Annotated in this window: 118 protein-coding genes, 5 tRNA genes, 1 other RNA gene and 2 pseudogenes (2 of these 126 only partly in view); 59 read left to right on the top strand and 67 right to left on the bottom strand. The window is 63.8% G+C overall.

What is annotated here, in order from left to right; genetic code table 11:
• Positions 1-95, bottom strand: partial view of a ComC/BlpC family leader-containing pheromone/bacteriocin gene (locus tag CB0101_RS14015; protein WP_029552759.1) — the 5' portion only. 85 nt of this gene lie to the left of the window's left edge; the window shows 95 of its 180 coding nt (coding positions 1-95); the start codon lies at positions 93-95; the stop codon falls past the left edge of the window.
• A 252-nt stretch (positions 96-347) separates the two neighbouring features.
• A tRNA-Arg gene (locus CB0101_RS14010) sits at positions 348-421 on the bottom strand.
• Positions 422-504: 83 nt separating this feature from the next.
• On the opposite strand from CB0101_RS14010, the gene CB0101_RS15895 reads away from it, so the two are divergent.
• The 3 genes from CB0101_RS15895 to CB0101_RS14000 are packed head-to-tail and all read left to right on the top strand — an operon-like array spanning position 505 to position 1,733.
• A complete protein-coding gene (locus CB0101_RS15895) occupies positions 505-819 on the top strand; it encodes a helix-turn-helix domain-containing protein (protein ID WP_371413592.1) in 315 nt (104 codons plus the stop codon).
• Positions 780-1,271: a hypothetical protein gene (locus tag CB0101_RS15890; RefSeq protein WP_371413591.1), complete on the top strand. Its 492-nt coding sequence runs from the start codon at positions 780-782 to the stop codon at positions 1,269-1,271. Before CB0101_RS15895 ends, CB0101_RS15890 begins: the two co-directional genes overlap by 40 nt.
• A 30-nt stretch (positions 1,272-1,301) precedes the next feature.
• On the top strand, positions 1,302-1,733 hold the full coding sequence (locus CB0101_RS14000) for a hypothetical protein (RefSeq protein ID WP_010304358.1): 432 nt from the start codon (positions 1,302-1,304) through the stop codon (positions 1,731-1,733).
• Here CB0101_RS14000 and CB0101_RS13995 read toward each other — a convergent pair.
• The gene (locus tag CB0101_RS13995; protein ID WP_010304355.1) at positions 1,715-1,954 is read right to left on the bottom strand and encodes a hypothetical protein; all 240 of its coding nucleotides are present in this window, start codon (positions 1,952-1,954) and stop codon (positions 1,715-1,717) included. The genes CB0101_RS14000 and CB0101_RS13995 overlap by 19 nt on opposite strands.
• The gene (gene rsmI, locus CB0101_RS13990) at positions 1,954-2,811 is read right to left on the bottom strand and encodes a 16S rRNA (cytidine(1402)-2'-O)-methyltransferase (RefSeq protein ID WP_010304352.1); all 858 of its coding nucleotides are present in this window, start codon (positions 2,809-2,811) and stop codon (positions 1,954-1,956) included. Before rsmI ends, CB0101_RS13995 begins: the two co-directional genes overlap by 1 nt.
• 23 nt (positions 2,812-2,834) lie before the next feature.
• Here rsmI and CB0101_RS13985 point away from each other — a divergent pair, with 23 nt between their 5' ends.
• Positions 2,835-3,755, top strand: a complete 921-nt coding sequence (locus CB0101_RS13985) for a 3'(2'),5'-bisphosphate nucleotidase CysQ (RefSeq protein WP_010304349.1) — start codon at positions 2,835-2,837, stop codon at positions 3,753-3,755.
• A gap of 68 nt (positions 3,756-3,823) precedes the next feature.
• On the opposite strand, the gene CB0101_RS13980 is transcribed toward CB0101_RS13985, so the two are convergent.
• The 3 genes from CB0101_RS13980 to rseP all read right to left on the bottom strand — a co-directional run bounded on the left by CB0101_RS13980 (position 3,824) and on the right by rseP (position 7,603).
• Positions 3,824-5,971 carry a polyribonucleotide nucleotidyltransferase gene (locus CB0101_RS13980; RefSeq protein ID WP_136644181.1) on the bottom strand — a complete coding sequence of 716 codons (2,148 nt, stop codon included), beginning with the start codon at positions 5,969-5,971 and terminating at the stop codon, positions 3,824-3,826.
• Between the two features lie 188 nt (positions 5,972-6,159).
• A complete protein-coding gene (gene rpsN / locus CB0101_RS13975) occupies positions 6,160-6,462 on the bottom strand; it encodes a 30S ribosomal protein S14 (RefSeq protein WP_010304343.1) in 303 nt (100 codons plus the stop codon).
• A 52-nt stretch (positions 6,463-6,514) separates the two neighbouring features.
• On the bottom strand, positions 6,515-7,603 hold the full coding sequence (gene rseP, locus CB0101_RS13970; RefSeq protein ID WP_010304339.1) for an RIP metalloprotease RseP: 1,089 nt from the start codon (positions 7,601-7,603) through the stop codon (positions 6,515-6,517).
• Positions 7,604-7,650: 47 nt separating this feature from the next.
• On the opposite strand from rseP, the gene mqo reads away from it, so the two are divergent.
• Positions 7,651-9,108 carry a malate dehydrogenase (quinone) gene (mqo, locus tag CB0101_RS13965; protein ID WP_010304336.1) on the top strand — a complete coding sequence of 486 codons (1,458 nt, stop codon included), beginning with the start codon at positions 7,651-7,653 and terminating at the stop codon, positions 9,106-9,108.
• A 140-nt stretch (positions 9,109-9,248) separates the two neighbouring features.
• Here mqo and serS read toward each other — a convergent pair whose 3' ends face one another.
• From serS to CB0101_RS13950, 3 genes are read right to left on the bottom strand one after another with little or no spacing between them, the layout of a single operon-like run.
• Positions 9,249-10,523 (bottom strand): serine--tRNA ligase, encoded by a 1,275-nt coding sequence (gene serS, locus CB0101_RS13960; RefSeq protein ID WP_010304333.1) that lies wholly within the window; start codon positions 10,521-10,523, stop codon positions 9,249-9,251.
• A gap of 41 nt (positions 10,524-10,564) precedes the next feature.
• Positions 10,565-10,855, bottom strand: a complete 291-nt coding sequence (locus CB0101_RS13955) for a NifU family protein (RefSeq protein ID WP_010304330.1) — start codon at positions 10,853-10,855, stop codon at positions 10,565-10,567.
• Positions 10,856-10,891: 36 nt separating this feature from the next.
• Complete coding sequence (locus CB0101_RS13950) at positions 10,892-11,230, bottom strand: multidrug efflux SMR transporter (RefSeq protein WP_010304328.1); 339 nt, start codon at positions 11,228-11,230, stop codon at positions 10,892-10,894.
• Between the two features lie 83 nt (positions 11,231-11,313).
• Between CB0101_RS13950 and lepA the strand changes: the two genes are divergently transcribed.
• Both lepA and CB0101_RS13940 read left to right on the top strand, forming a co-directional pair.
• Positions 11,314-13,122, top strand: coding sequence for a translation elongation factor 4 (lepA, locus tag CB0101_RS13945; protein WP_010304326.1), 1,809 nt, complete (start codon positions 11,314-11,316; stop codon positions 13,120-13,122).
• A 50-nt stretch (positions 13,123-13,172) separates the two neighbouring features.
• Positions 13,173-13,823 (top strand): alpha/beta hydrolase, encoded by a 651-nt coding sequence (locus CB0101_RS13940; protein ID WP_246833780.1) that lies wholly within the window; start codon positions 13,173-13,175, stop codon positions 13,821-13,823.
• Here CB0101_RS13940 and CB0101_RS13935 read toward each other — a convergent pair.
• Entirely contained in the window at positions 13,810-14,550 is a 741-nt protein-coding gene (locus CB0101_RS13935; protein WP_010304322.1) for a hypothetical protein, read from the bottom strand. The two genes, CB0101_RS13940 and CB0101_RS13935, sit on opposite strands and share 14 nt — an antisense overlap.
• A 71-nt stretch (positions 14,551-14,621) precedes the next feature.
• On the opposite strand from CB0101_RS13935, the gene CB0101_RS13930 reads away from it, so the two are divergent.
• Genes CB0101_RS13930 through CB0101_RS13915 form a run of 4 tightly spaced genes read left to right on the top strand, consistent with a single transcriptional unit; the run spans position 14,622 to position 16,621 of the window.
• Positions 14,622-15,068: a hypothetical protein gene (locus tag CB0101_RS13930; protein WP_010304320.1), complete on the top strand. Its 447-nt coding sequence runs from the start codon at positions 14,622-14,624 to the stop codon at positions 15,066-15,068.
• On the top strand, positions 15,068-15,490 hold the full coding sequence (locus CB0101_RS13925; protein ID WP_010304318.1) for a hypothetical protein: 423 nt from the start codon (positions 15,068-15,070) through the stop codon (positions 15,488-15,490). The genes CB0101_RS13930 and CB0101_RS13925 overlap by 1 nt, the downstream gene beginning before the upstream one ends.
• Positions 15,487-15,984, top strand: a complete 498-nt coding sequence (locus CB0101_RS13920) for a GspH/FimT family pseudopilin (protein WP_010304316.1) — start codon at positions 15,487-15,489, stop codon at positions 15,982-15,984. The genes CB0101_RS13925 and CB0101_RS13920 overlap by 4 nt, the downstream gene beginning before the upstream one ends.
• 4 nt (positions 15,985-15,988) lie before the next feature.
• Complete coding sequence (locus tag CB0101_RS13915) at positions 15,989-16,621, top strand: hypothetical protein (protein ID WP_010304314.1); 633 nt, start codon at positions 15,989-15,991, stop codon at positions 16,619-16,621.
• Between the two features lie 92 nt (positions 16,622-16,713).
• On the opposite strand, the gene CB0101_RS13910 is transcribed toward CB0101_RS13915, so the two are convergent.
• From CB0101_RS13910 to CB0101_RS13885, 6 genes are all read right to left on the bottom strand, one after another.
• Complete coding sequence (locus tag CB0101_RS13910) at positions 16,714-17,268, bottom strand: hypothetical protein (RefSeq protein WP_136644180.1); 555 nt, start codon at positions 17,266-17,268, stop codon at positions 16,714-16,716.
• Between the two features lie 111 nt (positions 17,269-17,379).
• Complete coding sequence (locus CB0101_RS15885; RefSeq protein WP_371413632.1) at positions 17,380-17,616, bottom strand: hypothetical protein; 237 nt, start codon at positions 17,614-17,616, stop codon at positions 17,380-17,382.
• Positions 17,562-18,617, bottom strand: a complete 1,056-nt coding sequence (locus CB0101_RS15805; RefSeq protein WP_136644178.1) for a calcium-binding protein — start codon at positions 18,615-18,617, stop codon at positions 17,562-17,564. The genes CB0101_RS15885 and CB0101_RS15805 overlap by 55 nt, the downstream gene beginning before the upstream one ends.
• Positions 18,593-19,054: a Tfp pilus assembly protein FimT/FimU gene (locus tag CB0101_RS13895; protein WP_246833779.1), complete on the bottom strand. Its 462-nt coding sequence runs from the start codon at positions 19,052-19,054 to the stop codon at positions 18,593-18,595. The genes CB0101_RS15805 and CB0101_RS13895 overlap by 25 nt, the downstream gene beginning before the upstream one ends.
• A 44-nt stretch (positions 19,055-19,098) precedes the next feature.
• On the bottom strand, positions 19,099-19,581 hold the full coding sequence (locus tag CB0101_RS13890; protein WP_010304306.1) for a hypothetical protein: 483 nt from the start codon (positions 19,579-19,581) through the stop codon (positions 19,099-19,101).
• Complete coding sequence (locus CB0101_RS13885) at positions 19,578-19,778, bottom strand: hypothetical protein (RefSeq protein WP_136644177.1); 201 nt, start codon at positions 19,776-19,778, stop codon at positions 19,578-19,580. The genes CB0101_RS13890 and CB0101_RS13885 overlap by 4 nt, the downstream gene beginning before the upstream one ends.
• Positions 19,779-19,908: 130 nt before the next feature.
• Between CB0101_RS13885 and CB0101_RS13880 the strand changes: the two genes are divergently transcribed.
• Positions 19,909-21,456, top strand: a complete 1,548-nt coding sequence (locus CB0101_RS13880; protein WP_246833756.1) for a transposase family protein — start codon at positions 19,909-19,911, stop codon at positions 21,454-21,456.
• Here the strand turns inward: CB0101_RS13880 and CB0101_RS13875 are convergent.
• From CB0101_RS13875 to CB0101_RS15800, 3 genes are all read right to left on the bottom strand, one after another.
• The gene (locus tag CB0101_RS13875; protein WP_136644176.1) at positions 21,449-22,690 is read right to left on the bottom strand and encodes a hypothetical protein; all 1,242 of its coding nucleotides are present in this window, start codon (positions 22,688-22,690) and stop codon (positions 21,449-21,451) included. The two genes, CB0101_RS13880 and CB0101_RS13875, sit on opposite strands and share 8 nt — an antisense overlap.
• 65 nt (positions 22,691-22,755) lie before the next feature.
• On the bottom strand, positions 22,756-23,736 hold the full coding sequence (locus tag CB0101_RS13870; RefSeq protein WP_136643901.1) for an IS5 family transposase: 981 nt from the start codon (positions 23,734-23,736) through the stop codon (positions 22,756-22,758).
• 157 nt (positions 23,737-23,893) lie between these two features.
• Complete coding sequence (locus CB0101_RS15800) at positions 23,894-24,370, bottom strand: type IV pilin protein (protein ID WP_010304250.1); 477 nt, start codon at positions 24,368-24,370, stop codon at positions 23,894-23,896.
• Between the two features lie 153 nt (positions 24,371-24,523).
• On the opposite strand from CB0101_RS15800, the gene CB0101_RS13860 reads away from it, so the two are divergent.
• Both CB0101_RS13860 and CB0101_RS13855 read left to right on the top strand, forming a co-directional pair.
• Positions 24,524-26,005, top strand: coding sequence for a HAMP domain-containing sensor histidine kinase (locus CB0101_RS13860; RefSeq protein ID WP_010304248.1), 1,482 nt, complete (start codon positions 24,524-24,526; stop codon positions 26,003-26,005).
• Positions 26,006-26,078: 73 nt separating this feature from the next.
• Entirely contained in the window at positions 26,079-27,674 is a 1,596-nt protein-coding gene (locus tag CB0101_RS13855; protein WP_010304247.1) for an alpha/beta hydrolase, read from the top strand.
• Here CB0101_RS13855 and CB0101_RS13850 read toward each other — a convergent pair.
• Positions 27,637-28,017: a response regulator transcription factor gene (locus CB0101_RS13850; RefSeq protein WP_010304245.1), complete on the bottom strand. Its 381-nt coding sequence runs from the start codon at positions 28,015-28,017 to the stop codon at positions 27,637-27,639. The genes CB0101_RS13855 and CB0101_RS13850 overlap by 38 nt on opposite strands.
• Positions 28,014-28,733, bottom strand: coding sequence for a response regulator transcription factor (locus CB0101_RS13845; protein WP_010304243.1), 720 nt, complete (start codon positions 28,731-28,733; stop codon positions 28,014-28,016). Before CB0101_RS13845 ends, CB0101_RS13850 begins: the two co-directional genes overlap by 4 nt.
• 119 nt (positions 28,734-28,852) lie before the next feature.
• Here CB0101_RS13845 and CB0101_RS13840 point away from each other — a divergent pair, with 119 nt between their 5' ends.
• The 3 genes from CB0101_RS13840 to CB0101_RS13830 are packed head-to-tail and all read left to right on the top strand — an operon-like array spanning position 28,853 to position 30,354.
• Positions 28,853-29,071 (top strand): type II toxin-antitoxin system VapB family antitoxin, encoded by a 219-nt coding sequence (locus CB0101_RS13840; RefSeq protein ID WP_010304242.1) that lies wholly within the window; start codon positions 28,853-28,855, stop codon positions 29,069-29,071.
• Positions 29,072-29,073: 2 nt separating this feature from the next.
• The gene (locus tag CB0101_RS13835; RefSeq protein WP_246833778.1) at positions 29,074-29,457 is read left to right on the top strand and encodes a PIN domain nuclease; all 384 of its coding nucleotides are present in this window, start codon (positions 29,074-29,076) and stop codon (positions 29,455-29,457) included.
• A gap of 6 nt (positions 29,458-29,463) precedes the next feature.
• The gene (locus CB0101_RS13830) at positions 29,464-30,354 is read left to right on the top strand and encodes an ABC transporter permease (protein WP_010304240.1); all 891 of its coding nucleotides are present in this window, start codon (positions 29,464-29,466) and stop codon (positions 30,352-30,354) included.
• Between the two features lie 3 nt (positions 30,355-30,357).
• Here CB0101_RS13830 and trmH read toward each other — a convergent pair whose 3' ends face one another.
• On the bottom strand, positions 30,358-31,053 hold the full coding sequence (trmH, locus tag CB0101_RS13825) for a tRNA (guanosine(18)-2'-O)-methyltransferase TrmH (protein ID WP_010304239.1): 696 nt from the start codon (positions 31,051-31,053) through the stop codon (positions 30,358-30,360).
• A gap of 62 nt (positions 31,054-31,115) precedes the next feature.
• Here trmH and CB0101_RS13820 point away from each other — a divergent pair, with 62 nt between their 5' ends.
• Both CB0101_RS13820 and CB0101_RS13815 read left to right on the top strand, forming a co-directional pair.
• Positions 31,116-31,472 (top strand): MGMT family protein, encoded by a 357-nt coding sequence (locus CB0101_RS13820; RefSeq protein ID WP_010304238.1) that lies wholly within the window; start codon positions 31,116-31,118, stop codon positions 31,470-31,472.
• Positions 31,469-32,833: a 16S rRNA (cytosine(967)-C(5))-methyltransferase gene (locus CB0101_RS13815; RefSeq protein ID WP_010304237.1), complete on the top strand. Its 1,365-nt coding sequence runs from the start codon at positions 31,469-31,471 to the stop codon at positions 32,831-32,833. The genes CB0101_RS13820 and CB0101_RS13815 overlap by 4 nt, the downstream gene beginning before the upstream one ends.
• A gap of 10 nt (positions 32,834-32,843) precedes the next feature.
• Here the strand turns inward: CB0101_RS13815 and CB0101_RS13810 are convergent, their stop codons facing one another.
• From CB0101_RS13810 to CB0101_RS13800, 3 genes are read right to left on the bottom strand one after another with little or no spacing between them, the layout of a single operon-like run.
• Positions 32,844-34,913, bottom strand: a complete 2,070-nt coding sequence (locus CB0101_RS13810; RefSeq protein ID WP_010304228.1) for a transglycosylase domain-containing protein — start codon at positions 34,911-34,913, stop codon at positions 32,844-32,846.
• Entirely contained in the window at positions 34,910-35,917 is a 1,008-nt protein-coding gene (gene chlG, locus CB0101_RS13805) for a chlorophyll synthase ChlG (protein WP_010304225.1), read from the bottom strand. The genes CB0101_RS13810 and chlG overlap by 4 nt, the downstream gene beginning before the upstream one ends.
• A gap of 13 nt (positions 35,918-35,930) precedes the next feature.
• A complete protein-coding gene (locus CB0101_RS13800; protein WP_010304223.1) occupies positions 35,931-36,143 on the bottom strand; it encodes a DUF2862 domain-containing protein in 213 nt (70 codons plus the stop codon).
• Positions 36,144-36,222: 79 nt separating this feature from the next.
• Here CB0101_RS13800 and hisF point away from each other — a divergent pair, with 79 nt between their 5' ends.
• The 4 genes from hisF to glyQ all read left to right on the top strand — a co-directional run bounded on the left by hisF (position 36,223) and on the right by glyQ (position 39,141).
• Positions 36,223-36,996: an imidazole glycerol phosphate synthase subunit HisF gene (gene hisF / locus CB0101_RS13795; RefSeq protein WP_010304220.1), complete on the top strand. Its 774-nt coding sequence runs from the start codon at positions 36,223-36,225 to the stop codon at positions 36,994-36,996.
• Positions 36,997-37,046: 50 nt separating this feature from the next.
• A complete protein-coding gene (locus tag CB0101_RS13790) occupies positions 37,047-37,343 on the top strand; it encodes a hypothetical protein (protein ID WP_010304217.1) in 297 nt (98 codons plus the stop codon).
• The gene (ubiE, locus tag CB0101_RS13785) at positions 37,312-38,028 is read left to right on the top strand and encodes a bifunctional demethylmenaquinone methyltransferase/2-methoxy-6-polyprenyl-1,4-benzoquinol methylase UbiE (RefSeq protein WP_010304216.1); all 717 of its coding nucleotides are present in this window, start codon (positions 37,312-37,314) and stop codon (positions 38,026-38,028) included. The genes CB0101_RS13790 and ubiE overlap by 32 nt, the downstream gene beginning before the upstream one ends.
• 243 nt (positions 38,029-38,271) lie before the next feature.
• Complete coding sequence (glyQ, locus tag CB0101_RS13780) at positions 38,272-39,141, top strand: glycine--tRNA ligase subunit alpha (protein WP_010304211.1); 870 nt, start codon at positions 38,272-38,274, stop codon at positions 39,139-39,141.
• On the opposite strand, the gene CB0101_RS13775 is transcribed toward glyQ, so the two are convergent.
• Positions 39,138-39,806: a LysM domain-containing protein gene (locus tag CB0101_RS13775; protein WP_010304209.1), complete on the bottom strand. Its 669-nt coding sequence runs from the start codon at positions 39,804-39,806 to the stop codon at positions 39,138-39,140. The two genes, glyQ and CB0101_RS13775, sit on opposite strands and share 4 nt — an antisense overlap.
• 632 nt (positions 39,807-40,438) lie before the next feature.
• On the opposite strand from CB0101_RS13775, the gene CB0101_RS13770 reads away from it, so the two are divergent.
• The gene (locus CB0101_RS13770; RefSeq protein ID WP_010304207.1) at positions 40,439-41,872 is read left to right on the top strand and encodes a ComEC/Rec2 family competence protein; all 1,434 of its coding nucleotides are present in this window, start codon (positions 40,439-40,441) and stop codon (positions 41,870-41,872) included.
• Positions 41,873-41,908: 36 nt separating this feature from the next.
• Positions 41,909-41,993: transfer RNA gene (locus tag CB0101_RS13765), tRNA-Ser, on the top strand.
• Between the two features lie 92 nt (positions 41,994-42,085).
• Here CB0101_RS13765 and CB0101_RS13760 read toward each other — a convergent pair.
• Both CB0101_RS13760 and CB0101_RS13755 read right to left on the bottom strand, forming a co-directional pair.
• The gene (locus tag CB0101_RS13760) at positions 42,086-42,286 is read right to left on the bottom strand and encodes a hypothetical protein (protein ID WP_010304205.1); all 201 of its coding nucleotides are present in this window, start codon (positions 42,284-42,286) and stop codon (positions 42,086-42,088) included.
• Positions 42,286-42,528, bottom strand: coding sequence for a hypothetical protein (locus CB0101_RS13755; RefSeq protein ID WP_010304202.1), 243 nt, complete (start codon positions 42,526-42,528; stop codon positions 42,286-42,288). The genes CB0101_RS13760 and CB0101_RS13755 overlap by 1 nt, the downstream gene beginning before the upstream one ends.
• A 116-nt stretch (positions 42,529-42,644) precedes the next feature.
• Between CB0101_RS13755 and CB0101_RS13750 the strand changes: the two genes are divergently transcribed.
• On the top strand, positions 42,645-43,841 hold the full coding sequence (locus tag CB0101_RS13750; RefSeq protein ID WP_043717016.1) for a glycosyltransferase: 1,197 nt from the start codon (positions 42,645-42,647) through the stop codon (positions 43,839-43,841).
• A 42-nt stretch (positions 43,842-43,883) separates the two neighbouring features.
• The gene (locus CB0101_RS13745; RefSeq protein ID WP_029552752.1) at positions 43,884-44,597 is read left to right on the top strand and encodes a sugar transferase; all 714 of its coding nucleotides are present in this window, start codon (positions 43,884-43,886) and stop codon (positions 44,595-44,597) included.
• On the opposite strand, the gene CB0101_RS13740 is transcribed toward CB0101_RS13745, so the two are convergent.
• The 5 genes from CB0101_RS13740 to CB0101_RS13720 form a co-directional block, all read right to left on the bottom strand.
• Complete coding sequence (locus CB0101_RS13740) at positions 44,591-45,745, bottom strand: CobD/CbiB family cobalamin biosynthesis protein (protein WP_010304195.1); 1,155 nt, start codon at positions 45,743-45,745, stop codon at positions 44,591-44,593. The two genes, CB0101_RS13745 and CB0101_RS13740, sit on opposite strands and share 7 nt — an antisense overlap.
• Before the next feature lie 22 nt (positions 45,746-45,767).
• On the bottom strand, positions 45,768-46,763 hold the full coding sequence (gene ilvC, locus CB0101_RS13735; protein ID WP_010304193.1) for a ketol-acid reductoisomerase: 996 nt from the start codon (positions 46,761-46,763) through the stop codon (positions 45,768-45,770).
• Positions 46,764-46,823: 60 nt separating this feature from the next.
• Positions 46,824-47,426 (bottom strand): ATP-dependent Clp protease proteolytic subunit, encoded by a 603-nt coding sequence (locus CB0101_RS13730; protein ID WP_010304191.1) that lies wholly within the window; start codon positions 47,424-47,426, stop codon positions 46,824-46,826.
• Positions 47,427-47,500: 74 nt separating this feature from the next.
• Complete coding sequence (locus tag CB0101_RS13725) at positions 47,501-48,202, bottom strand: ATP-dependent Clp protease proteolytic subunit (protein ID WP_010304189.1); 702 nt, start codon at positions 48,200-48,202, stop codon at positions 47,501-47,503.
• Between the two features lie 31 nt (positions 48,203-48,233).
• Positions 48,234-49,385, bottom strand: a complete 1,152-nt coding sequence (locus CB0101_RS13720) for a PIN/TRAM domain-containing protein (protein ID WP_010304182.1) — start codon at positions 49,383-49,385, stop codon at positions 48,234-48,236.
• On the opposite strand from CB0101_RS13720, the gene hemW reads away from it, so the two are divergent.
• Complete coding sequence (gene hemW, locus CB0101_RS13715) at positions 49,369-50,691, top strand: radical SAM family heme chaperone HemW (protein WP_246833777.1); 1,323 nt, start codon at positions 49,369-49,371, stop codon at positions 50,689-50,691. The genes CB0101_RS13720 and hemW overlap by 17 nt on opposite strands.
• Here hemW and panB read toward each other — a convergent pair.
• On the bottom strand, positions 50,585-51,430 hold the full coding sequence (panB, locus tag CB0101_RS13710; RefSeq protein ID WP_029552750.1) for a 3-methyl-2-oxobutanoate hydroxymethyltransferase: 846 nt from the start codon (positions 51,428-51,430) through the stop codon (positions 50,585-50,587). The genes hemW and panB overlap by 107 nt on opposite strands.
• Before the next feature lie 42 nt (positions 51,431-51,472).
• Between panB and ffs the strand changes: the two genes are divergently transcribed.
• An RNA gene (gene ffs / locus CB0101_RS13705) (signal recognition particle sRNA small type) lies at positions 51,473-51,569 on the top strand.
• Positions 51,570-51,648: 79 nt separating this feature from the next.
• Here ffs and ftsZ read toward each other — a convergent pair.
• From ftsZ to miaB, 5 genes are all read right to left on the bottom strand, one after another.
• Positions 51,649-52,758 (bottom strand): cell division protein FtsZ, encoded by a 1,110-nt coding sequence (ftsZ, locus tag CB0101_RS13700; protein WP_010304168.1) that lies wholly within the window; start codon positions 52,756-52,758, stop codon positions 51,649-51,651.
• Between the two features lie 163 nt (positions 52,759-52,921).
• A complete protein-coding gene (locus CB0101_RS13695; RefSeq protein ID WP_010304163.1) occupies positions 52,922-53,821 on the bottom strand; it encodes a cell division protein FtsQ/DivIB in 900 nt (299 codons plus the stop codon).
• Positions 53,818-54,228, bottom strand: coding sequence for a hypothetical protein (locus tag CB0101_RS13690; RefSeq protein ID WP_010304161.1), 411 nt, complete (start codon positions 54,226-54,228; stop codon positions 53,818-53,820). The genes CB0101_RS13695 and CB0101_RS13690 overlap by 4 nt, the downstream gene beginning before the upstream one ends.
• On the bottom strand, positions 54,225-55,319 hold the full coding sequence (locus tag CB0101_RS13685; RefSeq protein WP_010304159.1) for a D-alanine--D-alanine ligase family protein: 1,095 nt from the start codon (positions 55,317-55,319) through the stop codon (positions 54,225-54,227). Before CB0101_RS13685 ends, CB0101_RS13690 begins: the two co-directional genes overlap by 4 nt.
• A gap of 53 nt (positions 55,320-55,372) precedes the next feature.
• A complete protein-coding gene (miaB, locus tag CB0101_RS13680) occupies positions 55,373-56,767 on the bottom strand; it encodes a tRNA (N6-isopentenyl adenosine(37)-C2)-methylthiotransferase MiaB (RefSeq protein WP_010304157.1) in 1,395 nt (464 codons plus the stop codon).
• 200 nt (positions 56,768-56,967) lie between these two features.
• Between miaB and CB0101_RS13675 the strand changes: the two genes are divergently transcribed.
• Both CB0101_RS13675 and CB0101_RS13670 read left to right on the top strand, forming a co-directional pair.
• Entirely contained in the window at positions 56,968-58,029 is a 1,062-nt protein-coding gene (locus CB0101_RS13675) for a dipeptide epimerase (protein ID WP_010304154.1), read from the top strand.
• Positions 58,029-59,105 carry a DUF1611 domain-containing protein gene (locus CB0101_RS13670; RefSeq protein WP_010304152.1) on the top strand — a complete coding sequence of 359 codons (1,077 nt, stop codon included), beginning with the start codon at positions 58,029-58,031 and terminating at the stop codon, positions 59,103-59,105. Before CB0101_RS13675 ends, CB0101_RS13670 begins: the two co-directional genes overlap by 1 nt.
• Before the next feature lie 44 nt (positions 59,106-59,149).
• Here CB0101_RS13670 and CB0101_RS13665 read toward each other — a convergent pair.
• Positions 59,150-59,222, bottom strand: a tRNA-His gene (locus tag CB0101_RS13665).
• Positions 59,223-59,280: 58 nt separating this feature from the next.
• Here CB0101_RS13665 and CB0101_RS13660 point away from each other — a divergent pair.
• The 3 genes from CB0101_RS13660 to CB0101_RS13650 are packed head-to-tail and all read left to right on the top strand — an operon-like array spanning position 59,281 to position 62,370.
• Positions 59,281-59,673 (top strand): DUF4359 domain-containing protein, encoded by a 393-nt coding sequence (locus CB0101_RS13660; RefSeq protein WP_010304150.1) that lies wholly within the window; start codon positions 59,281-59,283, stop codon positions 59,671-59,673.
• Complete coding sequence (locus tag CB0101_RS13655) at positions 59,663-60,964, top strand: amidohydrolase family protein (RefSeq protein ID WP_010304148.1); 1,302 nt, start codon at positions 59,663-59,665, stop codon at positions 60,962-60,964. Before CB0101_RS13660 ends, CB0101_RS13655 begins: the two co-directional genes overlap by 11 nt.
• Before the next feature lie 8 nt (positions 60,965-60,972).
• The gene (locus tag CB0101_RS13650) at positions 60,973-62,370 is read left to right on the top strand and encodes an FAD-binding oxidoreductase (RefSeq protein WP_010304146.1); all 1,398 of its coding nucleotides are present in this window, start codon (positions 60,973-60,975) and stop codon (positions 62,368-62,370) included.
• Positions 62,371-62,382: 12 nt separating this feature from the next.
• Here the strand turns inward: CB0101_RS13650 and CB0101_RS13645 are convergent, their stop codons facing one another.
• The 5 genes from CB0101_RS13645 to murA form a co-directional block, all read right to left on the bottom strand.
• Positions 62,383-62,907 carry a pentapeptide repeat-containing protein gene (locus CB0101_RS13645; protein ID WP_010304144.1) on the bottom strand — a complete coding sequence of 175 codons (525 nt, stop codon included), beginning with the start codon at positions 62,905-62,907 and terminating at the stop codon, positions 62,383-62,385.
• Positions 62,908-62,927: 20 nt separating this feature from the next.
• Positions 62,928-64,151, bottom strand: a complete 1,224-nt coding sequence (locus tag CB0101_RS13640) for a folylpolyglutamate synthase/dihydrofolate synthase family protein (RefSeq protein ID WP_010304142.1) — start codon at positions 64,149-64,151, stop codon at positions 62,928-62,930.
• A complete protein-coding gene (locus tag CB0101_RS13635; protein ID WP_371413588.1) occupies positions 64,121-65,374 on the bottom strand; it encodes an aspartate aminotransferase family protein in 1,254 nt (417 codons plus the stop codon). Before CB0101_RS13635 ends, CB0101_RS13640 begins: the two co-directional genes overlap by 31 nt.
• A tRNA-Leu gene (locus tag CB0101_RS13630) sits at positions 65,374-65,455 on the bottom strand. The genes CB0101_RS13635 and CB0101_RS13630 overlap by 1 nt, the downstream gene beginning before the upstream one ends.
• A gap of 26 nt (positions 65,456-65,481) precedes the next feature.
• Positions 65,482-66,777, bottom strand: a complete 1,296-nt coding sequence (gene murA / locus CB0101_RS13625; RefSeq protein ID WP_010304129.1) for a UDP-N-acetylglucosamine 1-carboxyvinyltransferase — start codon at positions 66,775-66,777, stop codon at positions 65,482-65,484.
• Between the two features lie 148 nt (positions 66,778-66,925).
• Between murA and CB0101_RS13620 the strand changes: the two genes are divergently transcribed.
• The 6 genes from CB0101_RS13620 to CB0101_RS13595 all read left to right on the top strand — a co-directional run bounded on the left by CB0101_RS13620 (position 66,926) and on the right by CB0101_RS13595 (position 71,042).
• Positions 66,926-67,009, top strand: a tRNA-Leu gene (locus CB0101_RS13620).
• 142 nt (positions 67,010-67,151) lie between these two features.
• Positions 67,152-67,400 carry a hypothetical protein gene (locus tag CB0101_RS13615; RefSeq protein ID WP_010304127.1) on the top strand — a complete coding sequence of 83 codons (249 nt, stop codon included), beginning with the start codon at positions 67,152-67,154 and terminating at the stop codon, positions 67,398-67,400.
• Positions 67,400-68,185 (top strand): RNA methyltransferase, encoded by a 786-nt coding sequence (locus CB0101_RS13610; RefSeq protein ID WP_010304126.1) that lies wholly within the window; start codon positions 67,400-67,402, stop codon positions 68,183-68,185. Before CB0101_RS13615 ends, CB0101_RS13610 begins: the two co-directional genes overlap by 1 nt.
• Positions 68,186-68,220: 35 nt before the next feature.
• Positions 68,221-69,663 (top strand): dihydrolipoyl dehydrogenase, encoded by a 1,443-nt coding sequence (lpdA, locus tag CB0101_RS13605; protein WP_010303968.1) that lies wholly within the window; start codon positions 68,221-68,223, stop codon positions 69,661-69,663.
• A 4-nt stretch (positions 69,664-69,667) separates the two neighbouring features.
• Positions 69,668-70,552, top strand: a complete 885-nt coding sequence (gene trpC, locus CB0101_RS13600) for an indole-3-glycerol phosphate synthase TrpC (protein ID WP_010303964.1) — start codon at positions 69,668-69,670, stop codon at positions 70,550-70,552.
• A 145-nt stretch (positions 70,553-70,697) separates the two neighbouring features.
• Positions 70,698-71,042: a hypothetical protein gene (locus CB0101_RS13595; protein ID WP_136644175.1), complete on the top strand. Its 345-nt coding sequence runs from the start codon at positions 70,698-70,700 to the stop codon at positions 71,040-71,042.
• An 80-nt stretch (positions 71,043-71,122) separates the two neighbouring features.
• On the opposite strand, the gene rpsD is transcribed toward CB0101_RS13595, so the two are convergent.
• Positions 71,123-71,731, bottom strand: a complete 609-nt coding sequence (gene rpsD, locus CB0101_RS13590) for a 30S ribosomal protein S4 (protein WP_010303956.1) — start codon at positions 71,729-71,731, stop codon at positions 71,123-71,125.
• Positions 71,732-71,877: 146 nt separating this feature from the next.
• Between rpsD and yidD the strand changes: the two genes are divergently transcribed.
• The 3 genes from yidD (at position 71,878) to CB0101_RS13575 (ending at position 73,989) form a co-directional block, all read left to right on the top strand.
• Positions 71,878-72,114 (top strand): membrane protein insertion efficiency factor YidD, encoded by a 237-nt coding sequence (gene yidD / locus CB0101_RS13585; RefSeq protein ID WP_050778733.1) that lies wholly within the window; start codon positions 71,878-71,880, stop codon positions 72,112-72,114.
• Positions 72,114-72,368 (top strand): glutaredoxin family protein, encoded by a 255-nt coding sequence (locus tag CB0101_RS13580; protein ID WP_010303952.1) that lies wholly within the window; start codon positions 72,114-72,116, stop codon positions 72,366-72,368. The genes yidD and CB0101_RS13580 overlap by 1 nt, the downstream gene beginning before the upstream one ends.
• A 100-nt stretch (positions 72,369-72,468) precedes the next feature.
• Positions 72,469-73,989 carry a UDP-N-acetylmuramoyl-L-alanyl-D-glutamate--2,6-diaminopimelate ligase gene (locus CB0101_RS13575; protein WP_010303950.1) on the top strand — a complete coding sequence of 507 codons (1,521 nt, stop codon included), beginning with the start codon at positions 72,469-72,471 and terminating at the stop codon, positions 73,987-73,989.
• Here the strand turns inward: CB0101_RS13575 and CB0101_RS13570 are convergent.
• Positions 73,986-75,137, bottom strand: a complete 1,152-nt coding sequence (locus CB0101_RS13570; protein ID WP_246833776.1) for an aminotransferase class V-fold PLP-dependent enzyme — start codon at positions 75,135-75,137, stop codon at positions 73,986-73,988. The two genes, CB0101_RS13575 and CB0101_RS13570, sit on opposite strands and share 4 nt — an antisense overlap.
• A gap of 82 nt (positions 75,138-75,219) precedes the next feature.
• On the opposite strand from CB0101_RS13570, the gene CB0101_RS13565 reads away from it, so the two are divergent.
• On the top strand, positions 75,220-76,467 hold the full coding sequence (locus CB0101_RS13565) for a site-specific integrase (RefSeq protein ID WP_246833775.1): 1,248 nt from the start codon (positions 75,220-75,222) through the stop codon (positions 76,465-76,467).
• 492 nt (positions 76,468-76,959) lie between these two features.
• On the opposite strand, the gene CB0101_RS13560 is transcribed toward CB0101_RS13565, so the two are convergent.
• On the bottom strand, positions 76,960-77,940 hold the full coding sequence (locus CB0101_RS13560) for an IS5 family transposase (protein WP_010303941.1): 981 nt from the start codon (positions 77,938-77,940) through the stop codon (positions 76,960-76,962).
• A gap of 227 nt (positions 77,941-78,167) precedes the next feature.
• Between CB0101_RS13560 and CB0101_RS13555 the strand changes: the two genes are divergently transcribed.
• From CB0101_RS13555 to CB0101_RS13540, 4 genes are all read left to right on the top strand, one after another.
• A complete protein-coding gene (locus tag CB0101_RS13555) occupies positions 78,168-78,941 on the top strand; it encodes a hypothetical protein (protein ID WP_136644174.1) in 774 nt (257 codons plus the stop codon).
• Between the two features lie 830 nt (positions 78,942-79,771).
• Positions 79,772-80,386 (top strand): hypothetical protein, encoded by a 615-nt coding sequence (locus CB0101_RS13550; protein ID WP_136644173.1) that lies wholly within the window; start codon positions 79,772-79,774, stop codon positions 80,384-80,386.
• Positions 80,387-80,589: 203 nt separating this feature from the next.
• Positions 80,590-82,869, top strand: coding sequence for a calcium-binding protein (locus CB0101_RS13545; protein WP_136644172.1), 2,280 nt, complete (start codon positions 80,590-80,592; stop codon positions 82,867-82,869).
• Between the two features lie 117 nt (positions 82,870-82,986).
• Positions 82,987-83,244 carry a hypothetical protein gene (locus tag CB0101_RS13540; RefSeq protein WP_010303927.1) on the top strand — a complete coding sequence of 86 codons (258 nt, stop codon included), beginning with the start codon at positions 82,987-82,989 and terminating at the stop codon, positions 83,242-83,244.
• Here the strand turns inward: CB0101_RS13540 and CB0101_RS13535 are convergent.
• Positions 83,241-83,507, bottom strand: a complete 267-nt coding sequence (locus tag CB0101_RS13535) for a Nif11-like leader peptide family RiPP precursor (protein WP_010303925.1) — start codon at positions 83,505-83,507, stop codon at positions 83,241-83,243. The genes CB0101_RS13540 and CB0101_RS13535 overlap by 4 nt on opposite strands.
• Positions 83,508-84,236: 729 nt before the next feature.
• Here CB0101_RS13535 and istA point away from each other — a divergent pair.
• From istA to CB0101_RS15880, 3 genes and pseudogenes are all read left to right on the top strand, one after another.
• Positions 84,237-85,550, top strand: a complete 1,314-nt coding sequence (gene istA / locus CB0101_RS13530) for an IS21 family transposase (protein ID WP_136644007.1) — start codon at positions 84,237-84,239, stop codon at positions 85,548-85,550.
• Positions 85,547-86,575, top strand: a complete 1,029-nt coding sequence (gene istB / locus CB0101_RS13525) for an IS21-like element helper ATPase IstB (protein ID WP_136644171.1) — start codon at positions 85,547-85,549, stop codon at positions 86,573-86,575. Before istA ends, istB begins: the two co-directional genes overlap by 4 nt.
• A gap of 51 nt (positions 86,576-86,626) precedes the next feature.
• A pseudogene (locus CB0101_RS15880) lies at positions 86,627-86,786 on the top strand (transposase); the annotation flags it as partial.
• 136 nt (positions 86,787-86,922) lie between these two features.
• On the opposite strand, the pseudogene CB0101_RS13515 reads toward CB0101_RS15880, so the two are convergent.
• From CB0101_RS13515 to sppA, 14 genes and pseudogenes are all read right to left on the bottom strand, one after another.
• Positions 86,923-87,364: pseudogene (locus CB0101_RS13515) on the bottom strand (carbamoyl-phosphate synthase L chain); the annotation flags it as partial.
• A gap of 1,091 nt (positions 87,365-88,455) precedes the next feature.
• A complete protein-coding gene (locus CB0101_RS13510; protein ID WP_010303893.1) occupies positions 88,456-89,241 on the bottom strand; it encodes a sulfotransferase in 786 nt (261 codons plus the stop codon).
• A gap of 41 nt (positions 89,242-89,282) precedes the next feature.
• Positions 89,283-90,098, bottom strand: coding sequence for a sulfotransferase (locus CB0101_RS13505; protein WP_071778097.1), 816 nt, complete (start codon positions 90,096-90,098; stop codon positions 89,283-89,285).
• A 116-nt stretch (positions 90,099-90,214) separates the two neighbouring features.
• On the bottom strand, positions 90,215-90,481 hold the full coding sequence (locus CB0101_RS13500; protein WP_010303888.1) for a 2TM domain-containing protein: 267 nt from the start codon (positions 90,479-90,481) through the stop codon (positions 90,215-90,217).
• A 14-nt stretch (positions 90,482-90,495) separates the two neighbouring features.
• Positions 90,496-90,657: a hypothetical protein gene (locus CB0101_RS15505; RefSeq protein WP_010303885.1), complete on the bottom strand. Its 162-nt coding sequence runs from the start codon at positions 90,655-90,657 to the stop codon at positions 90,496-90,498.
• Positions 90,658-90,750: 93 nt separating this feature from the next.
• Positions 90,751-92,241, bottom strand: a complete 1,491-nt coding sequence (locus tag CB0101_RS13495; RefSeq protein WP_010303883.1) for an AAA family ATPase — start codon at positions 92,239-92,241, stop codon at positions 90,751-90,753.
• The gene (locus CB0101_RS13490; RefSeq protein ID WP_010303881.1) at positions 92,238-92,789 is read right to left on the bottom strand and encodes a DUF177 domain-containing protein; all 552 of its coding nucleotides are present in this window, start codon (positions 92,787-92,789) and stop codon (positions 92,238-92,240) included. The genes CB0101_RS13495 and CB0101_RS13490 overlap by 4 nt, the downstream gene beginning before the upstream one ends.
• Before the next feature lie 4 nt (positions 92,790-92,793).
• Positions 92,794-93,930 (bottom strand): membrane protein insertase YidC, encoded by a 1,137-nt coding sequence (gene yidC, locus CB0101_RS13485; protein ID WP_010303880.1) that lies wholly within the window; start codon positions 93,928-93,930, stop codon positions 92,794-92,796.
• 55 nt (positions 93,931-93,985) lie between these two features.
• Entirely contained in the window at positions 93,986-94,438 is a 453-nt protein-coding gene (locus CB0101_RS13480) for a PH domain-containing protein (protein ID WP_010303878.1), read from the bottom strand.
• Positions 94,435-94,824 (bottom strand): ribonuclease P protein component, encoded by a 390-nt coding sequence (rnpA, locus tag CB0101_RS13475; RefSeq protein ID WP_136644170.1) that lies wholly within the window; start codon positions 94,822-94,824, stop codon positions 94,435-94,437. The genes CB0101_RS13480 and rnpA overlap by 4 nt, the downstream gene beginning before the upstream one ends.
• Before the next feature lie 46 nt (positions 94,825-94,870).
• Positions 94,871-95,008 (bottom strand): 50S ribosomal protein L34, encoded by a 138-nt coding sequence (rpmH, locus tag CB0101_RS13470; protein WP_010303865.1) that lies wholly within the window; start codon positions 95,006-95,008, stop codon positions 94,871-94,873.
• 57 nt (positions 95,009-95,065) lie between these two features.
• Entirely contained in the window at positions 95,066-95,650 is a 585-nt protein-coding gene (locus CB0101_RS13465; protein ID WP_050778731.1) for a DUF2808 domain-containing protein, read from the bottom strand.
• Positions 95,651-95,757: 107 nt separating this feature from the next.
• Positions 95,758-96,129, bottom strand: a complete 372-nt coding sequence (gene aroH / locus CB0101_RS13460; RefSeq protein WP_010303862.1) for a chorismate mutase — start codon at positions 96,127-96,129, stop codon at positions 95,758-95,760.
• A complete protein-coding gene (gene sppA / locus CB0101_RS13455; RefSeq protein WP_010303860.1) occupies positions 96,126-96,938 on the bottom strand; it encodes a signal peptide peptidase SppA in 813 nt (270 codons plus the stop codon). Before sppA ends, aroH begins: the two co-directional genes overlap by 4 nt.
• 50 nt (positions 96,939-96,988) lie before the next feature.
• On the opposite strand from sppA, the gene CB0101_RS13450 reads away from it, so the two are divergent.
• Genes CB0101_RS13450 through CB0101_RS13440 form a run of 3 tightly spaced genes read left to right on the top strand, consistent with a single transcriptional unit; the run spans position 96,989 to position 100,848 of the window.
• Positions 96,989-97,951 carry a DMT family transporter gene (locus tag CB0101_RS13450; protein WP_010303858.1) on the top strand — a complete coding sequence of 321 codons (963 nt, stop codon included), beginning with the start codon at positions 96,989-96,991 and terminating at the stop codon, positions 97,949-97,951.
• Positions 97,948-99,024, top strand: coding sequence for a glycosyltransferase family 4 protein (locus CB0101_RS13445; RefSeq protein WP_010303856.1), 1,077 nt, complete (start codon positions 97,948-97,950; stop codon positions 99,022-99,024). The genes CB0101_RS13450 and CB0101_RS13445 overlap by 4 nt, the downstream gene beginning before the upstream one ends.
• Before the next feature lie 33 nt (positions 99,025-99,057).
• Entirely contained in the window at positions 99,058-100,848 is a 1,791-nt protein-coding gene (locus CB0101_RS13440; RefSeq protein WP_010303854.1) for a glycosyltransferase family 39 protein, read from the top strand.
• Here CB0101_RS13440 and CB0101_RS13435 read toward each other — a convergent pair.
• Positions 100,842-101,381: a DUF721 domain-containing protein gene (locus CB0101_RS13435; protein WP_010303852.1), complete on the bottom strand. Its 540-nt coding sequence runs from the start codon at positions 101,379-101,381 to the stop codon at positions 100,842-100,844. The genes CB0101_RS13440 and CB0101_RS13435 overlap by 7 nt on opposite strands.
• Complete coding sequence (locus tag CB0101_RS13430) at positions 101,381-102,505, bottom strand: mechanosensitive ion channel family protein (RefSeq protein ID WP_010303850.1); 1,125 nt, start codon at positions 102,503-102,505, stop codon at positions 101,381-101,383. Before CB0101_RS13430 ends, CB0101_RS13435 begins: the two co-directional genes overlap by 1 nt.
• 96 nt (positions 102,506-102,601) lie before the next feature.
• On the opposite strand from CB0101_RS13430, the gene CB0101_RS13425 reads away from it, so the two are divergent.
• The 5 genes from CB0101_RS13425 to CB0101_RS13405 all read left to right on the top strand — a co-directional run bounded on the left by CB0101_RS13425 (position 102,602) and on the right by CB0101_RS13405 (position 106,767).
• A complete protein-coding gene (locus tag CB0101_RS13425) occupies positions 102,602-103,369 on the top strand; it encodes a PspA/IM30 family protein (RefSeq protein WP_010303848.1) in 768 nt (255 codons plus the stop codon).
• A gap of 20 nt (positions 103,370-103,389) precedes the next feature.
• Positions 103,390-103,722 (top strand): thioredoxin, encoded by a 333-nt coding sequence (trxA, locus tag CB0101_RS13420; protein ID WP_010303847.1) that lies wholly within the window; start codon positions 103,390-103,392, stop codon positions 103,720-103,722.
• Positions 103,709-104,929: an aminotransferase class I/II-fold pyridoxal phosphate-dependent enzyme gene (locus CB0101_RS13415; RefSeq protein WP_010303845.1), complete on the top strand. Its 1,221-nt coding sequence runs from the start codon at positions 103,709-103,711 to the stop codon at positions 104,927-104,929. Before trxA ends, CB0101_RS13415 begins: the two co-directional genes overlap by 14 nt.
• A complete protein-coding gene (locus tag CB0101_RS13410) occupies positions 104,911-105,666 on the top strand; it encodes a biotin--[acetyl-CoA-carboxylase] ligase (protein WP_010303843.1) in 756 nt (251 codons plus the stop codon). Before CB0101_RS13415 ends, CB0101_RS13410 begins: the two co-directional genes overlap by 19 nt.
• Positions 105,667-105,837: 171 nt before the next feature.
• The gene (locus tag CB0101_RS13405; protein ID WP_136644304.1) at positions 105,838-106,767 is read left to right on the top strand and encodes a M23 family metallopeptidase; all 930 of its coding nucleotides are present in this window, start codon (positions 105,838-105,840) and stop codon (positions 106,765-106,767) included.
• On the opposite strand, the gene CB0101_RS13400 is transcribed toward CB0101_RS13405, so the two are convergent.
• On the bottom strand, positions 106,764-107,363 hold the 3' portion of the coding sequence (locus CB0101_RS13400; RefSeq protein WP_010303838.1) for an ABC transporter ATP-binding protein. The gene runs 111 nt beyond the window's last position; 600 of the gene's 711 nt are visible here — the last part of the coding sequence; the start codon falls outside the window, past its right edge; the stop codon is at positions 106,764-106,766. The genes CB0101_RS13405 and CB0101_RS13400 overlap by 4 nt on opposite strands.

Below are 107,363 nucleotides of genomic sequence, written 5' to 3'. Positions count from 1 at the left end.
AGGATTGTGGAGCCAAGACCGCCCTGGATAGTTTCCAGTTCTTTGTTTTTGAGTTCAGTGATGTTTGTCTTGAGTTCGGTGGTGTTGGTGCTCATGGGTGTCGGCCTTGTTGAGCGTTTGGTGTGAAGTCGGAGGCGTGTTCCTCTCGATGTATTCACCATCGCAGGGCTGATTGCCCATTACCAGATGAGGAGCGAGGGGCTTTTCAGGGAGTTTCTGGTGAGGTCAAACCTCTCCTGAGTCCAGCTGGTTGTCCATAGCCTTGACGTGGACCCTGGGCCGATCACCAGGGTCCACGTCAGCGGCACTGAACGGCCAATCTGCGATGCCAGCTTGGTTTTTCTAGACGCCCCCTGATGGATTCGAACCATCGACCGGCTGCTTAGAAGGCAGCTGCTCTATCCAGCTGAGCTAAGGGAGCTGACGCTGGGCATTGTGGCAGTTGAGCCCTGGCGACGCAGCGGCCAGTGGCTTCTATGGTGGTGTGCTGCGCATTCAGGCTAGATGCCCGCTCCACGGCTTAACGACAGCCAGAAAGAGGAGCTGGTGGTTCGCTACCGCCAGGGTGAAACGGCCCAAGCTTTAGCGGCCGCCTACGGCTGCAGCCCCAACACGGTGAGCCGGGTGCTGAAGGCAGCCCTGGATCCGAAGGAGATGGAGGCTATCAAGCGGCAGTCGAGGGGAAATCGGCCGCTCCTGTTGCCGAGGTGGAGGCAGCTATCCCGATTGCGGAGGCATCGGAGGAACCCATCGCGGTGTCTGAGCCCCCTCCACAGCCAGTGGCCTCAACCCAAGAGGTCAGCAACGACGACGACCTGAAGACCCTGGCGATCGATGACGCCGATGACTTCGGCGATGACGGCCTCGACGATGGCGAAAGCGGTTCTGATGACGACAGCGACGATGCCGACGACCCGGCGCCCGTTGCTGTTGTGGCCGATCCAGCTGTGCGGCTGGAGGCCCAGCCTCTGATTCCTGGAGCGCTTCCCGCCAGCGTTTACATGCTGGTGGACAAAACCGTGGAGCTTCAGCCCCGGCCCCTGGCGGAGTTCCCCGAGTTGGGCTCCCTTCCCGAAGAGGAGCAGGACCGTCAAGCCTTGATGCTGTTCACGAATCCTCGCCAGGCCAAGCGCCAGTGCGGCCGCACCCAGCGGGTGATCAAGGTGCCGGATGCGGGGGTGCTGGAACGCCGTTCCTCCTATTTGGTGGCGCAGGGCATTACCCGGCTAGTGGTGGAAGGGGGCACGCTGTTTGCCCTGGCGAATCACTGAGCTAAGACCGGATTAGTTCTCCCTCCACGAATGCGTTCAGGGCTGTGGCTCATCGCTGCCGGGGTGCTGGCTGGGCTGATCAGTGGCTGTGATCCCCTCCCCGGCCGCCTGAGGACAGATCCCCCTGGTACGGCCCTCAACACCAGCAGCTCCCGCTGGTATGGGCACTCGTCAACGGGCGCCTACAGCAGCGTGCGGCAGGTGACCACTGGTTTGAATCAGTTTTCGTTTAAGGAAACCTGGTTCCGCTGCAAGGGAACCCAGCCTGTGGTGACGGTGGGGAAGGGCACCTATGAACCCTCCACTGAGATCAACATCTATGAGTACAGCCAGCCTCCAGGCGTTGTGGTCGTGAAAACCTCAGAAGGCAAGGAGGAACTCACCACACAGGACAAAGTCCTGGCCACCACCCTTCCGTTGTTCAAGCCCGGTGAAGTCATCACCTATACGTTGCGGCCCTGATCGCTCCTGGGCAGCAGCAGTGCAGTTGTGACCCCGCCGCTGATCACACCGGTAACCAGCGCCACTCCCAACAAAAAGCCGGTGGGAAGTTCGGCGGTTTTGCCAAAGCCCAGGTTGAGTCGCGCCCGTTGATCGAGGTTCTGGGCCCCCAGGCACAGGATCAGCAGCAGCAGTACGCCGCCCCCAAGGCTGGCCACCAGCAGGCGCAGGCGCAGCAGCATCAGCTTGGCTCCTCAGCCCGATGGAGCAGAGCGTAGAGCTCTCGGCGGGCCATGCCCGTTTCCTGGGCCAGCTGCCGCGCGGCATCGCTTCGGCTCAGGCCGGAGGCCACCAGGGCGCTCAGAGCCGTTTGCAAGTCGGCTTCGCTGGGCAGCGGGGCCGTTTCAGTGGCGGCGCCCCCCAGCACGATCGTGAATTCTCCCTGGGGAGGGTTGTGCCGGAAGTGCTCCAGTGCCGCCGACACGCACGGACCCACCTGTTGCTCATGGCGTTTGGTGAGCTCCCGTGTCACGGCGATGGGGCGATCGCCCAGCTCTGCGTGCAGATCCTCCAGCAGGTTGATCAAGCGATGGGGCGCCTCGAACAGCACCAGGGTTCGGGGTTCTGCGGCTAGCTCCTGTAGACGGCTGCGCCGTTGTGTGGCCTTGGGGGGTAGAAACCCCTCGAAACAGAAGCGCCCTGCGGGCAGGCCGCTGCTCACCAGGGCGGTGGTCACGGCGCAAGGCCCCGGCACGCAGATCACCGTGCGCCCCGCTGCGCGTGTCGCCGCCACCAGTGCCTCACCGGGGTCGGATATGCCCGGAAGGCCGGCATCGCTGATCACCGCAATCGCTTCGCCGGCCTCCAGGGCGGCGAGCAGTTCCGGGATGCGGCTGCTCTGGTTGTGCTCGTGGAAGCTCACCAACCTGCTTTTGATGCCCAGGTTGTGGAGGAGCAGGCCGCTGCGGCGGGTGTCTTCGCAGGCGATGCACTGCACATGACCCAGCACGTGGCGCGCACGGGGCGAGAGATCACCCACGTTTCCGATGGGGGTGCCCACCAGATAGAGCACTCCAGCAGCCGGTTCGGCGCCCTGCATCACAATGCCCCTTTGCCAGCTCCATGATGCCCGCCGCCGCCTGCATGCCCCCGGGGATCGATGAGCAGGCGCTGCTGGCGGAATTGCGCCGCCTCAGCTGGGGCGCCGCCGACATCTTGCTGGCCTATGGCCGCGGAGAGCAGCCCCCCTACGGCTTTCCGCCGGCGCTGAGCGTGGATGAGGGTGGCGAAGGCCCTGTGAGTGCAGCCGATCTGGCGGTGAACCAGTGGTTGCTCGATGGCCTGGTGAAGGCCTTCCCCGATGCGGGCTGGACCCTGCTCAGTGAAGAAACCGCCAAAGAGCAGCTCACCGCAGGCCAACCGCTTGATGCCGAGTGGCTCTGGATCCTGGATCCACTCGATGGCACCAAAGATTTCCTCCAGGGCACCGGCGAATACGCGGTACATTTGGCCCTGGCTCATCACGGCGAGCCGGTGCTCGGTGTGGTGTTGCTGCCCGAGATGGAGGAGCTCTGGATCGGCCTGGTGCCGCAGGCGCGCGCCTGGTGTGAGAACCGCGCCGGCGAGCAGCGTCCCGCCAGCCTGAGCCCTCGCCAAGCCCTGGGGGATTTGGTGCTGGTGGCGAGCCGCAACCACCGCGATCAACGGCTGGAGCAGCTGCTGGAGGCCCTGGCCCTGGGCGACACCAAGGCGATCGGCAGTGTGGGCGGCAAGGTGGCCACGATCCTTCGCGGCGAAACCGATCTCTACATCTCGCTCTCCGGTAAGAGCGCCCCGAAGGATTGGGATATGGCGGCCCCTGAGGCGGTGCTTCGCGCGGCCGGTGGCGCCTTCACCCACGCCGACGGCCGCCGCCTCAGCTACAACGATGGCGACATCCGCCAGGCCGGCTGCCTAATCGCCAGCCATGGCCGCAGCCACCAGCAGCTGTGTGACAAGGCTGCCGGCGCTATGGCGGTGATCGATCCGGGGTTCCCTGTCTGAACCGCTCGGCGGCGCATGAAAAAGCCCCCGTTGCCGGGGGCTGATCACTCAGGGGGCTGAGCCCTGGATCACTCGGCCACAACCACTGCTGCTGCCGGCTCTTCCGACTGGGGCACGCCGCGCAGGGTGAGGTTGATGCGGCCGCGGTTGTCGATCTCGCGCACGCGCACGGTCACCTGATCGCCCACGCGCACCACGTCTTCCACCTTCTCCACGCGGGCCTCGCTGAGCTGGGAGATGTGGATCATCCCTTCCTTGCCGGGCAGGATTTCCACGAAGGCGCCGATCGGGATCACGCGGGTGACAGCACCGCTGAACACTTCGCCTTCCGACACGCGGCGGGTGAGGCCTTCGATGATGCGCTGCGCTTCCTCAGCGGCAGCACCGTCGTGGCTGGCGATCGTGACGATGCCGCCATCTTCGATGTCGATCTTGGTGTTGGTGCGCTCGGTGATGCCCTTGATCGTGCGGCCGCCGGGGCCGATCACGGTGCCGATCAGTTCGGGATCGATGCGGAAGCTGAGCAGGCGCGGAGCGTGGGGGCTCAGCACCTCACGGGGCTTCTCGATCGCCTCGAGCATCTTCTCGAGGATGTGCAGGCGGGCCGGGCGGGCCTGGTTGATCGCCTCGGCCACGGTCTTCACCTCAAGACCGGTGATCTTCATGTCCATCTGAAGGGCGGTGATGCCCTTCTCGGTGCCGGCCACCTTGAAGTCCATGTCGCCGAGGAAGTCCTCGATGCCCTGGATGTCGGTGAGGATCCGCACCTCTTTGCCTTCCTTGATCAAGCCCATGGCGGCTCCGCTCACGGGGGCCTTCAGAGGCACGCGGGCATCCATGAGGGCCAGGGTGCTGCCGCACACCGAACCCATGGAGGTGGAGCCGTTGGAGCTCAGGCACTCCGACACCACGCGCAGCACGTAGGGGAAGGATTCCTTGCTGGGCAGTACCGGGATCAGAGCCCGCTCCGCCAGGGCGCCGTGGCCGATCTCACGGCGACCGGGGCTGCGCATCGGCTTGGTCTCGCCGGTGGAGTAGGGCGGGAAGTTGTAGTGGTGCAGGTAGGTCTTCTCGTTGGACGGGTTGAGGTCGTCCATCTCCTGGGCATCGCTCGGGGTGCCGAGGGTGGCGCAGGAGAGCACCTGGGTCAGACCACGCTGGAACAGGCCAGAGCCGTGGACGCGCTTGGGCAGCACGCCGGCGGCGGCACTGATCGGGCGCACTTCATCAAGGTTGCGGCCATCCACGCGCTTGCCGTCTTTGACGATCTGGTCGCGCATCAGCTTTTTGGTGAGCGACTTGTAGCTGTTGCCCAGCGCCTTGCCGTTGCTGCTCACCGCCACCTTGATGGCGTCGTCGTCTTTGAGGCCGTCGATCTTCTCGGCCACCTGGCCTTTGATCGCATCGAGCTGCTCGTCACGCTCAGCCTTGGTGAGCTTGAACTGCTTCAGCACATCGCCGATGCCCTTGGCGCATTCCTTCTCGAGGAACTTGGGCAGGGTGTCGTCGGTGGTTTGGGGCTCGGGGATCACCTGCTCGATGCCGAGCTCCTTGAGCAGGGCCTGTTGGGCCTTGATCAGTTCGCACACGGCTTCGTAACCGAAGTCGATCGCTTCGATCACGTCTTGTTCGGGCAGCTGGTTCGCACCGGCTTCCACCATGATCACGCCTTCGGGCGTGCCGGCCACGACGAGATCGAGGTCAGAGCGCTCGATCTCGCGGTAGCTGGGGTTGAGCACGAAGTCATCGCCCAGCAGACCCACGCGCACAGCGGCCATCGGGCCGTGGAAGGGGATCTTGGCCAGCAGGGTGGCCAGCGAGGCGCCGGTCACGGCGAGCACATCAGGCGGCACGCGCTCATCGAGCGACATGCAGGTGGCGACGATCTGCAGGTCGTCGCGCAGCCAGCTGGGGAAGAGCGGCCGCATCGGGCGGTCGATCAGGCGGGCAATCAGGGTGGCGCGCTCGGGCGGACGGCTTTCGCGGCGCATGAAGCTGCCGGGAATGCGACCTGCGGCGTAGAGGCGCTCTTCGTAATCGCAGATCAGGGGCAGGAAATCGATGCCCTCACGACCGCCGGAGCGGGTGGCGGTGACCAGAACGGCAGTATCTCCGCATTCGACCATCACTGAACCGCCTGCCTGAGGGGCAAAGCGGCCGGTGGTCAGCCGGATCTCCCGACCATCGAAGGAGATCGACTGAGTGTGACCTTGCACTTGGGCTTATGTCTTGTTTGTTGTCAAGAGCGATTCTCGCATCCGACGTGCGAACGCTGTGGGAACACTCTCAATCTCTTTGGAAAGTGCAGTCGCCACTTGGCGCGTGCTGCTTTCACGTCTGCCGCATGAGCAATAAAAAAGCGCCTTGCGGCGCTTTGAAGAAGGTTTGAAGCCGAAGCCCGATCTCACCAGGACGACTTGACCACGCCGGGCAGCTCACCTTTGTGGGCGCGCTCACGCAGCTGGTTGCGGCACAGGCCGAAATCGCGATACACACCACGGGGCTTGCCGGTGGCCCAGCAACGGTTGCGCAGGCGCACCTTGGCGCTATTGCGGGGCAGGCCCTGGATCTTGCGGTGGATCTCCAGGCGCTCCATCGGGTCGGCAGCCGCGTCGAAAGCAGCCATCAGAGCGGCGCGCTTGGCGGCGAAGCGCTCAACCATCTTCTGGCGCTTCACATCGCGCGCAATCATCGACTTCTTCGCCATGCGGCCTGGACTCAACGGGCAATGACAAACAAGCGTACCCCGCGGGGTGACCTCAACGGCCCAGCAGCTGCTGTACCGCTGCCAGCTGGGAGGTGTCTTTCACGATCAGCACCAGGCTGAGGCCCACCAGAAACACAAAACCCGACTGCATGAAGGCCAGCTGGAATTTCTCCGGCAGCGGCTTGCCGCGCAGCCCCTCGAGCATCAGAAACACGAACTGACCGCCATCCAGCAGCGGCAGGGGCAGGGCATTGAGCACCGCCAAGTTGATCGAGATCAGGGCGGTGTAGAGGAAGAGGCTGCTGCCGCCCTGTTTGGCCAGGGAGGCCCCCATCTCCACAATCTTCACCGGGCCCGACACCTGACCGGCGGTTTCACCGAAATGGGTGGCGAGGGTGACAAACCCTTCCACGGTGCGCCGGGTGAGGCTGGCGAAATCGCGGTTGGCCTGGCTGAGGATTTCGCCGGGGCCCTTGGCGCGGCGGAAGGCTTCGCTGCCGCTGGGTTGCAGCTGAGCGCCGATCCGGCCGATGCCGCTTACATCCGCCGGGGTGAGCGCGATGGTGACGGTTTGACCGGCGCGTTCGGCCTGGAGCTGCAGGGTTTGATCCGGCGCGCCCTTCACCCGCTCCACCAGTTGGGCCACGGCGCTTTGGCCGCCACCGAGGTTCACGCCATCGGCACTGAGGATGCGATCACCAGGGCGTAGGCCGGATGCCGCCGCGGCTTGCCCGCTCTGCACACCAGCCACGAGCACGCCGGGTGTGGCGCTGAAGCCGGCTGGGATGCCCACCACCAGGCCCTGGGCCACCAGCACGCTCCAGGCCAGCAGCAGGTTGGCGAGCACGCCCGCGGCGATCACGAGCGCCCGTTGCGGGATCGGGCGGTTGCGCAGCAGATCGGGATCGTCGGCAGGGATTGTGCTTTCTTCGTCGTCGTCGGGGAACGACACAAAGCCCCCTAGGGGGATGGCTCGCAGGGCGAACTGCACGCCGCGCCGCTGGCGCTCCAGCAGCACCGGCCCAAAGCCAACGGAGAAGCCGCTGACGCGGATGCCTTGCCAGGTGGCGGCAAAGAAATGCCCCGCCTCGTGCACCACGATCAAGCCGGCCAGGATCGCCAGGGCCGTGAGAACCCCCATCCGCGCACGTGCAAAGTGACTCCATTGTGGGGGGATGCCCAGGTCTGATGACGCACCGCTGCGACGCCCTGCTGGTGGGGGCCGGAATCATGGGCGCCACCCTGGCGCGGTTGCTGCGTCAGCTCGATCCATCCCTCGAGGTGATGGTGCTCGAGCGGCTGCCGGGGGTGGCGGCCGAGAGCAGCGCGGCCCTGAACAACGCCGGCACCGGCCATGCGGCCAACTGCGAGCTCAACTACACCCCCCAGGCCGCCGATGGATCGGTACCGATCGCCAAGGCGCTGGCCATCAATGGCGCCTTTGAGCTGAGCCTGCAGTTTTGGAGTGCCCTGGTGGAGCAGGGCGTGCTGCAGGATCCCGCCGCGTTCATCCGCGGGGTTCCTCACCTCAGCCTGGTGTGGGGTGAGCAGAACGTGGCCTTCCTGCGGCGCCGCTGGGAAGCGCTGAACGCCACTCCCCAGTTCGCCGGCATGCAGTGGAGTGGCGACAGCGCCCAGCTGCGCGAATGGATGCCGCTGGTGATGGAGGGCCGCAGCCTGGATCAGCCCCTGGCGGCCACGCGCGTGGCCCGCGGCACGGATGTGAATTTCGGTGCCCTCACGGCGGCGTTGTTGCAGGGCGTCGACATGCGGCTCCAGCATGAGGTGGTGGGCCTGGAGCGCGGCGGCCGCGGCTGGTTGGTGGAGGCGCGTACGCCCAGTGGCGCGGCGCAGGTGTTTGAGGCGCCGTTTGTGTTTCTCGGCGCTGGCGGCGGCGCCTTGCCGCTGCTGCAGCGCTCCGGCATTCCGGAAGCGCGCCAGTACGGCGCTTTCCCTGTGAGCGGTCAGTGGTTGGTGTGCCGCAACCCGGAGGTGATCGCCGGGCACAACGCCAAGGTGTATGGCAAGGCGGCTGTAGGGGCACCGCCGATGTCGGTGCCGCACCTCGATACCCGTTGGATCGAGGGCCAGCGCGCCCTGTTGTTTGGCCCTTACGCCGGCTTCAGCACCCGCTTCCTGAAGCAGGGCTCCCTCTGGGATCTGGGCCGATCGGTGAAGCCGTTCAACCTGCTGCCGAGCCTGCAGGTGGGCAGCCAGAACTTTGATCTGGTGCGCTATCTGGTGGGTCAGGTGGTGCAGAGCCAGGAGCAACGGCTCGAGAGCCTGCGCCAGTTCCTCCCCCAGGCCCGCGGCGACGACTGGGAGCTGGCAGTGGCCGGCCAGCGAGTGCAGATCATCAAGCAGATCGATGGCCGCGGCACGCTGCAGATGGGCACCGAGGTGGTGAGCAGCGCCGATGGCTCCCTGGCCGCGTTGCTCGGAGCCTCACCGGGAGCCTCCACTGCGGTGAAAACCATGGTGGACGTACTGCAGCGCTGCTGGCCCGAGCGCTTCAACAGCTCGGCTTGGCAAGCCCGGTTGCGGGCTTTGATCCCCAGCTGGGGTGAAGATCTCGCCGCCGATCCCGAGCGCTTGTGCGGCCTTCGCAAGCGTGCGGATGCCGCCCTGCAGCTGAAGGGCAGCTGAGGCGTCGCGGGATCCGCGGGGGCTGGCTGGGTTGTGGCATCTGTTGGGCCACTGTCTGCCCTTGGATATCCATGGATATCCGACCGCGGAGACCTCCCCACGCACGATGGCCCAGTCCCCAGATCGCCGCAGCGCAGGCTTCAGCCGATCCGCTCAGAGCCGAAGTAGGGCACGAGAGCGGCGGGCAGCTTCACCGAGCCATCCACTTGCTGACCGTTTTCCAGCAGGGCGGCCATGGTGCGGCCCACGGCCAGGCCACTGCCATTGAGGGTGTGCACGAGTTGGGTGCCTTTGCCCTCTTTCATGCGGATGGCGGAGCGGCGGGCCTGAAAGTCGCCGCACACCGAGCAACTGGAGATCTCGCGGTAAGCGCCGGCACCGGGTAGCCACACCTCGAGGTCGTAGGTGCGCGCGGCGGAGAAGCCCATGTCGCCGGTGCAGAGTTCGATCTTGCGGTAGGGCAGCTCCAGGGCCTCGAGCACGGCTTCGGCGTCAGCGGTGATCTGCTGATGGGCCTCGGCGGAGTGGTCGGGGTGGCAGAACCAGTAGAGCTCCACCTTGTTGAACTGGTGGAGGCGGATCAGGCCGCGGGTGTCACGGCCATAGCTGCCGGCCTCGCGGCGGAAGCAGGGCGTGTAGGCCACGTATTTGAGCGGTAGCTGCTCAGCCGGGATCACCTCATCGCGATGGAGGGAGGTGACGGGCACCTCGGCGGTGGGGGTGAGCCAGAGATCGTCTTCGGCGCAGCGGAAGCTCTCCTCGGCGAACTTGGGCAGCTGGCCTGAGCCTGTGAGGCTGGCGCTGTTCACCAGGATCGGCGGCAGCACCTCGCGGTAGCCCTTGCCGCCGTGCAGGTCGAGCATGAAATTGATCAGGGCGCGCTCGAGCCGGGCGCCCTGACCCAGCAGCGTCACGAAGCGGCTCTGGGCGATGCGCACCGAGCGCTCGGCTTCAAACAGCTCGAGGCGTTCGGCGATCTGCCAGTGCTCTTCCAGCCAGTCTTCCTGGGCGCGGGGGCTGCCCCAGCGCTTGATCTCCACGTTGTCGACTTCGCTGCGGCCATCGGGGGCCTCGGGCGAAGGCAGGTTGGGCAGGGTGAGCAGCTGCGCCTTGAGCTTGGCCTCGAGCGCTTTCTCCTCCTCCTCCAGCACAGCCACCTGCTGCTTGATGCGGTTGCCCTCGTTGCGCAGCTCCTGCACCTCCGGGCTGTTGGGCGCAGCGCCGCCTTTGATCTTCAGGCCCACCTCCTTGCCGATCCGGTTGCCTTCGGCTTGGAGGTTGCTGCGCTGCTCTTCGAGGTCGCGCTCCTGGCGCGCCATCAGTTGCAGGCCCGTGAGGTCGAGCGACATGCCACGACGCCCCAGCTGCTGCGTGATCAGCTCGGGGTTGTCGCGCAACAGGCGCTGATCCAGCACGGGCCCAGGGTCAGAGGTGGGCCGAGCCTAGGGGCCGGTGCTCAGAGCACCTGCACCACTTCGCTCACTTCGGGGATGGCTTCGCGCAGCTTGCGCTCGATGCCCATCTTCAGGGTCATGGTGCTGCTGGGGCAGGAGCCGCAGGCGCCCTGCAGGCGCACCTTCACGATCGGTCCGTCGATCTCCACCACTTCCACGTTGCCGCCGTCGGCCATCAGGTAAGGGCGCAGCTCATCCAGGGTGCGCTCCACGTTTTCGATGGTGAGGGCGCGGGGGTCGTTGGCCTCAGCGGCGGCGCTGTCTGGTGCGGCGTTGGCGGTGTCGGTGCTCATGGGGCGTGCTGGCGTTGCATTGAGCTTAGGTAGCGCTCACTCGTGCAGTTGGCCGGTGAGATTCACCACCACCACACCGGCCGCGATCAGCGCGATGCCCACCAGCTGCCCTGAGCTGGGCACCTGCCGGTAGGCCAAAAGGCCCACCAGCACGATGGCCACGATGCCAATCCCGCTCCAAAGGGCATAGGTCACGCCCAACGGGATGGTTTGCACCACCTTGGAGAGCAGCAGCATCGAGCTGCCGTAGGCCGCGAGCACTACGAGGGTGGGCAGCGGGCGGCTCATGCCCGCGGAGAGTTTCAGGCAGGAGGTGCCAACCACCTCTGAACCGATGGCCAGGAGTAGCAGCAGCCAGGCAGGAAGAGCGGGCATGAGAGGAAGGGCACCTCTCCCTAGGATCACCCCACCGAGATCCACCGCCCCGAGCCGGGACGCCACCGAGAGCCCATCCGCGAATGACCGACGTTCCCGCCTCACGGATCCGCAATTTCTGCATCATTGCCCACATCGACCACGGCAAATCGACCCTGGCCGATCGCCTGCTGCAGGACACCGGCACGGTGGCTGCCCGCGACATGCAGGAGCAGTTTCTCGACAACATGGATCTCGAGCGTGAGCGGGGCATCACGATCAAGCTCCAGGCCGCGCGGATGGAATACAAGGCGGCCGATGGTGAGACCTACATCCTCAACCTGATCGATACCCCCGGCCACGTTGACTTCTCCTATGAGGTGAGTCGCTCGCTGCAGGCCTGCGAAGGTGCGCTGCTGGTGGTGGATGCCAGCCAGGGCGTGGAAGCGCAAACCCTGGCGAACGTGTACCTGGCGATTGAGAACAACCTGGAGATTATTCCGGTTCTCAACAAGATCGATCTCCCCGGTGCTGATCCCGAGCGCATCAGCGAAGAGATCGAAGCGATCATTGGCCTCGATTGCACCGGTGCGATCCCCTGCTCCGCCAAGAGCGGCTTGGGTGTGCCCGACATCCTTCAGGCCGTGGTGGATCGAGTGCCGCCGCCGCCCGATCGGGTGAACGAGCCGCTGCGGGCGCTGATTTTTGATTCCTATTACGACCCCTACCGGGGCGTGATTGTGTATTTCCGGGTGATCTCCGGCTCGATCGGCACCAAAGACAAGGTGCTGCTGATGGCCAGCAAGAAAACCTATGAACTGGATGAAGTGGGCGTGATGGCCCCCGATCAGCGCAAGGTGGATCGCTTGCAGGCTGGCGAAGTGGGCTACCTGGCCGCCTCGATCAAGGCCGTGGCCGATGCGCGCGTGGGCGACACGATCACGCTGGTGAACAACCCGGCGCCGGAGCCGCTGCCGGGATACACCGAGGCCAAGCCGATGGTGTTCTGCGGCCTGTTCCCCACCGACGCTGATCAATACCCCGATCTACGCGAAGCGCTCGACAAGCTGCAGCTCAGCGACGCGGCCCTGAAATACGAGCCCGAAACCAGCAGCGCCATGGGCTTCGGTTTCCGTTGCGGCTTCCTCGGCCTGCTGCACATGGAGATCGTGCAGGAGCGGCTGGAGCGCGAATACAACCTTGATCTGATCGTGACCGCGCCATCGGTGATTTATCAGGTGAACATGCTCGATGAAACCACGGTGATGGTGGACAACCCCGCCACCTTGCCTGATCCGCAGAAGCGTGAATCGATCGAAGAGCCCTACGTGAAGCTCGAGATCTACACGCCCAACACCTACAACGGCACGCTGATGGAGTTGTGCCAGGAGCGGCGGGGTGAATTCATCGATATGAAATACATCACCACCGACCGGGTCACGCTCCACTACGAGATGCCCCTGGCTGAGGTGGTGACCGATTTCTTCGATCAGATGAAGAGCCGCACCAAGGGCTATGCCTCGATGGAGTATTCCCTGATCGGCTATCGCAAGAACGATCTGGTGCGCCTAGATGTGTTGATCAACGGCGAAAAGGCCGATCCGCTCACCACGATCGTGCACCGCGATAAGGCCTACAACGTGGGCAAGGGGCTGGTGGAGAAGCTCAAGGAATTGATCCCCCGCCAGCAGTTCAAGATCCCGATTCAGGCCTCGATCGGCAGCCGCGTGATCGCCTCCGAGAGCATCAGCGCCATGCGTAAAGACGTGCTCGCCAAGTGCTACGGCGGCGACATCTCCCGTAAGAAAAAGCTGCTGCAGAAGCAGGCCAAGGGCAAGAAGCGCATGAAGGCGATGGGCAAGGTGGATGTGCCCCAGGAGGCCTTCATGGCCGTGCTCAAGCTCAACCAGTGATACACCCCCGAAAGGTTGTTGCAGTGCTGCTCACCGCCGGATCGCTGTGGGTGGGTTCTTCCGTTGGAGCAGCCGAGCCTTCCTCGGCACCATTGGCAGTGGAAGATCCAGCGCCGGCGCAGCCCGCGGGCCCTGTGATTGTTCCGCCAGCACCACTGGAGCCCCCAGGGGCCACCCAAACTCTGCGCCTGGCCAGCGGCGCCGAGTTGTGGACGATTCCCTATGCCGCCTTGCAGCAGTTCGTGGCAGATGGAACGATCAACGACCGCCAACTACTGCAGCTGGCCGCCAATTCCGGCTGGCCAGACGATCAGCTCCGTGCTGCCCTGGCCAAGCCCTACGCCGTAGGCCTGGTTCCCCTGGCAAATTTCCTGTATTCGCCTGCAGGTGTGGCTTTCCTGCAACAGCAAACCCAGGCTTTCCGCCCCTTGATGGCCCGCGGCCGCGATGTGCGGGTGGAGGGGCTGCGCGCCGCCATCCTGCGTACTGCCGAGGGAGGCACCATCTCGGCGATGGCGATCCTGCGGGAGCTGCCCACCACCTTTGTGGTGGAGCTGGGCGGCCCCCCCACGCAGCGCTGCTCCAGCTTGCCCTGCGAAAACCCAGCGCAGTGCACCTCCACCTTGAGCTGGTGGGTGTTCCTGCCGGCTTGCTTGCAGGCGGCGGCGATGAATGCGCCGGCTGCTGCTACTGCCCCCTGATTCGATCGCGCGCCAGCAAGGCCCGTTCTTCGGCGCAGTAGTCGCGCAGGCCGAGTTGATGGGCGGTGCTGGTGAACCCGGTTTGGGCTTCTCGGCGCAGATTGTTGGTGCAGTTCCTGTAGAGCTGCTGGCGGTTGATTGCCGCCTGCTCCCACCAGCCGAATCCCGAGCGGGCAATGGCTTGACACACCAGCGTTCCCGCTGGCGACACCAGCCACTGCGCGGCGCTGGTGCCCGCGGCCAGAGTGGTGCCCCCGCAGCTGCGCGGTTTCTGGAGGGGTTCGAAGCTGCGGCTCGTGATCACCACGGTGGTGGGATAGGTGCGGTCGCAGAACAGCTCGCTGCCGTCGAGCGGGTTGCGAATGGAGTTCTCGCCAAGACCAGCGCGGACGGCTACGGCACAGGCACGGGCGAGCCGATCGGCTTCATTGATTGATTGGGCAGCAGCCAGATCTTCAGCGGCCTCGGCTGTTGCGCCAGCCTGCAATCCCTGCAACCAGGTCACACCTCGCCATTGCGCATAGGCCAGGGGTGGTGCGGCCAGGATGCCGATGAGCGCCCAGGGAAGCCAGTGGCCCTCCAGCTTGCGAAAGGTCACCAGCGAGGCCAGGAGCCCAACGGGCCCCGCGGTGAACAGGCCTATGGCCGCGGCACCGAGTTGCTCTCGCCAGGCTGAGACCTCATGGATCTCAAGCAGTTCGATGTCGCGCTCGAGCCCATCGACCATCGAGGCGGCTGTGCCGGTGACCCTGTTTTAGCCGCGGGGGAACGCTCAACCCATGGATTGCTGAAAAGGCCATGGTTCTGCGTTTGCATCCGCCCGCTGCAGCGGGCTTTGTGCTGCCGTTGTCCCTCACCGGCGCGTTGGTGTTGCTGCTCAGCAGCCTGTCAATTCAGTCGCTGGTGCTTCACACCCGTCAGGTGCAGGCCGCTGAGCGCGTCCGCCTGCAGGCGGAGGATCGGCTGTCTTCTGCCTCTCAGCAGTGGGCCGCCCAGCTGCAGGGGCCCTTCGCTTGCCTCTGGCCCGTTGCGTCTGCAGATTGGCCAATCCAGCCGCTGCCGGCTGACTGCCCGCCAGATCTCGATCCGCAGGCGCTGCAGCAGCTCGAGATTGCCGGGGAAACGGTGAAGCTGCTGAGTTGGGAGCCGAGCACGATGGGAGGTGTGCTGCGCTTGCAGCTCTCCCCGAACGGCTTGCAACGCCGCTATGGGCTCAGCCGCGCTGGCATTCGGGAGCTGGGCTGATGCATCTGGTGGAAGTGATGGTGGCCGCGGCGGTGTTCAGCGCCGCGTCGGGCAGTTCGCTGCAGCTCTGGAGCCATGCTGCTGGCAACAGCCACAAAGCAGAGCTGCGGCAGCAACTGTTGGAACGCATCGATTTGGATCGCTTGCAACTCCAGGCCCACTGGCGGCAAGAGCTGGCGGGGGGCTCCGGTTGTGGACTGAGTTCAGTGGATTTGGTTGAGGTGGCTTCCGCTCTCCCTGTGCCACCGCAGTTGCGGCGGGAGGTTGTGCCCGTGCAGTCGGGCGATGGCTTGCTGGTGCGGTGGGAGGTTGCCGCCGATCCAACGACAACACGAGAGCGTGTCTATACACCGGCAGGCTTGGGCCTCTGCCACAGCGAATCCCCTCTCACAGATAGCCAGGTTGAGGAGGTGCAGCCATGAGTCGGCTAGCGCAAGCCTCAGGCTTTTCGCTCGTGGAATTGCTCGTGGGCGTGGCGATTCTGGGGCTGTTGGCGGCGTTGGGATGGGGTGGAGGTTCTGAAAGCCTGGCCCGCCAGCGCCTGGAGGCCGCAACCCGCCGCCTGGATCAAGGCATTCAGCGCGGCCGAGCTGAAGCCCAGAAGATCGGCCGCCCCTGCGGCTTGAGCTTGCAGGAGGAGGGATGGGCTCCGCCTGTTGGCGGTGTGATGCCCCCGTGTTTGCACACGCTGGAGAGCCTGAAGGACCCCATCGCTGCCGGTGAGGTGCAGCTCAGCCACAACTTCCCGGCAGTGCTGCGCTTTTCAAGCAACGGCCTGGTGCTCGATGGCGGCACTGCGGTGTTGCAGGCGGCGGGGACAAGCCTGCAGCGCTGTTTGGTGATGGCTTTGCCGCTGGGCATCACCCGGCTCGGTCGCTATCAGGGTGGACGCTGTGAACCCGATCCATCGCTGTAGCGCCATGAATGGGTTTTCACTGGTGGAGCTGATGCTCTCGCTCAGCCTCGGCCTGGGCCTCAGCGGTGTGATGCTGCAGGGGCTGATGGCGGAGGGACAAAACGGTGCGCGTTTGTCGCGGCTGCTGCGGGAGCGGGCTGCTCAGCGGCGCACGCTGGAGTTGGTGAAAAACGACGTAGCTCGGGCCACAGCCGTGAGTGAAAACCCTGAGCATGAGTTGCACGCCTGCGGGCTTGCGCGGCGCACCCCTGTTTTGCATCTGAATACGTCTGCCGGACCGGTTACCTATTCGGTTGGTAAAGCTCCAAGCACGATCTGGCGTGGATGGGTGTTGATGCGCTGTGGTCCTGCCTTCGGAATGGACGGCGAGCCCTCGCTGGGCTCGCAGGCGCAGAACCGGGTGGTGATTGATGGATTGGCCGAGCAACCTCAGCGATGGAACGGATGTGCTTCTTTATTGGGTGAGAAAAGTACCGTAGCCGTGGACCTCGGAGGCTCAGCGCATCAGCCATTCTCAGCCTGTCTTGATTCGGCATCTGGACTGGTTGCATTCCGTCTGATGCAGATACTCGGAGATGCTGGAAAGCCCCTTGAGACAGCAACCCTGACCACTTTTGCTCAAGACCGGGTGCCGTGAACAGGCTTCAGATCTTGCCGCGGTAGATCAGTGAATTCAGCTTTTTCAGAACCTGGCTTGTTCTTGGCAGATCCTGTTCTTCGCTTCTGCTGTCAGATGCCTTGTGGGGTGGGTGCCTCATCCGCTTCCATCATGGTGGTCCACATTGATTTCTCAGTGGACGAAAGGGCTGGGTTGAGGCAGTAAAATCTTCCTTTTCGCTCTCCACCCCAGGGTTCTTCTTCGGCAGGCCCAGTAAAGGTGTAGGTCACCTCCTTGGCCTGCCCTTGAGCAAGAGATAAGGCCTCTGCGATTGGGAGAATAGTTCGACTTGAATAGTATTGATCATTGAATATTTCTCCAAAACAGGCTTCAAGTGTTGAAATCTTGGATTGTGAGCAGCGGTTGTAGATCAGGTCGGCTGCTTCGATGGTGGCCCGTAGGCTTTCGATTTTGGGCCCAAGGTCGACGTCGCGAACCTTGATGTGTTTAAGGGTGATGCCAGTGGCTTCGTTTCTCTGTGGCATGATTGATCTAATGGATGCATATCTCGGGCTGAAGTCTGATAGTAGTTGCCACCAAAGTAGAACCAGGGTTGTAGTCGAAAGGCCTGCGAACAGTTTTTGCGCGGGTTTTAGGCCTTTATTGCGGCGATTCCCTTCTTCCATGTCGGAGGATGTCCGCCCTGTCCGCATTGATTAGATTCACTGTACTGAGTTGGACCCCTCCTGGCTATTGGTCAGGTGCTTCTGTTGGGGGGGTGTCTAGTCATCCCGTTCTCAACGCAGATCGTAGCGGCCGTCTCGGAAGATCAGTACCTCTACATCAGTGGTCGTGAGGCTGTGGTTGGTGCCTGAATCGCTGTAGCTCAGGCTGCAGTTGGTACGTGTGCAGGCACTGAGCCCGGCGAAGTTGTTCCGTACTCCGTCCAGGAACACCACATCGAGATCCGGCCCCCCGGTCACGCTGTCGTTACCGAGGCCTGGGAGATACCTGTTTTCACCGCTGCCGCCCACCAGCGTGTCGTTGCCGTCCACTCCCACCAGAACATCGTCCCCTCGCCACCATTGAGCGTGTCATCTCCCTTGCCTCCCAGCAGCCGGTCGTTGCCGTCCTGCCCGTTGAGATCAGCGGATGGATGGGGCGGTGTCCCACCGGGAAGGTCGCCGGCTTCCAGAACGTCATTGGCAGATGAACCTTCAATCGTGTCTCCTCCTCCATAGCCACAGATCAGCACGTCCTGGTCGGCGGGTACCGCTCCCTGCGGTACGGCCAACGTGTTGCTGTTGCTGTCGCCACCACTCAGTTTGTAAAAACCTTCAATGCTTAGATCCTGGTCGCTGCACAGACTTGTGGCATTGGGGTAGGAGAAAACAGGACTGATGCGCGAATAGGTGCTGGCTGTCCCGCTAAAGGTCTGTTGGCCGATTCCCTTCAGGCATAGGCGGAAGTTCAGTGATTTGCTCACAGGGGCAGCTGTGAGCACCTCAAGGGTGCAGTTTTCTCCTAGTCCATCCACGAGGCGACTTGCAGCGCCAGCTTGTTGTTCGCTGCCGGTGATCGCGTCGGTGTAAAGGCCATTTTGGTCAATCCCCGGTCCACAGCGAAAGAGACTGTGACTGCCGTTCCAGACCTGTTGTTCAGCATCGTCAGAATTGCTCCGAACAAAGTAAATTGCAGGTGGTAGGTCTCTTCTAATTTCTAGTGCGAATCGAAATTCTGAGTCGGCAGCAATCGCCGTAGAGCATTGATTCAGGTTTACGCTCTCCGCGCTGGTCAGAACTCGTTCGCTTAAGGCAACCTCTGACTCGATGAAATGACTGGTTCGGCTCCAGTCGCTGCGCAGTCGCTCTGTTGCTTCCAGGCTGGCATTGGAACGGAGATGGGCGATCATCGCGTCGGCGGCAACGATGCACAGCAGTCCTCCCATAGATGCGGCCAGTAGGAGTTCCAAAAGGCTGAAGCCTGTCGCAACACGCTGCCGCTGTTCGATCAGTAGCTGGTGGTGTAAATGCATGTGCCTGAACGGAGCTTTCCACTTCGCAGAAGTCCCAATGGTCCGAGAAGCCGAATGCAGCGTCCAAGACCACTACCCTCCAGGGTCATGCGCAGCTCTGCATCGGTGGTGGTTGTGCCACGCGGCGTGAAGATCCAGGTGCTGGGACTATTGCTGGTTAGATTGAAGGTCAGTTGATCCATGTTGGCAATCTCTGCGCGGAGATCCAGGGTGGAGGTTTGGTCTGGTAGGTTCTGGCAGCTACCGGTCAGCAAAGCTGGATTGCCGCTGATCTCCACACTGCAAGGGCTGGATTGTTGGATGGCTTTGCGGCGAAGGTCATCCAGCCAGGCGATGGTTTGTTTGCTGGCGCTATTTAGTCGTTCGTCCTGCCAGTTTCGTGTGAAGTTTGGAATGGATAGCCCAGCCAGAATTCCAGCGATAGCTACGATCACCATCAGCTCAGGGAGACTGAAACCTGTTCCTGGCTGCCTGGCCCGGCTCATGGGCACCAGCCCTGAGCGTGGGGCACAAGGGTGGTGTTCACAGTTAGAGCCATGTCAGTTGCGCTGTAGCTGACATGCAATTTGTTGCCATCTGATGTGTACGTCGCCTGCACAAGGACTGGTGGAACCGTGTTTACCGTGAAGCTGCTGGGTTTGTCCTCGGTCGGTAGTGCATTCAGGAGTCCTTGGCCAAGGGTGTTAGAGCTGCAGAGTGGTTTGAGGGTGATGAGGTTGAACTCAAGGGCCTTCGTCAGTTCGTTGTCTGTGCAGCCTTGTGTGCAGAGAAAGCTGAAAGCATCGCTTCGGAGTTTTTCAATCCGGGAGGCGATGGCTGCATCAACGAGGCCGCGTCGTTTTGACTGCCCCATGCCCAGGATCGAGGAACTAGTCAGCTGCAGGCTGCTTAGAATTACCCAGATCAGGATGAAGGAGGCCACCAGAACCTCGGGCATGCTGAAGCCGGCCTGCGTTGTTTTCATGGGTTGATCCAGCTGCTCCAGCGGGACACCCCGAGGGCAACGTAATCGCGGATCCCCAGCGCGTATTGGGGGCCGTAGGTATTGAAGAGCTGTGTGCCGATGTCGGCAGGAACAACTAGTTGCGCCACATTGGATGAGGAGCCGTTCCACACCTTGGCCCAGACGGCGCCGTTGATGTCGCCGCCAGCGCATTGCATCTTTAAAGCTGCTACTCCATTAAGGTTGTTGCATCACGCGTAGCAACTGCCCATGGACCCTCCACGGGTTGACACGCAAGGCGATCAGCCAAGCCGGCCCGGGACTTTGCGGGAACGTGAGCGGATTGCATTGGCGATCAGTGCGGCCTCAGAGCGTTACCGGAGCCTGAGCCGCGCTTGGAAGCAGCGCCTGTTGGATGAGTTGGAGGCGCTGAGCGGCTATCACCGCAAATCGCTGCTGCGCCGGTTGAACCAGCGAACCGATCAGCAGCAGAGCAGCCGGCGCGGCCAACACCGCCGCCGGTACGGCCCGGAGGTTGTTGAGGCGCTGGTACCGCTGTGGGAAGCCAGCGATCGGCTGTGCGGCAAGCGCCTGCATGCGCTGCTTCCGCAGCTGGTGGAATCACTCGAGCACCACGGTCACCTGCAGCTGGAGCAGTCGGTGAGGGCACGGGTGTTGATGATGAGCAGCGCCACGATTGACCGTCTGCTGGCCCCAGTGCGCCAGAGCAGTGGAGGCAATGGATGGAGACGCCCTCCCCGGGCCCACAGCGGTGTTCGCCGCCGCGTGCAGGTGCGCACGTTCAAGGGATGGGATGACCACAAGCAGCCCGGCTGGCTGGAGATCGATCTGGTGGCCCACTGCGGGGGGCGCCTGGAAGGTCGCTTCATTTGGACTCTGGTAGCCACCGATATCGCCACGGGCTGGAGCGAGAGCCTGCCGGTGATCACGCGCGATGGGGCCTCGGTGTTGGCCGCTATCCAGCGACTGCGGCAGCAACTTCCCTTCCCGTTGCGTGGAATCGATGCCGACAACGATCCAGCGTTCATGAATGCGCTGATGGAGCAGTGGTGTGATGCACCGGAGCAAGGGATCGAGCTCACCCGCTCACGCGCCTACCAGAGCAACGATCAGGCCTGGGTGGAGCAGAAGAACGGGGTGCTGATCCGCCGTGTGGTGGGCTACGAGCGCTTGGTGGGCCTGGAGGCCGCTCAGGTGCTAGCTGAGCTGTACGCGGCACTGCGGCTGTTCACGAACCTGTTTCAGCCGTCGTTCAAGCTCAAGAGCAGCGTGCGGGAGGGAGGCCGGATCAAGCGGCTGCACCACCCGCCGCGGACACCGCTGCAGCAGCTACTGCGTACCGGTGTGCTGGGCGAGCAGGAAGCCGCTGACCTCAGGGAGTTGAGACAACGGTGTGACCCTGTGGCGCTACTAGCCACGATGCGCAGCTGCCAGAGCCGGTTAGCGCTGTTGATCAGCGGCCAGCACGCCAACGCCATGGCGGGTGATCCGCTTGCCTGGAAATCCCCAGAAGAAGAAAAACGAGAGCTGGAGCGCTTTCTGCAGGGCTTACAGGCGCTGTGGCGCCAGAGCAGACCAATGCAGAAAAAGCCCAAACCGCGGCAAGGCCGCCGCAGCCGTGTGGATCCCTTTGAGGTTCATGCAGCCCTCATCCCCCAGTGGTTGGAGGCAGAGCCGGATGTGGGCAGCCAGGAGCTACTGGAGAGGCTGATCGCCTTGGCCCCTGAGCGCTATGGCCCCCAACACAAACGCACGCTGCAGCGGCGAATCAGGGATTGGCGCGTGGCCAGGGTGCAGCAGGCCCTGGAGCGTGCAGCAGACAGACCAGAACCCAAACCCTGGACAGAAGAGGGAGTGTTACCAAGCGTCAACTAAAGACGGTAACAAGTACTTGATGCAATGCGCCAGTGCATTCTCCGCTGCTGTCGCAATCCGCTGTTTCCTTCGATCCCCCATTGATTCCCATATTTCCGTCGGGAAAGTAGGCCCAGAGTGCATTGGTTGATGCGGCGCCTGCAAGGCGAATCAACTGATCTGGATAGGTGTCTGTGGGATCGCTTGCGCGACCGAATAAGCCCAGCGAGCTGGCGGGTGCGTCTGGAGGCAGGTGTTTGATCGCTGCTCCTCCGGTTAGAACAAATTTGTCGCCGCGGATATAAATCCGAACATCGCCTGCACTGGTGTCAACGGTGAGGATTTCCTTCTTGCTGTTAAGTTCCACCGAGTCCACCATACAATGGGTAATCGGAGCCTCTGAGCCTCGGTCTTCTACTCGGCATGGTCCTGTATTGGTGCCCGCGACGATCTCTCTGCCTTCTGTGATCGATATCGGCGTGTCGAAGTTCAGATCTGCCGGTGGCTCGGGAACTGGTGGTAGATCAATCGGACCAAGAAAGATCTGACCAGCGACATAGCCATTGTTCTTCATTTGGATATAGGCTTCCTGTTGTTCACGTGTAAGGCTGTCATAGTCCTGGCCGTCGTAACACTGTAGGCAGAGAACATTGCCCGATAGCGTTCCGAACACGTCGTTGTTCCCGAGGACAACCTGCTGGCCGAGAAGGCCTGGAAAACCGCTTGTGACTGTCGGCTCCCCAAAAGATGTGGTGCAGCTTTTGGGTTTGATCTCTAGTGACTCTTCCACGATTGCTGTGGCTGCAACCGAGCTGTTGCTCTTCAGGCGTTCACCCCGCATCCTGATCGTTGCTTTGCCGCCATAGAACGGGCTGCCCTGAAAGTCGTAGTCCAACAAGGTGTAGCGCCCGGAGCTGCCGATGGTGCTACTTGTCACCGGGGTGCCGCTTGCGGAGTTGGTGCAGATCGAGGATGTATATGAGCCGTCGCCCCAGTTGCCCAAGTCCTTGATCAGTAGATAGGCGTAGTCCTTGTTGAGGCTTTCGATCAGTTGAGCTAGGCCGGCCTCTGCGATTTCCCTCGCTTGACGAGATTGACTCTGACGTATCGAGCCTGAAAGCCCTAGCCATGATCGAGCGGCTAGGGCCATTAGGGAAACTCTGGACAAGCGGTGTTTGAGCGGCGGCAGCGAGCAGAAAGAGTGGTTTTGGCTGCAAATTGCCTCTGAGGCCATTTTTTGATGACCTTGGCTCACATATCCAGCCACTTTCGGCTGGTTTTGAGGCTAAATAGAGGTGTGCAGGCACACCAAGTCCCTGTTCACACTGTCGCGAGTAATTGTCGTCGGGCCTGGTACAGATTCGACAGTGCCGCAAGCACGTTGATTTTGCAGCGGTTCTTGGCCAAGCCTCGCAGCCGGGTCTTTTGAAAGCCGAACTGCTGCTTGATCACACGGAAGGGATGCTCAACCTTGGAGCGGATGTGAGCTTTGGCCGTCTCGATCAGATCCTGCACCCTCCCATCCGGGGTGTCAGGAAGAGCCCTGCGCGTGCCGGGCCGCATCGCCACTCTGAACTCCGCTGTCTTGCCAGCCATTTCTGGTCTCTTGGCGATGCCCTGGTAGCCAGCATCGCCGTACACCACCTCCTCATCTCCATGCAGTAGCTCAGCTGCCGGGGTGAGGTCGTGCACGTTGGCGGCGGTGACGACAACCGAATGGATCAGGCCTGAGTCCTTGTCAACGCCGGCGTGGACCTTCATGCCGAAGTACCACTGGTTGCCCTTTTTGGTCTGGTGCATCTCCGGATCCCGCTTCCCATCTTTGTTCTTGGTGGAGCTGGGCGCTGCGATCAAGGTGGCATCGACGATCGTGCCCTGACGCATGGTTACGCCCCGAGCGGCCAGGAGCGCTTTGACGGTGTCAAAAATCTGCTCACCCAGCCCATGCTTCTCAAGCAGATGGCGGAACGTGAGGATCGTGGTCTCGTCCGGGATCCGATCGCTGATCAGCTCGATGCCGGCAAAGCGGCGCATGGTGGGCACCTCGATCAAGGCCTCTTCCATGGCCGGATCGCTGAGGGAGTACCACTGCTGCAGCAGATGAATGCGCAGCATCGTTGCCAGCGGATAGGGAGGCCTGCCGCCTTTCTTGCTCGCCTTGGGGTAGTGCGGCTCGATCAGATCGATGAGTGCCTGCCAAGGCACCACAGCCTCCATCTCGGAGAGAAATTTCTCGCGCTTGGTGCGCTTCTTGGCCGTGGTCAGCTCATAGTCCGTGAAACCGAGCTGCTTGCCGCCCATCAACCCAGTCCTGGTCTGCGATTACAGGTTCATTTTCGCGCAGACGGGCTGGGTTTTCCAGAATTTCCTTAGCCCAGTACTGATGATCAGGGAGATGATCAAAACCAGCGGAAGGATAAATCCTTCTTCGGACCTTGCTCCGTGGCTTCTATGTTGTTTAGCTAGCGGCGTCAACGTCCTTTGTGCATGCTGTAATGACCCCAGTAGGGCCGTTGATTGAGCAGTCGCTGAGGCCAAGATTCGCATTGGCTCCAGAGCCAACTACATCAACCGTGAAGGTGTCGCCGTTGCCGTCGCAGGTGTAGGTCCAATCGTTTTCGAGTCCGTTAGCGCCTGTGATTCCTACGTCGGGGCATGTGACGCCGGTAAAGGTTCCTGTCTCGACCCAGATGCTTTGAGCTTGCTTCAGTGCTGCAGAGGCTTTGCCGAGGGGCTCAGTGATTTTTGCTTTTGCGCTTTGGCTGAGGAAATTTGGTAGCGCAACGGCGCTTAAGATTCCAACAATCACAATCACAATCATCAACTCCACTAGCGTGAAGCCCTTCTGGAGAAGATTTTTTTTACGGGAGGTGTTCGCGTTTGTTTTGCGCAGCAGAGTTGCTTGCAGCTGAGGGCGGAGCATGGAGGTGGTCATTTGGGCAGCGCTTCAGGCTTACATCAAACGTATTCAGCTTGGATTTGCGGTGCCAGAAGTGTTGGTGGATGGTTGTCTGAGAGTTTCCTAAGAGTGCTGCTGGTGGTGTCGCGCCGCTTTCCTCTTTACGGTTGGTGCAGTTGAAGCTTGTGGTTGGCCCTCGCCCGCCATGCCGCGTCGATCCGGCGTCATCTGCAGGCCACCAGTCTTCTGGCTGTGTTGGCGGGCTACGTGGTGCTGCTGCTGGTGAATCGGCAGATGTCGGCCCGTCTGCGCCATGACCGCCATGACGCGCAGGTACAGGTCACCACGCAACTGCTGCAGGAGTTGCTGCCCGAGCAGATCGACACCACAGCTGAGTTGCGTCGCCATTTGGCTGATCTGGGCAGCCCCTCGATGCTGGTGTGGATGGTGTGGCTGGAGCCTGGCCGCAGCACGACAGGGCCTGTGATCCTGCCCAGTGGTGAGGCCTTTCGGTCCTTTCAATCAGATCAGGCCTTGGTGCAGGCGGCTGATGCCGCACTCCCGCCAGACGGGCAGCCGCGGGAGTTTCGCTTTCGTGGCCGCACCTACTTCACCTGCGCGATGCCGATCAGCTTGGGTGGACAGCCCTATCAAGTTCGTTTTCTGCAGGACTTCACCCTGGAGACCGACCAGGAACAGCTGATCAGCTTGCTGCTGGTGGCAGTGGCCGGTGCGTCTGCGCTGTTCACCTCCGCCTTGCTGCGCTTGGTGATTCACCGCGGCTTGCTGCCGCTGGATGCCTTCAGCACAACGCTGGCTGGCATCTCCAGCGGCTCGCTGAGCACTGAACGCCTATCCCTCAAAGGTCAGCCCCTCGAGTTGCACCCCATTGCACATGCCTTCAACGACCTTCTCGATCGCTTAGCGGAGGCCTGGGAGCACCAGCGCACCTTTGTGAATGGTGTGTCGCATGAGCTGCGCACGCCGATCACCTTGATCAGTGGCTACAGCCGCCGTTTGTTGCGCCGCGCTGCTGAGGTCAGCCCCGAGCAACGCGAGCAGCTGGAGTTGGTGGCCTCCGAGGCGGAATCGATGGGGCGTCTGGTGAACGACTTGTTGGAAATTGCTCGCGACGACGCCGGTCGCCTGCAGCTGCAGTGTCAGCCCCTGGATCCCTCGGATTTATTGGTCAGCCTTTTTGAGCGCTTGCAGCCCACCAGTGCAGGACGTTTACGTCTTCACCCAGCAGATCTCGCCCAACCGCTCGAGGTCAACGCCGACCCTGAGCGCCTAAGCCAGTGCCTCACCAACCTCGTTGAAAACGCCCTCAAATACAGCCCAGCACCGCAGCCTGTGGAGCTGGTGCTCAGCCTCGATGGTGCGGAGCTGGTGCTGCATGTGCGCGATCACGGCGCCGGTGTGCCGGAGGCTGAGCGCGAGCGCATCTTTGGCCGGTTTGTTCGCGGCAGCAGTAGCGCGGAGATCAGCGGCCATGGCATCGGCTTGGCCGTGGTGCAAACCCTGATGGAGCGGATGGGGGGCCGGGCGCTGGTGGCCGATGCGACTGGCGGTGGCGCCGATTTCCAGTTGCGCTTACCGGTGGTTTCAGCTGCGCCGGGCCGCAGTGCCAGCTTGCGCCGGTGGCTGGGGGCTGGCCTGGGCGGGAGTTGATTCCGGTGCCGTGTGGTTGTCGGAATCGCTTGCCTTCTGTGAGGGTGGCCGGCATCGGTGCCCACGACAACCAATGCTGCGGCGTTTGCTCAGCTCAATAACAGCCTGCCTGGCACTTGCGGCGGCCCCGGCGGCCTCCGCGGCTGAGCGGATCGTGCTGCGCTTTGGAGAGGTGTCGCGCACTGTGTCGGTGCCGTCGCTGGTCACCTTCACGGAAACGGGACGCATTGAGCCCGATCTGGAGGGGTATCTGCGCCTGTTGAAGCCCGCTGATCGCCACGCTTTGCGCACCGTGCTCAACCAGAGCGTGCCGGTGGATGCGGTGATGGCGTCGAATTTTCTCGACACCGCCATCGGCGAAAGCAGCTTGCAGCAGCTGGTGAAGGTGATTGATCAGCCGGCCGATGTGGCTCGGCAGGCATTGGCTTCGGCGTTGATTCTGGGATCGGCGCGCGAGGGTGCTCTGCGCCTGATCGATGTGCTGCAGGCCTATCCCACCGCAACGCTGCCGGTGAATGCGACAGCTGTGCTGTCACTGATGCGTTCACTGTCTCAGCAGTTCAACCTCCAGAACCGCCTGTTCGCCCAGATCGCATCGATCAACGGGCCGCCGGCTGAAGGGCCAGACCTGATCGCGCTGGCCAGCTCCGGACGTGTTGCTTACAGCGAGAGCGCCTTCAGCTTCACCGGCCGTGAAGGCACGACCATCACGGCTCTGGCTTACCTGCCGGAGTCGGCCACCGCCGCCAAACCCGCACCGCTCGTGGTGATTGCGCCTGGACTCAACACCGATATGAATGCCCTGTTGTATGTGGGCCGCGATTTGGCCAGCCATGGCTATGCGGTGGCGGCGCTCAATTTCCCCTTCACCAGTGCCAACGCGATCAGTGCAGCGATTCAAGGCACGGGTGCGATCCCGCCGCCGAATGCCTGGTACAGCCAGCCCCTCAGCGTCAGCGATCTGATTGATCAGATGCACGATCGCTGGGGCTCCAGGGTGAACACCAAGGAGGTGGGCGTGTTGGGCCAATCGCTTGGGGGCTACACGGCGACAGCGCTGGCTGGTGCCGAGCTCGATTGGGAGCACCTGGTGAAGGGCTGCGCTGCCATGAACAACCCCAACATCGTGGTGCTGAATCCAGCTGTGGTCTGGCAGTGCGATGCACCGGCTCAGGTGGTGAAGCGACGCAGTTTTCGCGATCCCCGCGTGAAGGCTGCTGTGGCGGTGAATCCTGTGACCAATCCGATCTTCAGCCCCAGCTCACTCCAGGCGATTGCCGCTCCAGTGCTTGTGGTTTCCGGAACAGACGATGTGTTTGCACCGCCCGTGTCGCAGCAGCTGATTCCCTTTACCTCCATCACCTATCCAGGGTCGTTGCTTGCTCTGCAGCACAACGGCACCCATCTCTCGTTCCTGAACGGCAAGACCAAACTGCCCGCGTTTGTGCTGGGCCCCGATCGAGCGTTGGCACGCCAAGAGCTCCAGGGCATGGCCCTGCGCTTTTTTAATCGGCACGTGCGCATCGATCAGGCGGTTGCGCCCTTGGCGGCCCCGGTGGATGCCAGCGGTGTGCTCACCGGCCGTACCCCGCTGCGCTTGTTGATCACCCCACGCTTCAGCCGGGAGGAGCTCAATCAGGTGGATCCAGGCTTGCGCCAGTTCCCTTGAGCAGCTCTGGCAATTGCTCCAATGCTTCGGTTTTGAGCAAGGTGGCTGCAGCTCCCTGGGCCTGGGCTTGCTGCAATACCTCGGGATCGCAGAGGGCTGTGACCACCACCACACGGCCGGCGAAGCCGGTCTCGGCCAGGGCTTGCAGCGTGCCGGCTCCATCGAGGCCCGGCATCATCCAATCGAGCAGCACCAGTGCCACCTCCTGAAGCTCGGCCTGGCTCAGGAGCTCTGAACCCTCGCGGCAGCGCAGCACGGCAGCCCCCAGATCCTCTAGTTCTGTGGCCAACAGCTCGCGGATGCGGGGATCGTCGTCGACGACCGCCACGAGGGGTTGGTTCATGGTGCGGCGTCCTTCACCGGGCCTGCCTTGAGCAGGAACCCCACGCCCCGCACCGTTTGGATCAGGGTGGGCCTGCCGGGTGGCTCGAGCTTGCGGCGTAGGTAGCGCACATACACATCCAGCACGTTGGCATCGCCCACGAAGTTGGTGCCCCACACCTGATCCAGGAGGTTTTGGCGGGGCTGCACGCGGCCTGGCTCGGCCATCAGGCAGCGGAGCAGTTGGAATTCGGTGGCGCTGAGGTGTACCGAAGTGCCGGCACGGCTCACCTCATGGCTGGCCAGGTTGAGCTGGAGATCCTCGAGCTCCAGCAGGTCTGTCTGTTCGCTTGCTGGGCCGCTGGCACTGGCGCCGCGCCGGGCCAGCGCCCGCAGCCGGGCTAAGAGTTCCTCGATCGAAAACGGCTTCACCAAGTAGTCGTCGGCGCCGGCATCGAGAGCTTCCACTCGATCCTTCACCGCATCGCGGCCGGTGAGCATCAGCACCGGCACCTGCACACCGGTGGAGCGCAGGCGCTGGCACACCTCTACGCCGCTCAGATCGGGCAGCATCCAATCGAGCACCAATAGATCGGGTGGCTCTTGGCGGATCTGCGTCAACGCGCCAATGCCATCGCCGCAGCTGTGCACCGCGTAGCCCTCTTCGCGCAGTTCCAGCTCCAGGAACTGACGCAGCCGCGCATCGTCGTCGGCCAAGAGCACGCTGGTGGCTGCCATCCACTGCCGCAGGGCTGCACCCTTCTTACCCGGATTTGCAGCGCTTCGCTTGCCCCAAGCCTTCTCGGTCGCTGGATGTGTATGCGGCCGCTAGTCTTTACACATCTTTGGCTGGGGCGATGCGCACCAACATCGTCATCGAGGATCAGTTGATGCGCGATGCGATGCAGGCCTGCGGTGCTCGCACCAAGCGGGAGGCCGTAGAGCTGGGTCTGCGCACGCTTGTGCAGCTGGAGCAGCAGCGGCAGATCAAAGGATTTCGAGGTCGTCTCCGTTGGGAGGGCGATCTGGAGGCTCAGCGCTCCGATCTGGCCGTGGAGCTGGCTGATCAGCCGTGATCGTGGTGGATTCCTCGGTGTGGATTGATTTCTTCAATGGGGCTCAAACATCCGAGGTGGAGCGACTGGATGCAGTGCTGGGTGTGACGCCCGTGGCAATTGGCGATCTGATCGTGGTGGAAGTGCTGCAGGGATTCCGGAGCGACCGTGATGTGGCAGCAGCGCGACAGCTCTTTCGATCGTTGCCGCTGCTCGCCATGCTGGGGCCGCAGAACGCCTATCAGGCGGCCGAGAACTATCGGGCCCTGCGCAGCCGAGGCATCACCGTGCGCAAAACGATCGACGGGATCATTGCCACTGCGTGCATTGAGGCGAACTTGCCCTTGCTGTTCAGCGACCGCGACTTTCTTCCCTATGTGGAGTATCTCGGCCTGGAGGCCGCCTGAGCCGCGATGAGCACTCCTGCTTCCTCGGTTTCGCGCTTGCTCGCCTGGCGGCCCCGCAACCTGGCGGGCCGCATGGCCCGCTGGGGCGTGGTGATCGTGATCGTCTACCTGCTGATCGCCCTGCTCACACCGCTGTTCACCCATCTCGGCCTGCTGCCGGATGTGAACGCCGGCCTCGATAACCCCATCTATGCGCCGCCCTCGTGGCAGCACTGGTGCGGCACCGATCGGCTCGGGCGCGACGTGTGCAGCCGCACGCTGGCCGGCAGTGGTGTGGCCCTGCAGGTGGTGGCGATTGCCTTGGTGTCGGCCCTGGTGATCGGCGTGCCGCTGGGGATGGTGAGCGGCTATCTGGGCGGCTGGATCGACCGCAGCCTGGTGCTCCTGATGGACACGCTCTACACCCTGCCAGTGTTGTTGCTCTCGGTGGTGTTGGCCTTTCTGCTCGGTAAAGGCTTGCCTAATGCCGCTGCTGCGTTGTGTGTGGTGTACGTGCCGCAGTATTTCCGGGTGGTGCGCAATCAAAGCGCTCAGGTGAAGGCGGAGTTGTTCGTGGAGGCGGCGCGTTCCCTTGGGGCCGGTCCGCTCTGGATCCTGCGCCGCTATCTGTTCCGCAACGTGATCACCTCAGTGCCTGTGTTGCTCACCCTCAATGCCGCCGATGCGGTGTTGGTGTTGGGCGGCCTCGGATTTCTCGGCTTGGGTCTTCCGGAAACCGTGCCCGAATGGGGCAGCGATCTCCAGCAGGCCCTTAGCGCTCTACCCACCGGCGTCTGGTGGACGGCGCTCTACCCCGGTGTGGCGATGTTTGTGTTGGTGCTGGGGCTCTCGTTCCTGGGGGAGGGGCTGGAGAGCTGGCTCAGTGGCAGCGGCAGCAGCAACCGCGCGCAGAGCTGAGGTTTAGTAGCGCAGCTTCAACGTGCGGGGCAGCTGCTCGGCGATTTCGCCTTCCTCGGTGAGTGGTGGATAGGGGCGGCCCTGGCGGCGGCACCAATCGGCCACCTGCGGGTAGGCCCACTCGAACAGCAGCTGGCGATAGGCCTCCGCGCCGCCCGGTACGCCTTCCCCCTGGCTGGGCACCAGGCCAGCGCGCTCCCGCTGGCGCAGCGCTTCAAACAGCAAGGTGGCGGCGGCCACGCTCACGTTGAGGCTCTGCACCATGCCGGTCATTGGGATGAACAGCGGTTGATCCACCATCGCCAGCGCTTCATCGCTCATCCCCCATTTCTCGGCCCCCATCAGGAAGCAGCTGGGGCCGGTGAAGTCGCAGTCGCGGTAGTCGCGGGCATCCACGCTCAGGTGGGTGCCGTAGATGCGGAACCCCTTCTCCTTCAGGCCGTTCAGGCAGGTTTCGATGCTGGGGTGGGGATGCAGCGGCACCCACTTCTGGCTGCCCTTGGCGGTTTTGTTGAAGGTGCGCGGCCGCCCGGGAAGGCTCACCACATGGGCCTCCAGCACGCCCACGGCGTCGCAGGTGCGCAGGATCGCTGAGAGGTTGTGGGGTTTATCCACTGCTTCCAGCACCACGGTGAGATCGCCCATGCGGCGGTTGAGCACGGCCTGGAGGCGCTCGAAGCGGCGGGGCAGCAGGGGCATCGGTGCTGGCGGGCTTGCCTCCATCGTCCTGGATCGCCGGCCAGCCCCGATAGCGTTGTCCTGTGGAGCCAACCTTCGACGAGCGCGTGCAGCAGGTGGTGGCCCAGATCCCGCCGGGTCAGCTCGCCACCTATGGCCAGATCGGGGAGTTCATCGGTGCCTATGGCTGTGCGCGCCAGGTGGGCTGGGCCCTGCGGCGCCTGGTGCTGCCTTCCGAGGTGCCGTGGCACCGGGTGGTGAATGCCCAGGGGCGCATCAGCATGAGCCTCAGCCGCGAGGGCTCCGACTGGATGCAGCGCGAGCTCTTGCTCGCTGAGGGCATCCCGGTGGATGAGCAGGGGCGGCTGCCGCTGAGCCGTTATCGCTGGCTCCCGCCGGGCGCTAGTTGTGTAGCAACGTCTGACGCGCTGCCCTGTTGAGCTCAACGCCTGCCGCTGCATCGGCTGCTGAACCCAAGGGCCTGGCGCCGCGGCGGTTGGCCTGGCAGGTGCTGCAAGCGGTGGCGGCAGGGGCTTATGCCGATGGAGCCCTGGAGCGGGAGCTGGGGCGCACATCCCTGTCGCCGGCCGATCGAGGCTTGGCCACGGAGTTGGCCTATGGCGCGATTCGGCAGCGGCGCCTTTTGGATGCCTGGCTCGATCAGCTGGGCAAGGTGCCCGCTGAGCGCCAGCCGCCCAAGCTGCGCTGGCTGCTGCACATTGGCCTGTATCAACTGCTGGCCAGCGATCGGGTGCCGCCATCGGCGGCGGTGAGCACCACGGTGGAGTTGGCCAAGCGGGGCGGCCTGGCTCGCCTGGCACCGGTGGCCAATGGAATGCTCCGCGCTTTTTTGCGCCGCCGCGAGGCGGGCGACACCCTTCCGCTCACCCCCGAGCAAGCGGGGGATCCGGCCACCGCTCTAGGGGTTCGCCAGTCGTTGCCGCCCTGGTTGGCGGCCGAGCTGCTGGGGTGGGTGCCGCCCGAACGGGCCGAAGCGTTTGGCTTGGCCTGCAACACCCCGCCCAGCCTGGATCTGCGGGTGAATCGCCTGCGGAGCACACCGGCAGAGGTGTGCGCGGCTCTGGCGGCAGCTGGCGTGGAGGCCCTACCAATTGAGGGACTGCCTGCAGGGATCACCCTGCAGGGGCGCAGTGGTGACCTCAGCCGCCTGCCGGGTTTTGGGGAAGGACATTGGTGCGTGCAAGACCGCGCGGCCCAGCGCATTGCACCGCTGTTGGATCCGCAGCCCGGTGAGCGCATCCTGGATGCCTGCGCGGCCCCCGGCGGCAAGAGCACCCACCTCGCGGAATGGATGGGGGATCAGGGGATGGTGCTGGCGCTGGATCGTGGCGAGGCCCGGTTGCGGCGGGTGAGCCGCAACGCTGAACGGCTCGGTCTGCGCAGCATTGCGGTGCAGCACGGGGATGCCACCGCCCTGGCCCAGGAGCAGCCCGAGCTGCAGGGCAGTTTCGATCGCATCCTGGTGGATGCCCCCTGCTCAGGCCTCGGCACCTTGGCCCGCCACGCCGATGCCCGCTGGCGGATCGATCCAGCGGCGATCGGCGAGCTGGTGGTGCTGCAACGCCAGCTGCTTGAAGGGCTCTTGCCGCTGCTCAAGCCCAAGGGCCGCATGGTGTACGCCACCTGCACCGTGCACCCCAGCGAAAACAGCGCCTTGATCGACGCGTTTGTGGCCGATCACCCCGCCTTGCAGGTGCAGCAGAGCTGGCAGCTGTGGCCGGGAGAGTTGGCCGGCGCTGGCGACGGTTTTTATGCCGCCGTGCTTGAGCATCAGGGCTGAGCGAACCCCTTCAGGGCAAGGGCGGAGGTGCTGCCGGTTGCCCTGCGGGAGGGAGCGGCGGCGGTGGTGCTGGTGGTGCAACCACGGGAGCAGCCGGAGCGGCGTTGGCAGGTGGTTTGGGTTCGCTGGGGGTGCCCTCCGGTATCACCGTTTCCAGCGGTGCGGGTTCGGTGGTGGTTGGGTTGCGTTCCTCAGCCGGCTTGGGCACCGGCGTAGCCGCTTCCGGTTTGGGCTTGGGTTTGAGCGCCTTGAGCGGATCGAATTTGCCGGCCAGCTGGGGCTTGGGCGGGAAGGGCCGCACCGGTAGATCCTTGAGGATTGGGCCCATGTAGTCGGCCCAGGCCACCACAGCCACGGCGCTGGTGCTCTTGGTCTCTTTGTTGTTGTCGTAGCCGAGCCAGAGGCCGGTCACCAGTTGGGGAACGCCACCGATGAACCAGAGATCGCGGCCGCCTTCGGAGGTGCCGGTTTTGCCGGCAGCTGGGCGATTGGGGGGCACGGCGCCGTAGCCGGTGCCGCCTTTCACCACCTGCTGCAGCATCCAAAGCATGGCGTCGGCGATGTCGCTCGGCACGGCGCGGCGGCCCCGGTCGCCATCGACGCGGCGGCTCCAGAGCAGCTCGCCGTTGGGGCCCAGGATTTCTTCAAACGGCGTGGGGGTCACGTACACGCCTCGGTTGAAGATGGCGGCATAGGCGGCGGTCATGTCGAGCACGGTTTGCTCGGTGGCACCCACGGCCAGTGGATAGAAGCGGCCAAGCTCGCGGGTGATACCCAGGCTCTTGGTGGTGGCGATCACCTTGTCGAAGCCCAATTGCTTCAGCAGGCTCACCGAGACGGTGTTGAGCGATTGCTGCAGTGCCACCCACATCGGCACCACGCCCCGGTATTTATTGCCGAAGTTGCGGGGGCAGTAGCCGCCGAAGCACTGCTGTTTGTCGTTCACCTTGTCTTCGGGCTTCATCCCCTCCTTGAGGGCGGTGAGATACACAAACAACTTGAAGGTGGAACCCGGTGAGCGCAGCGCTTGGGCTGCCCGGTTGAACTGGCTCTTATCGAAATCCTTGCCGCCCACCATCGTGCGCACCAGGCCGGTGCCCGGTTCCATCGACACCACCGCGCCTTCCATGGCGCCAGGGGCGTGCTTGTTGATCGTGGCCTGGGCTCGTTCCTGCCAGGTGAGATTCAAGCTGCTGCGGATCGTGAGTCCGCCCACTTCCAGATCTTCCGGGCTGAGCACCTTGGGCAGTTCCTGCGCCACCCAGCTGGTGAAATAGGGCGCCCGGCTGGTCCAATACTTCGGTTCGGCTGGTTTGAGCAGCAGTGGCGCGGCATTGGCGGTTTGCAGCTGCAGATCATCGATGAAGCCGGCTTCACGCATCCGCCGCAGCACCGTGGCTCGTCGTTGCAGGGCGAGGTCGGGATTCACCAGCGGTGAATACACCGATGGGGCAGGAGGCAAGCCAGCGATCAGGGCAGCCTCAGGCAGTGTGAGTTCAGCCGGTGTTTTGGAGAAGTAGATCCAGGCGGCATCCGACACGCCATAGGCGCTCGAGCCCAGATACACGTAGTTGAGGTATTGCTCGAGGATCTGCTGCTTGCTGAGCTGGCGTTCGAGTTTCCCGGCTAGCAGTGCTTCTTTGAGCTTGCGAATAATCGTGCGGTCCTGGCTCAGGAACACCGTGCGCGCCAGCTGCTGGGTGATCGTGCTGGCGCCCTCCTCCACCGACCCCCGGCTCACGTTGCGCATCAGGGCACGGCCGATGCCCACTGGATCGATGCCGTTGTGCTCGTAGAAGCGGCGATCCTCCGCGGCGATGAAGGCGCGCTGCACCAGCAGCGGCATCTGCCCGCTCACCAGCTTCTCGCGCGTGGCAGGCCCCAGCTTCTGGATCACCTGCCCATCCGCCGACAACACGGTGACCGTGCCCGGGCGGTTGTAGCTGCTCACCCGCTGCACATTGGGCAGAAGTGAATCCACGCCCTGAACCAGCAGGTTCTGCCCCAGGGCAACAGTCACACCGGCCCCAGCCCCGATCAGGCCGGCGCGCAGTAAAGGGCGGCGGCGCTTGGCCGTCACATCACCACCAGCTCGCTATGGCCGATCGCCAGAGCGGTCACCAACATGCCGAGCACCAGAAACGGCTGAGCGCTCGCTTGATATTTCACATCGAATGCCACGGGATCGCGCAGCAGCCAGATGTCCTGGAAGGTGATCTGCGGAATGATCAACAGCACCAGCAGCACCGCAGCGAAATGCTGGCCGATGGCGATCAGCACAGCCACCATCGCCAGTTGGAACACATCGATCATGCCGGCGCTGATCCAGCTCGCCTTCTCAATGCCGAAGGCCACAGGCAGAGATTGCAGGCCCAGAGCTCGATCGCCTTCCACGCTCTTGAAGTCGTTCACCACGGCGATCCCGAGGCCTGCCAGTGAATAAGCCAGGGTCAAAAAGGCGGTGGTCCAGGTGAGGTGACCAAACAGGGCTTGACCAGCCCACCACGGCAGAGCGATGTAGCTCGCGCCCAGGGCGTAGTTGCCCAGCCAGCCGTTTTGCTTGAGCTTCAGCGGCGGGGCGGAGTAGATGAAGCTCACAAAGGAGCCACCCAGCGCCAGCAGGAACAGCACCGGGGTGCTGTGGCCGGCCCAGAGGTCGAGTCCGTAGGCCACACCCAAGCCGGCGAGCAGCAACACCCAGATCTGCGCTTTCACCTGCCAAAGGGGAATCGCGCCAGAGGGAATTGGCCGATAAGGCTCGTTGATCGCGTCGATCTCGCGGTCGTAGTAGTCGTTGATCGTCTGCGTGTAGCCGGCCAGCAGTGGGCCGCTCATCAGCATGCAGGCGATCGAAGCACCCACCTCAGGCAGGGTCCAGTGGAAGTTGCCCGAGGCAGCAGCGCCGCAGAGCACGCCCCAGATCAAAGGGATCCAGGTCACCGGCTTCATCAGCTGGAGCCGGATCTTCCAGATGTTGGAGGTGCCGCTGGCACCTTTCATCCCCAGCAGCTGCCGTGCCCCGGCTCCGCTGCTGGCGGTGGGGTTGGGGGAGTTGGTGGTGGTGTCGCTCGTGGGTTCGCTCACAGGGGCTGACGGATCAGGCAGCGGTGATCTCGTCGTCGAAGAACCAGGTGGTGGTTCCGTTGGCCAGCTCCACCACCACGCCGATGCCCTTGCCGTCGGTCACTTTGAAGTCCTTCACGGTGCCGGTGGCGTCGGCCTGGAGGGCGGCCACGAGATCGGCGGGGATGCGGTCGCGCACCCGGGTGACACGCACCTTCGAGCCGACGGTGATGGCAGCCTGGGACATGTCCGGCGCGACGCAAAAGTGGCGCCAGATTAGCCCCCTGTCCCGCGGCTCTTCGGCCGTCAGCCGTTCCCCTCACGCCATGGTCGCCAAACGGATCATTCCCTGCCTCGACGTGGCCGATGGGCGGGTGGTGAAGGGGGTGAACTTTGTGGGCCTGCGCGATGCCGGTGATCCCGTGGAGCTGGCTTGTCGGTACAGCGCCTCCGGGGCCGATGAGCTGGTGTTTCTCGACATCGCCGCTTCTCACCAGGGCCGCGCCACCTTGGTGGATCTGGTCAGGCGCACGGCCGAAGCGGTGACGATCCCGTTCACCGTGGGCGGCGGCATCAGCACGGTGGAGGGCATCACGGAGCTGCTCCGAGCTGGAGCCGACAAGGTGAGCCTCAACTCGTCGGCGGTGCGCGATCCGGAGTTGGTGGCCCGCGGCGCTGAGCGCTTCGGCTGCCAGTGCATCGTGGTGGCCATCGATGCCCGCCGCCGCGAAGGCGGCTGGGACGTGTATGTGAAAGGAGGCCGCGAAAACACCGGCTTGGATGCGGTGGAGTGGGCCCGCAAGGTGGTGGCTCTTGGGGCGGGCGAAATCCTGCTCACCTCCATGGATGGCGATGGCACCCAGGCGGGGTACGAGCTCAACCTCACCCGTGCCGTGGCCGATGCCGTGGAGGTGCCGGTGATCGCCAGTGGGGGCGCGGGCTGCATCGATCACATCGCGGAGGCCCTGGATGCCGGGGCCCAGGGCGGCCATGCCTCGGCGGCTCTGCTGGCGTCGCTGCTGCATGACGGCGTGCTCACGGTGGAGCAGATCAAGCAGGAGCTGCTCGGTCGTGGTTTCAACATCCGCCCTCTCGCGTAGGCCTGTTACGCGCCGTTACATTCGTCTCAGATTCGAGTCGTTGCCTGTTCGTGAGCGCCCTGGTCCAGACCCACTCCACAGCGTTGGCCGTGGTGCTTGTGCTGGCCGTGGTGGCGATGGTGGCCTGGGCGCTTCAGCTGATGCAGGCCGCGGCTGATCGCAAAGAGTTTTCGTTGATGCTCGCCGGCTGCATGGTCTGCTCGGCGGCGGTAGGGCTGGCGGCCGTGATGGTGATGAGTTTCACCACGGCCGATCGCGTGGAGGCCCAGCTCGAGGCAGGGGGTGTCAGTCTCGATGCGATCTCCCTGCCCTGGGATGCCAGCTTCGATTCAACCCGGCGATCCTGAGCAGGTTCGCGATCTGTTTGATCGCATTGCCCCCGCCTACGACCGGCTCAACGATCTGCTGAGCCTGGGCCTGCATCGCCTTTGGAAACGTCAGGCCATTGCTTGGCTCGAGCCGCAGCCGGGTCAGTGTCTGCTTGATCTCTGCTGCGGTACCGGCGATCTGGCGCTGGTGTTGGCGGAGAAGGTGCGCCCCGCCGGGCTGGTGTTGGGGATCGATTCGGCCGCGGCGCCGCTCGAGCGGGCTCGGCAGCGGGCCCGAGCCCAGCCCTGGCTGCCGTTGGAGTTTCGCCAGGGCGACGCGGCCGCTACGGGTTTGGCCGATGCTTCCGCGGATGGCGCAGTGATGGCTTACGGGCTGCGCAACCTGCCGGATCCGGCCGCAGGACTGCAGGAGCTGCGGCGCTTGCTCCGCTCCGGTGGGCGTGCGGCGGTGCTGGACTTCAACCGGCCGGCTGAGTCCCAAGGCGCTACGGCTGCCTTCCAGCGGTTGTATTTGCGCCGCTTGGTGGTGCCGCTAGCCCGTAAGGCAGGGTTGGAGGAGCAATACGCCTACCTCGAACGCAGTCTTGAGCGCTTCCCCACGGGAGCGGAGCAGGAGGCGCTGGCCCTGGAGGCGGGGTTCAGCCGCGCCCGTCATCGCTTGTTGGCTGGCGGCCAGATGGGGTTGTTGCAGTTGGTGGCCTGAGCGCGCTGCTGTTGCTGCAGAGCTCGCTCTTCCTTCGCCGACAGCATCACAGTGATGGCACTGATCAGCAGGGCAGGCAGGAAGATGCTGAGTCCGAGGTCGGGTCCCATCTGAGAGCGGCGAGTGCTTTCAGCGTGGATCTGCGCTGCGGGTGCGTCAGTAGGTGGTTGTACGGGCTCTGTTCCGCCACTGGGCAGAATCGGTGGCCGTGCGTGCCCGCGCCGGCCTCATCAGGAGCAGATCGTGCATTTCCAGGACATCATCAGCACCCTCAACTGCTTCTGGGCCGAGCGGGGCTGTTTGATCCTGCAGCCCTACGACACCGAGAAGGGCGCCGGCACGATGAGCCCCCACACGGTGCTCCGGGCGATTGGCCCCGAGCCGTGGGCGGTGGCCTACCCCGAACCCTGCCGGCGCCCCACCGACGGCCGCTATGGCGATAACCCCAACCGGGCGCAGCATTACTTCCAGTACCAGGTGCTGATCAAGCCCAGCCCCGATGGCATCCAGGAGACCTACCTGGCCTCACTGGAAGCCCTGGGCATCAAGGCCGCCGACCACGACATTCGCTTCGTGGAAGACAACTGGGAATCCCCAACCCTTGGTGCCTGGGGTGTGGGCTGGGAGGTGTGGCTCGATGGCATGGAAGTCACCCAGTTCACCTACTTCCAGCAGTGCGGCGGCATCGACTGCCGCCCGGTGTCGATCGAGATCACCTACGGCCTCGAGCGCCTGGCCATGTATCTCCAAGACGTGGAGAGCATTTGGGATCTCTCTTGGGATGGCAAGCGCTCCTACGGCGATATCTGGCTGCCGTTTGAGAAGGGCCAGTGCACTTACAACTTCGAGGCGTCCAATCCCGAGCGCCTCAAGCAGCTGTTCGCGATCTATGAGGCGGAAGCCGCTGATCTGGTGGCCAAGCAGCTACCCGCTCCCGCCCTGGATTTTGTGCTCAAGTGCAGCCACACCTTCAACCTGCTGGAGGCCCGCGGCGTGATCTCGGTGACCGAGCGCACCGCCACGATCGGCCGCATCCGAAACCTGGCGCGGCAGGTGGCGGAAGCCTGGTTGGCGGAGCGGGAAGCGCTGGGCTTCCCGCTGCTCGAGCGCTAAGGCGCCGGTGGTACCGGCACGGCGGGGCCATCGAGGGTGTTGCTGCATAGATCGAGCACGATCCGCTGGCCCACGCTGCCTGGCACTGGGGTGTCCCAGCCCTGCCAGGTGCCATCGATCCGCCAGTTCTGCCGCAGGCTTGTGCACTGCACGGCCACAGCGGTGGCGGCTGAGCCGCGCAGGCCGAGGTCGCTGATCGAGGGCTTCACCAGGGTGATGCGCACCCCGCCGGGGTGCAGCTTCCAGCCCGACCAATCCACGGCCGTGTTGTTGAACCATTTCCAGCGGGCTTGCCCCGATTGCTCCCGCCACTCGAGTTCGGCGCGATCGCGGCGTTCGGCTGGGCTGAGCAGCAACGCGGCTGACGCCTCGGCGCTGCTTCCCTCCGGTGGAGGTGGGGCCATCGCGCCGGTTGGGCTGTTGTTGCCGCTCTTCCGGGTGGGCTGTCCGGGCAGTTTCAGCACCTCACCCACTTGCAGCAGCGTGGGGTCGCGGATGCCGTTGAGCTCGATCAGGGCCTGCAGATCCACGCGGTAGCGCTGGGCCAGCTCCTCGAGCGTGTCGCCTTCCACCACTGTGATCGTGCGCGACTGGCCCCACGTGGGCCCTGCAGCGATCACCACCAGAGTGCAGGCCACTGCCAGAAAACGCTGCCGTCGCCGCATGACCACAGGGATCTCGGCGGAACCTTAAGGGAACACTCCCTGTAGTGCTGTTGCGGATCAGGCCATGGGTGCCGTGGGTCTGGGCGTTCTGTTGCTGGCGTTGGCCATTGGGGTGTTGCCCCTGGGCGGGCCGCTCAAGCTCGGCTTGCTCGTGGTGATGCTCATGGCGCTGGTGCTTGGGCTGAGGCGCCGGCCGCGCCTGCTGGCGCTCTTGCTGCTGGTGCTGCCGCTGAGTTGCGGGCGAGGTGTGCTCGGCCAGCCCCACCCGGCTTCCTCCGACCCGGTGCATCGCCTCGCGGGTGCGGCGCGTGCGCCGGTTGCGGTCACCGCGCAGCTGCTGGAAGATCCCCGGCCCGATCCCACCGGGCAGCGCTGCCGGGCTCTGGCCCAGGTGCCTGGCGGCCGCAGCGAGCTGCAGTTCAGCCGCTGCCCATCGGCGCGTCAGGGCTGGCGATTGCAGATCGATGGCACGCTGCGCAAGTTGCCGCCAGCGCCCCACCCCCTGCTCTCCGGTTCAGCTGAGCGCCTCCAGCGCCGCGAGGCCTGGACGGCCTTGGACGTGCAGCAGTGGCAGCTGGTGCAGCGGGCGCCGACCCCCATCGCCGACCTTCAGGCGCCAAATCGGGGCGGCGTTGCGCCAGGCCGGCGGCGAGCAGGCCGGTGGGGTGCTCGCCGCCCTGGTGCTTGGCAGTGCCGTGAGCCCCTTGCCGCAGGAGGTGCGGGAGGCGTTCCGGGCGGCTGGGTTGTCCCATGCGTTGGCGGCGAGTGGATTTCATCTGAGCGTGTTGCTCGGTGCGGTGCTGGTGATCGCCCGGCCGTTGCCGGCGGCCCTGCGTTGGGCCTTGGCCCTCGGCGCGATGGGGAGCTTTCTGCTGCTGGCCGGTGCGCAGCCCTCGGTGGTGCGGGCTGTGTTGATGGGGGCGGTGGCGTTCGGGCTGCAGGAGTGCGGCCGGCGCAGTCGTCCCCTTTCGGTGTTGCTGCTGTGCTTGCTCGTGATGCTGGTGTGGCGGCCGGCCTGGTTGCTCGATGTCGGGTTTCAGCTCAGTGCCGCTGCCACGGCGGGCTTGATCCTCACGGCCCGTCCCCTGGAGCAGCAGTTGCGGCGCTATGCCCCCACCTGGGCGGCCGCTGCTGTGGCGGTGCCGGTGGCGGCTTCGCTGTGGACGATCCCGCTGCAGCTGCTCCATTTCGGTGCGCTGCCCCTCTACGCCGTGCCCGCCAACCTGCTGGTGGGGCCACTGCTCACGCCGCTCACCCTGGGGGCGATGGTGATGGCGGCCCTGGCGGTGCTCTGCCCGCCGTTGATGTCGGCCCTGGGTTGGCTCCTGGTGCCGGTGGCGCACGTGCTGGTGTGGCTGGTGCGCCAGCTGGCGGCGTTGCCGTTGGCGCAGTGTCAGCTGGGCCGCCTCTCGCCCTGGCTGGCGCTGGCCTCGGCGCTGGCCCTATTGCCCTGGTTGGTGCCTCAGCTCCGCCGCTGGCGCTTGTGGGCCGCCCTCTTGCTGGGGTGTGTGGCGGCAGCGCAGTTCCAACTGCTTCGTGCTGATCAGCTGCTGCTGGTGGAAGACGGCAGCCGCCAGTGGTTGTTGGCACGCCACGGCGGACGGGCTGCCTTGATCAGCCGCCGCGCTGATGGCCTCAGCTGCACTCGCGGCGCGCAGCTGGCCCAGGGGCTGGGGGTGCAGCGGTTCGATTGGGTGCTCTCGCTCGATGCGCTGCCGCCGGAACTCCCTGCCTGTTGGGCGGCGCTGACGCCCACCCTGTTGGCTGGTCAGAACGGCAGTCCGCCCTTGGCCCAGGGCCAGCGGTTGCAGAGCGCCGGGCTGACGGTGGAGGCGGTGTCAGACACCAGTCAGGCCTTGCTGCTGGCGGCCGGCCGCTGGCGCTGGGGGTTGCTGCCCGATCGCCAGGCCTGGTGGAGCTGGCGTGAGCAGCCCGGTCTGGCGGTGGATGGCCTGTGGCTCGGGTTTCGGCCGCGCCCGGCTGAGCAGGCCGCCTTGCCCCCGTTGCCGCCGGGGCGGTTGTGGTGGCCCGCTGCCGGTTCCGCCAGCGGTTGGCGCCAAGCGTGAGCCGGCACCCCGGTCTCTACACTGCACCGGTCGCCTGGAGAGGTGGCTGAGTGGTCGAAAGCGAACGACTCGAAATCGTTTGAAGGGCAACCTTCCGTGGGTTCGAATCCCACCCTCTCCGTATTCAGACGGTCCCGCGAAGGTCCCCCCAATCCCCCGTCCCCTACGGCGGTGGGATTGTTGTGATTGGGGGGTGTATTCGCGTCCCTTCAGCTATTCGCCTCGGAGATTGCTCGATGACGCCGCCTGTTGATCCTGTTGCCAGATTCGCTCCAGTGACTGTCTGAAGCGCTCCGGATTGGTTTGGGCTTTGGCCATGTGTTGGCGAAACACACGGGTGAGTCGCCAGAACTTCAGCCCAGCAGCGAGGGCAAACACCGCCCAGGGAACCAGCATCCAGAGGGGGTGCGACATCAGCTGTGGAATAACAGCACCAGGCCGCGGCTCACTTGGTGAAATTCTCGCTCCTCACGGCTGAGGTCGAGGCCCACCTGCAGGCCTTCCTCTAGAGCGTTGTCGAACGGGGGAGGTGTCGGGGGGTGGCCATCGGTCCACAGCGCTGCAATGCCCACCGGCGTGGCGTGCCAGACAAAGCGCTGGGTGGTCCCGATGCAGGGTTCGTCGAGGGCGTCTTCCAGGAGCTCGTGGATTGCCATGGCAAAGGGGCTCTGGCGTCAGCATCGAGATCTGCCGCTCCAGACGCAATCAGCTGACAGTTTTTGTGATCTGCTGAGCAATCCTTCTTCAACTTTGCGGCCTTAGCTTGGCCGCGATGGCATCTCTCCCTGGCCCCGCCGCGCTCGTGCACGAGTGGTTTACCCCCCGCTCAGTGGGAGGGGCGGAGTTGGTGGTGCAGCAGTTCGATGCCCTCCTCGAGCAGCCCCAGCTGGCGGCCCTGGTGGATGGCGAGAGCGCCCGCCCCGAGAGCTGGCTCGCAGGCCGCTCGATCCACACCTCGTTTGTGCAGCACCTGCCCTGGGGCGTGAGCCATGTGCAGCAATACCTGCCGTTGCTGCCTCTGGCGATCGAGCAGCTCGATCTGGCCCCCTATCCCTTGGTGATCAGCAGCAGCCATCTGGTGGCCAAAGGGGTGCTCACCAGCCCGGATCAATGCCATCTGAGCTACGTGCATACCCCCGTGCGCTACGCCTGGGACCAGATGCACTCCTACCTGCGCCAATCGGCTTTGGCGCGGCGGGGGCTGTCTCCCTTGATTCGCTGGCAGCTGCATCGCCTGCGCCAGTGGGATGTGCTCAGCGCCCAGCGGCCCGATGCCCTGATCGCCAACTCCCGTTTCACCGCGGCCCGCATTCGCCGCTATTGGGGGCGCTCCTCCACCGTGGTGCATCCGCCGGTGGCCGTGGAGCGCTTCCGCTGGGATCAGCCCCGCAGCGATGTGTATCTCTGTTTGTGCCGGTTGGTGCCCTACAAGCGGGTGGATCTGGTGGTGCAGGCGTTCAACGCCACGGGATTGCCGCTGGTGGTGATTGGCGATGGTCCGGAGCGGCAGCGTCTGGAGGCGATGGCGGGCCCCAATGTGCGGCTGCTCGGCCGCTTGCCCCAGGAGCAGGTGAACGATTGGCTCGCCTCCTGCCGCGCCTACGTGTATGCCGGGCTGGAGGATTTCGGGATTGCACCGGTGGAGGCGATGGCCTCGGGAGCGCCGGTGATCGGGTTGGGCCAGGGCGGCCTGCTCGACAGCGTGCGCTGCCTCAGCAGCGGTTGTGATCAGCCCACCGGGTTGCTGTTCCCGCAGCATGTAGTGCCTTCGTTGGTGGCAGCGCTGGAGCATTTCGAGGCCAACAGGCTTTGGACCCAGCTGCCGGCGGATTCCCTGCGCCAGTGGGCCGAGCGCTTCAGCCCCCAGCGTTTCCGCCAGCGCTCCCAGGCGCTGATTGAGCAGGTGTGGAGCCGGCATCAGCGCCAGCTCGCCCAGCGCGGCCGCGCCATGTCTGTGCCTCTGGGGTGAGTGACCGCCGCTTGCGGGCCTGCGGAGCGGCGCACTTCTTTAATGAAGCCACTGTGCACCGCGAGCGCTCGGCGTTTGTCCTCTGCCTCCATCCCGGCTGAGTCCACGGCCAGCAGCTTGCTGGCGGCTCAGTCGCTGCGTGGACGGGTGCTCAAGCGGGGCGGCGACATCGTGTTTTCGCTGCTGGTACTCAGCCTCGGCTCGCCCCTGTTTCTGCTGCTGGCGGTGCTGGTGAAGCTGAGCTCCCGCGGCTCGATCTTCTATTGCCAGCGCCGCATTGGCCGCGGCTACAAGGGCTTTGGTTGCTTGAAGTTCCGCACGATGCGGCGCGATGCCGATCGGGTTCTTGCGGCCATGCTCGACGCCGATCCCAAGCTGCGGGCTGAGTTTGAGCGGGATCACAAGCTCAAGCGCGATCCGCGCATCACGCCCCTCGGCAAATTTCTGCGTCGCTCCAGCCTGGATGAACTCCCCCAGTTCATCAACGTGCTGCGGGGCGAGATGAGCGTGGTCGGGCCCCGGCCGATTGTGTGGGATGAGCTGCGCCGCTATGGCCGCAGCATGGATGAAGTGCTCTCGGTGCGGCCTGGCCTCACAGGCCTTTGGCAGGTGTCGGGCCGCAACAACCTCACCTACCGCACCCGCGTGCGCCTGGATCTCACTTACGTGCGCAACCGCAGCTTCTGGCTCGATCTCGGCATCGTGCTGCGCACGATTGGTGTGGTGCTCCTGCCGATGGACCGCGGCGCCTACTGAGCAGCGCTGATGCCGGCCCCGAGGGCCAGACCTGCCGCTAACCAGAGTGCCTCCAGCCTCAGGCTCAACAGCTGGATCCGTTGCACAGAAGCCCGGCTCGCGGGTGGGCAGCCCTTCGCGAGCAAGGGCTTGGCTTTGATCGTGTCGCCGTAGCGGTTCAGCCCTCCCAGCTGCACGCCGGCGGCATGGGCATAGGCCGCCTGTGACACACCGGCATTGGGAGAGGGATCGGGGGCGCCATCCCGCAGGGCAGCTTGCAGCAGGGGAACGCAGCGCGTTGCGGAGCTGATCCCCGCCACCAGCGGAAGGCTCACTGCCACCAACCGGCAGGGCAGCCACACCAGCAGATCATCCAGCCGCGCCCCGGCGGTGCCCAGCCAGTTCAGCCGGCCGACGCGGTAGCCCAGCATCGAATCGAGGGTGCTGGCGGCTTTGAAACCCCAGGCCAGGCATAGCGGCCCCGGCCCTCCCGTGAGCCCGGCGCTCCAGAGCGCTGCGCCCACCAGCATCCAGAACAGGGGCGCAAACAACCCGTCCACAGCGTTTTCGCTGGCGGTTTCGGCGGCCGCTCGCAGGATCTCTGCCGCGTTGAGGTCCTCGGTGCTCCGCCCCACGATCCAGCTCAGGGCGCGGCGAGCGGGCTCGAGATCCGCCCCAGCAGCTACGGCTCTCGGCGTCTGTACAGAATGTACAGATCGTGCGTCGCTTGGGTTGGGCGGCCCGATGGTGTTGTCCTGTGGATTCGCAGCCGGCAGGGCGCGCAGCACGTCGCGCACAGCCTGCTCCAGGCTGCGGCCCGCCAGGGCGCTCGCGAGAGCGATGAGCAGCAGCAGCGGGCCGAGGGGTTCTGGGAGCTCAGTCCTGCAGAGCTGCAGAGCCGCCTGCTCCAGGAGCCAGCCCGCACCAGCGCTGCCGCCCACCAACAGCAGGGTGATCACACCACCGGCCAAGCGGAGTGCCAGCGGACGATCTCCCGCTGCGTGCTCAGCCAGCTGACGCAACCAACGGATCCACCAGCCCATCACCACCACCGGGTGCAGGCACCAGCGCGGGTCCCCCACCAACCGATCGAGGCCAGCGGCAGCGAGCACCAACAAAAAGGGGTGGATCCCTGTTAAGGAATCCACCCCTGAACACAGCAGCGTCATGGCTGCGGCGGAGAGGCCTGAATCAGGCGGCCTTGAGCCAGGAGAACATCGAACGCAGGCCTTTGCCCACTTGCTCGATCGGGTGCTGGCTGTCGCGGTCGCGGATCTTCTTCATTTCGGGCTTGCCGGCTTCGCACTCAGCCACGAAGTTGCGGGCGAAGGTGCCGTCCTGGATGTCGGCCAGGATGCGCTTCATCTCGGCCTTGGTGTCGGCGGTGATCAGGCGGGGGCCGCTCACGTAGTCGCCGTACTCAGCGGTGTTGGAGATCGAATCGCGCATGGCGGTGAGGCCGCCCTTCACCATCAGATCCACGATCAGCTTCACTTCGTGCAGGCACTCGAAGTAGGCCAGCTCGGGCTGATAGCCGGCTTCCACCAGGGTCTCGAAACCAGCCTTCACCAGCTCAGACAGGCCGCCGCAGAGCACGGCCTGCTCGCCGAACAGGTCGGTTTCGGTTTCTTCCTTGAAGTTGGTCTCCAGGATGCCGGCGCGGGTGCCGCCGATGCCCTTGGCGTAGGCCATGGCCAGGGCGCGGGCGTTACCGGTGGCGTCCTGGTGGATGGCGAACAGAGCGGGCACGCCCATGCCGTTCTGGTACTCCCAGCGCACGGTGTGGCCAGGGCCCTTGGGAGCGATCATCACCACATCCACGTCAGCGGGGGGCTTGATCAGCTCGAAGCGCACGTTGAAGCCGTGGGCAAAGCTCAGCACCTTGCCGGCGCTGAGGTGAGGAGCGATTTCCTTGTCGTAAACAGCCTTCTGGGTCTCATCGGGCAGCAGCACCATGATCCAGTCGGCCTTGGCGGCGGCGTCAGCCACGCTGAGCACCTCGAGGCCATCGGCTTTGGCCTTCTCGGCGGAGCGGCTGCCTTCGTAGAGGCCCACCACCACGTTCACGCCGCTGTCCTTGAGGTTCAGAGCGTGGGCGTGGCCTTGGGAGCCGTAGCCAATGATGGCCACCGTTTTGCCGTTCAGCAGGCTGAGGTCGGCGTCGGTGTCGTAGTACAGCTTGGCCATCAGGGCTTCGGTTCAGCGCTAAGCAAGGATCGAGCTTACGAAAGCGCCTGCCGCTCTCCCTCAGGCCTCGCTGGGATGGGCGATCACGCGGTCGATCAGGCCGTAGTTCTTGGCCTCCTCGGCGCTCAGGAAGTAGTCGCGGTCGGTGTCTTTCTCGATCTTGGCGAGCTCCTGGCCAGTCATGTCCGCCATGCTCTGGTTGAGCATGTCCTTGATGCGCAGGATTTCGCGGGCTTCGATCTCGATGTCGCTGGCCTGGCGCTGGCTGGTGCCGCCCAGGGGCTGGTGAATCATGATCCGGCTGTGGGGCAGGGCCAGGCGCTTGCCCTTGGTGCCGGCACCCAGCAGGAAGGCGCCCATCGAGGCCGCCAGCCCCACGCAGATGGTCACCACATCCGATTTCACGTACTGGATGGTGTCGTAGATCGCCAAACCGGCCGTCACCGATCCACCCGGTGAGTTGATGTACAGGTAGATGGGCTTGGAGTTGTCCTCGGAGTCGAGGTAGAGCATCTGCGCCACCAGGCTGTTGGCGATGGCGTCGTTCACCTCGGAGCCCAGGAACAGGATCCGCTCCACGCCCAGGCGCGTGTAGATGTCAACCCAGCGCTCGTACTGGCTGCCGGGCAGGCGGTAGGGAACGCTGGGGGTGCCGATGGGCATGGCGGATGCGGGGGGTGGCCGGTGGTGGAGAGGGAACGGTGTTGGTTTAGGCCGCTGGGGCGGCCCAGCCGGTTTCAGCTGATACCGGGATTGCCTGGGCTGACGCCGGCACCGGCGGGAAGCGGACTGGGCAGTTTCTGGCTGGTGAGCACCCGATCGATCAGGCCGTACTCCACCGCCTGATGAGCGGTGAGATAGGTCATGCGGTCGGAATCCTTGGAGAGTTGCTCCACGCTCCGGCCGGTGTTCGCCGACAGCATCTCGAGCATCGTCTGCTTGTTGTGCAGCACTTCCTTGGCCCGGATCTGGATGTCGCTGGCCTGGCCGCGGGCGCCGCTGCGGGGCTGGTGCAGCACGATCGAGGCGTGGGGTAGGGCGGCGCGGTGGCCCTTGGTGCCGGCGCTGAGGATCATCGCGGCGGTGCCCATCGCCTGGCCGATGCAGATGGTGTGCACCGGCGGCTTCACGTAGCGGATCGTGTCGGCGATGGCGAAGGCCTCGGTTTCAAAGCCGATGGCATCGCCGGAGTACCAGCTGGTGCCGGTGGAGTTGATGTAGAAGAAGATCGGCTTCTCCGGGTTGTCGAACTCCAGATAGAGCAGCTGGGCAATGATCAGCTCGGTCACGTCGATGCCCATCTGACGCTTGGCATCGTCGTCGCTGAACAGCGGCAGACCCAGATACACGATCCGCTCTTTCAGCAGTAGAGACGGAAGATCCGGCGGTGGGGTGCGCATCACGGCGGAATCGCCGTAGTAAGGAGCTGACACCGACATCCGCGGATCACTGCAGGCCTGAGCCGGGAGCCTAGCGGGGGTTGGCGGTGCCCGGATCGCCTTTGGAGGGTGCGGATTTCTTGCCCGGCGATCGAGGCTTGGCCGGAGATGCTCCGTTGGCTCCCTCGAGTTTGCCGAACACCATCCGGCCCGTAGGGGTTTGCAAAGCCCCGGTGATCACCACCGGCAGGCGCTCGCCGCTGCGGCCGTGGGCCCCATCCACCACCACCATCGTGCCGTCGTCGAGATAGCCCACCCCCTGGTTGGCTTCCTTGCCGTCGCGCACGATCTTGAGGTTGAGCTCATCGCCCGGCTGCACCTCGGGCCGTAGGGCGATCACCAGCTCGCTCAGGTTCATCACCTTCACGGTCTGCACCTCAGCCACCTTGGTGAGGTTGTAGTCGGCGGTGAGCAGGGTGCCGCCGGTGTCGGCCGCCAGCTTCAGCAGCTTGTCGTCGACCCCATTGCCCTCGTAGCGGGTGGTGTTCACCACCAGCCGGCGGCCATAGCGCTCGCGCAGGCTGCTGAGCAGCTTGAGGCCGCGGCGGCCTTTGCTGCGCTTTTCGGTGTTGCTCGAATCGGCCAGGGCCTGCAGTTCATCAATCACCGACTGGGCCACGATCACCTGGCCCTCCAGCAGCCCGGAATCGAGCAGGCCGCGCACCCGGCCGTCGATGATCACGCTGGTGTCGAGGATCTTGGCGCTGGCGGGCATCAGCACACCATCAGCCACCAGCAAGGCTTCGGTGCTGTTGGGATTGAACAGGCGCAGTAGGGTGCGGCCGTGCACCTCCGCCAGGTTGTAGCCCGACACGCCGAAGAACACGTTCGCCGCTACGGCTGCCAGAGGCTTCACCAGCACCAGCTCCCAGGGCAGGGAGAGGAAGAGGATCGGCGAGATCAGCAGGTTGGCCACCAGCAGGCCGAGGATCAGGCCCACCGCGCGGCTCACCAGCAGATCGGTGGGCATCGTGCGCACCTGCTCCATCAGGCGCTTGCGCAGCCGCTGGAACACGAAACCCGCCAGCAAACCTGCGAGGCCGCCTCCGGCCCCAAGAATCCAGCTCAGCTGCTCGAGGTTGGCGATGCGGATCAGCTGCTGTTCGGGCAGCAGGTCGACCCCCAGCCATCCAGCGGCGGCCCCTGACACCACGAACAGCACCAGGATGAGGGTGTCCACCATGACCGGTGCTGTGGCTGCCGACGGCTTGAAAGAGGCAGCATGCCTGATCCCGGCGGCTTTGGCCCGGGAAGGTAACCGGCATGGGCAGCTCGGATGGCCGCCGCGCAGCGCCTATCTGCACATTCCTTTCTGCCACCGGCGCTGCTTCTACTGCGATTTCCCGGTGGTGCCGCTGGGGGATCGCGCCAGCGCCGAGGCCGGTGCTCCGGGCAGTGCGTCCATCGCCCACTACCTGGAGCAGCTGCAGCGCGAGATCGCCCTGGCACCCACAGGCCCGCCCTTGTCCACGGTGTATGTGGGTGGCGGCACCCCATCGCTGCTGAGCGCCGAGCAGCTGCGCGGGTTGCTCGCGGCCCTGCGGCGCCGCTTTGGGTTGGCGCCCGGGGCTGAGGTGAGCCTTGAGCTCGATCCCGCCAGCTTTGATCAGCAGCGGCTCAGCGGCTACCTGGCGGCCGGGGTGACCCGCGTGAGCCTGGGGGGCCAGAGTTTTAGTGATGCGGTGCTCGAGCAGTTGGGCCGCCGCCACCGCAGCGCTGATCTTCTGGAGGCGGCCGGCTGGCTGCGGCAGGCCCAGGCCAACGGCCGCCTCCAGAGCTGGAGCCTGGATCTGATTCAGGGCCTACCCGGGCAGAACCTGGCCGGTTGGCAAGAGCAACTCCACCAAGCGATCGCCCTGCGGCCGCCGCATCTCTCGGTGTACGACCTGATCGTGGAGCCCGGCACCGTGTTTGAGCGCATGGAGCGGCGTGGCACCTTGGCCCTGCCGGAGAGCGATCTGGCGGCCGATCTGATGGAGCTCACGGCCCGGACGCTCGCGGCCGCTGGCTATGGCCACTACGAGATCTCCAACTACGCCCTGCCGGGCCACGCCTCTCGCCACAACCGCGTCTACTGGAGTGGCGCCGGCTGGTGGGGATTTGGCATGGGCGCCACTGCAGCGCCCTGGGGCGTTCGAGAAGCCAGACCACGCACGCGCGAGGGCTATGCCGCTTGGCTTGAGCAGCAAGCAGCGGCCAGGCGCCAGAGCGATGGGTCGTTGACTCCCGATGGGGCAGCGGGCATGCCGCTGGATGAGCTCTGGATGGTGGGCCTGCGGCGGCGGGAGGGCGTGCTGCTGCAGGCCCCGGAGAGCTTGCGGCGCCGCTGGCAGCCGTTTGTGGAGCAGGGTTTGCTGCGCCAGGAGGGACCGCGCTGGCGGCTCAGTGATCCCGAAGGCCTGGCTCTGAGCAATGCGGTGCTGCGGGAGTTACTGGGTTGGTGGGAGGAGGAGGGCTCTGCGGTTGCAGGCCTGCCACCCAGCCCCTGAGGGCTTCGATGCAGAGCTGCCGGCCGGCCAGCAGCGGCGGAGAGAAGGGAGGTTGGCGTTCGGTGAGCCCCAGCAGATCGGCAGTCACGCGCACCTGGCCATCGCACTGATCGCCGGCGCCGATGCCGATCACCGGGATGGTGAGCTCCTGGCTGAGACCTGCCGCCAGCTCGGCAGGCACATGCTCGATCACCAGCGCAAAACAGCCGGCGGCCTGCAGATCCCTGGCCTGGCGGCGCAGCCGTTCCTGGCTGAGGGGGTCGTTGGCCTGACGCCGGTAGCCCAGTTGATGTACGGATTGCGGTGTGAGCCCCAGGTGCCCCATCACCGGGATGCCGCTGCGCACCAGCCGATCCACCACCGCGATGGTTTCAGGCTCAGCGCCCTCCAGCTTCACGGCGGCGGCGGGGCTGTCTTTGAGCACACGCCCTGCGGCGGCCACGGCGGCATCACCGCCGCACTGGTAGCTGAGGAAGGGCAGATCGGTGACGATCAGCGGTTGTTGCGCCGCCGGCTGCTGCAGCCCCCGCCCCACGGCGCGGGTGTGCAGGATCATTTCTTCCAGCGTGACGGGAAGGGTGGTGGCATGGCCAAGCACCACCATCGCCAGAGAATCCCCAACCAGGATCACGTCGGCGCCGGCCTGCTCCACCAGCGCGGCCGAGAGGGCATCCCAGGCGGTGAGGGCGGCGATGGGCCTCCCTTCCTGCTTGCAGGTGAGCAGATCAGCAGGTCGCACGCCGGAGCACTGATGGCCGAGGCCCATTGCTAGCATCTGCTCGACTCGGACCCATGCGGCCCGGACGCCCAAATCTGGTCAGGACCGGAAGGGAGCAGCCACACGGGATGCTCTGAGCAGGCGTGGACTCCGGGTCACCTCAATCAAAAAGGGCCGAGAGCTGGATGCATCCGCTCTCGGCCCTTTGTTGTGGGTGGAGTTCTGAACCGGATCCGGCTTCAGCTCTCGCGCTGACGGTTCAGCAGGAAGGAGGGGATGGCGGCACCTGATTGATCGGTGTCGCTACTGGCGTTGGTGCTGGCGTAACTGGCGATGGAGCGCTCGGGCCGGTAGCTGCCGCCGCCCTCGAAGCCGGTGGCGATCACGGTCACGTGGATTTCACCTTCAAGACGCTCATCCACCACGGCGCCCACGATGATGTTGGCCTCCGGGTCCACCACGTCGTAAATCACCTCAGACGCGGTGGTCATGTCCTCCAGGGTCATGTCCTTACCGCCGGAGATGTTGATCACGCAGCCCTTGGCCCCATCGATGCGAGCGGCCTCCAGCAGTGGGCTGCTAATGGCGGCTTGGGCAGCTTCGGTGGCGCGGGAGCGGCCTGAGCCCACACCCAGCCCCAGCAGCGCGGTGCCGGCATCGGTCATCACCGAGCGCACATCGGCGAAGTCCACGTTCACCAAGCCCGGCTTGGTGATGATGTCGCTGATGCCCTTCACACCCATGCGCAGCACGTCATCGGCGGCGCGGAAGGCGTCCTGCAGCGGTGCGCCGGCGATGGCTTCGCGCAGGCGGTCGTTCGGGATCACGATCAGCGTGTCCACATGCTCGGAAAGCCGGGCGATGCCTTCTTCGGCCTGGCGCATGCGGCGCCGGCCTTCAAAGGCAAACGGCTTGGTGACGATGCCCACGGTGAGGGCACCACACTCTTTGGCCACTTCCGCCACCACAGGAGCAGCGCCGGTGCCGGTGCCGCCGCCCATGCCGGCGGCGATGAACACCAGATCGGTGCCCTGCAGGGTCTGGGCCAGGTCGCTGCGGGATTCTTCAGCGGCTTTCTGGCCGATGGCGGGATTGCCGCCGGCGCCAAGACCGCGGGTCAGCTTCTGACCCAGTTGCACCCGTTGTTTCGACGCGGACTGCAGCAACGCCTGGGCATCGGTGTTCAGCACGCGATAGCCCACCCCTTGGAGATCGGAGGCGATCATGCGGTTGACGGCATTGCTGCCGCCGCCACCCACACCAATCACTTCAATGCGAGCCGATTGGCTGGGAACGATCCCGCTGGCTCCATTGCTGCTGGCACTGAGGCCTTCAGCTGCCATCTCCATAGAAGGTCCCATGCCTGTGGTGCTGCGCAGCATTATGTCGTTGATCTGTTCGATCAGCCGCAGGAATCATCACACCTTTGCCGGTAGCAACAGGCGAAGCAATGACCTGTCACCGTTTGAACGCTGATCTCTTTGCTGCAGTGCTGTTTGTAGAGACCTTCCGTTAGTCCGCAGTGGGGGCTGGTGCGGGCTGGTTGGTTGTGCCGGGTGTCTGTGGTGGACGGTTGGCCTCGGCGATGGCTTTCTGCAGGGCGGCAATGCTGATGCGCCCCTTGCCCGGTAGGCCGAGTTCGGGTTGCTCCGGATCGCTCAGATCGATCGATTGGATCTTCAGCGTTTTGATCTGCTTCGGTAGGTGGGTGGAGAGATGGCGCAGCACATCGAGGCGCCGGCTCAGCCGTTGATCTGGAAGCCCGAGGTGCACATCGCCCAAGGCGGCGGTGCGCAGCCAGAGGCTGCCGTTGGGCTCAAAGCGAACCTGCTGCAGGGTGCTGCCCAGTTCGTTCTGTTGGGCAAGGATGTCGGCCAGGGGTGCCCGCAGCCGTTCCTGCCAGCCCAGCACCATCACCTGCGGAGTGCGGTTGGCGCCGCTGCCCCGCTGCTGCCGGCTGGTCATCCAGTTGCCGAGGCGATCCACGTAGCCCCGCTCCATCCCTTTGCTGGAGCGGCGCTGGGCCTGGGCCACGGCTTCCCGTTCCACCAGGGTGATGCGAAGTCGCGGCGGCAGCATCAACCGGCTCACCTGCACCTGCTCCACGGGCAATCCAGCCGAAAGCCGCTGGGCCAGTTCCTGCGGTTTGAGGCCTAAAAGCGGTTGCGGCAGCCGCAGCTGGGCTTCGCGGATCACCTGCTCGCGATTCACCTGAGAGCTGCCCAGTACCTCGATTTGATCAGGGCTGCGCAGCACCCAGCCCTGGCGCAGCAAGCCCCAGCCCAGCCCAGCGGCTGCGGCGCTGAAGAGGCTGATGCGCCACAACTGCCGCAGGCGCTCCTGGCGGCGTTGCTGGCGCAGCTGCTTACGCCGTTCCGGGGCCAGCGAAGGACGGGTGGGGGTTCGGGTCACAGCTCGCAGCGCGAGCGCGACATCAGCTCGGCGATCCAGCGGCGGGCGCGATCGGCATCGGCGAAAGGCACATCCTGATGGGTGTTGCCGCTGATCAGACGCAGGCGGCAGGCACCCTGTGATTCATCGGTGAGCGGTGCTTCGCCCGATCCGAGCGCCAGCAGCTCCACCTTCTCAAGGGTTTTCACCTCAAACTGGCCTTTCTCCTCGAGCTTGCCGGAGGCGAACACGCTCCAGGTGAGCACCCCGTTGATCAGGCGGGCGCCGCCGCAATCGTCGAGCTTGGAGAGTTCAGCGCCGTCGGCCCAGTCGCGGAACAGACGCTGACGCCGCCGTTCCAGCCAGCCCAGGGCTGTGATCAGCGGGAACACCACCAGCAGTGGCAGCCAGAGCAACCCGTGACTCATGCGGCTTCAGCCCTCCTCCCCAGCGCCGGTGTGCCTGATTCTTGCGCCAGTTGCACCAGTTGGTGCACCAATGCGTCGAGCGGTAACCCGCTTGCCTCCCAGAGCATCGGATACATGCTCTGGCTGGTGAAGCCGGGCAGGGTGTTGATCTCGTTCAACCAGAGATCACCGCTGCTGCGATCCAGGAAAAAATCCACCCGGGCCAGGCCCTCGGCCGCCACGGCCCGGCAGGCGGCGATGGCCATGCTGCGGGCGCGGTCGCTGATCGCACTGCTCACCTCCGCCGGGATCACGGTGTGGCTTTTGCCGTCGCTGTATTTGGTGTCGTAGTCGTACCAGTCCGCGTCGAAGCAGATTTCCCCCAGCACGGAGGCCTGCATGCTGCGGCCGCCGAGCACGGCACATTCCAGTTCGCGGGCATCGATGCCCTGCTCCACCACCAGGCGTGGGTCGTGGCTGGCGGCCAGCTCCAGGCCCGCTAGCAACTCGCTGCGGTTGGTGGCTTTGCTGATGCCAACCGAGGAGCCCAGGTTGGCGGGTTTGATGAAGCAGGGATAGCCAAGCTGCTGCTCCAGCCGGTCGAGCAGGGCCTGGGGATCAGCCTCCAGCTCTTGCGCATCCACACAGGCGTAGGGCACTTGGGGCAGGCCGGCGGCGGCAAAGGCGGCCTTCATCGCCTGCTTGTCCATCCCAACGGCGGAGCCGAGCACGCCGGATCCCACGAAGGGCACCTGCATCAGGCTGAACAGGCCCTGGATGGTGCCGTCTTCGCCGTTCGGGCCATGCAGCACCGGCACCCACACCTGCATATCCAGCGCGCCTTCAGGAAAGCCTTGAAAGCCCGGCCGGAGCGGTGCCGCCGGCAACTCTTCGCGGCTGGCCGGGGTGCCCTTGGCCAGCACGGCATCGGCGACGGCTGGCGGCCACCAGTGGCCCCATTGATCGATGTAGAAGCAGCTGAGCTGGTAACGCTCAGCGTTGGCCCCGCGCCGCAGCGCCGCAGCCACGGTGTTGGCCGAGCGGATCGACACCGCATGCTCACCTGACACACCGCCGAACACCAGGCCGAGTTGCATGGGTTCGCGGGTCATGGGCGCTGGGATCGAGAGGCCAAACGTATCAGCGATCCCCGCGCTGACCAGGCCTACGGCTGGGCTGTGCCGCTGAGGGAGAAGGCCCGCACCTCATCAATCCGCACATCCACCAGATCGCCGGGTTCCCACCGGTTGCCATCCGTGCGGGCGGCGGCGAAAAAGGTGAGCCGGTTGGTGCGAGTGCGCCCCATCACCTGGTCGCCATCTTTGGGGTTGATGCCTTCCACGAGCACCTGTTCGGTGCGGCCGGCATAACGGGCGCTGCGGCCCTTGGCCACGCGCTCCACCAGTGCATTGATCTCCCTGAGGCGCTCCACCTTCACCTCCTCGCTCAGCTGATCGGGCCAGTCGGCGGCGGGTGTGTTGGGCCGCGGTGAATAGGCGGCGGTGTTCACCTGATCGAAGCCGATCTCCTCGATCAGATCGAGGGTGCGGCGGTATTGGGCATCGGTTTCGCCCGGGAAGGCCACGATCACATCAGCGCTGATGGAGGCATCGGGCATGCGTTCGCGGATGCGCTCGATGATGCGGCGGTAGCGATCCACCGTGTAGCCACGGGCCATCGCCTTGAGCACGTCGTCGTCGCCGCTCTGGAAGGGGATGTGGAAGTGCTCGCACACCTTCGGCAGATCGGCGCAGGCATCGATCAGCCGTTCGGTGAAATAGCGCGGGTGGCTGGTGGCGAAGCGGATCCGCTCGAGCCCCTCCACGTTGTGCACGAATTGCAGCAGATCGGTGAGGGTGTGTTGGCGGCGCCCCTCCGGCGTGATGCCGGGCAGATCGCGGCCGTAGGCGTCGATGTTTTGCCCGAGCAGGGTGATCTCTTTGAAGCCCTGGGCGGCCAGGCCTTCCATCTCCAGTTTGATCGCTTCCGGCAGCCGCGATTGCTCCTTGCCGCGCACCGAGGGCACCACGCAATAGGTGCAGCGCTCGTTGCAGCCGTAGATCACATTCACCCAGCCGCAGATCGAGCTGTCGCGGCGGGCGGTGGTGATGTCTTCAAGGATGTGGTGCTCTTCGGTGGCCACCACCTGCTGGCCCTGCTCCACCTGGGCCAGCAGCACATCGAGGCGGTTGGCGTGCTGGGGGCCCATCACCAGATCGAGCTCGGGCACGCGCCGCAGCAGCGATTCGCCCTCCTGCTGGGCCACGCAGCCGGCCACCACCAGGGTGAGGTTGGGGTTGACGCGTTTGCGCTGGGCCTGGCGACCTAAGTAGCTGTAAACCTTCTGTTCGGCGTTATCGCGGATCGTGCAGGTGTTGTAGAGCACCAGATCAGCCTCGAGCTCCGCCTGGGCTTCGCTGTAGCCCATCGATTCGAGGATCCCGGCCATCCGCTCGGAATCCGCCTTGTTCATCTGGCAGCCGAAGGTGGTGATCCAGTAGCTGCCGCGCCCGCCCGCTGTGGTGGGGGAGGGAGATGTACGTAGAGATGTCGCCGTCATCAACTCAGTCTCCGGTATCGCGGGGTTGGGCTGCGATGGCCTGTAGCTGGGTTGCTTGTGGCTGGGTGCCTCTGGGAGTGGGCCCAGATCTCGCTTGATGTGGTCTCACTCCCGGAGATGCAGCCCGAACAGCTCAACTCGCCTCCAGGCCTGGCGGCGGCGGTGCGCCCGTGCCAGCTTGAGGGCAGCGCCGTGGGGCCATGCGCCTTCGCCTGCATCGCTTTCGCCTGAGCAAGGCTGTGCCCCTGGCCATCAGCCGCGGCACCACCAGCGCGGTGGAGCATCTGCTGCTCGAGCTTGAGCACGAGGGCCTGATCGGCCGGGGCGAGACCGGCGGTTTCGACACCGGCCATCGCGCTTATGACACCGATGCCATCGCCGCCGAGCTGGAGGCCCTGGCACCGGTGCTTGCCGCTTTGGACCCGCAGCCGTTGCAGGCGCTGGAGCCGCTGCTGGAGACCCTCAGCCCACCGGCGCGCTGCGGCCTGGATCTTGCCCTGCACGATTGGTGGGGGCAGCGCCTGGGGCAACCGCTGCACCGGCTCTGGGGGCTGGATCCAGGGGCCTGCGCCGCCACCAGCGTGACCCTCGGCTTGGGTGCGATCGAGGCGGTGCTGGCGCGGCTTGAGCGCTGGCGGCTGCAGCTGCCGTCCACCCGCATCAAGCTCAAGCTGGGATCCCCCGATGGCCTCGACCACGACCGTGCCCTGGTGCAGGCCGTGCGCAGTGCACTCCGAGCCGGTGATGAGCTGCAGATCGATGCCAATGGCGGCTGGGACCTTGAGGGGGCGCGGCAGATGATTCCCTGGCTGGCCGGTCTGGGGGTGGTGCTGGTGGAGCAGCCCCTGGCGCCCCAGCTCGATGCCGCGGCGGATACCGCCGGCTTCGCGGCGTTGCAGGGGCTGGCGCCGATTCCCGTGGTCGCCGATGAAAGCTGCTGGGATTTGGCCGATCTCTTGCGTTTGGCGCCCCACGTGCAGGGCATCAATATCAAATTGGTGAAGTGCGGTGGCCTGAGCGAGGGGCTGTCGATGGCGCGCACCGCCCGGCGTCTTGGCCTCGGGGTGATGGTCGGCTGTTATTCCGATGGTGGGCTGCTCAACAGCGCCGCGGCCCAGCTGCTGCCGCTGGTGCAGTGGCCTGATCTCGATAGCCACCTCAACCTGATCGACGACCCCTTTGCTGGCCCCGAGCGGGAAGGGGATGTGCAGCGGCCAGCGCCGCGGCCGGGCCTCGGCGTGCTGAGCCAGGAGGTGCTGTGATGCTCAGCCCCGATGCCCCGCTGGTGCTGCTGCAGCACGGCGGCCTCGACAACCTCTCCGGCAAGACCGGCCTGGCGATGCTGCGCTATCGCCAGGGGCCCATCGTGGCGGTGATCGACCCCGCCCATGCCGGCGCTGATCTGCAGGCGCTCACCGGGATCGCGCGCGCTGTTCCCGTGGTGGCTGATATGGCTGCGGCGCTGGCTTACGGGCCGGCCGTGGCGGCGGTGGGCTTGGCGCCCTCCGGTGGACGCTTGCCGCTCGAGATGCGCGCCGATGTGGTGGCGGCGTTGCAGGCCGGCCTCTGCCTGGCGAGCGGCCTGCATAGCCGCCTGGCGGTTGATCCGGAGTTTGCGGCGATTCCGCTGGCTCCAGGGCAGTGGATCTGGGATCTGCGCCATGAGCCGGCGGATCTGGAGGTGGCGACGGCCCGCTGCGCTGCGCTGCCCTGCCGGCGATGGCTGGCGGTGGGATCGGATATGGCCGTGGGCAAGATGAGCGCCTGCCTGGAGCTGCAGCGGGCAGCCCAGCGGGCGGGGCTCGATGCCCGCTTTGTGGGCACTGGCCAGGCCGGCATCTTGATCAGTGGCCAGGGCGTGGCGCTCGACGCAGTGCGGGTTGATTACGCCGCCGGTGCGGTGGAGGCGGCGGTGTTGGCGGCGGCCCAGGGGGCTGGGGCCGACGCCTGGGTGCTGGTGGAGGGTCAGGGCTCGCTGGCGCACCCCGGATCACGGCCACTGCCGCTGATGCGGGGCAGCCAGCCCACGGATTTGCTGCTGGTGCACCGCGCCGGCCAGAGCCATGTGCGCACTCGGCCGGGCGCTGCAGCGGTGGCGATCCCACCGCTGCCGGAGCTGATTGCGGCCTGCGAGGCCCTGGCGGCCCTGGGCCGGCCCGATGGGCTGCGGCCACGGGTGCGAGCAATCGCGCTCAACACAGCCTTGCTGGATGGGGGCGAGGCGGCCCGAGAAGCCGAGCAGATCGCTGCGATCACAGGCCTGCCGGTGATCGATCCGGTGCGCCAGGGGGGTGATCAGCTGCTGCAGGCCCTGTTTGAGGCGCCAATTGCTGGATAGAAGAAACCCCCACCACTCAGCGAGCGATGGGGGTTTCGTTCAGGGGCGGACGAGGGGACTTGAACCCCCGAATGCCGGAATCACAATCCGGTGCCTTAACCACTTGGCTACGCCCGCCAGGGCTGCGCGATCCTATCAAGGTGTCTTGCAGCCTTGAATGGAGCGGCTTAGAGGGGTGAGCGGGCCCTGGGGCTGGTGTCTCGCGGCTGCGTTGCTGGGGGGTGCCTTGGTCGCCACCAACCCCGATGAGCAGGATTTTGAGGACTTCGCCGGTGAGCGCCTGGTGCTCCTGGCTGATGCGGAGCTGTGTGATCAGGGCGGACTGCCGATGGTGGCGAGACTGCTGATTCAGAACTGTTCGGAGCTGGTGCAGGGGCAGCGGGCTGTGCTCGGACGATTAGCCCTGCAGGGCAGCCGGCGCATCAATGCCGGTGTCTTCAGCCTTTACAACACGGAGATCGGCGGCCAGACCCTGCTGCCCGGGCTTCGCCTGCCCCGGTATCGGATCCTCACCTTGGGGGTGGCGGGTCAACTGGTGATGCTCCAGGCCAGCGCTGATGAAGCCTGATCGCTCTGGCTCCGCCCGCCTGAGCTTGCAGCTGCCCCGAGCGTTGCTGGATCCCTGCCAGCACGATCTGCCCTGCGGCGATGCCGATGGCCTGGTGCCGGTGCAGCTGGAGCTGGAGGCGGGCCGGATTGCGGCCATTCACCCGCTGAAGGCAGCTGTGGGGTTGCCCCTGGCGCTCACCCCCTTCGTGGAGCCCCACGCCCACCTCGATAAGGCCTTCACCTGGGGGCAATACCCCAACCGCAGCGGTCAGATGGCCGGTGCCCTCCGCGTGAACCTGCAGGAGGGGGAGCAGCGCAGCGTTGAGCAGGTGCAGGTGCGGGCGGAGCGGGCCCTTGATCAGGCCTGGCGCTATGGCTTGCGCGCCATCCGCAGCCACATCGATAGTGGTGGCCCGGGCGCCGTCCCCAGTTGGGACGCTTTGCTGGAGTGCCAACAGCGCTGGCGCGGCCGTGTGGAGCTCCAACTGGTGGCGCTGGTGCCCATCAGCCACTGGAGCACCGCTGAGGGCCGTGATTTGGCCGAGCGGGTGGCGGCAGCTGGTGGGTTGTTGGGAGGCGTGCTGGGGCCTCCTTATCCACGGGTGCGCCAGGATCGCCAGGCACTTCAGGGGATGCTGCAGCTGGCCGATGCCCTGGGCTGCGGCATCGATCTGCACGTGGATGAAAGCGGCGAATCGCCTGGTGTGGGTGTGCAACTGCTGCTGGAGCAGCTGGAGCGCTCGCGCCCGCAGGTGTCGATCACCTGCAGCCATGCCAGCAGCATCGGCTTGATGCCACTGCCGGCCCAGCAGCGCCTGGCCGATCGCCTGGCCCGATGCGCCGTGGAGGTGGTGGCGCTGCCCACCACCAACCTCTGGCTGCTGGGCCGCAGCGGCGATCACGACCTGGCCCAGCGGCCTCTCGCGCCGGTGCGCCAGCTGCAGCGGGCCGGTGTGACGGTGGCCATCGGCGGCGACAACATCCAGGACCCCTGGGATCCCGGCAGTGATGGGGATCCGCTTGAGTTGCTGCGCCTGGCCAGCCGCGTGTGCCATGCCCCTCCCTGGCAGCGCCAGGGGCTGACCCCGTTCACCACGGCTCCAGCGCGGATGCTCGGCCTGGCCTGGGACGGGATCCTGCGGCGAGGTGCTCCGGCGGATCTGCTGATCACCGGCGCCACCAGCTGGAGCGAGCTGCTGGCGCGTCCGCCCCAGCGGCGGGTGTTGCGCAGCGGTCAGTGGCTATCGAGCCCACCCACCGAACAGCAGGCGCCTGCCCTTGCCAGGCTGGACGATCTAGCCCCGCTCTGACCCTCTGCATGGCTTCGCTGCTGCCCAGTGCCCTGCCGCATCCGTTGCCGGCGCCGGCCCAGGCCGAGCAGCTCGAGGCCCTGGCTGCGGACCTGCGCGCTGCTGGCCTGATGCCGTTGCGCAGCAGCGGGGAACTGGAGCAGCTGGCGGCAGATGCCTTTGTGTATTCGCCGGTGCTGCAGCCGCTGCTGCAGGGGTTGCGAGCTCAGTTGGGGGTGCGGGCTGAGAGCGCGGATCAGGTGCTGGCCGTGGCGGCGGCCTGCGTGCGCCATGGCGTCAGCCTCACCCTGCGGGGCGCTGGCACCGGCAACTACGGCCAGGCCACACCGTTGGCTGGGGGCCTGGTGCTCGAACTCAGCGGCATGAACCGTTTGCAGCAGCTCGATCCGAGCAGCGGCGTGTTCACGGCGGAGCCGGGGATTTTGCTAGCGGATCTGGAGCAGCAGTTGCAGGCCCGCGGCCGTGAGTTGCGCCTGCTGCCGAGCACCGTGCGCACGGCCAGCCTGGCTGGTTATCTGGCGGGGGGATCGAGTGGGATCGGCTCGCTGCGCTGGGGCTTCCTGCGCGATCCCGGCCACCTGCTCGGCCTCGAGATCATCACGCTCGAACCCACACCGCGGCGCCTGCAGCTGGGAGCAGCCGACGCCCAGGCCATCAACCATGCCTATGGCTGCAACGGCATCATCACCAGCATCACCATGGCCAGCGCCGAGGCGGTGCCCTGGCAGCAGTGGGTGCTGGAGTTCCCCAGTTGGGACCAGGCCCTGGTGGCGGCTCAGCAGTTGCCGGCCACGGCGTTGCAGCTCAACGCCCTCTGCGCTTTGGAAGCCGGCGTGGCCCAATGGATGCCCTGGCCGAAGGGCTGCCCACCAGCGGAGGCGGATGGCCATCGGTTGCTGGTGCTGGCTGCGCCGGATGCACGCTTAGCCCTTGATGCGCTGTTGCCCCGTTGGGGAGGCCAGCTGGTGTGGGAGGAGCTCCAAGGCCAGAGCCGTGGCATCCCCCTGCGGGAGCTCTGCTGGAACCACACCACGCTGCATGCGCGTGCCCACGATCCGAGCTTCACCTACCTGCAGCTGCTGTTGCCTCAACCGGAGCAGCCGGCCCTGGCCGCCCTGCGCCAGCGCTGGGGTGATGAGGTGCTCTGGCACTTGGAGGCTGTACGGGCCCAGGGTCAGCAGCGCTTGGCCTGCCTGCCCCTGGTGCGCTGGCGGGGCCGTGAGGCGCTGGACGACCTGATTCGCCACGCCTGCGACCTGGGCTGCCTGCTGTTCAATCCCCATGCGATCACCGTCGAAGACGGTGGATTGGGTGGCGTGGATGCGGCCCAGGTGGCGGCCAAGGCCAGCTATGACCCCGCGGGGCTGCTCAACCCCGGCAAGCTGCGCGGCTGGCTGGAGCGCTGAAGCGCGTTCGCCTCAGCAGCCCAGGCTGGCGCGCGTGTCGGCGCCGGTGCTGGGGTTGGTGCCGCTGGCCTTGGCACAGAGCTGCCGCTGATCGGCGCGATCGATCAGCGCGTCGCTGAAGTCAGCGCCGGTCACATCCGCGCCGCTGAAGCTGGCGCCCGCGGCAATCACCCCCACCAGTACGGCATTGCGCAGGTTGGTGTGGCTCATGTCGGTGCGGTCCATCAGCACATCGCTGAGGTCAGCGCCGCTGAAATCGGCTTCAGGGAAGGCCCCTTGCGTGAAGATCGCGCCGTGAAGGTTGGCGCCAGCGAAGTTGGCACCTTTGCCCACAGCCCCGGCAAAGGAGGTGTTCACCAGTTGCTGACCGGCGAAACTCTTGCCGCTCTGGTTGGTGAGCGTGTAGTCCACGGTGTCCTGGAACAGGGCCCGATCCTGCAAGCCCACGCCCGCGCTGGTGTCGAGCGCCATGGCCGGCAGCGCGGCCACCAGCAGCCAGAGGCTGGCCACAAGGGCCGTAAGGCGGCGGATCAGCATGGCGGCGCAGGCGTCTGCGTTCAGTCTGTCGCCTGAAGCAGGGGCAGGAGCTCCGCTACCAGATAGAGGGAGCCGCACGCCACCGGCAGGGCGGGAGAGTCCACCAGCCAGGCCAGGTTGGTAGCGAGATCGATGGCGCCTGTCTCCAGGGGAAGGCCTGAGGCGGCCTGGAGCTCTGCGGTACTCCAGCTGTTGTGCTCCGCCGGCAAGGCCACCACGCGCACCAGATCTCCTTCCGGCACCAGGCTCTGCAGCAATTGCGGCGCATCCTTGTGGCGCTGCATGCCGATCAGCCAGCGCCGCGGCAGGCCCTGCTCATGGGTGCGTTGATCCAGCTCCTGCCGCAGGGCGGCAGCGGCCGGTGGGTTGTGGGCGCCATCCACCAGCAACGGATGCCCCTGGAACTGGCGATGCTCCAGCCGGCCGGGCCAACGGGCCTGCTGCAGCCCTGCCCGGATGGCGGCGGTGTTGATGGGCCAACCGCGTTCCGCTAGAGCCTCGGCTGCGCCACAGGCCACGGCGGCGTTGAGACGCTGCAGATCCCCACGCAGGCCCAGCAACGGGCCGCCCTCCGCGGCGCTCGGGAGTGGTTGCACCCAGCGGAGCGAGCAGTTCTGTTGGCTGGCTTGCTGGCGCAGCACCGCCGCGGCCTCCGGCGGTTGCGGGCCGCTCACGGCGGTCGCGCCGCGATGCAGCACTCCCGCTTTCTCAACGGCAATGGCGCCGATGGTGGGGCCCAGATGTTCGGTGTGGTCGAGCCCGATGCTGGCGAAGGCCAGCACCTGGCGATCGGGATGCACCGTGGTGGCATCGAGCCGGCCCCCCAGCCCCACCTCCAGCACCGCCAGCTCCACACCTGCATTGGCGAAGGCCTGCATGGCCGCGGCGGTGACCAGCTCGAAGGGGGTGAGGTTGTGCCGCAGCGCCAGGGGCTGCAGCTCTTGCAGCAGATCCTTGAGGGCTGCCTCCGCAATCAGACCGTTTGGCAACCGGATGCGTTCGCACCAGCTGAGCAGATGGGGTGAGGTGTAGAGGCCGCAGCGGATGCCCGCGGCGCCGGCGATGGCATTCAACATCGTGCTGATCGACCCCTTGCCGTTGGTGCCGGCCACCTGCACCGCGGCAAAGCGACGCTCCGGATGGCCCATCTCAGCGAGCGCGGCCTGCAGCCGCTCCAGGCCGAGGTCAACGCCTCGGCGGCTGAAGGGCGCGATCAGCTCGCTGAAGGGGTCTTGGTCTGGCACGCGATCAGGGCTCGTTCCAGCCGTTTCACGGCCTCGCGGATGTGGCGCGGCTGAATCGTGAGGGGGGGCACAAAGCGCACCACATTGGTGCCGGCGGGCACCAGCAGCAGCCCTTCAGCCATTGCTGCTTTCACCACATCGATGGCGGCGGGGCCATCGGGCCTCAGCACCAAACCCTGCAGCAGACCCCAGCCGCGGCAGCCCTCGGCCAGCGTGGGGTGGCGCGCCACTAAGCCGGCGAGCTGCTCCTGCAGCAGCTGACCCATTGCTTCGGCATGGGCGGGCAGGTTGCGGCGCACCAGCTCTTCGGCCACGGTGAGGCCGGCGCGGCAGGCCATTGGATTGCCGCCGAAGGTGCTGGCGTGCTCACCGGCTTTGAGGTGATCGGCTGCGGCTTTCACACAGAGGGCACCGATGGGGAAGCCGCCACCCAGCCCCTTGGCCAGGGTGAAGGCATCGGGCTCCACGCCGAGCTTCTGGTAGCCCCAGAGGCGACCGGTGCGGCCCACGCCCACCTGCACTTCATCAAAGATCAGCAGGATGTTGTGCTGATCGCACAGCTCCCGCACCCGCCGGAAGAAGGCCTGGTTCCCGGGGTTCACGCCGCCTTCGCCCTGGAGTGGCTCGAGCATCACGGCGGCCACCCGTGGACCGTTCCGTTCGCATTCCGCCAGCAGGGCCTCAAAGGCGGCGGTGTCGTTGTAGGGGAAGTAGCGGAAGCCTTGCACCATCGGCTCAAAGCCCTGGTGATATTTGGGCTGGCCGGTGGCGGTGACCGCCGCCAGGGTGCGGCCATGGAAGCTGGCTTGGGCGGTGAGGATCAGCGGGCCGCCTGCTTCTTGGCCGATGCCACGCACTTGATGCCCGTGTTTGCGGGCCAACTTGATGGCGCCCTCGTTGGCTTCGGCGCCGGAGTTGCAGAAGAACACCGCATCGGCACAGCTGTTGGCGGTGATCCAGGCGGCCAGTTGTTCCTGCTCGGGAATGCGATACAGGTTCGACACGTGCTGCAGCTTGCGCAGCTGCCGGCCCAGGGCCCGGCGCATCACAGCACTGCTGTGGCCGAGGGTGCACACAGCGATACCCGCCACCCCATCGAGGTAGCGGCGGCCCTGGCTGTCCCACACCCACACGCCGCGGCCGCGTACGAGTTCGAGGGGGAACCGCCCGTAGGTCTGCATCACCGCCGATGTGGCGGGGCTGATGCGAGGGGGCGGGGTCATAGGAGCGGTGGGACTTGAACCCACATGCCCGAAGGCGCTCGATTTTGAGTCGAGTCCGTCTACCAATTCCGGCACGCTCCCGCGTGGCTGACTTTAGGGGTCAGCCTTCAGCCCACGCGGCGGATCGAGGCACCGACGCGATTGAGCTTGCCCTCGAAGTCGGCGTAGCCGCGATCGAGGTATTCCAAGCCCTGCACCGAGGTGATGCCTTCAGCGGCTAGGCCCGCCAGCACCATGGCGGCGGAGGCCCGCAGGTCGCTGCCCTGCACCGGTGCACCGCTGAGGCGTGCCACGCCTTCCACAAAGGCGGTGCTGCCCTGAACGCGGATCGCTGCACCCATGCGTTGCAGCTCAGCCACGTGCTGCATCCGGTTTTCGAAAATGTTTTCGGTGATCACGCTGGTGCCCTGGGCCGTGGCCAGCAGGCTCATGAAGGGTGCCTGCAGGTCGGTGGGGAAGCCGGGGAAGGGTTGGGTGCGCAGATCCACGGCCCGGATCTCGTCGGCGCTGATCGTGACCAACGTGCCGTCGATGTTGAGTTTGCAGCCCGCTTCTTCGAGCTTGGTGAGCACCGCGCGCAGGTGATCGGTGATCACCGGGCCCACGGTGAGCGTGGAACGGGTGATGGCGGCGGCCAACAGGAAGGTTCCGGCCTCGATGCGATCGGGGATCACGGCGTAATCGGCACCGTGCAGGCGCTCCACGCCCACGATCGTGATGGTGGGCGTGCCCGCGCCGCGCACCTTGGCGCCCATGGCCAGCAGCAAGCCGGCCAGATCTACCACCTCGGGCTCGAGAGCGGCGTTTTCGATTACCGTTTCACCCTCGGCGAGGGCGGCAGCCATCATCAGGGTCTCGGTCGCGCCCACGCTGGGGCAATCGAGGTGGATGCGGCCTCCCTTGAGGCGATGGCCGCGGCCTGGCACCACGGCCGACACCACCCCGTGCTCGATCGTCACCTGGGCGCCCAGGGCTTTGAGGCCCTTCACGTGCTCCACCACCGGGCGGGTGCCGATCTGGCAACCACCGGGCAGGGGAACGCGGGCGATGCCCAACCGTGCCAGCAGGGGGCCGATGCAGAAGAAGCTGGCCCGCAGGCTGTTCACCAGCTCGTAGGGCGGGGCCGATTGGCTCAGTCCCGAGCCATTCATTTCGAGGCTTTCGCCATTGCGGCGCACCTTCACCCCCAGGGAACTGAGGATGTCTCCCATCCCTTGGATGTCGGTGAGAGGCGGCACGTTGCGCAGCCGCAACTGATCTTCGGTGAGCAGGCTGGCCGCCATCAGCACCAGGGCTGAATTCTTGGCACCACTGACGCGCAGCTCTCCCGACAGACGGCGATTGCCCGCGATCTCAAGCTGGGGGTTGAGAATCTGTTGAGACGGGACAGCGGTCACAGTCATGGCTTCGGGCGTCCCGCCTTAGGGGCCTCATCCTGACAACCTGTTCTGAGACCGGCAAGACGTCCGGCGCTGGAACTGGCTTGGCCCAGGGGGCGCCCCCCTTGATGGGGTACATTTCCGGGGTCGCTGACGCGACACGCCAGCCCCTGCGGATGTGGCGGAATTGGTAGACGCGCTAGTTTCAGGTACTAGTGGCAGCAATGTCGTGGGAGTTCAAGTCTCCCCATCCGCACTTTGAAAGCTCTCCTCAACTAGGGGAGCTTTTTTGTTGCTTTCCTGCTCTTGCTTGCTGCCGTTCGGCATCGTTGTCAGCCTTTACGGCAAGACAGCTGCACCCCTACAGCTGCTTTGATCGTTGTTGCTGCACCGTCGCGATGCTCGTTCTCAAAATCACCAATGCCCCTGAAGTGGTGGCAGCGAAGATTGGTCGTTTTCTCGAGGCGCTCACACCCGACTCCCTCGATGAAAAAACGGTGGAGGACGTGATCATCAAGGAATTGATCAGCAACCTCACCGCGGAGGGGCTCAAGGGTGAAGTGGCGGCAGTGCGGGGGCTTGAGTTGAAGGATGCCAGCCTCGAAGTGGGTGATGGGCTGCACGTGCGCCGCCACGAAACCTTCTGATGGAGCTGATCACCAGCCGGCGCAATCCGCTGGTGGGTCGCCTGCGGGCGCTGCACCAGCCCAAGGGGCGCCGTGAGCAGGGGTTGCTGCTGCTGGAGGGCACCCATCAACTCCAAGAACTGCTGCGGCTGGGGCTTCAGCCCGAGCAGCTGCTGGCCACCCCTGCCTGGATCGAGCGCCATGGCGCCCTGCTGGCGGATCAAGATCTGCCGCTGCAGCCGGTGGGCGAGGAGGTGATGGAGGCGGTGGCGACCACCGATCATCCGGATGGCGTGGTCGCCACCCTGGCTCGGCAGGCCCTGCCCGTTGCTCGGGGCGATGGGGCTTTTGTGCTGGCGCTGGATCAGCTCCAGGATCCCGGCAATCTCGGCACGTTGCTGCGAACGGCGTTGGCTGCCGGGGTGGATGAGGTGTGGCTTGGCGGTGGCGCCGATCCGCTCCAGCCCAAGGTGCTGCGCGCCTCAGCGGGTGCCGCTCTGGCCCTGCCGCTGCTGCGGCTCAGCGATCGCTCGGAACTGCTGCCCCTGCTGGAGCGGGCTGTGGCGGCGGGCCGGCAGCTGGCCGCCACGCTTGTTCAGCCCGGCGTGCAGCCCTATTGGCAGCTCGACTGGACGCGTCCCACGGTGCTGCTGCTGGGGAATGAAGGCGCGGGGCTACACCCGCAGCTGGCGGCCTTGGCTACCCATCGCATCACCATTCCCCACAGCGCGGCGGTGGAATCGCTGAATGTGGCGGTGGCGGCCGCGCCGCTGCTGCTGGAGCGCTGGCGGCAGCAGGGGGGCTGACAGGAGAGAATGCCTGCCAACTGAGCAGGCAACCGGTGAGCGACGGCAGCTTCGACTTTGATGTGATCGTCATCGGCGCCGGCTACGGCGGTTTCGATGCGGCCAAGCACGCTGCCGAGCACGGCCTGCGCACCGCCATCATCGAAAGCCGCGACATGGGCGGCACCTGCGTGAACCGCGGCTGCGTGCCTTCCAAGGCGCTTCTGGCCGCCAGCGGCCGCGTACGCGAGCTGGCCGATGCCGAGCACCTCAAGGGCTTCGGGATTCATGCCGCGCCGGTGCGGTTCGAGCGCCAGAAGATTGCTGATCACGCCAATCAGCTGGTGGCCACGATTCGCGGCAACCTCACCAAAACCCTGGAGCGTGCTGGCGTCACGATCATCCGTGGCGCTGGCCGCCTTGAGGGCCCCCAGAAGGTGGGAGTGCGGGAGATCAATGGTGTCGACCGGGTGCTCAGCGGCCGCGACGTGATCATCGCCACCGGTTCTGATCCGTTTGTTCCGCCTGGCATCGAAACCGATGGCCGCACCGTGTTCACCAGCGACGAAGCGGTGAGCCTCGAATGGCTACCCCGCTGGCTGGCGATCATCGGCAGCGGCTATATCGGCCTGGAATTCGCCGATGTGTACACGGCCTTGGGCTGTGAGGTGACGATGATCGAGGCCCTGGATCGGGTGATGCCCACCTTCGATCCCGATATCGCCAAGATCGCTGCCCGCAACCTGATCGACGGCCGCGACATCGATGCTCGCTCCGGCGTGTTGGCCAAGTCGATCAAGCCCGGCGCGCCGGTGCAGATCGAGCTGGTGGATATGCAGACCAAAGAGCCCGTGGAAACCCTGGAGGTGGATGCGGTGCTGGTGGCCACCGGCCGTGTGCCCAGTAGCAAGGGCCTGAACCTGGAGGCCTGCGGCATTGAAACCAACCGCGGCTTCATTCCGGTGGATGACGCGATGCGGGTGCTGGTGAACGGTGCACCCGTGCCCCACCTTTGGGCGGTGGGAGATGTAACCGGAAAGATGATGCTTGCCCACACCGCCGCTGCCCAGGGCACCGTGGCCGTGGACAACATCCTGGGCCACCCCCGCCAGATCGATTACCGCTCGATTCCAGCGGCCACCTTTACCCATCCCGAGATCAGCTCGGTGGGCTTGAGCGAAGCCGACGCCAAGGAGCTCGCGGCCAAGGAAGGCTTTGAGCTGGGCTCGGTGCGCAGCTACTTCAAGGCCAACTCCAAAGCCCTGGCGGAGCTGGAGAGCGATGGCCTGATGAAGCTGCTGTTCAACAAGAGCACCGGCGAGGTGCTGGGTGCCCACATCTATGGCCTGCACGCCGCTGATCTGATCCAGGAGATCGCCAATGCCGTGGCGCGCCGCCAGAGCGTGAAGCAGCTGGTGACGGAGGTGCACACCCACCCCACCCTCAGCGAAGTGGTGGAAGTGGCCTACAAGCAGGCCGCCATGGCCGTGGGAGCCTGAAGTGATGGAGATTCGTCGCCGGCCGCCCAACCCCAAGGTGAAGGTGGCTCACCTGGAGTACGCCATCCCCCATGAGGAGAGCGAACCCCGCAACATCCTCGAAAAGATCGTCTGGGAAAAAGATCGCGAGGTCACCTCGGCGCGGGATCGCGTCAGCCTTGAGCAACTCAAAAAGCAGGTTGCTGAGCTCCCACCCACCCGTGACTTCCTGGCGGCTCTGAAAGCGGCTTGCCGCAAGCCGGCTGTGATTGCTGAGGTGAAGAAAGCCAGCCCCAGCAAAGGAGTGATTCGTGAAGACTTTGACCCTGAAGCGATTGCTCAGGGGTATGCCGCCGGTGGGGCCAGCTGCCTCTCAGTTCTCACCGATAAGCAGTTCTTCCAGGGCGGATTTGAGGTGCTGGTGCAAGTGCGCCAGGTGGTGGACTTGCCCTTGCTGTGCAAGGACTTCATCCTCACCCCCTATCAGCTGTATCAGGCCCGTGCCGCCGGTGCCGATGCAGCACTGTTGATTGCGGCGATCCTCACCGATCAGGACATGGCCTACCTACTCAAGGTGGCCCGCAGCCTTGGGCTGACTGTGCTGGTTGAAGTGCACGATGCCGCCGAGCTCGAGCGGGTGCTCGCCCTGGATGGCGTGCAGCTAATCGGCATCAACAACCGCAACCTCGCCAGCTTCGAAACCGATCTGGCCACCACCGAGCAGCTCACCGAGCGCTACGGCGATCAGATCCGCGCCAAGGGCTGCCTGCTGGTGAGCGAGTCGGGTCTGTTCAGCCGCGACGATCTCGATCGCGTGCAAAGCGCCGGAGCGGATGCCGTTCTGGTGGGTGAGTCGCTGATGCGCCAGCCAGATGTGACGGCTGCGCTCGAGACCCTGATTGCTGGATGAGGGTGTCGGCTTAGAGGCCTGCTACAAAGACGCGAGCCTGGCTGGATTTCGAGAGTTGTTCCAATCCAGCATTCATTCAGCACAAGAAACGGTGCATGCAAAATTCCTAACCAAGATTGTGGTTGCATAAGTGCGGTTGCCTTGCATGGCCTTACGTGTCAACAGACTTGGCTCTCATTCGTCTTCCCGTCTTCCTCGCCGGTTGATTGCAGGGTTGGTGACTGCATCTGTGCTCGCTATAGCGCCCGGAATGCCTTTGGTGTCGCCAGTCTCTGCAGAGCAATGGAAAGCCGGTGAATGTGAAGCCGATGTGGATGATGGCGGTGAACCAATCAAAGTGTGCGACGACGGTTACCACATGGCTGTGTTCTGGAACGACGGTTCGTTCGTGAACGGAGCCTGCACCGAGGACGGCTCCTACAACGTGGACTACAAAGGTATTTCGAAGAGTGATGCCATCGCCTGGGTGAAGGAGTTCTGTGGCGACTGATCAGCTGCGAGTAGAAACCGCATAAAAAAGCCCCCGCTTTGGCGGGGGCTTTGCCTTGCTGCTGAAGGGGTGTCTGAGGATCAGACCTTGCGGGAGTAGAACTCCACCACCAGCAGTTCGTTGATTTCCAGAGCGACCCACTCGCGCTCGCACTTGCTGATCACCTTGGCGGTCAGCTTGTTCTTGTCGAGCTCGAGGTGAGGAGGAATGTTGGCCAGACCCGGGAACTCCAGGTTGCCTTCGGCCAGCTTCTTGCTCTGCTTGCGTTCGCGGATGGCGACCACATCACCGGCCTTGCACTGGTAGCTGGGGATGTCCACGACGCGACCATTCACGGTCACGTGGCCATGGTTCACCAGCTGACGGGCACCGGGAACGGTGGGGCCGAAGCCGAGGCGGAAGCACACATTGTCGAGACGGTTCTCGAGCAGCTTCAGCAGGTTGGTTCCGGTGGAACCCTCCTGGGCGCGCGCTTTCTTCACGTAGCGCACGAGCTGACGCTCGGAGATGCCGTAGTTGAAGCGAAGCTTCTGCTTCTCTTCGAGGCGGATGGCGTATTCGGAGCGCTTGCGACGGGCTTGGCCGTGCTGACCGGGGGGATAAGACCGCTTGGCGGACTTACGGGTGAGACCGGGAAGGTCTCCCAAGCGCCGCGTAATCCTCAGGCGAGGGCCGCGGTAGCGAGACATAGAAAACCGTGTGGTTGGGCAATGGAGCGGTGCGAGCCGTGGCTGGTGGAGCGGCCTTGCGAGAATCTCGCGAAGCAGACAGCTCATCCAGCGGGCTGTTGCCACGCCAGTTGTCGATCCTATCGCTCGGCCCTGGTTTCACCCTCATGCCGCCCATGAACCAGCTGCTGCAACGGTTGCTCCTGGCCTTGATCGGCTTTTACCGCCTGTTCATTTCGCCGCTGCTGGGGCCACCGCGCTGCCGCTTCATCCCCAGCTGCAGTGCCTACGGCCTGGAGGCGATCGAGCGGCACGGCCCCTGGAGGGGCAGCTGGCTCACCTTGCGGCGTCTGCTGCGATGCCATCCCTTCACCCCCTGTGGCTGCGACCCGGTGCCCGATTGATGGCTGAGTTGGTGCTCGTGACCCGCGTGGGTTGCTGTTTGTGCGAGGGGTTGGAGGAGAAGCTGCTCGCTCTGGCCTTGCCCATCACCCGGCTGGATGTGGACGCTGATCCACAGCTGTTGGCCCGTTTTGATCTGGAGGTGCCGGTGCTGCTGTTGCGCGAGGCCGGCGAGGAGCGTCAGCTGCCGCGGGTGTCGCCGCGCTTGTCAGCGGCCCAGCTGCGCGCCTGGCTCCAGGGCCAAGGTGTGGCCTGAGTTGGCGGCGTCAGTCTTGCTTGAGGCTCACAAGACTGGTTGCAGCGGCAACCGTGCCGGCTTGGAATGCGCTTAAAACAAGCGCATCAGCGCTGCCGCGATGTCTGATCGGCTTCACCCTTTGCTCCGTCAGGTCGGTCTGGCGGTGCCGCCTGGGTTGGCCAACGCGGATGTGACCAGCGTCAGCTGCGATAGCCGAAGGGTGGGGCCGGGCACCGTGTTTGTGGGCCTGCCCGGCGCACAAGTGGATGGAGGGGTGTTCTGGCCGCAGGCCATCGAGGCTGGGGCGGTGCTGGCGGTGATCGGGCGTGCGGCGGCTGAAGCCTGCCCCCCTGCAGATCAGGATCCCGTTTTGGTGGTGACCGATCCCGTGGCGCGCTGGGCCGGGATGTTGGCGGCGGAGTTTTGGCAGCAGCCGAGCCAGCGCCTGCACTTGATCGGGGTGACGGGCACCAATGGCAAAACCACCACCACCCACCTGATTGAGCATCTGGCTGCCAGTTGCGGCACACCCTCTGCCCTGTTCGGCACCCTGGTGAACCGCTGGCCCGGTCACAGCGTGACGGCACAGCACACCACCGCGTTTGCCGACGTGCTCCAGGGGCAACTGGCCCAGGCCGCAGAAGCTGGTGCGCAGGTGGGGGCCATGGAGGTGAGCTCCCATGCTCTCGATCAACAACGCGTCAGCGGTTGTCGTTTCGCGGGGGCGGTGTTCACCAACCTCACCCAAGACCACCTCGACTACCACCCCTCGATGCAGGCCTACTTCGAGGCCAAGGCCAGCCTGTTCAGTGCGGCCTTCCTCGAGATGCATGAGGGGCAGGCCACGGCCGTGGTGAATGTGGATGATCCCTGGGGCCAGCAGTTGGCGGAGCGGCTAGGAGGCCACGCCTGGCGCTGTTCTCTGGAGGAGAGCAGCGAAGCCGAGCTGCGCATGGAGCAGTTGCAGTTCAGCTCTGAGGGCGTGAAGGGGGTGCTGGTGAGCCCCCATGGCAGCGGCCCGTTCCAATCACCCCTGCTCGGCCGTTTCAATCTGATGAACCAGCTCCAGGCGGTGGGTGCCCTGCTGCAGCAAGGGTTGCCGCTGGCCAACCTGCTGCAGGGCCTCGCCAGTTTTCGGGGTGTTCCGGGCCGAATGGAACGGGTGGGTGTGGGCCGTGCGGAGTGCTGCGAAGGCTCCTTGCCGGCTGTGTTGGTGGATTACGCCCATACGCCCGATGGTCTGGAAAGTGCGTTGAAGGCCTGCCGGCCGTTTGCACAGGGCCAGCTGATCTGTGTGTTTGGGTGCGGCGGCGATCGCGATCGCACCAAGCGGCCGCTGATGGGCTCGATAGCAGCGCGTTTGGCCGATCAGGTGGTGGTCACCTCCGATAACCCACGCACGGAAGACCCCCAGCAAATCCTTCAAGACGTGATGCAGGGCATCCCCGAGGGCACGGCTGTGCAGGTGGAGGCGGATCGCGGCCGGGCGATCGCTGCGGTTGTGGCGGCTGCCCAGCCTGCTGATCTGGTGTTGATCGCCGGCAAGGGCCACGAGGACTACCAGATCCTGGGCACCACCAAGATCCACTTCGACGATCGCGAGGAAGCGGAGAAGGCCCTGCGGGATCGCCCCTGTTAGGCCAGCGCACCCAGGGCCGTCAGCAGGGCCTCAATCTCTTGGGCAGTGGTGGTGATGTGGGTGCAGGCCCGCAGGCAATCGGGGTCGTCCAGGCGGCGGATCCAGAGGCCTTGAGCGCCTAGTTGCTCCACCACATCGGCTGTGGCGGCACCTTGCAGGGTGAAACTCACCAACCCTGCCGGCGGCGGCTCAGGCAGCAGCGTGGTGACCCCTTCCATGGCCTGTAGGCCTTGCCAGAGCTGTCGGCTGCCGGCCTGGATGGTGGCGAGGCGTTCGCGGGGTGTCCCTGCTTGTGCGAGAAGCTCCAGAGATGTGGCCAGGCCGCTGCACAGCGGAACGCAGGAGGTGGCCACTTCAAAGCGGCGAGCGTCGCTGTGGAAGCTGCTGCCGGCGGAGGCCTCATGGCGCAGGCTGCGCCAGCCGATCAGGGTGGGCTGTGCCTGCTCCAGCAGCCGATCTGAGAGGGCGACGCCTCCCAGCCCCTCTGGGCCGCAACACCATTTGTGGCCCGTAAAGGCATAGATGTCCGCCGCGGCTGCGGCCTCGTCCACCGGGATGGCTCCCATCGACTGCGCTGCATCTATCAGCAGCCACGGCGCGTTGGGATGTTGCTGAAGGCGGTTCGCGACGGCGGTGATCGGCATCACGCTGCCGCTGTTCCACAGCAGGTGGGAGAGCGCCACCAGGCGTGTGCGTGGGGTGAGAGCTCGCTCTAGGGCCTCGAGCACAGCCTCGTCGAGGCCGGCTTGGGGGGTGTTGCGGCAGAGCTCCAACACCGGCAGCCACTGAATCTGTAGCCCCTCGCGCCGGGCCAGCTCCTGGCAGGCGGCAACCACTCCAGGGTGTTCGCAGTCACTGAGCAGCAGCACATCACCGGTTTGCCAGGGCAGTCCCCAGAGCGGCAGCACGCAGCCGCTGGTTACGTTTTCGGTGAGGGCAATCCGATGGGGGCTTACACCGCAGAGGTGTGCCAAGGCTTGGCGCACCCGGGTTGTTTCTTGTTCGATAAACGGCCAGACAATTCCGGTGAACGGTCCCAGTTCCTGGATGCGCTGCCAACTGGCGTTGATGGCTTGTAGCGACGGAGTCGGCAGTGGGCCCTGGCCGCCGTAGTTGAAGTAGGTCTTGTTAGCTAGTGCTGGACACAAGTCCCTGAGGCTATTGACGTTTGCGTGGGTCAAGGTGTGGGTCTAGCCTGTGGGTCTAGCCATAGTAGGGCTGCTCTCCATCGTGGTCTACCGCAAGCTCCCCAGCTACATCTACAAGCGTCGTCAGGGCTTCGGGCTGCAGCGTGCGGTGCCCTTAGACCTGCGCGAGGTGTTGGGAAAGGCCAAGTTCAAGGAGCCGGGCGGGGCAACGCTCAACGAGGCAAGGGCGCGCATACCAGGGTTCGTGGCGCGTACCGATGAGTTGATCCGCACAGCTAGGGGACACAGCCGCTTGTCCACAGATGAGCTGATCGAAGCGTTGCCTGAACTGACTGCGGAATGGGGCGACCCTCAAGACACAGTCGTCGCCTTGCAGATGCTTGGGCTAGAAGGTGTTGATCTTTTTTCGTCAGAACAGGTCAACAGAGGGAGTGACCTGCTGCTTGGCAAAGCTCAACCCCAAAAGCTTTTTACTTCCGAAGACCTCCTCGATGCACGACGGCGCGATAAACAACCAGCACCTCGTACCTATGAAGGATGGAAGAAGGCACTTTCGGCGTTTATGGACTTCACGCAGAAGGCGTCACCGCTGACGTGTTCGGAGCAAGATGCGGTTGACTACAAAGATCATCTCATCGCAAAAGTCAGTCGGAATACTGCAAAAGTCCAGTTGGCGTACCTATCAGGTCTTTGGACCACGCTGGTCGAGAAGAACAAGAAAGACAAGCCGCTGCATATTTTCAAAGGACTTGCCTCCTCCATCGAAGAGAGCACAAGGGATAAAGCACTAAGAGCTGCAAAGCGGAAGCAAAATCAGACCTTTGAAGCCATGCCCATTGATGAGTGGACTGGCTCGGTGTATGTCCCTGTCTTTAAGATTCTCTACTACACAGGCTGCCGTCTTGCTGAGGCTGCGGCCTTGAGGGGTGAGGATATTCATGATGATTACATCTCTGTTGAATGGCACGAAGATCGGAGCCTGAAGACGGCCAACTCGGTTCGTGATATTCCGATTCATCCAAAGCTTGTGGAAGTTCTGAACCGGTTTCGCGGAGCAAAAGGCTATTTGTGGCCAGCTTTGAAAACCGTTCATATACTTGATGGTGTAGAGATCATACGATGGGGACACAACCTTGCCAGGCCGTGCAAAAAAGTCACTGGGTTAAGGCCAAAGGACTTTCGCGATAGGTTCGCAACTCAACTTCGCTCTCTGGATTTCAATCAAGTCAATATTGAGCGCCTAATGGGTCATGCTGCCTTGACCACTAACAGCACATATGGGGGTAAAGACTGGTCTAAGTATGTGCAGATGATTCACTCTGTACAGTAAAGGCTGGTGGCTTGCCCCCTTCTTCAGTCAAGGCCGAAGAATGTGAGTTTATCGCAGAGTAACAGAGGCATCCAGGTAAATCATACCGGGTCTGTATCGATACATCCATGCTGGCAAGAAAGCAGGTCAGTGCCTCTCTTTTTGGTACCCTTGGTTCTGATAGGTTTTTGTCGTAACCACATAGGTCGATATTGCTTTATTATTTCTGGTTGCGCTAATTTCAGTCTAGCTTTGCCGCGGAAAATGGCTATATTCACATTTTCTTTTATTGAATTACTGAAGTCGAGCTTATTAAAAATGATCTATGCTGATCTGGCTGTTAAGGAGACTCTGGACAAACGGGGGTTGAGCGGCAGCAGCAAGGAGGCAAGTGTGCCTTTACCTGTGGAATACTTCTGATGCCACTTTCTGAGTGGTTTTGTTCTCCTGTTCAGCCACTTTGGGCTGATTTTTGAGGCTGAATCGCGGGGTTTAGCCATGCCAATCCCCTGGTCAGGCTGTTGCGAGCAATTGCCGTCGGGCCTGAAACAGATTCGACAGCGCTGCCAAGACCTGGATCTTGCAGCGGTTCTTGGCCAGGCCGCGCAGCCGGGTCTTCTGAAAGCCAAACTGCTGTTTGATCACGCGGAAGGGATGCTCAACCTTGGAGCGGATGTGGGCCTTGGCCGTTTCGATCAGATCCTGCAGCCTTCCATCTGGTGTATCTGGTAGAGCCCTGCGTTTGCCGGGTCGCATCGCAACCCTGAATTCCGTTGTCTTGCCTGCCATCTCAGGCCTTTTGGCGATGCCTTGGTAGCCAGCATCGGCGTAAACGACCTGCTCATCACCATGCAGCAGCTCAGCTGCCGGGGTGATGTCATGCACGTTGGCTGCGGTCACCACGACCGAGTGGATCAGGCCGGAGTCCTTGTCCACACCGGCGTGGATTTTCATGCCGAAATACCACTGGTTACCTTTCTTGGTCTGGTGCATTTCTGGATCCCGCTTCCCTTCTTTGTTTTTGGTGGAACTGGGCGCGGCGATCAAGGTGGCGTCCACGATCGTGCCCTGCCGCATCGTCATCCCACGTTCGCTCAGGTGAGCCTTGACGGTCTCAAAGATCTGCTCGCCCAGATCGTGCTTCTCCAGCAGATGGCGGAAGGTCAGGATCGTGGTCTCATCCGGGATCCGATCGCTGATCAAGGCGATGCCGGCAAACCGGCGCATGGTGGGCACCTCAATCAGGGCCTCCTCCATGGCTGGATCGCTGAGCGAATACCACTGCTGCAGCAGGTGAATCCTGAGCATGGTGGCCAATGGATATGGAGGCCGGCCACCTTTCTTGCTCGCTTTGGGGTAATGCGGTTCGATCAAGGCGATCAACGCCGCCCAGGGCACGACCTCCTCCATCTCAGCGAGGAACTTCTCACGCTTGGTCTGCTTCTTGGCGGTGGTCAGCTCGTAATCCGAGAAGCCGAGCTGCTTGGCGCCCATCACCTCAGTCCTGGCCTGCGATCACGGCTCCATTGTCTCGCGGCAGGCCTGGGTTTCCCAGAGTCTCCTTAAATCTATGATGGCGTGACTTGCCGGGAATGCCACCAGAGACTCATGGGGGGGCCTGCGAGGCCCTTCTGGTTCATTTCATGAAGAGGTTGCTCCGGGAAGAAATGAATCCTTTCGTAGAGCCTTGTAGGCCTCTGTCTCTTACGTGCAGTTGACCAATGCCCAAGAAGCTCACCAAGCACCAACGGCAATATCGAAAGCGGAAGAAGGACTCAAGTAGAGACTTTAGGCTGGTTAAGAAAGAGGGTGCTGCAGACGGAGTAAGAGTCACTCGTCGTCGCCTCAAGGTCTGGGTATCTGAAGAGGCCTATCAACGCTTGTGCGAGCTTGCATCTGTTGCAGGTATCTGCAATTGGGAGATGCTTACCAGAATTATTCTGAAGAGCCTTCCTGGATATGCTTGCTTCTCAGGAAGCGATTCACCGCTTGATAGATATTATTGGCCCGATGAATTGATCCATCCCAAAGAGCTTTCTGTCCGATCCAAAGGTTCCAAGGGCGACAGGCAGATCAGTTATGACATCACGAGTACCGCCTGGAAGAAGCTCGAATGTCATAAGACAGCCTCAAAGTTGTCTAAGGCTAGAATTGTTCAGGCAATTATTCTGAGCTATAAGCCTCTGACCCCAGAGCAACTCGAGCGTCAGCGCATCTATCGCCTCTCATATGCTCAGGAACAGCAAGAGTGGCGCGCCTCACAATCAAAAGAACAATCTGATGGTCGGAGACGTTTCTTCGATTTAGGGAATGGTCATTTTGGACATGTGAACGGGATACCAATGGAGTACTGGGATGAGGCCGAGCTGGATGAATATGATGAACTGCACAGAAGATATATTGCGCGACAATTAGAGAGGTTGAGGCTTGAGGGTCTGGAAGATAGCGATGAATATCGGACTTGGCAGAAAAAACAGATCCATTGGAGCGTCTGATTGGTCGCCTACCACATTTGCGTGCAGACTCAAGGCTCTAGATAGCATTACGGGGTGAGTAGTCCCTACCGAGGGAGGAAACCATAAACTTCAATCCCTCCGTCGGGTGGAACCGACGTTAAAGAAAGGCAGAACTGTGATTGCCCTCAAAGGTAGTAGCTCGTTCTGCGGTCTGGTTCTACCCCGACACTGGAGGATTCAGGCACCTTCAGCAGCAGTCAAAACAACTCCTGCCCGCGACACCTGGAGTGAGGTGGCGATGGGACCCTCTCCAAGTTGAAGCCCGTTCTGATGACGCATGACTGCGTTACGACGGGCATGTTTAAACGACTTGGATGGTTCAAAGAGAATCTACCGACTGTAGCCAGTTCATTTGAGACAGTCATCCAGTGATGGTGACAGCAGTTCTTCGACTCTTCCGGTGTCATCCAGACACGGTTCACGTTGGAGTTTTGCGTTTCAAATGAGCTGAGCTACAGGCGGAGCCTACGGGAGTTTCTCTTTGCACCATCCAGTTGAAATACTTATACAGCCTTGGCTGTGTAGTTATAGATCATCATTGCACTCCATGATTGGAGCTTCCAAAAGATCTCCAAGAAGCAGAGCCAGGAAGGGATGGCTTCTGCTGATTACCTCTTCACCTCCAAGCACGAATTTTTAGTCGACTAAAACCTATGACCATTGATCTACTGTCTATTGAGGCTCTCAGTAGCGGACTGTCTGAGAAGGCTCTTGATTATCTGCAGTAAACGATCCCAGAACATCATCGTCGCGGTGTTGGCTCTTTCGTTCAAGCTCAACGCAGATTATTCAATGACCATGCTGCCGATTTGGCTGCTGTATTAACCGCGATTGCATCGGCTCCCAAGGATTTTAATCTTGATCTCTTTGAGAAGAACTTCATTGAATGGCTGCGTTCCAATGGTGTCTCTAGCTCACGTATTACGCAGCTTAAAGGTGCTATCAGAATTAAGACACGAGCTATATCCAGTGATTCCTTCTACAGTCAAGGTGAAAGAGAGATAATTCGTGCTCTTGAAGTTGAGAAGGCATACTTGTTTGGGCGGCTTACTTTTCCTGGCCAGAAGGAGGTCTTCTCCCTTCACCGAGCAACTGGCACCATCACCCTGCAGCAACTGAGGCAACTCCTTAAGCAGCACCAATACGATCCAAAGACGAGCTGGAATAGCAACTCGGACTGGAAACCAAACGGCAAGCCAAGTTCGACTACAGATTCATCAGATAGACAAGCTAACCCATCATTCCCCATTTCAATGCAAGCACACGATCTCGCACTGACACTTCAGAGTGTTGTTGACCAACTTCTGGATATCCGCCCTCAATGGGAAGGTGATCATCGAGTAACAGAGTTGATTGATGCTCAGCGGCTCAGTGAACTGACCAACCAGCTTTGTGCTGGGAGGGATCTTGGGTGGGAGTTCTAATCAATTAGAGATCGCTTGCTGACGAAACAATTGAAGGTATATCCCGAACCCATTACCTCTCACCTTCATCCCCTCTGAGGTGGACTGGTTTTTCTGGACAGCCCCCATCAGGGGCGGTACCCCGCCTCAGAGGTTAACGATGGGGCCTGTCCAGAAAAACCAGTTAAATTACAGCGTATAACTGATTCGCAGTTGGGCCTTGCATGCACATTGCTTTCGGTTGTATATTTGGGGTTGAATTAATTGAATTCATGCCCTCTTCTGAAATCGTCACTTACGATCCGTCAACCTCGGAAGATATCTTTTTGCCGGCATTTGGCAATGAATACCTTAGATTTGGCACGGGCACAAATGCGCTCAACGATCAAACAGGGAGTCTGTCCGGTCCGCAATACTGGGATGGTTCATCTTGGTTGAATGGCACCATTGGCATTAGCAGCTTTGCCATGGGTGTTGGCTCAGGTGGCGATGGCGCAGATATCTGGAACCTAAATGGCAATCTGTATTACGGCTCCTATTTAAATGTTGAGTCAAATTCAACAAATGAATCCGGAGCAACTTTTGTGGCTCGACGGAAGCCTGATACGCTTTTTTCCGTTGACACGTCTGGCCTTGATGGCACGACCGGGTCGTTTACTTGGTCGGGAATCTTTGAGCTGGAGGATTCGACCGCCGCTAGTGGCGACGGTAAGGTTGACGTCAAGATCTCTAGAACCTACAAACTGGGTGCAAATTCTTCATATGTCAAAGAGACGACCACAATAGAGAATGTAGATGCCCAAGACACTCTTACCAATCCAAGGTTTTGGACTGGGGTCGGAGATGATTGGGTTGGTTTTACGGACAGTCCTGATAAGATCAAGGGAAACATTGTTGAAGGTGAGTTTGTTCCTATTTCTTCATTGGATTCCGACGGCTTGTATGTCGATGACAACCGATCCATTCGGGCTACTGCTGTTCTGATCGGCCAGTCTTACCCGGGAGTTGGCACGCCGATTGAAGAGGTTGAGACTGATTCTCTTTTCGAGTACTTCTATACTACTTCCCCTAATGGTTATGCCCTGGTGCATGAAAGTATCGGATGGTATCTTGATAGGGCTATGTCTCGTGATCCCCTTGACTCGCCGTCGATTATTAATCAAGATGATGGATCCTATGCTATGTACTACAGGTTCGATGATCTTGATCCCGGTTTCTCTGCTTCGGTAGACACTTTCTTTGCGATGTCGCCGCTCTCGCAGCTCGGTTCCTCTTTTTTGAGTGTTGAGAGCGATAGCGAAGAAGAAGAAACGGTATTGGAGGAAGAGACCTCCCGTGCCGTAGAAAGTGAATCTCCAGTGCCAGCGCCAGTCCCTGTTGTTGATACTACCCCTGCCGACCCAGCGCCCGCTGGTGTCGATATTCAGCCCGCCGACGATGACGGAGACGGCCTCCGTGAAGTCGTTACCGCCGCCGATGGCACAACCGTGGATGGCAACCGTGATGGAATCGCCGATGCCACGCAATCGCAAGTAGCTGGCTTGCGTCTCATCAATGACGGCGCAGTTGGTGCCGATTACGGCGCCGTTGTTGTGCCAGACGGCATCCAGCTCCAGGCGGTCACTCTCGTAGCTCCTGCCGCCGGTAGTTCTATCCAGGTCGCTGCACGCGGCGGTGGCGCTGTGGTCACCACCACGCCCGAGGGCATCAACAATGCTTTTGCCGGGGTGGTTTCTTTCAACGCTGCTGGTATGACACCTGGTGGCACCACAGAAGTCACTATCAGCTTTCCCTCAGGCCTCCCTGCTGGCACAGGCAACGCCTATCTGCGCTTCAACTACGTCACCAATCGCTTTGAGGAGTATCTAGATGCAAATGGCACTCCCCTCTACGCCTTCATCGACAACGATGGTGACGGCACCATTGACGGCGTCAAACTCACTGTGATCGATGGTGATCTCACCTGGGATGGTGATGGCACCCCCAACGGCGTCTATGTCGACCCTGGGTTCCTCGGCAGCGGCGAGCGCAATCTCACCGGCACAAAGCGTGGCGACAGCCTGATTGGCAATGTTCTTGCTAACACCCTGAACGGCAAAAAGGGCAACGATTGGCTGGTGGGTGATCTTGCTAGCGACGTTCTCAAAGGGGCCCGTGGTAATGACGGCATCTTTGGAGGAGAAGGCGCTGATCGGATCACCGGCGGCCAGGATCGCGATCGCATCTACTACACCGATGCATCCGAATCCTCGGTCGACCAGCGTGACACCGTGAAGTTCGGCAAGCAGGATCGATTCGTATTCAGCTCCTTTGATGGCGACACCATCACCGAGGGCATCCAGACGCTCTCCTTCATCGGCAAACAAGCCTTCTCCGGCACCGCTGGGGAACTGCGCGCCACGCGCTCAGTGCTGGAAGCTGACACCACCGGTGATGGTTTTGCCGATTTTGTCGTGAATCTGCTTGGGAACACGCTGATCAGCGCCAGCAACCTCGTGCTCTGAGGCTGCACGCTTGTGCTTCACCTGGCTGGCTGCGGTCAGCCAGGTTTTTTATTGGGGTATTGAACCAAGCTCAGCTGTCCACACGGCAACAATCTCCCCTCTGAATGGCTGCAGGAGATGAACGAGCTGGAACGCGAGATCTTCCGAACAATGCTTAATCTTAGTGCGGATGTGCCCTGCGACGATATTGAGGCAATCGCCAAGGAGATAATTCAAGAGCGAAATGAGGACAAGAAGTTCCATGCCTTTCTTGCGGAAGCCTCTGATGAAGAACTTATAGATGCAGACTTATTCTGTGAGCCAAGAACACCATTTGCCTGGGAGGAGATAAATGAACTGAACTGCAAGACTGAGCAGGAATACCTAGGAACCTAATCTATGATTATGGACAAGGGATCGGCAACGATCCCACCAGCCACACCTTGTAGCTCATCCTCTGATACCTCTGCCTGAGCCTTCTGGAGCTCCTCAGAAGAAATAACAAAACCCGCAGCTTTGGCAATTGCCACCACGGCATCGGCATCTGCAGCCGCCTTCAGCTTCTCTTGAAGCCCCGCATCAGCCTTGGCCGCTTCCTGGAAGGCTTTGAGTTGCTCTTCTGACATCGCTTTGAGTGGGCGAGGTGTGATGACATCCATTATCGCTGACCTTCAACCTGGTGTCAGCAGGATAGTGTGAAAGACCTCTGGAAAACCCGACCAGTAATTGTCTGCAGAATTGAAATGGTGCCAAGTACTGGATACTGAACGATGGTTCTTCGCGGGCTATTGAAGAGATTAAAAGCCCCTGCAATTGCAGAGGCTCTGGGGGAATTGTGTTAGGCCGTGCATTCACTTAGTAGCCAGCCGCTGTATACAGAAAATCACGCCTATAGCGCCTCCAAGTGTTGGAAGGACCAGCCACGCCTTCTAGCTCCTCTTCAGAAAACTCTAAAGGCTGATGTGCAATGACGGAAGCTTGCAGGGTGAGGTCGCGGTTGACGTGATTGGTCATGATTGAAGCTCTTTGGGGTGTGAGGTGAAGTCGGAGGTGTGTTCCTCTTGATGTATTCATCATCGCAGGGCTGACCGCTTAGTACCAGATGAGAAGAAAGAGAGGTGATAGGGAGTTTCTGGTGAGGTCAGCACAGCACAAAAATCTTTGCGCGATCATTCGTTAACGCACGAACCATCGAATGCCAAAGTCTTCCCTGATAAAGGCGACTAACTTCGCTGGCGATTCAGATCGCCCACTCTGAGCTGGTCTGGTTTTTCTGGTGTCAGGCGACAGCAAAAACTGGTCCGGCGGCGACACGAAAACTGGTCCACCCTGTGGAGCGAGCCAGGCCTGACGACACGGTGAGCGCAGGGGCGTCATCTCTGGAGCCGATGGCTGCGGAGATGCCGGTGCAGACCCCTCAGGATGTGGAGGCGATGCAGCGGCTTTCGGCAGCAGGCTGGGGCCGTAGACGGATTGCCCGGGAACTGGGCTGTTCGCCGGAGACGGTGCGCAAGTACCTACGGCAGGGTGGCTGGCAGCCCTATGGCAAGCCCTGCCGCACCTCGGTTCTCGATGGTCAACGGGAGTGGCTGCGGCAGCGATTTCTGGCCCACCGCGGCAATGCCGACGTGCTGCGGCAGGAGTTGGCCAGTGAGAAGGGAATCAAGGTGAGCCTGCGCACGGTGGAGCGTGCGGTTGAGCCATGGCGGCGTGAGCTGCGCAACGCAGCTGTGGCGACGGTGCGGTTTGAGACGCCACCGGGCCGGCAGCTGCAGGCGGACTTTGGCCAGTGCGTGGTGCGTATTGGCGGCGAGCGGGTGCGGGTGCACCTGGCGGTGCTCACCTTGGGATACTCCAGGCGACTGTTGGTGCGGGCGTTCCGCAGCGAGAAGCAGGACCACTGGCTCTCAACCCTGGAGGAGGGGTTCCGGCACTGGGGCGGTGTGCCTCAGGAGGTGCTCGTGGATAACGCTCGCGCCCTGGTGAGTCAGCACGATCCGGAACGACAGATCCTGGTGTTTGCCCAGCGGCTTGAGCAGTTCGCCAGCTACTGGGGGTTCAAGCCCCGCGCCTGCCGGCCGTACCGGGCCAGGACGAAAGGCAAAGACGAACGTGGGGTGGCGTACGTCAAACGCAACGCCATGGCCGGGCGGGAGTTCAGCAGCTGGGCGGAGCTGGAGGCCCATCTGGTGCGCTGGACCCGTGAGGTCGCTGACCTGAGGGTGCATGGCACCACGGGTGAGGCGCCGCTGGAGCGGTTTATGCGCGCAGAAGCCCAGGCCTTGCAGCCGCTGGAGGCCAAGCCGTCCTTCTTGGCAGAGCGGGAGCTGGTGCGCGTTGTGCACAGCGACTGCTGCGTGGAAGTGGAAGCGAACTGGTATTCGGCGCCGCAGGCGCTGATCCGCCAGCGGGTGAGCGTGCTGGTGCGCGATCAACAGGTTCTGATCCGCCATGGCGGCAGGATCGTGGCTGAGCACAGGCGTCAGCGGCCTGGTAGCCGTAGCCGCCAGGTGATCGACGGCCATTGGGATGGCCTGGTGCCGCAACGGCAGCGGCGCGAGGCGGTGCGTTCGCTGCGGGACACCAGCGAGCGTTGTGATCAAGAACAGGAGCAAGAGCAGGAGCGGCGCATGGTTCGCAGCTCTGAACTGGCCCGGCCTCTGGCCGTCTATGCCGAGCTGATCGGTGAGGTAGCGGCATGAGCACCAACCCGCGCAACCGATCCACACCCATCACGCCACCGGTGCCGACCGAGGAGCTGGAGGCGATGCTTACCCGCCTGCGGCTACCGGCCATCCGCGATCGCCTCGATGCGCTCCTGGAGGAGGCGGCAAGGCGGGAGATGAACCTGCGTGAGGCGCTGACCTGGCTCTGCACAGCTGAGGTGGCTCGCAAGGACCAGCTGCGGATGGAAATGGCGCTGCGGCTGGCGCGCTTTCCGTATGTGCGGACGCTGGAGGCATTTGATTTCGAGGCTCAGCCGTCGATCGATCCGGCCCAAATCCGCGAGCTGGCCACCTGCCGTTGGGTGGCCAACGGCGACACCTTGCTACTGCTCGGACCGCCGGGTGTGGGTAAGACCCACTTGGCCGTGGCACTGGGCCGGGAGGCGGTGCGGCTCGGTCACAGCGTCCAGTACGTCGGTGCGATGGAGCTGATCACAGCCCTGGCCAAAGCCCAGGCGCAGCACGCCCTGGAAGCAAGGCTGACGCAGTACGCCAAAACCCGGCTGCTGATCATCGATGAGCTCGGCTACCTGCCGCTTGAGCCGAACGCGGCCTATCTGTTCTTCCAGCTGATCTCCCGCTGCTACCAGCGCGGCAGCGTGTTGATCACCTCCAACCGCCCCGTCATGGAGTGGGGCGAGGTGTTTGGTGATCAGGTGGTTGCCACGGCAATCCTCGATCGGCTGCTGCACCACAGCCACGTGCTGACGATCCGGGGCGACAGCTACCGGCTCAAAGGGAAACGTCGCAGCGGTCTCATCCGCCGCAGGCGGGCGGTTCCTCCTCACAGGACAGCGCTGGCCTACAGCCACCGCCGCCCAGTGAGGAGGCCTGAAGGAAAACTCGAATCAGGCAGCACAGGTTCCGCAGCCCACAACAACCACGTCACGACACACACCGATGAGGCAACGATCGAAAAGCCAACGGAAGGCCCCCATCAGCAGACCATCAGCTGGACCAGATTTCGTGTCGCCGGAGGACCAAAAGCGGATGTCGCTTGACATCTGGACAGTCCCCATCGTTAACCTCTGAGGTGGGGTATCGCCCCTGAAATGGGGCTCCCACTCATGAGCAAGCGACGCACCCACAGTCCCGAATTCAAGGCCAGAGTCGCCATGGAGGCGATCAGTGGCCGCAAGACAATCCAGGAGATCGCTGCTGATCACGCGATCCACCCCATCCAGGTAAGCCAGTGGAAGAAGCAGCTGCTGGATGGTGCCAGTGAGCTGTTTACGCGAGGCAAGAAGAGCAAGGACAAGGAGGAGGGCCAGGCCAAAGTAGCCCGAGGTGTTTTGTCTCAGCAGTTCAGCTGACAAGAAGGTGTGAGGCCGCTACGGGGTGAGATGCGACCCGCGCTCATTGGGCGCACGTCATAGCTCGCATTGATGCCGTACATCCAACTGCGGTCGTCATTGAGCCAGCGGTAGCCAAGGCGGGATGAGGTGGAGATGGTGGTGCCAGCAACGGTGGTGTTGATGATGCTGCTGTCGTCCCAATTAGCGAAGTTCACATTTGCCTGCACATCAACGAAGATCGCGCTGTCCTCTCCAGCGACGATGGGCAAGAATCTGCCAATGCCAGCTTGGTTCGGGGTGCCAGCGGCCTGGGTCTGCGCTTGAACGCCAACCCCCGGCTTGACAACGTCTTTCAGGTTGGATGTGCATCACGCCAAAGTCTTCCGCTGAACCCTGCGCAACCTCGTCGGGGTCGGCGTTCACCTGAGCGATGGATGGCAGTGCTATAGCAGAGACGCCAGTCAGCGACAGTCCTCTACGGATGAACCGTCGCATCTCTGCTTCTTTAGTTGGCGAGAGTTTCGCAGATCAAAGTCACGTCTTAATAGTCGTGAGTGCGGTTTGGCTGTAGTCGGCTCCTGCAGCACGTTTAGAACCTCCTTGCACTTTGCTCGGCCAGTGGGCCTGGCATCCGATCCGAGCTGCTCAGCGGTGCGGGCTGGGAACTTGGTGGTGAATGCTGCGGTCATCGTTGTGATCGCAGGTGACTCGCTGAGTGTTCCCCTGCAATGCTGATCAGAGACCGAGCTCGCGTGAGTGAGATCGATCAGACCTCCGCATCCTCGCCCCACTGGGGTATGCACTGACACCAGCCTTCCGCCCGGAGCTTCTTTCAGGGTTCTGGGCGTTGTCTTCGCGTAGGTGGCTGCGCTTTTTCACAAGGAGTGTCGCAGTCAAGCCCCACTTTAAATTGCTCTTCGGGAGATCCACACTACAAATTTCCGAAGCCTGATCACTATGGAGGCGATGTGTAAATCCCCCCATGCCGGGGGTGCTTGCATGGCCATCCAGTTCTTTTGGGGCGTTGGTGTAATAGGCCAGGCCGTGCAGCCTGATCGGTTTATCCCACGGTTTATGTACGGTTGATAAACCCTGCCTGAAACACCAATCCACGACACAAGCAGTGCTCCCCGAGCCGTAGGAGAGCGATGGCTACTGGGCAGATGCGCGGAATGTGTTGGTGTCATTGCTCACGGACTGTCGGTTCCTCCCAGGCGCCTGCTCTGGACCTGCCTGTCGCGAGATCCTTTCGCTCTGCTGACCAATGGTTTGGCTCGCTTCTCTCCCGTTTTTCTGTGGGTCATGGATGTGGGTCTAGGTGTGGGTCTAGCTCCTGTTGCTGATTTTCAGAACCATTTTGCTGCAGTCGATCTCAGGTGCAGTCTGGTACGGCTTCCCTAGTTGAAGTAGGTCTTGTTGGTGAGGGCCGGGCAGAGATCCCTGAAGCTGTTGCGGGTTGCGTCTGTCAAGGTCTGGCTGTTGCGGAGTGGCTCATGGCGACATGCAGCACGAGTGGCGCCGTGAACGTAGTCTCTCCTTTGAGGGCTTTTCCCGTTGTTTATAGAGCTGGTGGGTTGGGCCAAAGCTCAAACTCTGGAAAGCTTTGCGCGAGCTTTTGATTCGGCTCTTGGTAGAAATCCTGCAAGTGCCTGATCACCTCGCTTGGGATCTCTATTTTGGGCTTGTTGGTGTTTCTTGGGGGGGGAGTGTTTGGGGTGAGGGATGGGATTGAGATTCAGAAAGAGCTGTGTTTGTAAGAAGGTGGCCTCCGGGTCTTTGAAGAACTCCTCGCTTTTGATGATCAGGATCTTCTCTCGGCTGTAGTGCTCCATGAATGCCTCGAGCTGCTGTGCATAGAGTCCCCTTTCTTTGTAGGGAATGGCATTTCTTCCACTGCGTGAAACCTCCGCCGTTAGGGCAATCTCAGGTGGCCGGGTTTCGATTCCATTGCGTTGAAGATGGCAGTAGTGGGAGATGGCTCGCTCTACCGGGTTGCGTAGCATCGCGATGAGCTTCGCGTTGGGGATCAGGGCGCTCATGCGTGGCGCCGTTACAATTGCATTCGAGAGATAAGACGGCGTTGCCTCGATTCTGCAGTGTGCACCTCTCAGTATTTCCCAGATTGGGAAATGAGTTCGATACCAGTGGGCGCCTTTTGCGTAGTGCTTGTCAAAAAAGTGTATTTCTTTAACGGACGAGAAGGCGACCTGCGGGTGCTCCCGTAGCCATGCATTGAGTGTGGTGGTGCCGCACTTCATGCCGCCAATGATCAGGGCGTTTGGTAAGGGTCGGAAGGGGGCGGAGAGCCGGTAGTAGGGGTAAAGCGCTTGCCGGAGCCTCTCGCGTTGTGTGAGGGTTCGGATTCGGAACATGGTTTTGGCGCGCCCTCGTTCATTGTAGACAGCTTATTTTTCTACCAGCCTGGAAAATCGCCCAAGAGATCGCGGAGTTCTTGATTCGGTTGTTGATAGAAAATCTCCAGGTGCTGCATCACGGCATCGGAAATCTCTGGTTTGACGCTGCTGGTGTTGCGCGGTCTTGCATTGTTGGGTAGGGTTCTTATCTCTAGATTGAGAAAGTCTAGGGTCTGCTGGTAGATGGTCTCGGGATCTCTGAATAACTCCTCGCTTTTGATAATCAGTATATTGCTGCGTGGGTATAGGCTGAGAAAGTTTTTGAGTTGCTTGGCGTAAAGGCCGCGTGATTTATAGCGGTTGGCACCCCTGCCATTGCTTGTGAAATCCGACATGAGGGCAGCTTCGGGTGGTCGTGTTTCCCTGTGATTGCGCTGGGTGTGGCAGTAATGGGAAATCGCCCGATGGACGGGGTTGCGCAGCATGACGATCAACTTGGCATCGGGGATCAGTGCGTGCATCCGCGGCGCCACTTTTGCCGCCCGATAGAGATAAGAGGGGGTGGCTTCAATCGTGCAGCTTGAACCCTGAAGGCGCTCCCAGATAGGGAAATGGGTTCTGTACCACTGAGGACCCCGTTCAAAATTTTTATCAAAAAAATGAATCTCTTTCTGGCTTGAAAAAGCAACGCCTGGGTGCTCCCTCAGCCATGCATTCAGGCTCGTTGTCCCGCATTTCATCCCGCCGATGATCACCGCATTGGGGAGAGGCCGCAGGGGTGCTGTGGCGCGATACAGCGGGTAAAAATTCTTGCGTAGATACTGGCGAGTTGTCTTGCTTCGGCGCAGCAAGGTCTGGGTCGCGGCATGCGGCATTATGCACGACTTCGCCCGTAAATATTTTGAACGTGCAAGCGGGTCTTTCTTGAAGTCCTTTCGCTGCAGTTCGTTCTGGGATTCTGCTTGATTTCTGTAAGCGCTTTTGTTGTGACCTAGCGCACTCCTTGAGTCATTTCTCGCTCGATCTCAGCCTCGCTGAAGGGCTTCGCCGGGTGGGAGAGCTTCCAGCCCTGCACGGCCAATGCCGCTCCCCAGCCAAGGATGGGCCAGATCGGCCAGAACGAGCCGCGTCCTGTTGCAGCCCAAAGCGCCACCAGCACTGCGTTCACCAGCAGGTATTGCTGCAGCTGGTGGCGATACGCGCGCTTTTGATGCAGGCGTCTGATCGGCTTCTGGCGCGGGTCAGTTGGCTCGATCATCGGCTGGTGTGGACTCAGAGCACCTGCCCCACCATCACAGCCGCCACGGCTGAGAACAGGGTGATGCTTAGTGCGGTGAGCGGGTTTTGGCCCTGGGCTACGGCGAAGCTGGTGATCACACCGGCGCCGAGGCAGGCCACGGCCAGTTGGGTGGTGAGGGCTGGGCGCTGCTCCACGGGCTTGTGCTCGATTGGCAGCAGCTTGCTGGCAGCTGCGCTTGGGGGCTTGGCTTCTTTACCTGGCGTTGATCTTCGTTACCCCGCGCAATGTCAGGAGCGCAGGCGGGTGGAGGCGGGGCGGGCCCGGCCGCTGCTGGCCCACTGCTGCAGGGCTTCGAGTTGTTCCCGTGCCGTGCGCGATAACGGCACCAGCTGGGCGGCGGCGCTGATCAGATCGCTTTCGCCAAATTCGCGCTGCTCACTGAAGGCCTGGTGCATCGCTTCGATCACCACCTGCTCGAGCTCGGCACCGGAGAAGCCCGCCGTGCGATCCACCACCACCTCCAGCGGCAGGCTGTGATCGGGGCGCCGCCGGCGCAGCTGCAGATCAAGGATGGCGTTTCGCTCGGTTGCATCAGGGAGATCCAGCAGGAAGATCTCATCGAAGCGGCCCTTCCGCAGCAGCTCGGGCGGCAGCTTCTCCACTCCGTTGGCGGTGGCCACCACGAACACGGCGCTGCTCTTCTCCGCCATCCAGGTGAGCAGGCTGGCCAGCACGCGCTGGCTGGTACCGCCATCGCTGCGGCCATCACCGGCCGCGCCAAACCCCTTGTCAATCTCATCAATCCACAGCACGCAGGGCGCCATGGCTTCGGCGCGCTGGATCATGTCGCGGGTGCGGGCTTCGGAAGCCCCCACCAGTCCGGCGAACAGGCGCCCCACATCCAGGCGCAGCAACGGCATGCTCCAGCTGTGGGCAATCGCTTTGGCCGTGAGCGATTTACCGGTGCCCTGCGGGCCCACCAGCAGCACGCCCCGCGGCAGAGGCAGCCCGTAGCGGCGGGCGTCATCGCTGAAGGCCATGTGGCGCTGTTCCAGCCAGCGCTTCAGGGCATCGAGCCCGCCGATATCGGCCGGGGTGGCTTCGGTGGGGCAGTACTCGAGCAGTTCACTGCGGGCGATGGCCTGGCGCTTTTCTTCGAGCACTTCATCCAGATCGGCCAGGCCCAGTTCTCCACGGCTGGCTAAGCCGCGAGCGGCCACCTGGCGAATGCGTTGTTCACTCAGGCCGCTGCAGCTGTGGCTCAGCTGCTCGAGCAGCTCCTCATCAAGCTGCTGGCCGCAGGCTTGGGCGATGCTGCCGAGTAGGGCCTCGATTTCCTGTTGATTCGGCAGGGGCAGATCCAACAGGGTGATGCATTCATCAAGATCCCGCGGGGGCTGCCACTCGGTGGCTGTGATCACCAGGGTGTGGGGTTGCTGGCGCAGGCTGCTGGCCAGGTTGCGCAACTTGCGGCAAATACTGGCGTCCTCGCAGTAGCGGTGGAAGTCGTGCAGCACCAGCAGGGCTGGCTGCTCCGCCGGCAGGGCCGCGAGGCTTTCCAGGGCCGCCAGGGGATTGCGCGCTGCTTCACCATCTCGGCCGGGCCAGCCGCTTAGGCCGCTGATGAAATCCCAGCGGGCCAGAGCCCTGTTGCCCAGGCGGCGTGCGGCAGCGGCCAGCAATGTGGCGATGCGCTCTTCTTCCTGGCTGCGGATCCAGAGGATGGGGGTGCGCGCCCGGATCAGCAGATCGAGGTGGTCGGCCCAGGCCTGGCTCATGGCTGCAGTTTTTTCAAGGCCGCCCAGCGCGGATCTGTCAGTTCGTTTTCGGTGGGAGCACCCAGCAGTTCTGGGCCCGGGCAATCACTGCCGCAGCGGTTCACCAGAGGCAGCTGGAGGCTGAGCTGCTCGAAGATCCAGTGTTCGGGATCGAAGTCGCCGCTGGGATCGAGGCTTTCGCACAGGCCATCGGGATCGAGCTCGAGCACCTCACTTCCGCCTTCCAGCACCACTTCGGCATCGATGCCGGCGGCGCGGGCCTGATCGCCAAGCCACACCACCTCCTGGTGGCGAAAGCTCAGGGGGTGGTTGAAATGCTGCAGACAGCGGTCGCAGCGGAGGGTCACGATCGTGCTCGCTTCGCCGGCCACCTCAAGAATGTTGCCGCGATGCACGGCCGTGAGGCTGCCGCGAACGGGGGTGAGGCTCTCGAGCTCCCCCAGCTGTTGATCCACCGTCCAGTGCCGTCCATCAGCGAGGAGCCGCAACTCCTGAAGTGGCACGGGCTGAAGTGGATCTCCAGCCGGCGACGGATGGATGGCAGCCATGGTCTTACTTCTTGCCCTTGGGCTCGAAGGGCAGACGCTCACTGCCGCTCACCGTGGCGGTGACGGTTTTGGCATCAGCTGCCAGCTGTTGATCGAGGATGGCCTGCAGGTTGTCGGGCAGGGCCTCGCGAGTGAGCAGGAAGGTTTGCGCGGCCTGGAAGATGTTCGCTACCACCATGTAGAGCAGCACGCCCGCCGGCAGGGGGAAGAACAGGAACATGCCGGTGATCATCACGGGCGTGATCTTGTTGGCCGTGGCCTGCTGTGGGTTGGCAGGCATGCCCATGCCCGAGAGGATCTGGCTCACGAACAGGCTGGCGCCGAAGGCGGCCACAAGGATTGCGATATCCCAGTTGATGGCGCCATCGGTGTAGAAGCCCACCTGGCCGAGGGCCTTGATGAACAGGAAGCCGCTGCGGGCTGCCAGACCGGGGATCTTGGCTTCCACGGTCACATCACCGGGGGCGATGGCATGGATGCTGCCGTTCTGATCAACGCTCACCAGGCCTTCACCCTTGGTGACGCTCCAGGTGGGGGTGAAGGCGCTGCCGTTCTCCACACCGGTAAGCACTGAGGCGAAGCTGGCGCCGTCTTTGGTGTGCAGGCTCACGGTTTCCGTATCGCCCACACCCAGCTTGGTGCCCTTCTCCAGGCTGGCGATCACCGGCACATGGTTGGTGGCCGTCACGAAGATCGAATGGCTGGGGCTGTTGAACGGCTTGGGTTCAACCGCGGCAATTTGGTCAGCCGGCAACACCTTCAGATTGAGGGTGTAGGGCACATCGGCGAACGGTGATCCCCGCAGGGTGGCGAACAGCGCGAACAGGATCGGCATCTGCACCAGCAGGGGCAGACAGCCCGAAAGGGGGCTGCCGAATTCCTTCATCAGCGAACCCAGCTCTTCCTGCTGCTTCTGGGGGTTGTTGGCGTATTTGGCCTTGATCTCAGCCTGGCGCTTCTGCATCACCGGCTGGGCGATGCGCATGCGGCGGGCACTGCGGATCGAGCCGGCACTGAGGGGGAAGAGCGCCAGGCGGATCACCACCGTGAGGGCAATGATCGCCAAGCCGTAGCTCGGCACCAATCCGTAGAAGAAATCGAGGATCGGCAGCAGCAGGTTGTCGGAGATGTAGCCGATCACGGCGTGCTCAGGTCCGGGAGAAAGGGAAGTGGAGCCAGTGTGTCAGGCGGGTGGCTCAGGCCGCCGCGTTGTCGCCGAAACCGGTTTTGGGGCTGGCCTTGCCGGCCGGGCTGGCGGCCATGCGCTGCTCGATGTACGCCTCGGCCTCCTTGTAACGGGGCACGGCGCGCATCTCCAGCTTCATGCCGTCGTTGAGGATCAGCACCATGTCGCCCCAGAAGCCCAGACCGCGGGCCACCGAGCGCACCTCACGGATTTGGCTGTACACCACCTGGCTGCGGTCGCGGCCCAGCCAGCCACCGCTCACTTCCACACGGCGGCTGGTGATGCGGAAGCGCAGCCATAGGGCCCGCACCAGGGCGCCCACGGCGAAGGGAATGCCGATCAGGGTGAGGCCGAACAGCAGGTTGGTGATCAGATCACCCTTGGCAGGGCCGCCTGCGTAGAAGACGTCTTCATTGATGCTGGCTCCTGGAGCCACCGGTGGCGTCTGGGGCGTGCCTGTCATGGCCTGAGTCCTGCCTTCGCGAGGAGTTGGAAACATTCTCCCAGCAGGGCCTGGTCGGTGGCCTCGGCGCTGCCGGGTTTGAGGGAGATCAGCAGCCAGTGGCCGGCGCCCTGATTGGGCAGAGCCTCCACCGCAGCCGTGAGCTGGCTGTGGAAGAGCCGGCGGAGCTGGTTGCGGCGCACGGAGCGCTTGCTCACCTTGCTGCTCACCACCACCGCCAACCGACAGCTGTTGGGGCTGTGGTCGCGTGGATCGGGTTTGAGCAGCTCTGGTTGGGCGTTCAGGCAGCGCAGCACCATCAGGGTGCCGTGATGACGCTGACCTTTTTGATAGATGCGGTCAAACACAAACCGCCCCCGCAGCCTGTGTTCCCGGGATAAGACCATCGGAAACGAACTGTGGGGGCGGTGAGGTGAACGGTTGATCGAGCGATCAGACCGCCAGGCGTGCGCGGCCGCGCTTGCGGCGGGAACGGATCACGCGGCGGCCAGTGTGGCTGCGCATGCGAACACGGAAGCCCGAGACGCGCTTGCGCTTGCGGCTGGTTCCTTCAAGGGTGCGCTTGGTCATGGCTCCGGCTCGGCTGCGCCTTCAACGTCGATCGCCCAACCTACCAGCCGAACTGGCTCAATCGCTCTGGGGATCGATCTGGATCAACCAGCTGCCCAGGTAGCCCGAAACGGGAACATCACCCGGGGCCTGGGCCAGCGCGTTGAACTGATACATCCCAATGTTAAAGGGATTGAACATGTTGATGTACACGCCGATGGTTTTGCCCACGGGCACCGGTGTGTCGGGGAAGATCTCGATGGCTGTGCCGTCGGCCGCCACCTCCACGGTGGCGGGGATGTCGGTTTCACAGCGGGTGCGGGAGAGCATGCCGCCCTCTTTCATGTAGCAGAGCTTGACGCGCTTCGGATCGATGGTGGTGTCAAAGCTCTTGGGGATCCCCACCACCAGTTTGAGGATGGCCGTTTTGCGATCTTTCGGTTTGAGGATCAGGTAATACTCCGACCGCTTCAGGCGCTTGGTGTCGGTCATGAAGTAGTAGAGCTTGCGGTAATCCTTGCTGGAGTCCCAGCGGAATTCCACGAGCCCAGGGGTGCCCTGGCCTTTGACCGGCAGCATCGGTGCGAGGGCGGCAGCAACGCCTGCGAGCCCCAGGGCTGCAGCCATAGCGGTGCCGGCGGCACCCATGCGGAACCCAGCCATGGATTGGTTCTTTAGGAGGTCTTGTCGACCATTCTTGGCAGCCAATGCCAGCAGAAGGGCTTGGGGGGGTGCCGGACCTGGGGTTGGAAGCTGTGACCAGATGCGACTCAGCTGGCCAGATCGGGGCGTAGGCGGGCGGCCTCGCGCAGGTAGGCATGGCGCACCGGTTGCTCGGGCTCAAGCCAGGCATGGGCCAGTAGGCGAATGCAGCGGGGCAGGTCGCCGGCGACAGCCATCTGCTGGCAATCGAGCAGGGCAACGCCATCCCAGCCATCGCGGCGGCGGGCAATCGCTGCAGGGAAGATCGCATCCAGATCGGCGGTGACTGAGAAGGTCACCGAGAGCAGCTGGCTGCCCTGGAGCTGGTTGCGCTCCACCAGGGCATCAATCAGTTCACCCACCGCTTCGCTGATGGCAGCGCTGGTGTTGGCCGCGGCGGTGGTGGCGCCCCGCAAGGCCCGCAGTTGGGAGGTGCTCATGGGCGATGCAGCCAGAGGGGTTGGCCACTCCAGGCCAGCTCCAGATGGAGGGCTTCGCTGAGGCGGGCGAACAGGTTGCGTCCGGGGATCATCCCGGCCAGACCTTTTTTCGGTTGCCCGAAGTTGATCGGTCGGGTCTTCTCCACGTCGAGTTCGGCCAGCTCACAAGCCAAGCGGCGGGCGCTCTCCTCATCACCCAGTTGATCCACAAGCCCCAGTACCAGGGCCTGGGCGCCGCTGAACACCCGGCCATCGGCAAAGCTGCGCACAGTGCCCTCCTCCAGGTCACGGCCCTCAGCCACAGCAGTCACAAATTGGCCGTAGCTGGAATCGATCAGCTCCTGCAGCAGCTGCCGCTCGCCGGCGGTGAGGGCGCGATCCGGCGAGAGGATGTCCTTATACAAACCGCTTTTCACGGTTTCGAACTGCACGCCGATCCGCTCGAGCAGCCTGGAAAGGTTGTTGCCCCGCAGGATCACGCCGATCGAACCGGTGATCGAGCCGGCATTGGCCACGATTTTTTCGGCTGCCACTCCCACATACACCCCGCCGGAGGCGGAGATGTTGCCGAAGCTGGCCACCACGCGGCAGCCCTTCTGGCGCAGGCGTTGGATCGCAGCATGAATTTCCTGGCTGTCGCCCACGGTGCCGCCCGGGCTGTCGATCCGCAGCAGCAGCGCTGGGAATTCGCGCTGCTCCACCTCTCGCAGGGCTTTCAGCACCCGCTCGCGGGTGCCGGAGGCAATCGCCCCTTCGATGGCGATACGCGCCAGCTTGCGGCGGGATTTGCGGCGCCAGGGCCAGACCATCGAGGCGGTGTGCAGTGGCTGGATCTTAAAAAGGAGCCTGTGGGCCGCTGGTGCTCGTGAAGGTGCGCTGGCTGCTGATGCTGTTGCCGTTTGCCCTTTGGGGCACGGCGATGGCGGCGATGAAGCCGTTGTTGGTGGAGGCGGGGCCTCTCACCTTGGCTTGGATGCGCCTGCTGCCAGCCGGGGTTGTGGTGTTGCTGGCCGCGGTGATCTGGCGCGGGCAGTGGGGGGTGGATCGCCGCGATTGGTGGTGGCTGCTGCTGTTTGCCCTTGTGGATGCCACGGCGTTTCAGGGGCTGTTGGCCAGGGGATTGGTCAACACCGGCGCGGGCCTGGGATCCGTGTTGATCGATTCCCAGCCCTTGCTGGTGGCCTTGCTGGCCCGCAGCCTGTTTGGAGAGGCGATCAACCCAGTGGGCTGGCTGGGCTTGCTGGTGGGTTTGCTCGGAATCCTTTGCCTGGGTTTGCCAGCTCCTTTGCTGCGCCACTGGTGGTTGATGGGGCCTGAATTTTTGGGTGATCAGGCCTGGAGCCACGGTGAGCTGTGGATGCTGGCGGCCGCCCTGGCGATGGCCCTGGGTACGGTGATCAGCCGCTACGCCTGCCGCCATAGCGATGCGGTGGCCGTTACCGGCTGGCACATGGTGTTGGGGGCACTGCCGCTGCTGGCCGGTTCGGCGCTGTTGCCGGCGTGGAGCTCCGCGGCGCCGCCCTTCTGGCCCCAGTGGACCCTGACGCAGTGGGGGCTGATGACCTATGCCGCCCTGTTGGGCAGTGCCTTGGCCTACGGCCTGTTCTTTTGGTTCGCCACCCATGGCGATCTCACCAGCTTCACCTCGCTCACCTTTCTCACGCCGGTGTTTGCGCTCCTGTGCGGGGTGGTGCTTCTTGAGGAGCAGTTGGAGCCGTTGCAGTGGCTGGGAGCAGCTCTGGCCCTGGTGAGCGTGGTGTTGATCAACCGCCGTGCCCTGCTGTGGCACCCCGGCGGCGCAGCGGCTGAGGTGCTGCCATGAAGCTGCTGGTGGTGGCCACGGCCTTGGGCCCCGTGGGCAGTGGCCGCGGTGGCGGTGTGGAGCTCACCCTGGCGGGGTTGGTGGCTGGGCTGCTGCAGCGCGGCCACCGAATCACCGTGCTAGCGGCGGAGGGCTCGGGCTTACCGGCTGATTGCGCCTCGGCTGAGCTGTGGACCTGTGCGGGCACCCCTCAGCCGAGCGTGCAGCACCAGGGCCGTGATGCGGCGATCACGATGCCGCTTGATGCCCTGCTGGCTCGGTTTTGGCAGCGAGTGCTGTTGGAGGCGCCGGCGCATGGATTTGATGCGGTGCTCAACCTGGGCTACGACTGGCTGCCCTTTTGGCTCACCTCCTCCGCGCCGCTGCCGCTGTTGCACCTGGTGAGCATGGGCTCGGTGAATGCGGCCATGGATGGGGTGATTGCTGACGTGGCGGCCTGGGATCAACGCCGTCTGGCGTTTCACACGGCCGCTCAGGCTGCGGATTTTGCCCTGGTGCAGCCGCCTGTGCTGCTGGGCAACGGCTTTGACCTGAGCGCCTATCGGTTCTGCGAGCAGCCCGATGCCCTGCTCGGCTGGGTGGGGCGTGTGGCGCCGGAGAAGGGGCTCGAGGATGCGGCAGCCGCGGCGGCGCGCTGCGGATTGCCCCTGGCCGTGTGGGGGCTGGTGGAAGACGAGGCCTATGCCGCTGCTGTGCAGGCTTCGGTGCCGGCGGGCACCTTGCAGTGGCGGGGCTTTCTGCCCACGGCCCAGTTGCAGGAGGCGCTTGGCCGTTGCCAGGCGCTGCTCAACACCCCGAAGTGGAACGAGGCCTACGGCAACGTTGTGGTGGAGGCGATGGCCTGCGGGGTGCCAGTGGTGGCCTATCGGCGCGGTGGGCCCGGCGAATTGGTGCAGCCCGGTGTGAATGGCCTGTTGGTGGACCCCGACGATGTGGAGGCCCTGGCGGACGCCGTGACCGAGGTGAAGCGGATCGATCGCCGCGCCTGCCGGCAGTGGGTGGAAGCCCATGCATCGCGGGCGGTGCTGGCGGAGCGGATCGAGGCCTGGGTGGAGCAGGCGCTGCAGCCGTAAGCGATAACGTCGAGCCTGACGCAGCTCGCCCTGGTGCCCCGCAGGTTCGTGTTGCCGTTGGTGCTGATCTGCGGCCTGGCGTTGTTTGTGTGGGGGCTGGGCAGCACAGGTTTGGTGGATGAAACCCCGCCCCTGTTTGCCGCCTCAGCGCGGGCGATGGCGCGCACGGGTGATTGGCTGATCCCGCGGGTGAACGGCTTACCCCGATACGACAAGCCGCCCCTCGTTTATTGGCTGATGGGGCTGATCTATGCCCTGCCGGCCCACGCCCAGTGGGACCCGCTGGGCACCTGGGCGGCCCGGCTGCCTTCGGCTCTGGCCAGTGTGGGGTTGATGCTGGTGATGGCCGCCGCCCTGTTGCGCTGGCCGCAGCCGCTTCCCAGCGGCCGCCTGCCGGCCTCCTCCCAGCAGTCGATCACCGCCGTGAGTGCGGCGCTGGCCTTTGCCCTCTCTCCGCTGGTGCTGCTCTGGAGCCGCATCGCTGTGAGCGATGCCTTGCTCACCGGTTTGCTCGGAGCCGTGCTCTTGTTGCTCTGGCGCTGCTATGCCGGCGGCGGTCGCCCTTGGTGGGCCTGGATCCTGTTGGGGCTGGCGGTGCTGGCCAAGGGGCCGGTGGCGGTGGTGTTGGCGGGAATGACCCTGGTGGGCTTTGGCCTGTGGCAGCGGGATCTGATGGGCTTGGTCGCTCGCCTGCGCCCCTGGCCGGGTCTCGGGATGACCGCCCTGGTGGCGCTGCCTTGGTATGGCCTGGCGGCGCTGGTGGAGGGTCAACCCTTCATTCAGAGCTTCTTCGGCTACCACAACCTGCAGCGCTTCACCGGGGTGGTGAACAACCATTTGCAGCCCTGGTGGTTTTTCCTGCCGGTGCTGGTGGTGGCCTCGTTGCCGTTCACACCCCTGCTGCTGGCTGGATTGGTGAGCGCAGCGCGACGCTGCCGCGCCAGCCAGCTACCTGAGCACTCGCTGCAGCGCTTCGCCACCTGTTGGCTGGTGGCGGTGCTGCTGTTTTTCACCCTGGCGGCCACCAAGCTGCCCAGCTATTGGATTCCGGCTACCCCAGCAGCGGGCCTGCTGATCGCCCTGGCAGCCCAGCAGCGCCCAGGGCGCTGGCTGATGGCCAGCACCTTGCTGCTGCAGGGGGTGTTGGCCGCAGGCTTGGCGGCCTCGGGCCGTTGGGTTCCCCTGATCAATGAACCGGAACTCCCCACCTTGCCGGCGGAGCTCCTGGCGAGTGGCTTGCTCAGCCGCGCGTCGGCCTGCTTCGCGCTGGCTTTGCTGGCGGGCCTGATCCTCTGCTGGGCTAAAGCCCCCTGGCGGTGGGGCTGGTTGCTGGCCCAGCAGCTTGCGGTGGCGGCCTTTGCCGTATCGGCCCTGCAGCCGCTGGTGGTTTTCGGAGATCGTTTGCGCCAGGCGCCCCTGCGCCGCCTGGCAGCGGCTGTGCAACACCAGCGCCGCAGTGATGAACCCTTAGCGATGGTGGGGATCTTGAAGCCCTCGCTCCACTTCTATACAAACAAGGTGGTGATTTATGAGGGGGTGCAGCCCAATGGACCGCTCAACCTCAACGACCGGCTGTTGCAAGAGCGCCGCCGCGAGCAGACCCCTTCGCCCCCCGCTCCTGGCCGTTCCGTGCTGCTGGTGATCGATCAACGCACCGCCCAGCTGCCCCATTGGCGAGGCTTGAGCCATCAGGCGCTGGCGTCTGAAGGGTTGTTCGAGCTCTGGCGTGTGCCGCGTCAGGCCCTGGATCAGTGGGCTGCGCAACTCAAGCGTGCCGGCACACCGCCGGCGGATTGGCAGCAACCCAGGCCTGAGCGCTACTGATCGCTGGCGGGGGTGCCCATGGCCACGCCGTTGTCCATGCGTTCCCGTTGGCAGAAGCTGCAGTGCCCCCAGCGCTGCAGTTCACCGGCCGGTGCCGGCCGCTGACAGCTGGGGCAGCTGGTCATCCCGTAGACATCCACTCGGCTGGGATGGTGCGCCCAGACCTGGGCCTCCTCGTCGCTGCCGAAGGGCGGTAGGGGGGAGGGTTGGTGTTGCTGCAGCACCAGATCCTTCACGGAAAAACCAGCGCCGCGCAGGGCGCCCAGCAAGCGGTGTTTGTTGAAGCGCAGCGCCTGCAGCCATTGGGGGTGGCTGGCACCCACCACCAGGCGTCCGCCCTGGAGCCGCAGGGGCCGGCAGTGGGGTGCCAGCTGGGCACCGGCGATGCCCGGCCAGGCCTGCCAGAGGGCGGCCAGGTTTTCGTCCCGGCGCCAGTGCTCTTGCAGCTGGTTGAGGCATGTCTTCAGGCCCGTTGCCGGCGCTGGCGGCGAGGGCACCAGATACGACACATCGCCAGCCTTGCGTGATTGCATCAGCTTGCGGTGAGGGAGCGGATCGGGTGGTTGTTGCCCAGATCCGGTGCTGGGTAGAGGGTGGTGCAGTTGAAGGCGAAGTCACCGCCGGCCTCCTGCACAATTTTGGCGATCTCAAGAAAGATCTTCTGCTGCACTGCCAGATACTCGCTCCACACGGTTGTTCGGGTGAAGCAATACACGAGCAGATTGATCGAGGAGCTGGCCCATTCGTTAAAGCTCACCAAGATCATCTGTTTGGAATCGATGTCGGGGTGGTTGTGCAGCAGTTCATTCACCGCCTCAGCGATCGCTTCGATCCGCGGTAGATCCTCGTAGCGCAAGCTGATGCTGGCCTTGATCTGGCGGTTGTACATCCGCCCCGGATTTTCGATCGGTGTGGTGGCAAACACCGAGTTGGGGATCGATAACGGGCGGCGATCCAGGGTCACGATGCGGGTGTGATACCAGCCGATCCGCTCCACCGTGCCCTGCAGCGTGGAGGTCTCCACGCCCGACCAGATCGGCAACTGAATCCAGTCGCCCACCGAGAAGGGGCGGTTGAAATACAGCATCAAGCCCGAGAGGAAGTTCTGCGACACCTGTTGGGTGCCGAAGCCGATGCCGATGCCGGCTCCGCCCAGCATCGTGGCCACGGCTGTCGTCGACACGCCAAAGGTGACCATCAGTGCCGCCACCGTGAGCACCACTACCCCGATGGAGAGGAGCCGATCCAGAAGGCTGGTGACCATTGCGCGATCGCGCGGATCATCCACGCCAAGCCAGCGCTGCACATGATCGGTGCGTAGCAGCGTCTGCCCCAGGTTGATCGTTGCCCAGCCAACCGCAATCAAGGTGAGCGCGGTGGAGGTTTCAAGGCCCTTGAGCGGCATCAGCGCCGGTGCAGCACCGCTGATGGCATGGGCCAGCCAGCCCAGATACAGGGCTGCACTGAGGCCCGTGATCAAGGGGCGCTTGAGCGTTGCGGCCAGCTGCGGGACCAGCGGCCGCACGCGCCGTCCGTAGCGCTCCACCAACTTCAGCAGGAGCCAGAGGGCGATCAGCAGCCCTGTTCCCACCAGCAGCCCTTCGTTGCTTTGAAAGAAATCAACGTCGTTCAGCAGCCGCTGGCGCGCACCTGACATCAGCGATCGGGTAGCAACGTCCACCGTAAGGGTGGAGTTTTGATGCGGCCGCTTTCGATAGCCTGTCGCCACGGCTTCTGAAACCGCTGCACATCCATGGGCTTCTTTGATCGCCTCGGCCGTCTGGTGCGTGCCAACGCCAACGCGGCGGTGGGAGCCATGGAGGACCCCGCGAAGATCCTGGATCAGTCGGTGGCCGACATGCAGGCCGATCTGGTGAAGCTGCGCCAGGCCGTGGCCACCGCCATCGCCAGCCAGAAGCGCATTCAGAACCAGGCTGAGCAGGCTGAAGCCCAGGCCAAAATCTGGTACGAGCGGGCTGAGCTGGCCCTGAAAAAAGGTGAAGAAGACTTGGCGCGCGAGGCCTTGGGTCGCCGCAAAACCTGCCAGGACACAGCCACCGCCCTGAATACTCAGCTGCAGAGCCAGGCGGGCCAGGTGGAGCAGCTCAAGCAGAGCCTGGTGAAGCTCGAAAGCAAGATCGCCGAGGCGAAAACCAAAAAAGACATGCTCAAGGCCCGGGCCCAGGCGGCCCAGGCCCAGGCGCAGTTGCAGAGCGCCGTGGGCAACCTCGGCACCAACAGTTCCATGGCGGCTTTTGAACGCATGGAAGAGAAGGTGGAGGCGCTGGAGGCCCGCAGTCAGGCTGCCGCTGAGCTGGCCGGTGCGGATCTGGAAAGTCAGTTTGCAGCGCTCGAAGGGGCTCCCGAAGTGGATGACGAACTGGCTGCTCTCAAGGGCAAGTTGGCTGGCAGCGCCCCTGCCGCTGCTCTGCCGGAAGCAGGTGGTGTCGTGCAGCCGGTGAAGGTGGAAGAGGTGGATGCTGAGCTTGAGGAGCTGAAGCGCTCGATCGACAAGCTCTGATCCATACAATCGCCGGAGCGTTGCCTGCCGCCGTGTCTGTTCTGCACCTCACCGATGCCAACTTCCAGGCCGAGGTGCTGGATGCCGCCACGCCAGTACTGGTGGATGTTTGGGCTGAGTGGTGCGGCCCCTGCCGGCTGATGGCTCCGATGATGGACTGGGCTGCCGGCGAATATTCCGGCCGCTTGGCCGTGGGCAAGCTCGAGGCAGATCCCAACCCCACCGCCCGCGATCAGATGGGGATTCAGGGCTTACCCACGCTGGTGATTTTCAAGAACGGCCAGGAAGTGGCTCGCCACGAAGGCGCCATGGCTCAACCCCAGCTCAAGGCCTTCCTGGATGCCCATCTCTGAGGGACTGACCTCCCTGCATCTGTCTGACCGGGTTGCAGCCCTGGGTAGCGGGGTTTTTGCGCGGAATGATCAGCGCAAGCAGTCGTATCGCGCTGCTGCCGCTGCGGCCGGGCTGCCACCCCTGCTTGATCTCTCGCTGGGCTCAACAGATCTCCAGCCACCTGAGGTGGCCCTCGAGGCCATTCGCGGTCAGCTTGGCCGGCCCGAGAGCGCGGCCTATTGCTTGCATGGCGCCACCCTTCCCTTCCGCGAGGCCGTAGCAGCCTGGGCTCAGCGCCGTTTTGGCGTGGTGGTGGATCCGGAGCGAGAGGTGTTGCTGCTGGTGGGCTCCCAGGAGGGAACGGCCCATCTGCCGCTGGCGGTGCTCAATCCGGGCGATCCGGCGCTGTTGCTCGATCCCTATTACCCCTCCCATCTCGGTGGTTTGCGTTTGGCCTCGGCCGAGCCGCGCTTTCTGCCGCTTCACCCCGCGGAAGGCTTTGCACCCGATTTCGATCAGCTCAGCACCAGTGAGTGGGATGCCCTCAAGTTGATGGTGCTGGGTTTCCCCCATAACCCAACCGCTACCACCGGCCAGCAGGCCTGGGTGGATGCCGCCGCAGAGCGGGCCGTGCGCCACGGCGTGGTGTTCGCCCACGACAACCCCTACGTGGATTTGGCGCTCGAGGGTGAGGCGCCGGCGCTGTTGCGTTCGCCGCTGTGGCGCCAGTGCGGCATTGAGTTTTTCTCGTTTTCCAAGGGTTGGTGCCTCGGCGGGTACCGTCTGGCCTTCGCCATCGGGGCGGAGCCGTTGATTACGGCCCTGCGGCAGCTCAAGGGCGTGGTGGATTTCAACCAGAGCACGGCGCTGCAGGCTGGCGGGATTGCGGCCCTGGAGCAGGCGGGTGACTGGCCGGAGCGGATCAAGCCCGTTTACCGCGAGCGGCGTGATCGCCTGGCCGCTGTGTTCCAGGCGGCGGGTTGGCCGGTGCGGATCCCCTCAATGGCGCTGTATCTCTGGCTGGAGCTGCCCCAGCGTGCTCGCGCTGCAGGCCTGGATTCGGAGCGCTTTTGCGCTCAGCTGCTGGAGGCCAGCGGGGTGTGTCTCACGCCCGGAAATGGTTTTGGCGCTGGCGGCGAGGGGTTTGCGCGGTTGGCGCTGGTGCATCCGATCGAGCAGTTGGAGGCTGGTGCCCAGCGGATGGCGGCTTGGCTGGCCCAGCTCTGAAGGCCGCTGCCCTGGCAGCTGCGCTGCAGCGCTGCCCTGGAGATCACCCGCTCCCATGGCAGCTGAGGGTGGTGCCGGTGTGCGCCAGCACGGAGCTGGAGTTGGAGCGCTGGCTGGCGGCTTCTGGGCGGTTTCCCTTAGCAGTGTGCGCCCGCCAGCAGCGTTATGGCCATGGGCAGCAGGGCCGGGTATGGCAGTCGCCTGCCGGTGGGGTGTGGCTGAGTGCGGCGCTGCCGTGGCCCTCTCATCCCATCGGCGCTGCGTCGCTTGCCCTGGCGGCAGCAGTGGGTGTGGCGCTGGAGCTCGAGGCCCTGGACCTGCGGCCCCAGATCAAGTGGCCCAACGATCTGCTGTTGAGGGAGCGCAAGCTGGCGGGCATCCTGCCGCGGTTGCGTTGGCGGGGCGGCCAGGTGCGCTACGCCCAGCTGGGGGTGGGGATCAACGGCTGCAATCGCGTACCGCCCGGCGCGATCAACTTGGCGCAAGGCCTCGGTCAGCCCCACCACCCTCAGGCGCAGCCGCCGTTGTTGGCGGCACGCGTGCTGCGCGGCCTGGAGTGGGCAGCGGCGGCGGCTGATCAGCCTGAGCTGGTGCGGCGCCAGGCCGAGCAGCGCCTTTGGCGCCCTGAGGGAATCGAGCACAACGGAGCGCTCTGGAGGGTGGCAGGGCTAGCGGCTGATGGAGGGTTGCGGCTTTGCCGCGGCTCCGAGGTGGCTGTGCTGCAGCGCGCTTTCTAGAGTTTGAGGCGCTTTGTTTTCGCGGCTGCTGTGCCTCGCCTCCAACCGCTGAGCCTGCTGGTGGCGCTGCCCGCGCTGCTGGGGGGAGGCCTGGCCTGGGCCCAGCTGGAGGCAGCTCAGCCGCAAGAGCCAGCACCGGCATCGCCGCCCACACCAACCCCAGTCGCACCGCTGTTGCCTCCGCCGGGGAGCACTGCCGGGCCGCTGCGGCCTGATCCCGCGCGGCTGAGTGGTGCGGCCACAGCGCCGAAGCGTTTTGATCAATCCCTGGATGAGCTGGTGCGCCAAGGGGTGGTGACCCCCAGTGAGCGCAATCTGGTGCGTGGTGCCGGCAGCCTGGCTCCTCTTGATGTGGGGGCGTTCCAGCAGGCCTGCCGCGGCGGTGCTCTCTCCGCCCGGGAGTGCCGTGGCGGTATTGCCCTGCGCTGGGGGCGCCGCGGTGGCAGCAATGGCAATACCGCCTGGGGCGGGCGGATGGATGCCAACGGCATGCCCCTGCCGCCGCTCACCGTCCCTGTGTCGGCGCTGCTCGCCGGCAATGGCGGCAGTTTCAACCTGGCCAGCGTGTTTCGGGTTACGCCCCGCCCCGCACCGGTGCTGGGCAATGGCAACCGCCGCTTGTTGCTCCCGATCATCGGCAGTGCGGTGAACACCAGCGGCTTTGGTTGGCGGTTGCATCCGCTGCTCGGGGCCTGGCGGCTGCATGCCGGCGAAGATCTGGCGGCGCCGGAGGGCACACCGGTGGTGGCGGCCCTGAGCGGCAAGGTGGTGAGCAGTGGCCTGGCGGGCGGCTATGGACTGGCGGTGGAGGTGGAACATCAACGGCCGCTGCGCCGCAGCCTTTACGGCCACCTCTCCGAGCTCTATGTGAAAGCCGGCGATGTGGTTCGCCAGGGCGAGGTGATCGGCCGGGTGGGCAGCACGGGATTAAGCACCGGCCCTCACCTGCATTTCGAGCTGCGGGAGCCGGCGGCCGGTGGCTGGGTGGCGATTGATCCGGGCGACTTTGATCCCGGCAATGGTTTGCAGGGCAGTGATGCGATCGCCCTGCTGATGGGGCAACTGCTGCAGAGCCTGGAGCGGCCGGCGACCCAGGGCTAGTCCTGGGAGCCTGCGCCGCTGTCCACCAGCCGGCCATCGTGGAAGTGCACGATCCGCTCGGCGCGGGCGGCCACATCGTGTTCGTGGGTGACCAGCAGGATCGTCATTCCCTGTTCGCGGTGGAGCTCATCGAAGAGATCGAGCACTTCCTTGGTGGTGCGGGAATCCAGGGCGCCGGTGGGCTCATCCGCCAGCAGCAGGTTGGGGTTGTTGATGATCGCCCGAGCGACGGCCACCCGCTGCTGCTGGCCGCCGGAGAGTTGGTTGGGTTTGTTGTTGAGGCGTTCACCCAGCCCCACCCGTTGCAGTGCCGCGATTCCCAGCTCCCGCCGCCGCTCAGCCGGCACACCCGCATACACCATGGGCAGCATCACGTTCTCCAGGGCCGTGAGCTCCTGCAGCAGGTGGAACTGCTGAAACACAAAGCCCAGTTCGCGATTGCGCAGGTCGGCTAATTGGTCGTCGCTGAGGTGTTCCACAGCGGTGCCGTTGAGCTTGTAACTGCCGCCGCTGGGGCGATCGAGGCAGCCCAGGATGTTCATCGCCGTGCTTTTGCCCGAGCCGGAGGTGCCCATCACCGCCAGGTATTCACCGCG

The organism is Synechococcus sp. CB0101, assembly GCF_000179235.2.
Taxonomy (GTDB): domain Bacteria; phylum Cyanobacteriota; class Cyanobacteriia; order PCC-6307; family Cyanobiaceae; genus Vulcanococcus.
This window is presented reverse-complemented; position numbering and strand designations above follow the sequence as displayed.

Excerpts from the sequence above, each read along its gene's own strand:
- CB0101_RS15895 (WP_371413592.1), top strand. The coding sequence starts at position 505 with ATGCCCGCTCCACGGCTTAACGACAGCCAGAAAGAGGAGCTGGTGGTT.
- CB0101_RS14000 (WP_010304358.1), top strand. The coding sequence starts at position 1,302 with ATGCGTTCAGGGCTGTGGCTCATCGCTGCCGGGGTGCTGGCTGGGCTG.
- CB0101_RS13995 (WP_010304355.1), bottom strand. The coding sequence starts at position 1,954 with ATGCTGCTGCGCCTGCGCCTGCTGGTGGCCAGCCTTGGGGGCGGCGTA.
- rsmI (WP_010304352.1), bottom strand. The coding sequence starts at position 2,811 with ATGCAGGGCGCCGAACCGGCTGCTGGAGTGCTCTATCTGGTGGGCACC.
- CB0101_RS13985 (WP_010304349.1), top strand. The coding sequence starts at position 2,835 with ATGATGCCCGCCGCCGCCTGCATGCCCCCGGGGATCGATGAGCAGGCG.
- rpsN (WP_010304343.1), bottom strand. The coding sequence starts at position 6,462 with ATGGCGAAGAAGTCGATGATTGCGCGCGATGTGAAGCGCCAGAAGATG.
- rseP (WP_010304339.1), bottom strand. The coding sequence starts at position 7,603 with ATGGGGGTTCTCACGGCCCTGGCGATCCTGGCCGGCTTGATCGTGGTG.
- mqo (WP_010304336.1), top strand. The coding sequence starts at position 7,651 with ATGACGCACCGCTGCGACGCCCTGCTGGTGGGGGCCGGAATCATGGGC.
- CB0101_RS13955 (WP_010304330.1), bottom strand. The coding sequence starts at position 10,855 with ATGAGCACCGACACCGCCAACGCCGCACCAGACAGCGCCGCCGCTGAG.
- CB0101_RS13950 (WP_010304328.1), bottom strand. The coding sequence starts at position 11,230 with ATGCCCGCTCTTCCTGCCTGGCTGCTGCTACTCCTGGCCATCGGTTCA.
- lepA (WP_010304326.1), top strand. The coding sequence starts at position 11,314 with ATGACCGACGTTCCCGCCTCACGGATCCGCAATTTCTGCATCATTGCC.
- CB0101_RS13935 (WP_010304322.1), bottom strand. The coding sequence starts at position 14,550 with ATGGTCGATGGGCTCGAGCGCGACATCGAACTGCTTGAGATCCATGAG.
- CB0101_RS13930 (WP_010304320.1), top strand. The coding sequence starts at position 14,622 with ATGGTTCTGCGTTTGCATCCGCCCGCTGCAGCGGGCTTTGTGCTGCCG.
- CB0101_RS13925 (WP_010304318.1), top strand. The coding sequence starts at position 15,068 with ATGCATCTGGTGGAAGTGATGGTGGCCGCGGCGGTGTTCAGCGCCGCG.
- CB0101_RS13920 (WP_010304316.1), top strand. The coding sequence starts at position 15,487 with ATGAGTCGGCTAGCGCAAGCCTCAGGCTTTTCGCTCGTGGAATTGCTC.
- CB0101_RS13915 (WP_010304314.1), top strand. The coding sequence starts at position 15,989 with ATGAATGGGTTTTCACTGGTGGAGCTGATGCTCTCGCTCAGCCTCGGC.
- CB0101_RS13910 (WP_136644180.1), bottom strand. The coding sequence starts at position 17,268 with ATGGAAGAAGGGAATCGCCGCAATAAAGGCCTAAAACCCGCGCAAAAA.
- CB0101_RS15805 (WP_136644178.1), bottom strand. The coding sequence starts at position 18,617 with ATGCATTTACACCACCAGCTACTGATCGAACAGCGGCAGCGTGTTGCG.
- CB0101_RS13895 (WP_246833779.1), bottom strand. The coding sequence starts at position 19,054 with ATGGTGATCGTAGCTATCGCTGGAATTCTGGCTGGGCTATCCATTCCA.
- CB0101_RS13890 (WP_010304306.1), bottom strand. The coding sequence starts at position 19,581 with ATGAAAACAACGCAGGCCGGCTTCAGCATGCCCGAGGTTCTGGTGGCC.
- CB0101_RS13885 (WP_136644177.1), bottom strand. The coding sequence starts at position 19,778 with ATGCAATGCGCTGGCGGCGACATCAACGGCGCCGTCTGGGCCAAGGTG.
- CB0101_RS13870 (WP_136643901.1), bottom strand. The coding sequence starts at position 23,736 with ATGGGCGGCAAGCAGCTCGGTTTCACGGACTATGAGCTGACCACGGCC.
- CB0101_RS15800 (WP_010304250.1), bottom strand. The coding sequence starts at position 24,370 with ATGACCACCTCCATGCTCCGCCCTCAGCTGCAAGCAACTCTGCTGCGC.
- CB0101_RS13855 (WP_010304247.1), top strand. The coding sequence starts at position 26,079 with ATGCTGCGGCGTTTGCTCAGCTCAATAACAGCCTGCCTGGCACTTGCG.
- CB0101_RS13850 (WP_010304245.1), bottom strand. The coding sequence starts at position 28,017 with ATGAACCAACCCCTCGTGGCGGTCGTCGACGACGATCCCCGCATCCGC.
- CB0101_RS13845 (WP_010304243.1), bottom strand. The coding sequence starts at position 28,733 with ATGGCAGCCACCAGCGTGCTCTTGGCCGACGACGATGCGCGGCTGCGT.
- CB0101_RS13840 (WP_010304242.1), top strand. The coding sequence starts at position 28,853 with ATGCGCACCAACATCGTCATCGAGGATCAGTTGATGCGCGATGCGATG.
- CB0101_RS13830 (WP_010304240.1), top strand. The coding sequence starts at position 29,464 with ATGAGCACTCCTGCTTCCTCGGTTTCGCGCTTGCTCGCCTGGCGGCCC.
- trmH (WP_010304239.1), bottom strand. The coding sequence starts at position 31,053 with ATGCCCCTGCTGCCCCGCCGCTTCGAGCGCCTCCAGGCCGTGCTCAAC.
- CB0101_RS13800 (WP_010304223.1), bottom strand. The coding sequence starts at position 36,143 with ATGTCCCAGGCTGCCATCACCGTCGGCTCGAAGGTGCGTGTCACCCGG.
- hisF (WP_010304220.1), top strand. The coding sequence starts at position 36,223 with ATGGTCGCCAAACGGATCATTCCCTGCCTCGACGTGGCCGATGGGCGG.
- ubiE (WP_010304216.1), top strand. The coding sequence starts at position 37,312 with ATGCCAGCTTCGATTCAACCCGGCGATCCTGAGCAGGTTCGCGATCTG.
- CB0101_RS13775 (WP_010304209.1), bottom strand. The coding sequence starts at position 39,806 with ATGCGGCGACGGCAGCGTTTTCTGGCAGTGGCCTGCACTCTGGTGGTG.
- CB0101_RS13760 (WP_010304205.1), bottom strand. The coding sequence starts at position 42,286 with ATGTCGCACCCCCTCTGGATGCTGGTTCCCTGGGCGGTGTTTGCCCTC.
- CB0101_RS13755 (WP_010304202.1), bottom strand. The coding sequence starts at position 42,528 with ATGGCAATCCACGAGCTCCTGGAAGACGCCCTCGACGAACCCTGCATC.
- CB0101_RS13750 (WP_043717016.1), top strand. The coding sequence starts at position 42,645 with ATGGCATCTCTCCCTGGCCCCGCCGCGCTCGTGCACGAGTGGTTTACC.
- CB0101_RS13745 (WP_029552752.1), top strand. The coding sequence starts at position 43,884 with ATGAAGCCACTGTGCACCGCGAGCGCTCGGCGTTTGTCCTCTGCCTCC.
- CB0101_RS13740 (WP_010304195.1), bottom strand. The coding sequence starts at position 45,745 with ATGACGCTGCTGTGTTCAGGGGTGGATTCCTTAACAGGGATCCACCCC.
- ilvC (WP_010304193.1), bottom strand. The coding sequence starts at position 46,763 with ATGGCCAAGCTGTACTACGACACCGACGCCGACCTCAGCCTGCTGAAC.
- CB0101_RS13730 (WP_010304191.1), bottom strand. The coding sequence starts at position 47,426 with ATGCCCATCGGCACCCCCAGCGTTCCCTACCGCCTGCCCGGCAGCCAG.
- CB0101_RS13725 (WP_010304189.1), bottom strand. The coding sequence starts at position 48,202 with ATGTCGGTGTCAGCTCCTTACTACGGCGATTCCGCCGTGATGCGCACC.
- hemW (WP_246833777.1), top strand. The coding sequence starts at position 49,369 with ATGAGGGTGTCCACCATGACCGGTGCTGTGGCTGCCGACGGCTTGAAA.
- CB0101_RS13720 (WP_010304182.1), bottom strand. The coding sequence starts at position 49,385 with ATGGTGGACACCCTCATCCTGGTGCTGTTCGTGGTGTCAGGGGCCGCC.
- ftsZ (WP_010304168.1), bottom strand. The coding sequence starts at position 52,758 with ATGGAGATGGCAGCTGAAGGCCTCAGTGCCAGCAGCAATGGAGCCAGC.
- CB0101_RS13690 (WP_010304161.1), bottom strand. The coding sequence starts at position 54,228 with ATGAGTCACGGGTTGCTCTGGCTGCCACTGCTGGTGGTGTTCCCGCTG.
- CB0101_RS13685 (WP_010304159.1), bottom strand. The coding sequence starts at position 55,319 with ATGACCCGCGAACCCATGCAACTCGGCCTGGTGTTCGGCGGTGTGTCA.
- miaB (WP_010304157.1), bottom strand. The coding sequence starts at position 56,767 with ATGACGGCGACATCTCTACGTACATCTCCCTCCCCCACCACAGCGGGC.
- CB0101_RS13675 (WP_010304154.1), top strand. The coding sequence starts at position 56,968 with ATGCGCCTTCGCCTGCATCGCTTTCGCCTGAGCAAGGCTGTGCCCCTG.
- CB0101_RS13670 (WP_010304152.1), top strand. The coding sequence starts at position 58,029 with ATGCTCAGCCCCGATGCCCCGCTGGTGCTGCTGCAGCACGGCGGCCTC.
- CB0101_RS13655 (WP_010304148.1), top strand. The coding sequence starts at position 59,663 with ATGAAGCCTGATCGCTCTGGCTCCGCCCGCCTGAGCTTGCAGCTGCCC.
- CB0101_RS13650 (WP_010304146.1), top strand. The coding sequence starts at position 60,973 with ATGGCTTCGCTGCTGCCCAGTGCCCTGCCGCATCCGTTGCCGGCGCCG.
- CB0101_RS13645 (WP_010304144.1), bottom strand. The coding sequence starts at position 62,907 with ATGCTGATCCGCCGCCTTACGGCCCTTGTGGCCAGCCTCTGGCTGCTG.
- CB0101_RS13635 (WP_371413588.1), bottom strand. The coding sequence starts at position 65,374 with ATGACCCCGCCCCCTCGCATCAGCCCCGCCACATCGGCGGTGATGCAG.
- murA (WP_010304129.1), bottom strand. The coding sequence starts at position 66,777 with ATGACTGTGACCGCTGTCCCGTCTCAACAGATTCTCAACCCCCAGCTT.
- CB0101_RS13615 (WP_010304127.1), top strand. The coding sequence starts at position 67,152 with ATGCTCGTTCTCAAAATCACCAATGCCCCTGAAGTGGTGGCAGCGAAG.
- CB0101_RS13610 (WP_010304126.1), top strand. The coding sequence starts at position 67,400 with ATGGAGCTGATCACCAGCCGGCGCAATCCGCTGGTGGGTCGCCTGCGG.
- trpC (WP_010303964.1), top strand. The coding sequence starts at position 69,668 with ATGGAGATTCGTCGCCGGCCGCCCAACCCCAAGGTGAAGGTGGCTCAC.
- CB0101_RS13595 (WP_136644175.1), top strand. The coding sequence starts at position 70,698 with ATGGCCTTACGTGTCAACAGACTTGGCTCTCATTCGTCTTCCCGTCTT.
- rpsD (WP_010303956.1), bottom strand. The coding sequence starts at position 71,731 with ATGTCTCGCTACCGCGGCCCTCGCCTGAGGATTACGCGGCGCTTGGGA.
- yidD (WP_050778733.1), top strand. The coding sequence starts at position 71,878 with ATGCCGCCCATGAACCAGCTGCTGCAACGGTTGCTCCTGGCCTTGATC.
- CB0101_RS13580 (WP_010303952.1), top strand. The coding sequence starts at position 72,114 with ATGGCTGAGTTGGTGCTCGTGACCCGCGTGGGTTGCTGTTTGTGCGAG.
- CB0101_RS13575 (WP_010303950.1), top strand. The coding sequence starts at position 72,469 with ATGTCTGATCGGCTTCACCCTTTGCTCCGTCAGGTCGGTCTGGCGGTG.
- CB0101_RS13560 (WP_010303941.1), bottom strand. The coding sequence starts at position 77,940 with ATGGGCGCCAAGCAGCTCGGCTTCTCGGATTACGAGCTGACCACCGCC.
- CB0101_RS13555 (WP_136644174.1), top strand. The coding sequence starts at position 78,168 with ATGCCCAAGAAGCTCACCAAGCACCAACGGCAATATCGAAAGCGGAAG.
- CB0101_RS13545 (WP_136644172.1), top strand. The coding sequence starts at position 80,590 with ATGCACATTGCTTTCGGTTGTATATTTGGGGTTGAATTAATTGAATTC.
- CB0101_RS13540 (WP_010303927.1), top strand. The coding sequence starts at position 82,987 with ATGAACGAGCTGGAACGCGAGATCTTCCGAACAATGCTTAATCTTAGT.
- CB0101_RS13535 (WP_010303925.1), bottom strand. The coding sequence starts at position 83,507 with ATGGATGTCATCACACCTCGCCCACTCAAAGCGATGTCAGAAGAGCAA.
- istA (WP_136644007.1), top strand. The coding sequence starts at position 84,237 with ATGGCTGCGGAGATGCCGGTGCAGACCCCTCAGGATGTGGAGGCGATG.
- istB (WP_136644171.1), top strand. The coding sequence starts at position 85,547 with ATGAGCACCAACCCGCGCAACCGATCCACACCCATCACGCCACCGGTG.
- CB0101_RS13510 (WP_010303893.1), bottom strand. The coding sequence starts at position 89,241 with ATGTTCCGAATCCGAACCCTCACACAACGCGAGAGGCTCCGGCAAGCG.
- CB0101_RS13505 (WP_071778097.1), bottom strand. The coding sequence starts at position 90,098 with ATGCCGCATGCCGCGACCCAGACCTTGCTGCGCCGAAGCAAGACAACT.
- CB0101_RS13500 (WP_010303888.1), bottom strand. The coding sequence starts at position 90,481 with ATGATCGAGCCAACTGACCCGCGCCAGAAGCCGATCAGACGCCTGCAT.
- CB0101_RS13495 (WP_010303883.1), bottom strand. The coding sequence starts at position 92,241 with ATGAGCCAGGCCTGGGCCGACCACCTCGATCTGCTGATCCGGGCGCGC.
- CB0101_RS13490 (WP_010303881.1), bottom strand. The coding sequence starts at position 92,789 with ATGGCTGCCATCCATCCGTCGCCGGCTGGAGATCCACTTCAGCCCGTG.
- CB0101_RS13480 (WP_010303878.1), bottom strand. The coding sequence starts at position 94,438 with ATGACAGGCACGCCCCAGACGCCACCGGTGGCTCCAGGAGCCAGCATC.
- rnpA (WP_136644170.1), bottom strand. The coding sequence starts at position 94,824 with ATGGTCTTATCCCGGGAACACAGGCTGCGGGGGCGGTTTGTGTTTGAC.
- rpmH (WP_010303865.1), bottom strand. The coding sequence starts at position 95,008 with ATGACCAAGCGCACCCTTGAAGGAACCAGCCGCAAGCGCAAGCGCGTC.
- CB0101_RS13465 (WP_050778731.1), bottom strand. The coding sequence starts at position 95,650 with ATGGCTGGGTTCCGCATGGGTGCCGCCGGCACCGCTATGGCTGCAGCC.
- aroH (WP_010303862.1), bottom strand. The coding sequence starts at position 96,129 with ATGAGCACCTCCCAACTGCGGGCCTTGCGGGGCGCCACCACCGCCGCG.
- sppA (WP_010303860.1), bottom strand. The coding sequence starts at position 96,938 with ATGGTCTGGCCCTGGCGCCGCAAATCCCGCCGCAAGCTGGCGCGTATC.
- CB0101_RS13445 (WP_010303856.1), top strand. The coding sequence starts at position 97,948 with ATGAAGCTGCTGGTGGTGGCCACGGCCTTGGGCCCCGTGGGCAGTGGC.
- CB0101_RS13435 (WP_010303852.1), bottom strand. The coding sequence starts at position 101,381 with ATGCAATCACGCAAGGCTGGCGATGTGTCGTATCTGGTGCCCTCGCCG.
- CB0101_RS13430 (WP_010303850.1), bottom strand. The coding sequence starts at position 102,505 with ATGTCAGGTGCGCGCCAGCGGCTGCTGAACGACGTTGATTTCTTTCAA.
- CB0101_RS13425 (WP_010303848.1), top strand. The coding sequence starts at position 102,602 with ATGGGCTTCTTTGATCGCCTCGGCCGTCTGGTGCGTGCCAACGCCAAC.
- CB0101_RS13415 (WP_010303845.1), top strand. The coding sequence starts at position 103,709 with ATGCCCATCTCTGAGGGACTGACCTCCCTGCATCTGTCTGACCGGGTT.